The sequence below is a fragment of the Ruegeria lacuscaerulensis genome (assembly GCF_013034745.1).
In the GTDB taxonomy this organism is placed as follows: domain Bacteria; phylum Pseudomonadota; class Alphaproteobacteria; order Rhodobacterales; family Rhodobacteraceae; genus Ruegeria; species Ruegeria lacuscaerulensis_B.
Map to the genome: position 1 here is coordinate 452,903 of NZ_WQGP01000002.1, position 112,170 is coordinate 565,072.

Sequence of the window (112,170 nt, forward strand, 5' to 3'; positions counted from 1 at the left end):
GGGTTCCAGAGGTCCAATACCGGCACGCGACCGAGGCCGCGCGCCGTAATCGCATTGAAATTAGCCGTAGCGATAAGGCCGTCCGGCCTTGAGCATGTCGGCGTTATACTGCTTGAAGATCTCGACAACCTTGGCTTTGGTCTCGGACTCGGCTGCGATTTCATCCCAGAAGGCAACGGCTGCTTCTTCGACCTGCGCCCATTCGGCGTCTGGGATTGAGGTCAGTTCCATCTTATCGCCATTCACGCGCAGGCTGGCCTCGCCACCCCAATACCACCACTGGCGATAGTAGTGCGATTGGTCGCAGCAAACGCGGAACAGGGTCTGCAGGTCTTCCGGCAGTTCGTTCCAGCGGTCCATATTGGCAAAGAACGATCCTGCCCATGCGCCCGAGATGTTGTTGGTCAGGAAATAGTTGGTCACATCAGCCCAACCCACGGTGTAGTCTTCGGTGATGCCCGACCAAGCGATGCCGTCCAACTCGCCGGTTTGCACCGCGACCTCGATGTCTTCCCACGGCAGAGTGACCGGCACAACGCCGAATTGGCTCAGGAAGCGGCCCGCCGTTGGGAAGGTAAAGACGCGTTTGCCCTGCAGATCGGCCAAGCTGTTGATCGGGTCTTTGGTGGCAAAGTGGCAGGGATCCCAAGCGCCCGCGCTGATATGCTTGACGCCGACCTTGGAATATTCCTCATCCCAGATCTCGTTCAGGCCGTACTGGTTGAACAGCACCGGCACGTCCAGCGAGTAGCGGGAAGCAAACGGGAAATAGCCACCGAACACGGTGACTTCGGTGGGAGATGCCATCGAGTCATCATCTGATTGCACCGCATCGATGGTGCCGCGCTGCATGGCGCGGAACAGCTCTCCGGTCGGGACCAGCTGATCAGCATAGAACAGCTCGATCTGCATCCGGTCACCAGCGATCTTGTTGAACATCTCGATGGCCGGGTCGATCACATGGGCCGCCAAAGCTGGACCGGCATAGGTCTGCATCCGCCATGTGATCGTGCTCTGCGCCAGCGCGGGCGCGGCCAGAGGGGCAGCGGCAACGCCCACCCCGGCGGTTTGCAGAAACTTACGTCTTGTTGTCATGTCATTTCCTCTCTGTTGCAGTTCTTCTCGTGCCTTTTCATCGGCATTCTTGTTAGTTTCCGTAAACATATCCGGGCAGCCACAAGGCCAGTTCCGGGAAGATCATGATAATCGTCAGCGCCAGCACCATCACCGCCACAAACGGGAAGATCGAGCGGTAGATGTCGCGCAGCGTGATCTCGGGCGGGGCCATCGCGCGCATCAAAAACAGGTTATAGCCGAAGGGCGGCGTCATATATGCGATCTGTGTGGTGATCGTATACAGCACCCCGTACCAGATCAGGTCAAAGCCCAGCGCCCCCACCAGTGGCACATAGAGTGGGGCTACGATCACCAGCATCGCCGTGTCGTCCAAAAACGTGCCCATCACGATAAAGCTGAGCTGCATCAGGATCAAAATCATCCATGGCGACAGGCCAAGTTGATCGGTGAACAGGTTGTCGATGGCCTTCACCGCGCCCAAGCCATCAAACACCGCACCAAAGCCAAGAGCGGCGAGAATGATCCACATGAACATGCACGAAATCGCCAGCGTCTGCTTGGTGCAGTCCTCGAAAATCTTCCACGTCATGCGCCGTTTCACCACCGACACGACCAGCGCCGTCAGCGCCCCAATGGCCGAGCTTTCGACCAGCGAGGTCCAGCCATTCACAAAGGGCACCATCATGGCGGCAAAGATGATCAATGGCAGCGCACCCGCGCCCAGCAGGCGGATCTTCTCGGCCCGCGGGACCTCATGCGCATCTTCCATGGCGGGGCCCAGATGCGGCTGAATGCGGCAGCGGATCCAGATATACAGAATGAACATGCCCGCCATCAGCAGGCCGGGCACGATCCCGGCCAGCCACAACTGCCCTACCGGCTGCCGCGCGATCATCGCATAGAGCACCAGAACCACCGAGGGCGGCACAAGAATTCCCAGACTGGAACCCGCCTGAATGACACCCGTGACCATCATCTTGTCATAGCCCCGCCTCAGCAATTCCGGCAGCGCAATGGTCGCGCCAATCGCCATCCCCGCCACGCTGAGCCCGTTCATGGCCGAAACCAGCACCATCAGCCCGATTGTGCCAATTGCCAGCCCGCCATTCACAGGCCCCATCCAGACATGGAACATCCGATAGAGGTCATCGGCCAGACGGCTTTCTGACAACACGTAGCCCATGAAGATGAACATCGGCAGCGTTAGCAGTGGATACCACTTCATCAGCTTCATCGCGGCTGAAAATGTGATGTCCTGCCCGCCTGTTCCCCACAGGGCCAGCGCGGCAACAGTTGCGACCGCTCCGATCGCGCCAAAGACGCGCTGACCTGTGAACAGCATCAGCATCATCGAGGCGAACATGAAAATGGCGATATATTCCTGGCTCATGCTCGAGCGACCCCGATTTCCTGCCCTTTGATCCGGGCTATGTCTTTGAAGAATTCCGATATCGCCTGCAGCAGCATCAGGAAGAAGCCCAGCGTCATGATCGATTTGATCGGCCAGATATAAGGTCGCCACGCGGTCGAGGAACGCTCGAGCCGCCCAACCTCTTCACTGCCGGTCAGAAGACCTGTGAAATAAGCCACGGGTTCAGTGCCCCAATACCCAAGGCTGTAGGCGGTCGAGCCCAAGCCACCATAGAACAGCACGCCCAGATACAGAATCAACAGCAGCACGGTGAAGGCGTCGAACCACGCTTTCTTCTTGTGACTCCAGTTGTGATAAAACAGGTCCATCCGTACGTTCGAACCCAGCTGGATCGAATACGGCCCGCCCATGATGTAATAGGTCACCATGGCAAATTGCGCCATTTCCAAGGTCCACAGCGACGGCAAAAAGAAGGTTTTCGAGATCGACGACCACAGCAGGATGCCCATCATCGCGAACAGGCCCCACATCATCACCCGCCCGATCCGGTAGTTGATCGCGTCAACGACTCGGACATATATGCTCATCGCCCGGATCACTCGGCCGCCCTTTCTTCGAAGGTCGCCAAGGTCCGCTTGATCCACGGTACAAGGCAGTTGGTGACGGTTGCGTGCTGCTGAGGCGTGCGGATCAAGTCGTTGCGGATTTCGATCATCACGTTCAGCAAACCATTGGGCAATGCCTGCACATCCAATGTGTGGGCCACGCCGTCCTTGGCCGAATACGGCTCGTTCAGTCTCGTGATATACGGGTTCTCAACGGCTTTCGTTGCCATCATCGCGGTGGCAAACCGATCATCGACTCCGTGCAGTATGCCAAGCTCGACCTGACGTTTTTGTCCGTGATAAATTGGCGTGAAGCTATGGATCGTCACCAGCAACTCCAATGAAGCGCGGTTGCGGTCAATCACAGCCGACAAGGCTTGTCGAAACGGGTCATAGACCCCGTGGATACGGGCCTGCCTTTCTTCATCCGACATCTGGGCATTTGCGGGGATGTCGTAGTCCTCGCTCCGGACGGGCATGGCGCCCGGCGCTTCGGGGGGGCGGTTGCAGTCATAGACCAGCCGCGACACACCACCATGAACCAGCGGTGCCGAGAGTTCGGCAGACATCATCCGGGCCACGGCCAATGCGCCGGGGTCCCATGCGATGTGACTGTCGCGCGCCTCGGCGCCTAGGCCCATGTCGCCCAGAAACGCAGGGATGCGGTTCGACGCGTGTTCGCAGACCAACACCACCTTCGGGGCGTTGCCTGCCAAGTCAGTGTGAACAGCTGTGCCGAAATCCAACCTATCGCCCCGCGATTCCCAGAATCTTCTTTGTGGAAAAATTTCCACACACGTCGATCACCTGTCAATAATTTTCCTGTACAAATTTCTCCAGACTTGATCTTGATGAAAAATTATTCACATTATGCCTTTGTCGCATACAGGAGGATCGTTTAGTGCGGGTGACGGACAGGCTGCTGGCCCATCGGGACAAGATGACGCCTTCGGAACGGCAACTTGTCAGTGTGCTCCTGGATGACTATCCCATGGCAGGCTTGGGCAGCATTACTGAACTGGCCAGCACCGCCTCGGTCTCGACCACCACGGTGGCACGGATGCTGCAAAAGACCGGATTTGACGGCTATCCGCAATTTCAGGCCGCCCTGCGGGGCGAAGTAAAAGAGATGATCTCGGGCCCCATCGCCAAGCGTGATGTCTGGCAAAACGATCTGCCCGAAGAACACATCCTCAACCGCTACTCCCAGCAATCCCTCGCCAACCAAAAGCGCACGATTGATGAGGTCGATCCAGCCGAGTTTGACAGTTTTTGCAACCTGTTATCCGATCCCAACCGACGTATTTTCATCACCGGAGGACGCATCACAGGTACAATGGCGCAGTACCTGTACCTGCATTTGCAAATGATCCGTCCCGACGTCCGAATGTTACCGGTGGCTGCGTCGTGGACACATGATCTGCTGGATGTACGCAAGGATGATGTACTAATCGCGCTGGACGTGCGGCGCTACGAGAACTCAACCATGCTGATCGGGCAGCTCTGTCAGGAACGCGGGGCCGAGATTGTGCTGTTCACAGACCAGTGGCGCTCGCCCATTCACCGACTGGCCAAACATACCTTTGCCGCACGGATTGCGGTACCGTCAGCGTGGGATTCGATGGCGTCGATCCTGACGCTGATGGAGTGCGCCATCGCCGAGGTTCAGGAACGCCTTTGGGATTCGGTCAAAGACCGCACCGACGAACTTGAGGCCGCCTTTGACCGTACCAAGCTGTTCCGCAAGTTCGGTCAAAACTCGGGTTCTTAACATCTGAAATTGCTATAATTTACAACTGCCCGTGATCAGTGTTGCCACTGCGGGGCCGCGCGTTCACTTTATGGGCATGAGTTTTGTCGCCGATAATCAACTGCCGCTTCTGATCCTGTTTTTTCTGATCGGACTCGTAGGCACCGGGTTTCTGTTCCGCAAACCTGCGGGGCATCGAGCGTGGAAACTGGCCGATCTGGTCTGGGTCGTGTTGGGTGGCATCGGCGCATTGGTTGCCGTTTTGGCAGGTCTTTACACTGCAGACAGTTCTCGTCTCGACCGACAAATCGACGTGGCCTATGCCGCTACACTGGCCTTTGACCGAGACGCTGCCCGCTTTCGCCTGCGGTTTTGCGACCCGGCCTATGATGATGACATTGGCGTTCTGTGCGAAAAGGTGGAATTCCTGTCAGCGTCTACGGCCAGCAACGCTGACCTGCCCCTGTTTATCGCCGTGACCAACGAGGTCGCGCCGCTGCAAGGACTGCACTTCCTGTTCGGACGTCAGGCCAAGGACGAAATGGACGACGCACGCGCGATGGCCGAAAAAGCCAGCGCTTTCGATATCGACCAATTTCTGGTTTTTACGACCGTGGACGACAAAACCCAGATTGCCATCGACAATATGCGCCGCAAGGTGCCTGCGATTGCCGGTGACTATCTGATCCTTGCCCGAAGCTATGAGGATCTGATTGCGCAAGTCGGGAAGTTGAAGGACGAATGGGAATATCTACAAGCCAACGCGCATATATTGGTGTTGCAGATCATTGCCCTATGTCTGGTCAGCTTTGCTGCACCGTTCCGTCTGGGCAAATCACTTGTAGAACTACGCACCGCGTTCAGCGCCGATACGCCTGAGCCAGCCGCTCCGGGTCCGCGCCAAGAAAATACCGTGTCAGAGTCCAAAGGTTCCGCGTCCCTCGACGCAGCCAACCCGCCTTCTGGTATCGGTCCGCACTCGTAAAGGCCCGGACCGGCAACAGAGTGATGCGGCCAAGGCGACGCACCAACGCCACGTCCTCCATCAATGGCTGATCCGGGAACCCTCCCGCCTTTTCATACAGGCGGCGCGGAACCAGCAACCCCTGATCGCCATAGGGCAAGCCAAATATCCGGCTGCGCAGGTTGGCCCAACCCGCCACCCATGTCGGTGCAAAACCCGAGGCAGAAAACGCCAGCCGGAAAACCCCAGGGGTGCCATATCGCAGATGATCCCCAACCACTTTGGTCCAGCCCTGCTGCAATACGGTATCGGCGTGCAGAACCAGCAGCCACTCGCCCTTGGCCTCGGCACACCCCCGGCGCAACTGACCACCGCGCGACGCGGCACCGGACACGATTTCAGCCCCGGCCTCATCCGAGATCTCTAGGGTTTGGTCCGTCGATCCACCGTCCGAAACGATCAACTCCCTGATCAGGCCGGTATGCAGCCCTTCCATCAACGCCTCAAGCGTTGCGGGTAAGGTCTGAGCCGCGTTCAGGGTTGGGATGACGATCGAGATCGGTGCTGGCACGTGGATTACCCTCTGGTCTTGTCGGCGCGAACTCCTATATCACGAAGCCGAGGGAAAGCACGAGGACACCCCCATGCCCAATCGCCGCATCCTGCGCCTGAGTGGCGCGGACACTGACAGTTTCCTGCAAGGGCTGGTGACAAACGATATCGCCGGGATGCAGGGCGGGTTGGTCTATGCAGCGCTGCTGACGCCGCAGGGCAAATACCTTGCCGATTTCTTTCTGACGCGTCGGGGCGACGCTGTCTTGCTGGACGTGGCAGAAACTCTGGCGGACGGGCTGGTCCAGCGTCTGAGCATGTACAAGCTGCGCGCGGACGTCACGATCGCGGACAGCGGGTTGAATCTGCAACGCGGCACCGGCCCTGCGCCCGACGGCGCCCTGCCCGACCCACGCCACAATGACATGGGCTGGCGGGCGTATAGCGCTGCTTCTGAAAGCGACGACGGCACCGATTGGGACGCCATCCGTGTGCGAAATTGCATCCCTGAGACCGGCGTTGAGCTGACCCCAGACAGCTACATCCTCGAATCCGGGTTCGAAGCGCTGAACGGCGTCGATTTCAAGAAGGGCTGTTATGTCGGGCAAGAGGTCACCGCCCGCATGAAGCACAAGACCGAGCTGCGCAAAGGTCTGCGCCGGGTGCTGATCGACGGCAGCGCCCCGGTCGGAACGGAAATCAACGCGGGTGGCAAATCTGTTGGGACGTTGTTCACTCAGTCGGGCGGCGCTGCCATCGCGTATCTGCGGCTGGATCGCGCAACCGGCGATATGCAGGCCGACGCAGCGACGGTTCGGCTAAGCGGTTGAATTGTTGCGCAATCGGCACGGCTGATCCCCGTCACCGCGAGTAAAGATTGCCACCCCTACCCTGGCGCTGTCACAATACCGACGGGACCAACACGGGTGCGGGTATGTTCAAGCTATACAGAGCGATCTGGCGCGCCAGCGCCGGGCGACAGATCATCCTGATCGCCCTGTCCATTGCGGTGGCCGCCCTTGCCGCCGTCCCACTGGAATTTCAACGCGATATCGTCAACCACCTGACCTCGGCCAATATTGATGCCGATCACCTGATGTTGCTGGGCGCGGGGATGATGGGGGTTATCCTGCTGAGCCTCGGGTTGAAATGGGTGCTGGGATACCGCTCGGGCACGCTGGGCGAAGACATGATCCGCCTTATCCGTCAGCGGCTGCTGGTCAGGTCTGCTGATCTGAACGAAACGGGCGAGGACGTGCGCAAGGGGACCATGACCACCGCCATCTCGGCCGAAGCGGAAGAGCTCGGCAAATTCGCAGGTGGTGCGTTTTCCGACCCGGTCGTGCAGATCGGAACGTTGATCAGCGTGATAGGATATATTTCCTCCACACAGCCGGGGCTGGGACTGATCGCTTTTTCGATGATCGTGCCGCAGATCGTCATCGTGCTGGTGTCGCAACGCAAAGTGAATGTCTTTGTGGCTGAACGCGTGCGCATTCTGCGCAGCGCCACGGACCGGCTGACTTCGGCCCAGATCGACGCCGCTGCGCGTGAGGTCGAGGCGCAGTTCGACGACATCTATGAAACCCGCCGCCGGATGTTTCTCTGGAAGCTTTCTGCCAAATTCCTGCTCAGCGTCATCAACGGCGCAGGCACCGTTGGCATACTGATGCTGGGCGGTTGGCTGGTTCTGCAAGGGCGCACCGATGTCGGCACCGTGGTTGCCGCAACAAGCGGGCTGGCCCGGATCCAGGGACCGACCGCGTTTCTGATCGCCTTCTACCGCCAGGTCAGCGCCAACCGCATCAAGTATGAGCTGATGCTGGAACTGTTCGGCCCCCACCCCGAGCAATACCGCCGTATCAAGCGCCGCACATAAAAAAGGCCGCGTAGCCTTGGCTAACGCGGCCTCTTGGTGATTTCAGTGCAGCTTACGCGCGCTCGGAATATTCCATGGTCTCGGTGTTCACTACGATCATCTCATCCTGACCGATGAAGGGCGGCACCATGACCTTGACGCCATTGTCCAGAATGGCCGGTTTGAACGAGTTCGCAGCGGTCTGACCTTTGACGACAGGCTCGGTTTCGACGATCTTGCAGGTCACTTTCTGGGGCAGCGTGGCGTTCAGGGCCTCCGCTTCGTAGAACTCAACCACAATGGTCATGCCGTCCTGCAGAAACGGGCGACGTTCGCCCAGCAGATCCGATGGCAGTTCGATCTGCTCATAGGTCTCGGAATCCATGAACACCAGCATGCCGTCGGATTCGTAGAGGAACTGCTGATCCTTCTGTTCCAGCCGCACACGCTCGACCTTGTCCGCCGAGCGGAACCGTTCGTTCAATTTCGACCCGTTGCGCAGGTTACGCAGTTCGACCTGTGCAAAAGCACCGCCTTTTCCGGGCTTTACGTGATCGACTTTTACGGCTGCCCACAGGCCGTCATTATGCTCAAGCACATTGCCGGGGCGAATTTCGTTCCCATTTATCTTGGGCATGACATAAATCCTTCACAAACGGTTGATGCGTCAGTTGCGCTTCCTATATCTGGCGTGACCACACCTGGCAAGACAACGAGACCTAGTGCTGCACATGCAGCAAGCTATGCGAGTGACGCAACGCAACTATGCATATTAGCTGTATCCGAATCACACTTTATAGGTCATAAGGACCGTCACGCCGAAAATGCAAGAGCAAGAACAACAAGGAAGACGAGATGAGAGATTTCGTTGACGGCACCGCCTTTAACAATGAGCAAGGCAACCGTGCGCGCAAACTTTTTGCAGCCGTCGTTCTGGCTGCGCTGGATGATGCAATTGCCGATGACAAGAAATACGGCAATGGCCCCGAACAAATCGCCCGCTGGGCCCGCTCTCGCGATGGCCGCGAGGTGCTGTCCTGCGCGGGTATCGACCCCAATGAGCGGGTTGTCAGTGGCCTGATGGAATTCGTGGGGCGCGGTGTGCGCACCTCGGTCGCGCTATCGCGCGAGGAAAGCGAACGCCGTAACGCTGCTCAGCAGGCCGAAGCCGCCTGATCTGAACTGCTGCCTTTGAGAAAAAGCGCGCTCTGACTGCCAGAGCGCGCTTTTCTTTTGGCTAAACCAACGTCAGAAAAACAACAGCCACTGCCGAGCGACCCAGACTTCAGCTGCAAGCAAAGCTGCGAAGAAGATCTTTGTCGGAAGGGTCAACCCGCGCCGCCACAGCGCGATATATGACACCGCGCAGGCTGTGATCGACACAAGCACGACCCATTGTGCGTGATGGGCGCTGTCCCAATAGCTGATCGGGCTGTGAAAGACCCAATTGCTCAGCGGCCAAAACTGCGCCCGTCCATCCCCTGCATGCAGCAGAAAATCGGTACCCAGATGCAGCAACCCGGCCGAGGCGCCCAGCACCAGCAAACGCGCGCGCAGCAATACCCCGATGGCCAGTGCCAGCCCCCAGACTAGAAACGAGTTGTCGATGGCAAAAACGGTCTGCCACGCGTCGGAATAATAAAGCTGCCCGAACACCACCTGCTCGGGGATGTTCAGAATGAACAGCGACACCCCCGCCATCAGATAGAGCGACAGGTCCGGCAGCACCGACCCAATCAGAACGGCACGCAGAGTTCGGCCATAGGACGGGCGCGCAAAGGCGGCGGCTCCGATCAAAAGATGGGCTGGCGTGTTCATCGGGGGCTTTTCCTCTGCCATCAAATCGGGTCATGTGCCCGTCAGGTTATAGGAGAACAAGCATGGTTCGCGCCATCATGATTCAGGGTACTGGCAGCAATGTGGGTAAATCGGTTTTGGTGGCCGGGCTGGCTCGCGCCTATACACGACGCGGGCTGCGCGTGGCTCCGTTCAAGCCGCAGAACATGTCAAACAACGCCGCCGTAACCGAAAACGGCGGCGAGATCGGGCGCGCGCAGGCGCTTCAGGCGTGGGCAGCGAACAGGCCGACACATACGGATATGAACCCGATTCTGCTCAAACCCGAAACCGACACGGGGGCGCAGATCATCGTGCAGGGGCAGCGGGCTGGAACGATGAAGGCGGGTGACTACCGCAAGGACAAATCCAAGCTGCTGGGGGCTGCGCTGGAAAGCTTTGACCGGCTCTGTGCGGATGCCGATCTGGTTCTGGTCGAGGGCGCAGGCAGTCCGGCTGAAACCAACCTGCGTAAGGGAGATATTGCCAATATGGGCTTTGCCTGCGCCGCAGGTGTGCCGGTCGTGCTGGTCGGCGACATTCACCGCGGCGGTGTAATCGCACAGATTGTAGGCACGCAGGCGGTGCTGGAAGCCAGCGATCTAGCGATGATCAAGGGCTTTGCGGTGAACCGCTTCAAAGGCGATGTATCCCTTTTCGATGAAGGGCGTGACGATATCGCAGCGCGGACCGGTTGGGCCTGCGTGGGTGTCGTGCCGTGGTTCAACGACGCATGGAAACTGCCTGCCGAGGATATGATGGACATCCGCTCTCACGCAGGCGGGACCTGCAAAGTGGTGGTGCCGCAACTTGAGCGGATGGCCAATTTTGACGATCTGGACCCGCTCTCGGCTGAACCAGGCATCACGGTCGAGATCGTCCCTGCGGGGCGCCCCCTGCCCGGCGATGCTGACCTTGTGCTGCTGCCAGGCAGTAAATCCACTATCGGCGACCTGATCTATTTCCGGGCGCAGGGGTGGGATGTGGACCTCTATGGCCATGTGCGGCGCGGTGGTCATGTTTTGGGCCTGTGTGGCGGATATCAGATGCTGGGCAATACCATCTCCGATCCCGGGGGCGTCGATGGTCGACCGGGAACAGTCGATGGGCTGGGCTTGCTGGACGTCGATACCATCATGGCTGGCCAGAAGCAGGTCACGTTGCGGCAGGCGCATGCGGTTCCCGGCAAAGAACCGGTGTCAGGCTATGAAATCCATATGGGCCGGACCGAGGGCCCCGACTGCGCCCGCGCTTGGCTAGAGGTTGAAGGTCGCCCCGAGGGTGCGGCGGACAAAACTGGACGTATTCGCGGTAGCTATCTGCACGGGATATTTTCGTCCGATGCCTTCCGCGCGCGCTACCTGTCGGAATTGGGGGTTGTCTCAGAGATCAATTACGAGGACGGCGTGGACGAGACGCTGGACGCATTGGCCGACCATCTTGAGCAGCATATGGATTTGGATCAGCTTTTGGAACTGGCGCAACAGCCCTGCCGGGCCTAGCGTCTAGCTGGATTCCAGCTCAGCCAGAGCCCGATAAATCTCGCGCCGGACCATTTTTCGCACGTTGCGGGTGAAGCGTTCGCCCAGCACGCCCTGAAGCTCTTCCCGCACGACCTGCGCGATAAGCTGGCGCAACGCGTCTTCATCCATCGCAGGAGGTTCAGGCTGTTCTTCAGCCTCGGTCGCCGCGATGACCTCGGGGTCACGGATGAAGGTTGCTTTGGTGTCCGAGAGCCCCTCTTCCACCACTTCATCCTCTTTGGCTTCGTTCCCGACGCTCCAACCCAAAGCACGGGTCGGAGTTCCAGAATAGGCGTCATCGCTATCACCGTCGGGTTCCCACTGATCCTCGGTGCGGGCAATCGCCGCCTCCAGCGCTTCTATCTTGGAACTCAGGCTGAAACTCGGAACTTTCTCTGGGGTTGGGACGGGTTGCGACGCCTCACTCTCTACTGCATCCCGGGCGCGCAGAACCATAGGTTTGACTGACGCATCCACCACCGGGTCTGCAATGGGTTTACCGTCCTCATTATCCCCGACTCGCAGTGCGTCCGTCAAAACCAATCTACCGGGCTTTCGTGCCAAAGCAGACGGAACGAGATCGGGGATTTTGCGGCCTTCTTCACCGACCAGGCGTTTGATAGAGGACAAAACGTCCTCTACTCTCCCGTCTACGACTTTATCCGTCATTCTTCTCTACCACTCTTTCCTCAGAATCGAGTGCAGCCAAACACTTCGGCCCTCACAACAGATTGTGACCTGGGTTAGTCGCGGCGCAGGGCTTTGAGTACCCGATCCAGATCCTTGCTCTGCTTGCTAACCTGTGCCGGTGCTTTCTTGACCAGATTGTAATACAGCGTCGGGTCATAGATTTGCACGGCCAGCCCCAAACGCTCGGCCGTCAAAAGACCTTGCGCCTGCAACAACTGATAGGCAGCCCGCGACCGTTCGGTGCGCGATGCAACCTCATTGAGCTGCGCATCCAGCAGGTCTTGCTGTGCGTTCAGAACATCCAGCGTTGTCCGAGCGCCCAAGGTCGCCTCTTCCCGGATGCCGTCAAAGGCCACTTGAGAAGCTCGCACCTGCTCGGTCGAAGCGCGCAGGCTGGCCGATGCAGCCTGGAAGTTGGCATAAGCCACGGAAACGCCTTGCGTGATATCTTTCTGTACGTTCAGCAGGTTCGCGCGGGACGCGTCACGGGTCGCCATTGCACGACGGACCTGCGCGGCCAAGGCGCCACCAGCATAGATCGGCTGAGTGAAGGTCAAAGCGACCGTCGCGTCTTCGATTGAATCGTCGTTGTCGTAACTTTCGGTAATCCCGGCATCCGCGTTCAAAGTAACATTCGGGCCAAGGTTTGCACGCTGCTGAAGAACGGCCAGATCAAAGGCACGAACCTCATGCTGAGATGACAGGATCGCCGGGTGGTTGCGCTGAGCCAGGGCAATCGCCTCCGCCTCTGACCGCGGCAGGTTGGGCAGACTGGGCTGACCAGCCGTCGCGCCCGGCGCTTTACCTACGGCGTTAACGTATTCGGCCTGCGCCGTGCTCAGGTTCCCGCGCGCAACGGACAGTTCCGCCTGAGCGCTGGCAAGCTGCGCCTGCGACAGCGCCACGTCCGTGCGCGTCACCTCGCCCACATCGAAACGGTCCTGCGAAGCGCGGAGTTCCTCGGCAGAAACTTCCACATCGTTCAATTGAATCTGAACGGTTTCTTCCTGAAGAACAACGGCCAAATAAGCATTTACGGCTCGGAACAGCACGGCCTGTTCCACATCAATCAGGCTTTGACGTGTGGACAGAACGATTTCTTGCGCCGATTGCTTGCCCAGAACCGAAAAGCCACCATCGTAGATCAGCTGACTAAGCGTCAGACCAGCAAAGAACGTAGAAGGTTCATTTCGGACCGTCACATCGTCAATGGTCGAGCGGGTATAATCCTGGCTGACCTGAGCGGCAAAGTTGATGATCGGACGCAGCGCGGCCAATGCGATCGCCACATCTTCGTCGGCAGCACGCAGCAAGGCCCGGTTTTGTTCCAACAGCCCGCTGGTGTTATAAGCACCAATGAACGCGTCTGTCAGATTGTCTGCCCATGCGCCCCGACCTGGCACAACACTAAGCGCGATACCAGCCGTCAGCGCCAACGCCTTGACCAGTTTTCCTCCCGCCGTAGAACTCATCACGAAATCCTCTCAAACCAAAATTACGCAGCCCTGCGGACAGTTTGCGCGTTTATGTTCAACTAATCAAGGTGGCAGGACAATCTGTCCCGGAATTATAGCGAAAATACACGATCCGTGGAAAAAGCGCGCAAAACCGGGGCATTGGCATTAAACGCGTGGCGCCAAGTCACGCGTTCGCCGGATTTGTGGCCGATCCGAACAGTTCCCAATTCACCATCCATGAAAAGGCATGCGATCCGGCCATGATCCTTGAGCTGCGCGAGCAACGCGTCAGGCACATGCTCGACCCCGCCCTGAATCAGGATGACATCGTAGGGGCCATGTTCGGTTGCACCCTGCTCCAAAGGCCCGACATGCACGATTGCGTTATCTGCGTCTGCTTCCATCAAAACGGTTTGGGCCTCGGTGGCGAGTTCTTCATCCTCTTCCACCGCAACCACAAGCTGCGCCATCTTTGCGGCAACAGCAGTAGAATACCCCATCGCCGGCGCGATATCGAGCACGACCTCATCATTGGAAATATTCAGCGCATCCAACATTTTGGCAAGCGTCCGAGGCTCCAGCAGGCAGCGACCGTTCCCCAGATCAAGCAGCCCTTCAACATATGCTGCCTCGCGCTGCGCATCGGGCACGAAGTTTTCACGCCTGACGCTAAGCATCGCATCGATAATCGGAAATTTCGTGACATCAGAAGGCCGGATTTGCGTATCGACCATAGTGCGGCGCCGGGCTGCAAAATCTGTCATTGGATCGCTCGTTCTATTCCCTTGGATGCTGGGCTTGTGCCATATCCGGATAAAACCGGCAACGGCTCAGGCATCGAAACTTTTTTGCAGAACAAGAAAGTGAACCTGTTTCCGATATGGCACGCCTGCGCTTGCTGAATTTTCGCCGCAACCCTCTGGACGCCCCAGAAGAAAGCTGTTAAAACGCCTGTCACACCACAGCAAGTATTTGATTTTACTTGAAAAGGCGAGTTGGCGGAGTGGTGACGCAGCGGATTGCAAATCCGTGTACACCGGTTCGATTCCGGTACTCGCCTCCACTCTCTCTACAAAACAGATTATTCCACTGACGCGCGGCTTGCGTCATTCAGCCCCACGCCCCTGAGGGATGACCTCGTATCCGGGCTCTTCCGGTTCGTCGTCCTCCATCTCGGGCGGAAAACCGGAGGCTGTGATGTCTAGACCGGTTGCATCCTCCAGACGTCGGATGATGTTGGGAGACAATTCACGCTCGCCATAGCGGGCAATTCCGTCCTCGAAAATCTGGATCATGACCGGGTTGATCTCCAGCGGTACACCGGCGCGGTCAGCGACGTCCTGAAACAGCCCGATATCCTTTTTCACAAGGTCCATCGTAAAGGAAATGTCGCGTGATCCGTTCAGGATCACCTGGCTTTCGGTCTCATGCACAAACGAAGTACCTGATGAAATCTTGATCGCCTCATAAGTCGTGTTCAAGTCCATCCCGGCGGCCTTGGCGGTCACGAGCGCTTCGGCGCAGGTAATCAGGTTTGCCGTCGCCAGGTAGTTGGTCAGCACCTTAAGCACCGAGGCCGAGCCCAACTCGCCCGTGTGCAGCACGCGGCGGCCCATCGTGGTCAGAAAGGGTAGGATACGTTCGAACGTCGCGCGGTCGCAGCCCGCGAAGATCGAGATATTGCCCGTCGCCGCCCTATGGCACCCGCCCGAGACAGGGCAGTCTACTGCCGCCCCTCCGCGTTCGATGACCTGCGCACCCAGCCGCTTGACCTCGGCCTCGTCGGTGGTGGACATCTCCATCCAGATCTTGCCGGGGCCGACCTCGGGCAGCATCTCCTGCATCACGGCGTCCGAGGCAGCAGGCGATGGCAGACAGGTGATCACCGCGTCGCAATCGCGCATCAGCTGGGCCGGGCTTTCGGCGGCCTTGGCCCCCTGCGCCACGAAGCCCGCGACCAGATCAGGGTTCAGATCGTGTACCGTCAGGTCGATCCCGTTGCGCAGCAAAGACCCGGACAGTTTGCCGCCCACATTGCCCAGTCCGATAAAGCCCACTCTCATGCGACACGTCTCCCTGTTTGCGCCGTTTCGGTCATGGCAGCACGGGGTTGCGGGCTTCGTCATGCCGCCCAGCGACGCTTACAGGTCGCTTTTCCACCGTTGCTTCACAGATGCTTGCGACTCGCTTGACAAGCCCCTGCCCGGTGCCGCATGTCCGATCCGTTGGTGTCCTCTTCACGAGGATGAAAAGGGAATGCGTCAACGGATCATCCGCCAAACGCAGCCGCCCCCGCGACCGTGACCGGAGAGGGTGCCCAAGCCACTGGCCAAACAGGCCGGGAAGGCGGGACATCCGACAGGGCAATTGCCCTGACATCCGCAAGCCGGGAGACCTGCCAGCACCCGCGATTGAAACCGGACGGGGTGTTCCGGTGTCGGGTCAAATGCGACCCGCTTGAAACCCCGTCCCCCACGATGAGGATTTGGGGGGATGAGAGACATGACCGAGACCGCTCCGGTCGAGCTGCTGGTTTGCACCACCTGCCGCCGCGGCCTACCTGTTGAAGATGACGCAGACCGCCCCGGCACGTTGTTGCACAAGGCGCTGGAACAGGCCGATCTGCCCGAAGGCGTAACGCTGAGAGCCGTCGAGTGCCTGTCGAATTGCGATCAGGGCTGTTCCATCGTTCTGCGCGGCGGACCCGAGCGCTGGACCTTTGTTTATGAGAACCTGAACGAGGTCGATCATGTCGACGTGATCGTCGACGGCGCGACCAAGTATCTGGCCACCGAAGACGGCTTGGTCAAATGGCGCGAGCGCCCCGAACATTTCCGCAAAAACTGCGCCTCGCGCATTCCCCCGATTGGAGCCTGACATGTCCACCCTCGAAAAACTCCCCGTTACTGTGATCACCGGCTTTCTGGGCTCGGGTAAAACCACGCTGGTGCGGCACCTGATGCAGAACCCGCAGGGCAAGCGTCTGGCCGTTGTGGTTAATGAATTCGGCGATGTCGGCGTGGATGGCGATATCCTGAAGTCCTGCGCCATTCCCGATTGCCCGGCGGAAAACATCATGGAACTGGCCAATGGCTGCATTTGCTGCACCGTGGCCGATGATTTCATCCCCACGATCGAGGCGCTGATGGCGCTGGAGCCGCGCCCCGAGCATATCCTGATCGAAACCTCGGGCCTTGCGCTGCCGAAACCGCTTCTGAAAGCGTTCGACTGGCCCGATATCCGCTCGAAAATTACCGTGGATGGCGTGATCGCGCTGGCCGATGCCGAGGCGGTGGCCGCTGGTCGGTTCGCGCCGAATGTCGAGGCAGTGGATGCCCAGCGCATGGCCGACGATTCCATCGACCATGAAACCCCTCTGTCCGAAGTGTTCGAAGATCAGATCTCCTGCGCCGATATCATCCTTCTGACCAAGCCTGATCTGGCCGGCCCCGAAGGTGTCGCCAAAGCCAAAGAGATTATCGCCGCCGAGGCCCCGCGTCCTCTGCCCGTGGTCGAAGTGGCCGAAGGTGTGGTGGACGTGCGCGTCGTGCTGGGTCTTGAGGCTGCCGCCGAGGATGACATGGAGGCGCGGCCTTCGCATCATGACGGTCATCACGATCATGAACATGACGATTTCGAAAGCATCATCGTCGAGCTGCCGGAACAGACCGACCCGGCCGATCTGGTCGCGAAAATCGAACGTCTTGCCAAAGAACTGAACATCCTGCGCGTCAAGGGCTATGCCGCTGTTAAGGGCAAGCCAATGCGCCTTCTAGTTCAGGCTGTGGGCGCGCGCGTGCGTCATCAGTACGACCGTCCGTGGCAGCCCGGCGAAGAGCGCCGTTCGCGTCTGGTGGTGATTGCCGAGCATGACGACATCAAAGAGGCTGAAATCCGCGACATCCTCGTGGGCGTCACCGAGGCTGCCGAGTAAACCATGCACGTCGTCTTCCGCGAAAACCACGGGTTAGAGGAATCCGAAACCCCAACCGATCTGGGCCAGAGCCCGGCGGATTTGGTGGTGCTGTCGTTCTCGGACAGCGACCTTGGTGCTTTCGCGGCAGGCTGGCATCGCGGTGGCGGGCCTGACGGTCGGATGCCGACCCTGCGACTGGCCAATCTGACGGCGCTGAAACACCCTCTGTCCGTTGACACCTATGTGGAACAGACGTTGGAGGACGCTAAAGGCATCCTGATCCGTCTGATCGGCGGAGTGCCCTATTGGTCCTACGGACTGCAGCAGGTTCTATCGCTTGCGCAGACCAAAGGGATTGCTGTGGCCGTGCTGCCCGCCGACGGGCGCGAGGATACGCGACTGGATGAGTATTCCACCCTGCCCGTCTCCACCCTGCGCCGCTTAGCGCATCTTTGTGACACCGGCGGCGAGGTTGCAGCACAAGCCGCTTTGGCACAGATGGCACTGGCAGCGGGGCTCTATGCGGGTCCGGTGATGGGGGCTAAATCCCTGCCCGACTGCGGCGCATGGTGCCCCGATCGCGGAGTGATTCCGGCGGAACAGGCGTTTTCCGGTGACTCAAAACGCGTCGTGGTCAGTTTCTACCGCGCTTACCTGACCTCGGCCGACACAGCCCCCGTGGCCGCCCTGATCCGTAGCCTGCGCGCGCGCGGCTTTCAGGCCGTGGGCCTGTTCGCCCCTTCCCTGAAAGCGCCATCCGCCGCCGACTGGCTGCGCGACACCATCGTATCGCTGGCCCCGTCCGCGATCATCAACGCCACGTCCTTCTCGGGCAAAGGCGCGTCGGGTACCTCGCCTTTGGACGCTGCAAATGTGCCCGTCTTCCAGGTCGCACTGGCCACTTCGCGCCGCAAGGCGTGGGCCGAGGCGGAACGCGGCCTCTCCCCCGCCGACCTCGCCATGCATGTGGTGCTGCCCGAGGTGGACGGGCGTATTTCAGCGGGCATCGCCTCGTTTAAGGAACCGGGCAAACGCGACCCGCATCTGGAATATTCCCGCTTTGCCCACCGGGTCGAGGAGGAACGGATCGAGGCCATCCTTGACCGTGTGACCGGCTGGCTGAACTTGCAAGGCAAACCCAAATCCGATCAGGTGCCCGCGCTGGTTCTGTCCACCTATCCCGGCAAAGACTGGCAGATGGCCCATGCGGTGGGCCTCGACGCGCTGGCCTCGGCTGAGGCGATGCTGTCCGACCTGCAAGCCGGGGGCTATGATACCGCCCCTGCCAAACCAATCGCTGATACGCTGCTGAACGCCCGGATCGCATGGCCGCTGGCCGAGTATCAGGCCGCGCTTGCGGACCTGCCCGAACAGCTGCGCACCGACTTGCATACGGTTTGGGGCGCTCCCGAGGATGACCCCGCTTACACCGATGGTGCCTTTCACTTCACCGCCCTGCGTCGGGGCAAGGCTCTGGTCGCCTTGCAACCTGAACGCGGCACGCCCGAGTTACGCGATGACGACTATCATGACCTGTCGCGCACCCCGCGCCACAGCTATGTCGCCTTTTACCTTTGGCTGCGTAAAAGCTTGAATGCCGATGCGCTGATCCACATCGGAGCCCATGGCACGTTGGAATGGCTGCCCGGCAAATCCGTGGCGCTATCAGCCGGTTGCTGGCCCGAGGCGCTGATCCGCGACCTGCCAGTGATCTACCCCTTCATCGTCAATGACCCCGGCGAGGCGGCGCAAGCCAAGCGCCGGATCGGCGCGGTCACGCTGGGCCACATCCCGCCCGCTTTGAAAGAAAGCGGTACACCGGATCGGATGGTACGGCTGGAGTCTCTGCTGGACGAATTCTCGAACGCCGATGGTCTGGACCCCAAGCGCCGCGACCGTTTGCAAGAGGATATCCGGAATGAGGCTCAGGCCATCGGGCTGGAAAGCGATCTGGGTCTGGATCAGGCCACCTGCACCGCCGAGGCGATCACCCGCATCGACCGCTTTGTCTGTGACATCAAGGAAAGCCAGTTCGGCGACGGGCTGCACATATTTGGCCGGGTGCCAGAAGTGACCGGCAATTTCGACCCCGCGCCTTCCGCCCAGTCTGAACGCAACGCCCTAATCGACGCACTAGCCGGAAAGCGGATCGAGGCCGGGCCATCCGGTTCGCCCTATCGTGGCCGCTCGGACGTACTGCCTACCGGACGGAACCTCTATACCACCGACCCGCGATCCGTGCCCACGCGCGCGGCTTATAGCCAAGGCGTGAAACTGGCCGAAGAACTGGTGCGGCGTCACCTGCAAGAGGAAGGCGACTATCCCAAAGGGCTGATCGTTGACCTCTGGGGCTCGGCCACTATGCGCACGGCGGGTGAGGAATTCGCCATGGCGCTGCACCTGCTGGGCGTCAAACCCGTCTGGGACAAGGGGTCAGAGCGGGTCTCAGGCATCGAGGTTCTGCCCATCACCGACCTCAGCCGCCCGCGTCTGGATGTGACGCTGCGGGTCTCGGGCCTGTTCCGCGACGTTTTTCCGACGCTATCGGCGCTATACGGTCAGGCGATCCGGGCCTTGTCGGCGCGCGATGAGGCGGCCGACTGGAACCCCTATGCCGGTCAGGAACCCGCCGCCCGCGTCTATGGCCCAGCCCCCGGCAGCTATGGCGTGAACATGACACAATTGTCCGAAATTTACACCGACGAGGCGCGCGTGCAGGCAGGTGCGGCATGGCTGGACGCCAGCTCTTATGCCTTGGAAGGCGAGCATGTCGCGCAGGACAAAGACGGCATCACCCAGCGCGTCGCCAACGCCGACAGTTTCGTCCACCTGCAGGATTTGACCGAGACCGACCTGCTACTGGCCAATGATTACGCCACGCATGAAGCCGGATTTGCCGCCGCCAAAAAAATCACAGGCGGCTCGGCGCAGCTGTATCATCTGGACAACACCAACCCCGACACCCCGCGCGCGCGGACCCTGCCCGAGGAAATCAGCCGCGTGGTCCACGCCCGCGCTGCCAACCCCGGCTGGATCGCCGGGATGCAACGCCACGGGTTCCGGGGCGCGGCCGAGATCGCCGCGACGCTGGATCACATGGCCTCATTCGCGCATCTATCTGGCACAGTCGCGCCGCACCTTTTCGACCTTTACCACGATGCCACGCTGGGCGACGCTGAGGTCGACGCCTTTCTGGCCGAGGCCAACCCTAAAGCGCATCAGGCCATGCAGGACCGGTTCCGCGCTTTGCTTGAGGCGGGGCTTTGGAACACACGCCGCAACTCGATTCGCGCCGATCTGGAGGGGCTGGGATGAGCGCTCCCATCGTCCAGGGCTGGTGCCCCGGCGCGCACCGTCCGATGATGTCGGGCGATGGGCTGGTGGTCCGGGTGCGGCCGCGGCTGGCCCGTCTGACAGCTGAGCAGACCATGGGTCTGTGCGATCTGGCGGAACGCTTCGGCAATGGCACCATCGACCTGACCAACCGCGCCAACCTGCAGCTGCGGGGCGTGGCTGAGGGCGATCATCAGCCCATGTTGGCCGAACTGGCCGCGCTGAACCTGCTGGATGCAGAGCCGGGGATCGAGGTGCGCCGCAACATTCTGGTCTCACCTCTGTACCAAGCCGGAGACCTGACCGCTCGGCTGGCGCAAGAGCTTATTGACCGGCTGGCCGAACTACCCGCCCTGCCCGCCAAGTTCGGCTTTGCCATCGACACCGGACCTCAGCGCCTGCTGGCGGGCGACTCCGCCGATATCCGGCTGGAAACCGCCCCGAATGGCCTGATCCTGCGCGCCGATGGGGCCAAGACCGGACGTCTGGTCCCAGAATCCGAGGCCATCGACCAACTGATCGCCCTGGCCGCATGGTTCGCCGAAACCTACACGCCCGAGTGCCGTCGCATGGCCCGCGTGGTCGCGGACTTGCCGCCGGAGTGGCAGGGCGTGGCTCCGGGACCAGTTGGCGCGCCGCTGCAACCCGGTGCTTGCGATCAGGGGACGCTCTATGGTGCGGCCTTCGGACAATTGCCTGCACGCGCTCTGAAAGACCTGATCGCGCAAAGCGGGGCCGAGGCGCTGCGTGTCACCCCATGGCGCTTGATCCTGTTGGAAGTCGGGGCGGCGATACCCGCCCCAGCCTTTGTCACAGATGGCACCAACCCGCTTATGACGACCGACGCCTGCCCCGGCGCGCCATATTGCCCGCAGGCGCAGGTGGAAACCCGCGACATCGCGCGCCTGCTTGCCGCGCGTATCAATGGCAGCCTGCATGTCTCGGGCTGCGCCAAAGGATGCGCGCGCATGAGCCTGGCCGATGTGACGCTGATAGGCAATGCCGGACGATTTGATCTTGTCAAACAGGGCCGCGCGGGGGATGAGCCCTGCCAGACCGGCCTGACCGAAGAAACACTGATGAATATGGACTTCACCTGATGCCCTATACTTATGAAACCGATGGCGCTGCGATCTATAAGGAAAGCTTTGCCACCATCCGGACCGAGGCTGATCTTGCCCGGTTCGACGCCGACGAGGAACAGGTCGCCGTCCGCATGATCCACGCCGCCGGCATGGTGGGGCTGGAAGAGTTCGTGCATTTCTCGCCCGGTTTTGTGGCCGCCGCCCGCACTGCAATGGAAGCCGGCGCACCCATCCTGTGCGATGCGCGCATGGTCAGCGAGGGCGTGACCCGGTTCCGTCTGCCCGCTGACAATGAGGTGATTTGCACCCTGCATGACGAACGTGTGCGCCCCTTGGCCGCCGAGATGAGCAACACGCGTTCGGCTGCCGCGCTGGAGCTGTGGCGCCCACATCTGGAAGGCGCCGTTGTCGCCATTGGCAACGCACCTACTGCGCTGTTCCATCTGCTGAACATGCTGGAAGACCCCGACTGCCCACGCCCCGCCGCCATCATCGGCTGCCCCGTGGGCTTTGTCGGCGCGGTCGAATCCAAAGACGCCCTGTGGGAGGCACAGCCAGTGCCCTCCTGCATCGTCAAGGGCCGCCTGGGCGGCAGCGCCATCACCGTCGCCGCCATCAACGCCATCGCGAGCCGCGCGGAATGAGCGGCACAATCTATGGCGTGGGCCTCGGCCCCGGCGATCCCGACCTGATGAGCGTCCGGGCCGACCGCCTATTGCGCAACGCGCGTCATGTGGCGTTTTTCCGCAAGCCCGGCCGCAGTGGACAGGCGCGCAAGATCGTCAATGGGATGATACCCGAAGATGCCGTCGAATTCCCGATGGAGTACCCGGTCACAACCGAGATCCCAGTGAGCGATCCGCGCTATAACGAGCTGCTCTCGGCGTTTTACGAAGACTGCGCCGCGCATCTGAAGGCTCTGTCCGAACAGGGCGAAGACGTGGTGGTCTTGTGCGAGGGCGATCCGTTTTTCTACGGCTCTTTCATGCATCTTTACAACCGGTTGCGCGACGAATCTGATGTCGAAGTCGTGCCTGCCATCACCGGCATGTCGGGCGCGTGGACAGCGACCGGAGACCCGATCACCTGGGGTGATGACGTGCTGACCGTACTGGTGGGTACTCTGCCCGAGGACGATCTGGCGCAGCGCATGGCACAGACAGACGCGCTGGTCGTGATGAAGATCGGGCGCAATATCGACAAGGTGAAACGCGCGCTGAAAACGGCGGGCCTCTATGACCGCGCGTGGATCGTGGAATTTGCGCAAATGCCGAACCAGACGGTGACGAAACTGTCTGAGGCTTGTGAAAAGGTCACACCCTATTTCTCGATCATCATCGTGCACGGTCAGGGGCGCAGGCCATGAGCGGCTGGGTCAAGATCGCCGGTCTTGGACCAGGGGCTGATGCGCTGGTGACGCCCGAGGTGACTGCCGCTTTGGCCGAGGCCACAGATGTGGTCGGCTATATTCCCTACGTGGCCCGCGTGGCCGAGCGCCCCGGCCTGACACTGCACTCCAGTGACAACCGCGTCGAGATCGACCGCTCGCAGCACGCGCTGCAAATGGCGGCTGAGGGCAAACGCGTGGTCGTTGTGTCCTCGGGCGATCCCGGCGTGTTTGCGATGGCGGCGGCTGTGTTTGAGGCGCTAGAAGATGGCCCGTCCGAGTGGCGCAATATCCAGATTGATGTGCTGCCGGGGATCACGGCGATGTTGGCGGCCTCGGCCCGTGCGGGCGCGCCAATGGGGCATGATTTCTGCGCCATCAACCTGAGTGACAACCTCAAGCCATGGTCATTAATCGAAAAGCGTCTGCGGCTGGCCGCGCAGGCGGATTTCTCAATGGCGTTTTACAATCCGCGCTCGAAGTCCCGCCCCGAGGGCTTTGTAAAGACGCTGGAAATCCTGCGCGAAGAATGCGAACCCGAACGGCTGATCCTGTTCGCCCGCGCCGTATCCCGCGCGGATGAGGCCATTCGGATTTCGACACTGGCCGAGGCCACACCCGAGATGGCAGATATGCAGACGGTGGTCATCGTCGGCTCGTCCCGCACCCGCGTGATCGAACGCGACGGCGCGCCCATCGTCTACACGCCGAGGTTCACGCCAGAATGAGCCAGCCAGTCCAGAACCTGAGCAACGCTCGACAATTCGACCCGCTGCGGCAGGGCCGGACGGTCGATCATCACCACCGGCAGGCCCAGCGCCCGCGCCGCGTCCAGCTTGGCGCGCGCGCCGAGGCCGCCTGCGTTCTTGGACACGACCAACTGGATCCCATGGCGCTGCATCAGCGCCTGATCGTCGGCCAGAGTGAATGGCCCGCGCGAGACAACCACGTCGCAGTTCGGCAACGGCAGAGCACCCGGTTCATCGACCAGCCGCAACAAGTAACGATGCTGAGGCTGGGGGGCGAACTCCTCAAGATGCATCCGGCCCACGGCCAGAAACACCCGCTGTGGCGCGCCGGACAGGGCGACCACCGCGCCGTCGATATCCGGAACATGCTGCCAGTCGTCCCCATCCTGTTCCACCCATGCCGGGCGGGTCAGCGCGGCCAGAGGCACGTCGGCCTTATGGCAGGCGGCCACCGCGTTGGCGCTCATCTGGGCGGCAAAGGGGTGCGTGGCGTCGATCACGTGGGTGATCGCGTGATCGCGCAGGTAGGTGGTCAGGCCGTCCACGCCTCCGAACCCGCCCACGCGCATCGGCAACGGCTGCGGGCGCGGGTTATCAACGCGGCCCGCATAGGAATAGGTCGCTTGGATGCCCCGTTCGGCCACGGTTTTAGCCAGGGCGTTGGCCTCGGTCGTGCCGCCAAGGATCAGGAGGTGTGTCATGCATGAAGCTCCGTGGCTGACCGTTCTGGGCCTGGGTGAGGATGGGCTTGATGGCCTGTCGCCCGCAAGCCGTCAAGTGCTGGAGCGCGCCGAAATCATCATGGGTCCGCCGCGCCATCTGTCGCTGATCCCCGATAGTACGGCCCAGAGGGTCGAATGGCCGGTGCCCTTTGCCGATGGTCTGCCCGTGCTGACGGGGTTCCGGGGGCGGCCCACTGTCGTGCTGGCCTCGGGCGATCCGTTCTGGTTTGGTGCCGGATCGGTCATCGCGCGCAATTTCGAGGCAGGGGAATGGACCGCCCTGCCCGGCCAGTCGACCTTTTCCTTGGCCGCCGCGCGGCTGGGCTGGCCGCTGGAGGCGACGCTGACTTTCGGCCTGCACGCCGCCCCCCTGACGCGGCTGCGACCGCATCTGTCGCCAGGCCTGCGCGCCATTCTGTTGCTGCGCAACGGGGCTGCGGTGACGGAACTGGCGACCTACCTGACCGAAACCGGCTTTGCCGACACCCGCCTGCACGTGATGGAAGCGCTCGGCGGCCCTCGTGAACGTTCCCGCAGGGTATCCCTGACTGAGGCGCTGCTGGGCGGGTTCGATCACCCGGTTTGTGTTGCGCTTGAGGTCGCGGGCGATGGGCGCGCGCTGCCTAAGTCTTCGGGCAAGCCCGATGAGATTTTCGAGACCGATGGACAGATCACCAAACGCCCCATCCGCGCCCTGACCCTGTCAGCGCTGGCCCCGCAGCGCGCTGAACATTTGTGGGATATTGGCGGCGGTACCGGTTCGATCAGTATCGAATGGCTAATGTGTGACCCGACGCTGACGGCCACCACGATTGAACCCCGCGCGGACCGGGCCGAGCGGATTCGTCGCAATGCCGATGCGCTGGGTCAGGATCGGCTGACCGTCATCCACGGCACTGCGCCCGATGCGCTGGACGGGTTGTCCCTGCCGGATGTGGTGTTCATCGGTGGAGGTCTAAGCGCCGCGCTGCTGGACTGGCTGTATGCCACTTTGCCCGCTGGTACCCGCTTAGTCGCCAATGCAGTGACACTGGAGAGCGAGGCGTTGCTGGCGCAGTGGCATGAGAAACGCGGCGGCGATCTTTTGCGGATTGAATTGGCGCAGGCTGCGCCATTGGGGCCGCGCCGGGGTTGGAAATCCGGCTATCCGGTGGTGCAGTGGAGCGTCACGCTATGATCGTCGCGGGCCTTGGCTTTTCCTCCACCGCGACGGTGGACAGTCTGCGCGCGGCCTTTGCGGCTGCCGCCTCTAACCACCCCGTCAGCGCCTTGGCGACCGTCGCGGACAAAGAGGGCCATGCTGCGCTGGCAGAATTCGCAGCCGTAACCGCCCTGCCCCTGCATTTCATCGCGCCCGCCGATCTGGCCGGGCAGCGCACGCTCACCTGCTCGCCCCGCAGCCGCGCCAGTTATGGCACCGGCAGCGTGGCCGAAGCATCCGCCCTTGCCGCCGCTGGATCTGGCGCGCGGCTGCTTTCACCCCGACAGATATCAGACGACCGGCTGGCCACCTGCGCCATCGCCATCGGAGGACAAAAATGACAGTTCATTTCATCGGCGCCGGACCGGGCGCTGCCGACCTGCTGACCCTGCGCGGGCGCGATATCATCGCGTCCTGTCCCGTGTGCCTCTATGCGGGCTCGCTGGTGCCCGAGGAAATCCTTGGCCACTGCCCCGAGGGAGCCAAGATCATCAACACCGCGCCGATGGATCTGGATCAGATCATGGCCGAGATCGATGCCGCCCATAAGGCTGGTCAGGATGTGGCCCGCCTGCATTCGGGCGATCTGTCGGTCTGGTCCGCCATGGGCGAACAAATCCGCCGGTTGAAAGAGATGGGTATCCCGGTCAGCGTCACGCCCGGCGTGCCGTCCTTTGCCGCGGCAGCCGCGGCCTTGGGCACGGAACTGACACTACCCGGCCTCGCGCAATCGGTGGTGCTGACCCGCACGCCGGGCCGCGCGTCTTCGATGCCCGAGGGTGAGACGCTTGAGAACTTCGCCCGCACCGGCGCAACGCTGGCCATTCACCTGTCGATCGGCAATTTAGACAAGGTCATCGCCGACCTGACCCCGGCCTATGGGGCCGATTGCCCGGTGGCCGTTGTCTATCGCGCCAGCTGGCCCGATGAACGCATCATCCGTGCAACGCTGGAGACGCTGAAAGACGCGCTGGACGACGGCATCGCCCGCACCGCGCTGATCATGGTCGGCCCAGCGCTTGCGGGGGAAGGGTTCGACGAAAGCTGTCTGTATTCCAAGGATTACGACCGCCGCTATCGCCCGCAAAGCGCCGACAGCCCGTGGTCCAGCTGGAGCCCCGAGGATGAATGACGCGATGACTAACCCTCCGGGTCTTCTGATTTCTGCGCCGTCCTCGGGCACCGGCAAGACCACGGTCATGCTGGGCCTGTTGCGTGCGCTGGCCGAGGATGGGCTGACCGTTCAGCCTTTTAAAAGCGGACCAGATTATATCGACCCGGCCTTTCACCGGGCGGCTGTGGGGCGTGCCTCGTTCAATTTGGACAGCTGGGCCATGGGAGAGCCTCTGTTGGACGCCATTTCTGCACAGGCCGAAGGCGCGGATATCGTGGTCGCCGAGGGCTCAATGGGGCTGTACGACGGCGTCGCCAAGCCCGGTGAACTGGGTCATGGGTCCAGTGCGGAAACCGCGTTACGGATGGGTTGGCCGGTGGTGCTGGTGCTGGATGTGGGCGGTCAGGCGCAATCGGCGGCGGCGACGGCTTTGGGGTTCAAGATGTATAACCCCGATCTGCCCTTTGCGGGCGTGATTCTAAACCGCTGCGCCAGCCCCCGGCACGAGCGGTTGACGCGGTTGGGAATGGAACGCGCGGGCCTGCCGGTTCTGGGCGTGCTGCCCCGTCGTGGAGACCTGACCCTGCCCGAGCGGCATCTGGGCCTGATCCAGGCGGTTGAACATCCCGATCTGGAAAGCGCAATTGTGGGCTATGCCGCGTTTCTGCGCGAACATGTCGATCTTGAGGCGATCAAGCGGGCGGCGTCCTCAGGCCCGAATGGGCCATCGTCCGCCGCGCTGCCGCGGCCACCGGCGCAACGGATCGCGCTGGCCCGCGATGCGGCGTTTTCGTTCACCTATCCGCATTTGCTGGAAGGCTGGCGGGCGGCTGGAGCCGAGGTGTTGCCGTTCTCGCCCTTGGCCAATGAAGCCCCTGCGGCGGATGCCGATCTGGTTTGGTTGCCGGGCGGATATCCTGAGCTGCACGCAGGCATTCTGGCCGCCGCATCCGTCTTTCAGGAAGGGTTGCGGAACCACGCGCAAACCAAGCCCGTGCATGGAGAATGCGGGGGTTATATGGCGCTGGGACAGGCTCTGATCGACAAAGAGAGTGTCTCGCATCAGATGGCCGGGTTGTTGGGGCTGGTGACGTCCTATGAAAAGCGCAAGTTCAATCTGGGCTATCGTCGCGCCGAACTGCTGGCCCCGATGCCCGGCTTTGCCGTAGGCACGGGCCTGCGGGGGCATGAGTTCCACTATTCCTCAATCATCGAGCAACCTGACGCGCCTTTGGCCCGTGTGTTTGACGCAGAAGGGGCCGAAGGGCCGCAGACCGGATCGGTGCGTGGCAACGTGACCGGCACGTTCTTTCACCTGATCGCGGAGGCCTCAGTATGAGTGGGTTTGTCTCGTTCATCGGCTCAGGTCCGGGCGATCCGGAATTGCTAACGCTCAAGGCCGTAGATCGGATGCAAAAGGCGGATGCGGTGCTGTTTGATGACCTCAGCAGCGGGCCGATCTTAACCCATGCGCGCGAGGATGCCGATCTGGTGGGCGTGGGCAAACGGGCGGGTCGCCCCTCGCCCAAGCAGGACCATGTCAGCCGGTTGTTGGTGGAATATGCGCAAACAGGCCAGCGGGTCGTGCGGTTGAAATCCGGCGATGGCGGCATGTTCGGACGTCTGGAAGAAGAACTGGTCGCCCTGCGCGCGGCTGGGATCGAATACGAGATCATCCCCGGCATCCCCTCAGCTGTAGCGGCGGCGGCGGCGGCTGGCATCCCGCTGACCCGTAGGCTAACCGCGCGACGGGTGCAGTTTGTCACCGGCCATGATGTCAGCGGCAAACTGCCCGAGGACCTGAACCTGCCCGCGCTGGCCGACCCGGATGCGACCACAGTCGTCTTCATGGGCAAGCGCACCTTTCCTCTGCTGGTCGAAACGCTGCACGCACATGGCCTGCCGTTGGAAACGCCAGCACTGATGGCCGAATCCGTCTCGACCCCCGAGCAGAAGCTGCATCGCAGTACTGTAGGCGCGCTGTCCAATAAACTGGCGGACGAGATAGGCACCGCCCCGGCGCTGATCCTTTACGGCCCGCTGGCAGAGTTTGACGATGTTTGACCTGACCTTGATCGGCATCGGCACCGGGAACCCTGACCACGTGACCTTTCAGGGCGCGCAGGCGATCCGCTCGGCGGACCTGATCCTGATCCCCCGCAAGGGCGAGAATAAGGCCGATCTGGCCGGGCTGCGCGAAATGATCATTGCGCAGGTGACCGACACGCCGCCGCAGATCGCCTATTTCGACATCCCCAAGCGCCGGTCCGACGACGGATATCTGCGCGGGGTGGATAAATGGCACGACGCGATTGCATTGCGCTGGAGCGAGGCAATCGCCGCCCATCCTGGAGCACGACATGTAGCTCTACTGATCTGGGGCGATCCGTCGCTTTATGACAGTTCCCTGCGGATTGCAGAGCGGCTGGACCCTCAACCGACGACGCGGGTGATCCCTGGCATTACAGCGCTGCAGGCGTTGACGGCTGCCCACGTGATTCCGATCAACGATCTGGGTGCCCCCTACATCGTGACCACGGGGCGGCGGATTCGCGACGAAGGGTGGCCGGACGGTGCGTCAAACGTGGCGATAATGCTGGATGGTGAGTGCTCGTTCCAACATCTTCAGATGGCAGATTATGACATCTGGTGGGGGGCGTACGTGGGCATGAAAGAGGAAATTCTGATCAAGGGGCCCTTGGCTGAGGTTGCGCAGCAGATTCTGGACACCCGTACAGCTGCACGCGCCGATCACGGGTGGATCATGGATATCTATCTTCTCAAAAAGTGCGTGAACTGACCAAATTGGTCGCGAATGGCGATTGCGCCACGCGGGTTTTGAAGGCTAGATGAACCCGTCTGGTCTCGTCGTTCACAGCGACGAGCTAAGAGGGAATGTGGTGCGATCAGAGTTGATCCAATCCACAGCCGCCCCCGCGACTGTAAGCGGTGAGCCTTGCTCAACCAGCCACTCCTGAATTTTCAGGGGGAAGGCGAGCACAGGCCCTGACCCGCAAGCCAGGAGACCTGCCAGGCGTGATTTGAAACACCAGCCGTCGGGTGCGGCGGCACAGGAGAATTGAAAATGACAACTCAAACACAAACCGCCTCGCGCGCTGGTATCCTGCCGGTCATGTTCGCTGTGGTTCTGGGCCTTGGCATCATTTCGGTGACTGGTCACATTCAGGCCGCCGCCCTGCATGACGCAGCCCATGACGTGCGTCACGCAACTGGCTTCCCCTGCCATTAAACCCATGTTTGGTCGCATTCTGACCAGCGCGTTGTTCGCTGGTGCTACAGCAGGGCTGATTGCCGCCCTGCTGCAGCTTGCGTTTGTGCAACCGGTTTTGCTGCACGCGGAACTGTATGAATCAGGCGAATTGGTCCATTTCGGCGGCGACGTCGTCAATGCCCACCCCGAGCTGCCGGGCATGTTCTCGGATCTGTTCCGCGATGCGTTGAGCGTTATTTTCACAATGCTCATCTATACCGGTTATGCGCTGATGATGATCGCGCTGATGTCCGTGGCTGAGGGCAACGGCCACAAGATTGACGGGCGCACCGGTGTTTTGTGGGGGCTTGCGGGGTTCGTTGCCGTGCACCTCGCACCCGGATTCTCGCTCGCGCCAGAAGTGCCCGGCGTGGCAGCAGCCGATGTCGCTGCGCGTCAAATCTGGTGGTTTGCGACCGTCGCAGCAGCAGGTGTTGCCATGTGGCTGATTGCCTTTGGCGGCACCCTGATCAGCTATGTGATCGCAGCCGCCCTGCTGTTGGCCCCACATCTGATCGGCGCGCCCGAGCCGGACGTGTTCACCGGCCCCGTTCCGACCGAGATCGGTGCGCTGTTTGCCGCACGCGCTTTTGGCATCGGACTGGTAGCCTGGGTTCTGGTCGGGGCATTCGCCGGGTACTTCTGGCGATATGAAAGCCAGCGTGCCGAAGCTGCGGCCTGACAAGCACGCTTATGAACACGCCGAGACCAGCTCGGCGTGTTTGCTACTACCATCAAGGAACATAAAATGGCACGCTCACTTGCCCTGTTTGCAATCGGCATAGTTTTTGGCAGTGGTGCAGGATTTGTGGTTGCGGCTGCAAATGGCGTCACTTTCGACGGCCATGAACATGGCGATCCTGCACATCACAGTCCATCTCACGCCGAGGCAGCCGCACACGATCATTCGACTGCCATCAACCTGCCTGCTGGCGCTGATGCTCCGGGGCTTGAGATCGCTCTTACGCCCGATCCTATGGCGGGCTGGAACCTGTATGTCATGCCGCAGAACTTTCGGTTCTCACCACAAAATGCCTCAAAGACCGATGTCGACGGCGAGGGGCATGCACATGTCTACGTAAATGGAGAGAAACTGGCCCGGTTGTACGGTAACTGGATGCATATCGACCATCTGCCGCAGGGCGAGGTCGAAGTCTCGGTCTCTCTGAACGCAAACAGCCACAGCCCGCTGATGGTCGACAACATCCCCGTCAGCGCGGCGGTCACACTACAGGTCGACTAAAGCGCCGGGATACGCGCCCGCAAACACATCCGGAGCCGCCCGCAAGGCCGGGCGTCTTCGATCCAGCCTTTGGGGCTTTCCAGATAGGTCCGGCAGGTCGCCACGATATCATCGGCGTCCGAGGCGACATCGACCCCTGAAAACACATATGACGCCCCGCCATCGGCCTGCAGCGCGATGGCCACGGGTTCTGCACATCCGCTGAAACAGGCGTGCTGATCGACCGAAACCCGCCCCTCAATCCCCGCGCGGGTCAGGGCGGATTCGACAGCTTTGACCTCGGCTCCGCAATCGCGGGCACCGGCACAGGACGAACATATCAACAGGCGCATCTGATCCAATTCGGAACTCATCGGGTGGCATTTGCCTGTTTCTGAGGGTTTCCAACCGCAGGCGCAATCGAGAAAACGCGCAAGATTGTGAGTGCGCCCTGTCCCGCTTTCTGGCATCACTGTCGCAACCCCGAAACAGGAGGCCCAGATGAAAGCCCTTTGGACTGCGATTGCCCTGATAGCGACCCCTGCTTTGTCAGACGAGCCCCTGTCGGGCTGGGCCAGCTACGCAACCGACAAAAGTTACGACGCGTTGGTTGCCGACACCAAGGATGCCATCAAAGCCAATGGTCTGATCGTGGTCACGCAGGCAGGCCCGACCAACGCCGCCGCATCGCGCGGGATCACTATCCCCGGCAATCGGGTCATTGGTGCCTTCAACAACGACTATGCGGTGCGCGTGCTGGAAACATCAGTGAACGCGATGATCGAGGCGCCGATCCGCTTTTATGTCACCGAGAACGAGGACGGCACCGCCACCCTATCCTACAAGACTCCCAGCTTTGTCTTCGCGCCCTATGTCTATGAGGGCGGAGACCCCCTGCGCGAGATCGCTGAGGAGCTGGATGGCAAGTTTCAGGCTGTGGCTGAAACAGCAGTCAAATAGTCACACTGGCGTGATCCGGCTTGCGTCTGGGGCTGTCCTCCGCAATCTGCTGTGAAACAGTTTTTCGGAGCATGACTTATGCAAGACCTCTCGCCCCGCGCAGCGGACCTTCTGGCCCAACGTTTGTACGAGGCCGGATGTCGCCACGCCTTTGGAATGCCCGGTGGTGAGGTTCTGACCCTTGTCGATGCGCTGGAACAGGCCGGGATCACCTTTCACCTGACCAAGCATGAAAACGCCGCCGGTTTCATGGCCGAGGCCGTGCATCACCGCGATGGCGCGCCTGCCATTCTGGTTGCCACCCTTGGCCCCGGTGCGATGAACGGGATCAACGTGGTCGCCAATGCCTTGCAAGACCGTGTGCCAATGATCGTGCTGACCGGATGCGTCGATGCGGATGAGGCGCTGACCTATACCCATCAGGTGATGGATCACGCGCAGGTCTATCGCTCAATCACCAAGGGGACGTTTACACTGACCGCCAAAGGCGCAGACATTGTTGCCGATAAGGCGGTTACGTTGGCCAATCAACCGCGCCCCGGTCCGGTGCATATCGACGTGCCGATCTCGGTCGCGGATACCCGCGTGTCGGGCGTGAAACCGCGCCGCCGCGCCAAGATTGCCACTGTGTCCCCCGCAGGCGACTGCGTCGAGAAAGCCCGCCGTTGGGTGTCTCAGGCCGAACGGCCCATCGCAATTGTCGGGCTGGATGTTCTCTATGACGACTCGCGCAATGTGGTGCAGGCATTTCTGGAGCACTTCGACATCCCCTTCGTGACGACCTACAAGGCCAAGGGTGTGGTGCCTGAGGATCACCCTTTGTGCCTGGGCGGCGCGGGCCTGTCGCCGCTGGCTGACAAACATCTGGTTCCGCTGGTCGAACAGGCCGATTTGGTGCTGTGTCTGGGCTATGACCCGATCGAAATGCGCCCCGGCTGGCGTGAGATCTGGGACCCTGAGGAAAAGCGTGTGATCGACGTCTCGGCCGTGCCCAATGACCACTACATGCATCAGGCGGGGCTGAATCTGGTCGCGCACACGGGCGAGACGTTGGAGGCCATTGCCAAAGGCACCCCGTCGCGCAAGACATGGCCGGGCGGCGAGCCCGCACAAGTCAAAGCCGCTTTGGCGCAGGCGTTTCCAGCGGATGACGACTGGGGGCCCGCGGCGGTGATCGCCGAAACCCGTGCTGCCCTGCCCGCCAACACGCTGGCGACCGCCGACAGCGGCGCGCATCGTATTTTGCTGAGCCAGATGTGGGACTGCTCCGAGGAACGCGGTCTGATCCAATCCTCGGCCCTGTGTACCATGGGCTGTGCCGTGCCGATGGCGATTGGCCTGAAACTGGCCGAACCCGACCGCCCTGTGATCAGCTTCTCGGGTGATGCCGGGTTCCTGATGGTTGCCGGAGAGCTTTCGACAGCAGCCGAGATGGGGGGAAACCCAATCTTTCTGGTCTTTGTCGATGCAAGCCTTGCGCTGATCGAGCTGAAACAGCGCCAGCGCCAGATGGGCAATACGGGCGTGGATTTCGACCGCCACGACTTTGCCGCCATGGGCCGCGCGTTCGGCGGAAACGGCCACACGGTGCGCAACCGCGAGGAGCTGCGCGCGGCGCTGGACGCGGCGGTCAAGGCCGACAGCTTTACCGTCATCGCCGCCGAGATCGACCGTGGAGGCTATGATGGCAGGATCTGAGGGGCCGCTGACGGGCGTCAAGGTTCTGGACCTGTCCCGCATTCTGGCAGGACCGACCTGCACGCAATTGCTGGGCGATCTGGGCGCCAACGTGATCAAGATCGAAAACCCGGCAACCGGCGGCGATGATACTCGGCAGTGGGGTCCACCTTATGTGACGGACGCGGATGGGAATGCATCGGACCTAAGCGCTTATTTCATGTCGGCCAACCGCAACAAGAAATCTGTGGCCATCGACATCACCACCCCCGAGGGTCAGGCGGAAATCCGACGCATCGCCTCGCACGCGGACATTCTGATCGAGAACTTCAAACCCGGCGGGCTGGCGAAATACGGCTTGGATTACAAAACCTTGTCGCAGGAATTTCCCAGCCTCGTTTATTGCTCGATCTCGGGTTATGGGCAGGATGGGCCGAACGCATCGAAACCCGGGTATGACCTGATGGCGCAGGGCTATGGCGGGATCATGTCGCTGACCGGCGACCCCGAAGGCGCGCCGATGAAGGTGGGCGTGGGCATCGCTGACGTGATGTGCGGCATGTACGCGACCGTCGGTATTCTGGCCGCGCTACGTCACCGGGATCAAACAGGTGAGGGCCAGCAGATCGACCTTGCGCTGGTCGACGCGCAAATTGCGTGGCTGATCAATGAGGGCGTGAATTACCTGACCTCTGGCAACGTCCCTCAACGGCGCGGAAATGGGCACCCGAATATCGTGCCCTATGACGTCTATCAAACGGCGGACGGGCACGTGATCCTGGCGGTTGGCAACGACAGCCAGTTCAGACGGTTCTGTGACTTCATCGGACAGCCTGACCTGGCGGACGATCCCCGTTTTGCGACCAACCCATCACGTCTGGAACATCGTGATGCGCTGAATGCAATTCTGCGCCCAGCCGTGCAAAACTATGACACTGAAACCGTCATTGCCGAGCTTGAGGCGCGCAAAGTGCCTGTGGGCCCGGTGCAGACGTTGGATCAGGTTTTTGCCACCGATCAGGTCGCCGCAAGGCAGATGCAGATCGCCATGCAAGCCGACCCGGCACAGGTGAATCTGATCGGAAATCCACTGAAACTGTCCAAAACGCCTGTAACATATCGCAGTGCTCCACCGACCTTTGGCGCGGACACTCAGGCCGTTCTGAACGCCGAAAACCCGTTTGAAGACTGAAACACAATGCCTAATTCGGCGGCATGTTGCTGAAACATGCCGTTGAATCGGCGGTTTTTTTCACGTTTTGCACACACAGCATTTCACCAATTCGAGAGGTCGGTCGATACTGATACGACCCGACTAGAGTCTCTGGTAAGTCGAATAATGTACTAATTCTCAACGGATCGGACCACGAGCATGAAACAAGACGTTTTCGGACAGATGAACACCCTGAGCCATTCGGCAAGCGCCGAGGCATGGGATGGCGTGCTGCTCGGGTTCATGGCGCATGCGGCGGTGACGCCTCGGCATCTGGGAAAAGTTCTTGAGCTTGAGCCCGATTTTGCCCTGGGCCATGCGATCAAAGGTCTGTTCATGGTTCTGTTGGGCCGCCGCGAGATGATGCCAGTCGCCATCGAAGCTCTGGCCGCGGCTAATGCCGCGATGGAGCGTCAACCGGTAACCTCACGCGAACGCCTTTATGTACAAGCGCTGGAGCTGTATCTGTCCGATCTGCCCTCGCAAGCCGTTCAGAAGTTCGAGGAAATCCTGCGCGCCCATCCGCAAGACTCGCTGGCGATGAAGCTTAGCCATGCCACCCGCTTTGTTCTGGGCGACGCCGAAGGCATGCGTCGCTCGATCGAACGTGTGATGCCGGCGTATGAGCCTGATCACGCGGGCCGTGGATATCTGTTGGGCTGCCATTCTTTCGCGCTGGAAGAAACCGGCGCCTATGAGAAGGCCGAGATTGCAGGCCGTCAGGCGCTGTGGATGGTGTCAGATGACGCATGGGGCCTACACGCGGTGGCCCACGTGCATGAGATGACCGGTAACGCACAGTTGGGTCTGGATTGGCTGGCCGGGCGCGAGGACGCTTGGGCGCATTGCAACAACTTCCGCTATCACGTCTGGTGGCACAAAGCGCTGATGCATCTGGATCTGGGTCAGGTCGATCAGGTGATGGAGCTTTATGACAACTACATCCGTCAGGACAAGACCGACGATTACCGCGATATCTCGAACGCGACCTCGTTGTTGTCCCGTCTGGAGCTTGAGGGGGTAAATGTCGGCAATCGTTGGGAAGAACTGGCCGACCTGAGCGCCAATCGCACCGAAGACGGCTGCCTGATCTTTGCCGACCTGCACTATCTCCTGGCCCTCACTGGCGATAACCGGGACGAGGCGACCGGAAAGATGCTGAAACGCATCCAGAAAGACGCCCAGCGTAATCAGGGCGACACCCCGATCCGCATGTCCGATCCGGGCGTTGCAGCAGCCAAAGGGTTGGAAGCATTTGGCGACGGCCTGTACGGCCAAGCCTTTGATTTCCTTTCTACAGCACGTGACGGAATGCAACTTGCAGGTGGCAGTCACGCGCAACGTGATGTATTCGAGCGCATCACAATTGATTCCGGCCTGCGCGCCGGGCATCTGGATGCAGTCGAGCGCATCCTGGATGACCGCCGCGCAAAACGAGCCGGTGGCGAGGACAATTACGCCCTTGCGCGCCGCGCATTGATCGACGCGGCACGCGATGACGGAGACGCACAAAGCGTTCCGGCTGAATAACAAAAACAAAAAGACCAAAGAAGGACAGAACACGTATGGCGACAGCATCGCCCGCTTCTGATTTTGCGCCTGTGGCAGCTCAAGTAGCCGCCCCTGCCCGCGTGCGCGACCCACGGCTGGATTTCTATCGCGGCATCGCGATGTTCATCATCCTGATCGCACACATCCCGAACGACCCCTGGGCCAGATGGATTCCAGCGCGGTTCGGCTATTCGGATGCAACCGAGATTTTCGTATTCTGCTCGGGGATGGCCTCGGCCATTGCGTTTGGTGGGGCCTTTGCCCGCAAGGGTTGGTGGATGGGAACGGCTCGCGTGGCGTTCCGCATCTGGCAGGTCTACTGGGCGCATATCTGCCTGTTCTTCTTTGTGGCCATGTCGATGGCGGCGCTGGACCAGACAGGTTTCTTCGAGAAAACGTATATTTCCTCGCTGAACCTCCAGAATTTCTTCAACGATCCTGCGCCACAGATGGTCGGTCTGTTCACGCTGACATACGTGCCGAACTACTTTGACATCCTGCCAATGTATCTGGTGGTTTTGGCGCTGATGCCCGTTTACATGGGCCTATACCGCGTCGGGTTCTGGGCCGTGGCCGCCACGTCGATTGCGATTTGGCTGGTGGCACAAACTGGCGCGCTGGCCCTACCGGCCGAGCCTTGGTCGGACCGTCAGTGGTTCTTCAACCCCTTCGGCTGGCAGTTGCTGTTCTTTACCGGCTTTGCCTTCATGCGCGGGTGGATCCCTGCCCCGCCCGTATCGAAAACCCTGATCTGGGCTGCCGTGCTGTTCCTGATCCTGTCGGCCCCGTTTGGATCTTGGAAGGTCTTTACCTGGATCAACAATGCCGCGCCTGAATTGGGTGCCGTGCTGCGCAAGGGCTGGCCCTTGACCTCGGAACTGCGGGGCAAGACCGAGTTTGGCCTGCTGCGCTATGTTCACTTCCTCTCACTGGCCTATCTGGGCTGGGTCGTCGCGGGTGAGCATGGCCATCGCCTGATCGCAACCGGTCAGGGTGCAGCCGCGAAAGTTTGGGAATTCCTGCTGACCGTCATCACCAAGGTCGGGCAGCAATCGCTGGCGGTCTTCGTCTTTTCCATGGCAGCAGCGCGCCTGATCGGCGTTGGACTGGACCTGAGTGGGCGGGATGTTGCCAGCGTCTTCATCGCCAACATGATTGGCTTTGCCATGATCATCGGCGTGGCCTATCTGGCCGGTTGGTTCAAGTCACAGCCTTGGAAGTCTAAAAAATGAATTTCACACGTCGCGCATTTCTGGCCTCAACTTCGGCGCTTGCTTTCGCTCCGGCCACCTTTGCAGCCGGGGGCGAGGTCCTCTTTGACCGCAACGATGTGATCGCGCTGGCTCGGGAACTGGCCAGCCAACCCTATGCTGAGCGTGAGATGGTTCCGCAGGAATGGCAGGACCTGACGTATCAACAGTATCGCTCGATCCGGTTCAGGCTGGACCGTGCGCTGTGGTATGAAACCCAGACGCCGTTCAACGTAGATTTCTTTACGCCAGGCCTGTACTTCCCGCGCACTGTTAAGGTTTCAACAGTCGAGGACGGGATGACCACCCCGGTTACGTTCGATCTGTCGATGTTCGACAAATCCGAAGACGTGCCGACCCTGCCCATCGACGACACGCTGGGGTTCTCTGGCTTGCGCCTGCGCACCGAAATGCACCGCCCCGGTAAGACCGATGAGTTCTGCGTCTGGCAAGGCGCCAGCTATTTCCGCGCCATTGGTCTGCACGAGGTTTACGGGCTGTCCGCGCGTGGTCTGGCCCTAAAAACAGGGGACCCGGATGGTGAGGAATTTCCCGAATTCATCCGCTTTTGGCTGGAACGACCCAAACCCGGCCAGCGCAACATGGTCGTCCACGCGCTGATGGACAGCCCCAGCGTGACCGGGGCCTATCGGTTCAACGTCACCGCCGGGGCCGACTGCATCATGGATGTCGAAGCAACGCTCTTCCCCCGCGAAGAGCTGCCCCATGTGGGCATCGCGCCCGGCACTTCGATGTTCCTGTTCGACCAGACCAACCACAGCCGGTTTGACGATTTCCGCCCCGCCGTTCATGACAGCGATGGCTTGATGGTTCGCAATGGCGCGGGTGAGGTGCTGTGGCGGCCTTTGGCCAACCCTACCCGTCTGCAGATTTCGTCGTTCGTGGATACGAACCCACGCGGCTTTGGCCTGATGCAGCGGAAACGCAAGTTCTCGGACTATGCGGATCTTGAGGCGAATTATCACAAGCGCCCCGGCCTGTGGGTGGAACCAAAGGGCGATTGGGGTAAAGGCACCGTGACGCTGGTCGAGATTCCGGCGGATCAGGAAATCTACGACAACATCGTCGCCTATTGGCGCCCGGCCGAGCCCTATGCCGCCGGCAGCCAGATCGACATGTCCTATCGTTTGATCTGGGGCGAAGAACCCCAGCGCACGCCCATGCCACGGGTGATCAACACCGCGATGGGCGACAATACCTTCGGCGACGGACGTCTGGCAGTAATCGATTTTGAGGCCTCCGACCTGTTCGATGACCCCGAAGCGATGACTATTTTTGTGGACTCACCCCATGCCGAGACCTCAGACGGCGTGCTGCAACGCAATCCCGATACCGGCGGCTTGCGGCTGGCATTCTCGTTCCAGCCGGGCGAGCGGAACCACGTGGAGCTGCGCGCGCAGCTTCTGAAGGACAAACAGCCAGCCTCTGAGGTGTGGCTCTACCGTTGGACCTCATGAGCCGCGATCTGCATATCATGCCGTCTGAGGCCCCTCTGGCGATGCCCGCGCAGGATTTCAGCGCCGGGTTTCGGGATGCACAGGTACCGAATGGCAAGCGCGCCTCGGCCGGGTTCTGGCGCGCGCTGGCCTTTTCGCCTGCGATGGCGGCCACTCTGGGGCTGCTTTGGGTGATGTCCGACTGGTTCGGGGCCGAAGGGATCAACCTGATCGAAGGCATCCTGCTGACGTTGATCTCGTTCAACTTCTTCTGGATTTCTTTCACGGTCTGCACCGTTCTCCTGGGTATGGTATCCTTGTCGCGGCAGGAACAGCCCAAACGCGAAGGCCTCCCTCAGCCCCTGCGCGTGGCGCTCTTGACGCCCGTCTACAACGAGGTGCCGTGGAACGTGCTGGGCAATGCCCGCACCATGCTGGAGGATCTGAGTAAGCGCGGGGGTCAGCATCACTATGCCATGTTCATCCTATCCGACACGCGCGACCCCGAGATCGCCGCGCAGGAACAAGACAGCGTCGAGGCGCTGCGCACAACCCTGGCGCCGGGACTTGAGCTGTATTACCGCCGTCGTCCTGAAAACACTGACCGCAAAGTGGGCAATATCGCCGATTGGGTCAGCCGCTGGGGGGCTGATTGGGATGCGATGCTGGTGTTGGACGCCGACAGTCTGATGACCGGCCGTGCCATCACCCGCCTAACCGACGCCTTGGCGCGTGACCCCGGAGCCGGTCTGATCCAGAGCTACCCGCAGCTGATCGGCGCGCAATCGGTCTTTGCCCGGATGCAGCAATTTGCCAACGGCGTCTACGGCATCGCCTTTGCCGAAGGTCTGGCCCGTTGGTGCGGGCAAGAAGGCAATTATTGGGGCCACAACGCCATCATCCGCACCCGTGCCTTTGCTTCCAGCGCGGGGCTGCCCAAGCTGCGCGCCTTCAATGGTCAGGAAAAGCTGATCATGAGCCACGATTTTGTTGAGGCCGGACTACTGCGCCGCGCCGGGTGGGCCGTGCGGTTTCTGCCACGCATTCGCGGGTCGTATGAAGAGACGCCCCCTACGCTGATCGACCACGCGCTGCGGGACCGGCGCTGGTGTCAGGGCAATCTGCAACACCTGAAACTGCTGGGCTCGACCGGGTTCCGCGCGGTGTCCCGCTTCCACATGTTCCATGGTGCGGTCGGGTATCTGATGTCGCCCTTGTGGTTTGCTCTGCTGGTTATGTGGGCGCTGATCGGTCAGGGTGAGGACGCCTCGGTCCTGTATTATTTTAGCCCCGACAATCCACTGTTCCCGCAATGGCCCGAGATGTCGGAAACCCGCCATGTGCTGATCATTCTCGTTATGTATGCCATGTTGCTGGCCCCCAAGGTGCTGGGCGTTCTGGCCCTGCCGCTCAGCGGTGTGCGCTATTCGGATTTTGGCGGCGGCTTCAAATTCCTGACTTCGTTTTTGTCCGAGGTCATTCTGTCGATCCTCTACGCGCCGATCCTGATGGTGCAACAGATGATCGCTGTGTTCCGCACCGCATTCGGTGTGCAAAAGGGCTGGTCCCCACAGGCGCGCGACGGGGGCAGCTATGGGCTGCGCACTCTGATCCTGTGCCATGCTCTGGAAACCGTCAGCGGCGTAGCGTTGAGTGTCGGCATCCTGTCCGGGCTGGTCTCGGTCTGGCTGGCCCCGATAGCGATCAGCCTGGCCTTCGCGATCCCGCTTTCTGCACTCAGCGGAGTGTCTTCGGGCCCTGCGCGCCGCATGGTCGGGATGAAAGAGGATGTTAAGGAACCCGCGATCACACGCTCGGCCCGCCGTCACAGAGACGAGTTGAAGCGCTTGATCGAAGGTAAAGGCGTGATGACCCCGGCAGAGTGATCAGCCGCCGGGCAGGCCTTCGTACCAGTCCACCATCATGTCAGCCCACCCTTTGGGCACTGTGTGCCCTCCAGGGAACAGCGCAAACTCCAGTGCACTGCCATCTGCACAGCCGCTCCAATACCGGCGCATAAAAGGGCCGGTCGTCGAAAACCCGCTGGGTTTGGTGTCGACGCAGCCATTGGCGATGCGCCAGATTTCCAGCCCGGCAAAGATATCGCCCTGATGGAACCGGCCACCGCCCAGCAAACGCCCTTCGAGCGGGACCACATTGTCGGTCCAGCCATGGGTGTGAAACATACGGATCGGCCCTTCGCAGGCCTCAGGGTGAGGTCGCCAGAACCCGCCTGATACGGGCACATAAGCCGAAAACGTCTCGGGCGCATCGCAGGCCAGATAGTTGACCATGAACCCACCGGCCGAGAAACCACCCAGAATAACGCGCTCGGCATCAATCCCGAACTTGTCAGCGGCGTCCTGAACGACCTCGGTCAGGAAGGAGGTTTCATCCCTGTCGCCGAAGCCGGGGTAGAAGTTCCAGCTTTTGACACCGGGGCGATTGGCGCGCTCAAGCCCCTCGGGCGCCATCACCGCATAGCCTCGCGACAACAAGGGTTTGACCATGCCGCGGTTCTTCATCGTACCGGTTCCGCTGCCGCCATAGCCGTGCAGGAAAACTACCAGCGGCGGATTTTCCGCCTTAGGCAGTTCGATATGGTATTCGCCCATTTCAGTGCTACAGGCACCGTCCTGATCAGCGCAGGCGGCATGGGCCGACTGCCCGGCGATTGCGGCCACGACAGCCAGCACGGCGGCGCGGATCATTGAACGGCCTCCTCATAAGTTCCAACCGGCAACCCCGACCGGACCCAACCGGGCCCTGCGGCCGAGCCTAGCATCCCTTCGGGTACATCGATGATATTGGTAAAGCCTGCTTCGCTCAGCCGGTTGCTGAGCCGCGCGGACCGAACCCCGCGCGCGCAGATCAGAGCAATAGGCGCAGACCTGTCGCCGTCGGTCAGTTGATCCAGCGCCTGAACAAAATCATCACGGCGCATGTCCAATGGATAGGCACCCTCACCCACGCCTGTCGCATCCCACTCGCGCGGGGTTCGAATATCCAGCAACAGCACGTCGCCCGACACGGCCTGTTCATGCGCCGCCTGCACACTGAGATGCCCACCCGCATAGCTGGGCGGGATCAACCGGTATTCTCGGATCGCAAAACCCGCTGCAACGGCGGCCCCGCCGCCGAAAAGAATCCACCTGCGGGTGCGGATCGTCTTGTCTGGCACGTCGTGCCCTCCTGTGTGGTCAGATACGTATTACCATATTGAACACCGCAAATCCGCGTTCAATTCAGAGAGTCGGATCAAGTTCATGTCAGGATTTTTTCAAAAACCGCAATTTGGCGACATCAGTAGGTCAAACAGCGGTACTTGCAATAGCTGGACAGTTCGAAAATTATCCTTACAAAATCAGGGTTATCTTGACCGCCCAGACCGGAGTATCGCACTTGTCCCTATTCCTCATCGCGGCCCTTCCCTTTCTTGGCGCTGTATTTCCAGCTCTACTGATCAGGGCAGGACGAAATGCAGCTGCTTCGGCTGCGGGCCTCACCACATTCCTGGCACTGATGGGCGTCTTGATCCATATCCCCACGATCATGCGCGGCGAGGTCGTGACCGCCCGGTTCGACTGGATCCCCATCCTGGGCCTGAACGCGAATTTCATGATGGACGGGCTGAGTTTTCTGTTTGCCCTGCTGATCTTGGGGATCGGGCTGCTGATCATCCTATATGCGCGGTTCTACCTGTCGCGCGAGGACCCGATGGGACAGTTTTACACCTATCTGCTGCTGTTTCAGGGCGCGATGGTGGGGATCGTTCTGTCTGACAACATTTTACTTCTTCTTATTTTCTGGGAACTTACGTCTCTAAGCTCATTCTTGTTGATCGGCTATTGGAAACACCTGCCTGAGGGCCGTCAGGGCGCGCGCATGGCACTGGCCGTGACCGGTTCTGGCGGGCTGGCCATGATCGCGGGGATGCTGATTCTGGGCAATATCGTGGGGTCTTACGACCTGAGCGTAATCCTTCACAACAAGGAGATGATTCAGGCGTCGCCCTATTATCTGCCCGCTCTGATCCTGATCCTGCTGGGCTGTTTCACCAAGTCGGCGCAGTTCCCGTTCCACTTTTGGCTGCCGCACGCAATGGCGGCTCCGACACCTGTGTCGGCCTATCTGCACTCGGCAACCATGGTGAAGGCCGGGTTGTTCCTGATGGCGCGGATGTGGCCAGTTCTGGCGGGCACGGATGCGTGGTTCTATATCGTGGCGACCACCGGTTTGGTGACCATGTTGATCGGTGCGGTGATTGCGCTGTTCAAAGACGACCTCAAGGCGCTGCTGGCCTTTTCAACCGTGTCACATCTGGGCCTGATCACCATGCTGCTGGGCTTTGGCACCAAGTTTGCCGCTGTCGCCGCCGTGTTCCACATCATCAACCACGCGACATTCAAGGCTGCGCTGTTCATGACCGCCGGGATCGTCGATCACGAGACCGGAACCCGGGATATAAAAAAACTGGGCGGGCTGCGCCACCTGATGCCGATCAGCTTTACCATCGGCACTATCGCATCGCTGTCCATGGCGGGTCTGCCGCCACTGAACGGGTTTCTGTCGAAAGAGATGATGCTGGAAGAAACCGTCCACACCACCTGGCTGCATTCGCACTATCTGGTGCCGGGTCTAGCACTGTTGGCTGCAGTGTTCTCGGCAGCCTATTCATTCCGCTTCATCAGCCACGTGTTTCTTGGCCCCGAGCGTCACGACTATCCGCATCATCCGCATGACCCCCCGGTCGGGCTGTGGCTGGCCCCGGCGTTTCTGGTCGTGCTGGTCGTGCTCATCGGCCTTTATTCCAACGCTATCGTCGGCCCGCTGGTCGCGGTTGTGTCGGATGCGGTCTATGGCGGTGGCAAGCCGCCCTATTACTCGCTGAAACTGTGGCACGGGTTTACGCCCGCGCTTTACATGTCGGTTGTCGCCACACTGGGTGGCCTGTTCCTGCTGTCCCAGCACCGCCGGGGTGAGCAATTCTGGAACGCCTTGCCCCGCCCCGAGGCGAAAACCATATTCGAGGCCGTGATCAGTGCGCTGACTTCGGCAAGCCGCTGGATCACCGACACACTGCATAATGGCGTGATCAGCCGCTATGCCATCATCCTGATCGCCTTTACCGTGGGGCTTGGGTACTACGCCTATGCGACCGGTTCTATCGGCGCGCAGACGCGCGATCCCCTGCCGCTGCAGGTGATCCCAGTGATCGGCTGGATTTGTCTGGTGGGAGCCACCCTGGCCATCATGTGGTTCCACCGCAACCGCCTATTGTCGCTTGTATTGATCGGTGTCGTTGGTCTGATCGTTTCGATGGCCTTCAACTATCTGTCGGCCCCCGACCTTGCGCTGACCCAGATCTCGGTCGAGGTGGTAACGATGATCCTGTTGCTGCTGTCGCTGAACTTTCTGCCCACCGATACGCCTTGGGACAGCAGCGCCGCGCGGCGCTGGCGGGATGCAGCGATCTCGGTCGTAGCGGGGATCGGATCCGGTGCCCTGATCTATGCGCTGATGTTGCGGGATTTTGCCTTCCCCACGATCTCGGATTTCCACCTGGCCAATTCGTACAAGGGCGGAGGCGGCACCAATGTGGTGAACGTAATCCTCGTGGATTTCCGAGGCTTTGATACGTTCGGCGAGATTATCGTGCTGGGCATCGCCGCCCTGATCATCTTTGCCCTGACCGAGTCCGTTCTGGGCACGAATGTGCGCGCCTATCTGCTGAACCGCAAACCACATTGGCCACAGTCGGGGGACTCGCATCCGCTGATGATGGTCGTCGTGACCCGGATGATGATGCCGATCGCGCTGATGGTGGGAGCATACATCTTTTTCCGTGGGCACAATCAGCCCGGCGGCGGGTTCATCGCCGGTTTGATTGTCGCCATTGCCTATCTGATGCAATACATGGCCAGCGGCTATACCTGGGCCATTGAACGGCAGAGGTTCTACTACCATGGGTCTATCGGGTGGGGCGTGCTGATAGCCGCTGCAACAGGGATCGGTGCATGGTTCAATGAGCGTCCGTTCCTGACCAGCGATTTCGGTTATATCCACTGGCCGCCGCTGGAAGAGTTCGAATGGGCCACAGCTATCCTGTTTGACACTGGCGTGTTCCTCGCCGTGCTTGGCGCGGTGATGCTGGCGCTGGACAGCCTGTCGCGCTTTGCGTGGCAGCCGGGCATGGCGCAGGAATTCCCGATGGATATCAACCCGCTGCGGGACCGCGACACAAAAGACGATAACGAGAAGGAGCAGGCCTGATGGAAGCGCTCGTAGCCTCAGCCGTAGGCGTCATGACCGCTGCCGGGATCTTCCTGATCCTGCGCCGCCGAACCTTTCCCGTCATCCTGGGCCTTTCCCTGCTGACCTATGCGGTGAACGTGTTCCTGTTTGCCACAGGCCGGTTGGCGTTGGATGCACCTGCGGTGCTGAACAAATACAAGGACGTGCCCTACACCGACCCGCTGCCGCAGGCGCTGGTGCTGACGGCCATCGTAATTTCGTTCGGGATGACGGCAGTGATCGTGATGATTGCCCTCTCGGCCTATCTGTCGGCCAAGGATGATCACATCGACATGCGTGGACAAAACAATACCGATGCGCCGGGAGAAGACGCATGAACCACTGGATCGTCGCTCCGATCGTTCTGCCCGCGATCCTGGCCCCGTTCATCATCATGGTCCTGCGCTATCATCTGGACCTGCAACGCATCTTCTCGGTCGCTGGTGTGGTGGGCCTATTGGGTATTGCCCTGACCATCACCGCGCAGGCCGCTGGCGGAGATATTCTGGTCTATGAGTTGGGCAACTGGCCTGCGCCATTCGGCATCGTTTTGGTACTGGACCGGCTTTCTGCGATGATGGTGCTACTGACCGCGCTGTTGGCCCTGCCTATCGTGCTCTACGCCATCGCCTCGGGCTGGGACGACCGAGGCAAACATTTCCACGCCCTGTTTCACTTCCAGCTCATGGGTGTGTGCGGAGCCTTCCTGACCGGCGACGCCTTTAACCTTTTCGTTTTTTTCGAAGTGCTGCTGATCGCCTCATACGGATTGATGACGCATGGAGGCGGCGCAACCCGCCTGAAAGCAGGCGTGCAATATGTGGCCTATAACCTGCTGGGCTCTACCCTGTTTCTGTTTGCTCTGGGTACGCTTTATGCCGTCACAGGCACGCTGAACATGGCCGATATGGCGGTGCGCGTGGCTGAACTGCCTGCCGAAGATACGGCCTTGCTGCGGGTCGGCGCAGTGCTGCTTCTACTGGTCTTTTGTATCAAGGCCGCCGTTCTTCCGCTGCACTTCTGGTTGCCTGCCAGCTATGCCAACGCGCCGTTACCGGTGGCCGCACTGTTTGCGATCATGACCAAGGTTGGGGCCTATTCGATCCTGCGGATGTACACGCTGGGCTTCGGTCCCGAGGTTGAGGCCACCCAAGGCCTGGTGGGCTCTTGGCTGCAACCAGCGGCTCTGGTGACACTGGCCATTGGGACCATCGGCATTTTGGGCGCACAGCATATCGCGCAGATGGTGGCGTTCTGCGCCATCGCCTCGATGGGGACATTGTTGATCGCAATCTCTTTGTTTACCGAGACCGCTACGGCTGCGGCGCTGTATTACATCTACCACTCGACCCTTGCCACGGCGCTGCTGTTCCTGATCGCGGATATGGTGGTCGAACGCCGCGGCGGGTCCATCGCTCCCACCGCGCCGATGCCGCAGGGCGGGCTGATCTCGGCCCTGTTCTTTGTAGGGGCCATCGCCCTGGCTGGGATGCCACCCCTGTCAGGCTTTATCGGCAAGTTGCTGGTGCTGGATGCCGCACGAGATGCGCCTGACGCCAACGCGATCTGGGCGGTTGTCCTGATCGGGTCCTTCGTGACAATCGTCGGTTTGGCCCGCGCGGGTACGGTAATCTTCTGGAAAAGCCACGACATCCAGCACAATCCTGCAACCGACCTTGAAAAAGAAGAAGAGGCGCTGGCCAGCCCTGCCCCCGAGCCCCACCCCGGACTGGCCTTTACATCGGTCTTTGCGGCAGTTCTGGGTCTGGTCCTGCTGACACTCTTTGCGGGTCCGGCGCTGAAATATGCCAGCAACACGGCTGAGCAGCTCTTTACCCCAGAAAACTATATCGCTGCCGTATTGGGAGAGAACGGATGATCAGATTGCTGCACCGGATATTCCCGCACCCGCACCTGACCTTCCTGCTGACGGTGGTTTGGGTGCTGCTGGCCAATACCGGCTCGCTCAACTCGGTGGTGTTCGGGTTGTTGCTGGGGATCATCATCCCCTTTGTCACGCAACCCTATTGGCCCGACCGGCCGAAACTGCGCAACTGGCCGATGATCGCCGAATACATGCTGGTCGTGCTGTGGGACATCGTGATCGCCAATATAACCGTGGCCAGGATCATCCTGTTCAAACGCGATGCCGACCGGCAACCCAACTGGGTCTCGATTCCATTGGAACTGCGCACCCCCGAGGCGATCACCGTGCTGGCCGGAACGATCACCATGACGCCCGGCACAGTCAGCTGTGATCTGTCCGCACAAGGCCATAACTTGCTGGTTCACTGCCTCGACGCCCCCGACCCTGAGGCGGTACGTGACGAGATCAAGCAACGCTATGAGCGCCGCCTGAAGGAGATTTTCGAATGATTGTCACCTATGCCATCTGGTTCGCTTTCGCCTGTTTCGGCGCAGCGATCATGCTGTGTCTCTACCGGATCATCTCGGCCGAGGGGGTCGGCACCCGCGTTCTGGCGCTGGACACGATGGTGATCAACACTATCGCGCTGATGATCCTGTACGGGCTTGCATTGGGGACCGAGATCTTTTTCGAATCCGCCATGATCATTGCCATGCTGGGTTTTGTCTCCACCGTAGCCTATGCGCGCTTCATGCTGCGCGGCAATATCATCGAGTGAGGGCGGCATGACGATTATCTTCGAATTTCTGATTGCTTTCTTTCTGGTCGTTTCGGGCATCTTCGGCTTTGTAGGGTCCTATGGGATGATCAAGCTGAAGGACCCGATGTCGCGCCTGCATGCACCCACTAAGGCCACCACGCTGGGCGTAGGCGGGGTGCTACTGGCGTCGATCGGCCATTCGGTTCTGCTCGAAGGCAAGCTCTCGCTGCACGAGCTTCTGATCACGCTCTTTTTGTTCCTGACCGCGCCGATCACGGCCCTGTTCATTGCCAAATGGCATATTCATCGCCATGAAAAGCCAAGCGATCTGCCGGATGCGGGCGAGGATGAGCTTTGGGCCACCCACGCGGTCGAGCAGGTCGAGGACGTCCCTGACCACACAGCGAACTGACCCTGATGCATACTTCTCCGCTGCCTCTGACCCGCGATCTGGTTCTTGTCGGCGGCGGCCATACGCACGCGCTGCTGCTGCGCAAATGGGGCATGAATCCTTTGCCCGGCGCACGCGTGACCGTGATCAACCCCGGCCCCACCGCGCCGTATTCCGGCATGTTGCCGGGGTTTGTGGCCGGGCATTACCAACGCGCAGAACTGGATATTGATCTGGTGAGGCTGGCCCGGTTCGCTGGCGCGCGGGTCATTTTGGGCAAGGTCGAGGGAATAGATCTGGATACCCGTTGCGTGCGCGTACCAGGCCGCCCTCCCGTGGCTTTTGACGTGGCCTCGGTTAACATTGGCATCACCTCGGACATGCCCGCCCTGCCCGGATTTTCTGATCACGCGGTGCCCGCTAAACCTCTGGGTCCGTTTGCCGCCAGATGGGGCGAATATCTTGAACGCACGGGCCCTGCTTCGGTCGTTGTGATTGGCGGCGGAGTGGCCGGGGTTGAGTTGGTGATGGCCATGGCCCACGCCCTGCGCGCCAAGGGACGTGTGGCGCAGGTCACGTTGATCGACAATGCGCAGGCGTTGACGGCGACAGCGGACAAGGCCGCTGCAACCATCCGCAAGGCCATGGAGGGGCTTGGGGTTGACGTGATCGAAGGCGCGACCATTGCAAAGATCACCAGCGAAACCGTCGTGCTGGAAGACGGCCGCCAAATCCCTGCCAGTTTCGTGACAGGCGCAGCCGGAGCGCGCCCTTATGCCTGGATGGCCGATACCGGGCTGGAGATGCAGGATGGTTTTATCCGGGTGAACGGCTTCCTCCAGTCCAGCGATCCCGCGATTTTCGCCGCCGGAGATTGCGCGCATCTGTCCGAAAACCCGCGCCCCAAAGCGGGCGTTTACGCGGTGCGCGAGGCACCGATCCTGTTCAACAACCTGCGGGCCATGCTCGGGGCGGGCCGGATGCGCAGGTATCAGCCGCAGAAAGACTATCTGAAACTAATCTCGCTGGGCGAGAAGTCAGCCTTGGGCGAGCGCCTCGGAACATCGTTCAGTGGCCCTTTGATGTGGCGTTGGAAAAACCACATTGATCAGACCTTTATGAACAAGTTTCGCCACCTGCCCCAGATGGAACCGCCTGCAATGCCGCGACTTCACGCCAGCGGTCTACATGAAGCGTTGGGCAACAAACCCATGTGTGGCGGCTGCGGTGCCAAAGTCGGGCACGGTGCGCTGCACGCTGCATTGAAACACCTGCCCGAGGTACAACGAGAGGACATCCACTCCCTGCCCGGCGACGATGCCGCCTTGGTTCATACTGGTGGCGTACGGCAGGTCATCACCTCGGACCATCTGCGAAGCGTCTCAGATGATCCAGTACTGATGACACGCATCGCCGCAGTTCATGCCTTGGGCGATATCTGGGCAATGGGCGCTACGCCACAGGCCGCTACAGCGACCATCATCCTACCCCGCATGACGCCTGAATTGCAGCGCAGAACGATGGCCGAGATCATGGCAACCGCCAGCGAGGTCATCCGCGAAGCCGGGGCTGAGATCGTGGGCGGTCATAGCTCGATGGGGGATGAGATGACCATCGGGTTCACCCTGACCGGACTGTGCTCGCGCGCGCCGATCACCCTGTCCGGGGCGCATACGGGCGATGCTTTGATCCTGACCAAACCCTTGGGCAGCGGCGTTCTAATGGCTGCTGAAATGGCCGGCCAAGCCGACGGGGACTGGATCACCAAAGCCTATGAACAGATGACCCACCCGCAAGCCGAAGCGTCTCGGATTCTGGCCGATGCCCACGCGATGACGGATGTCACCGGGTTTGGGCTGGCGGGGCATCTCATGGGCATGTGTCAGGCCTCGGGCTGTGGCGCAACGATGGATCTGGATGCAATTCCATTGATGACCGGCGCGCTCGACTTGGCCAAGCTGGGGGTCCGGTCCACGATTTTCGACGAAAATCGTTCCATCGCACTGGATCTGCCATCCGGTGGAAAGGCCGATCTGTTGTTCGATCCGCAAACCGCAGGTGGGCTTTTGGCCGCGGTCGCGGCGGATAAGGCTCACAATCTTTGCGAACGGTTGCACAAAGCGGGATATCCGGCGGTGGTGATCGGCCATATGACCGAAGCCGCAGGGCTGCGCCTTCAGGACTGATCCAGAACCGTCTGCACCTGAGAAGCGACCTGCTCCAACCCCTTGGCATCCAGCGTCGGCACATCAACCCGCGCAATCACATCCGCCTTCCGGGCACGGCTGGATTTCGCATAGGCCGGGTCATAGTGTTGCTGCATCAGAGCCTGCGTCAACGCCAGCTTGTCGCCCGCCTCGATCAGGGTAAGCCAACCGTCGACCACCTCATGCCCGCGATGAGACCGGAGCGGAAACAGCCTGTCCCGCAATCGAGCTGTGTCAGATAAAATATCATCATAGGCCCGCACCAGATAAGCCGAGCGCGCCTCAAGCGGTGCGCAGATGTGAATGCGCGGCGCGGCACATAACGCGGTCCACAGTGAGGGCGGCAGGATCAAAGACCCGATCTTGGAAGATTCCGCCTCGACCACCACGGGATGTGCGGGATCAAGGGCGCAGAGCGCCGCCGCAAGCGCGGATTCAAATGCTTTCTGACTAGGTTGACCTCCGGGCTGTTCCCCAAGCAGCGAGCCGCGGTGATTGGCCAACCCTTCCAGGTCCAGCACCTGAACACCGCGGATGTTCAGACGGGCCAGCAATTCAGTCTTGGCAGTTCCGGTGTAGCCATCCAGCGCGAACAGACGATGCGGCAGAGGGTCCTCGTAGAGATATCGGTTCACCAAACGGCGATAGGTGCGATAGCCGCCCTCGATCACTTCGGCCCGCCAACCGATCTGTTGCAGCATCCAGGTGAATGAGCCCGAGCGTTGCCCACCGCGCCAGCAATAGACCAGAGGTTTCCACCCGCCCTCATGATGCGCCAGGCTGTTTTCGATATGGTTGGCGGCATTGCGAAACACCAGCGCTGCACCCAACTTGCGGGCCAGAAATGGGCTTTGTTGCACATAGATCGTCCCGACCCGCGCGCGTTCTTCATTGTCCAGAACCGGCAAGCTGATCGCGCCCGGAAGGTGATCTTCGGCGTATTCGGCAGGGCTGCGCACGTCGATCACGGTGTCAAACCCATGCGCATAAAGGTCAGGAAGGCTGTGGAATTTCAAAACCATGTCAAAGGTCTATCGCGCGTAAGCTGGATTGCAAAGAAGAACGCTCAACCTGCGACGGGCTCGATCAGGCTCGCTCCGCTGGCCCGGTTGGAGTTCACGGCGGGATCGACCCGGTAATAGCTCAGCAAGCCCTCAGGCCCCGGTACCATCAGACGGGCGGCTCCTTTCCCTGCCTCACCCAGCCACAAGGGCCAGTCCTGTGGCTCAAGGATCAGCGGCATTCGATGGTGGATCGCACTCAGAGTGTCATTGGCCGAGGTCGTGACGATGGCGCAGGTCGGCTGCCGGGCTTCCTCAGCGCCCCAGTTCTGCCAGACACCAGCAAAGGCGATGGGCGCATGATCGAGGCGATGAATATACCATGGCAACCTGTTGCCTTGTTCGGTCTTGGTCCATTCATAAAACCCCGTCGCCACGATCAGACAGCGCCCTTCGCGGCAGGCCGCGCGAAAGGCTGGTTTCTCGGCCAGGGTCTCGGCACGCGCGTTGATCAGCAGGGGCCCAGCGGTTTCGGTCTTGTACCAATGCGGCAGGAACCCCCAGCGCATCGGATCCAGGGTCCGCCCGTTTTCGCTCGCGCGCACCACATGTACCTGATTTGTGGGGCAAACATTGAAATTGGGCACAGCCGGCAAGCTGTTGGACGGCCGCGCGGCAAAAAGCTGAGCCATCGCATCATTCGGAAGAGTTATTGCAAACCGTCCGCACATGGGTAATGAACCACCTATATTTCCTTCTTACAGGCACCGGGTCATATGCAAAACCAAACAGCCAATACCCTTAAAAGCAAGGCTTTGTCAGCGCTGGAGACCGGCAAGCCGCACCAGGCGCTAAAAAAAGCTCAACTGGGATTGAAGAAGTTTCCAAAAGACAGCGATTTTCACGCCATCGCAGGCTTTGTCCTGACCGAAATGAAGCAATATAGGAAGTCGATCCCGCATTTCGTGGAAGCCGCGCGGATGAAGCCGCAAGACCCGCAATTCGTAGAGAATTTGGCCAATGCGTTGATGCAAACCGGCCAGATTCCAAAAGCGCTGGATTATGCCGAACAGAAACTTGAGATCTTTCCCAACAACAAAGAGCTCAACCGTGTTCTGGATGAAATCTACCTGAAAGGTAACAACTGGCGTCAGATCATTGATCACACAACCAAAAAGCTGGCCGCAGACCCTGACAATGTCGACCTTCTTTCGACACGGGCGCGGGCCTATGGGCGGGTCGGGTTCGACGAGGACAGTTCAAACGATATTAACCATGCCTACCGGATCGCACCGGAAAGCCACAAAGTCGCGTTACTAAAGGCAGTCAACTTGCATCAAGGCGGTGACAAGGCGGGAACCAAGGCTATCCTGGAGCGGATTCTGAACGAAAACCCGGACCACATCAATTCGTTGCTGCAACTTTCTACGATGGTAGGTGGTGCGGAAGCCGGAAGCTTGCTCAAAAACGTTGAAAGCGCGATTGAGAGATCGGAACACAAGCTATCCGAATTGGAATTTGCCAAGGCGCATCTGACACACAAAATCGATGGCTTGGACGCGGCCATGCCGCAATTCGAAAAGGCCAACGCGGTTCAGCACGATTCCAATCCATATAATTTTGAATCCGAAGAGGAAAAACTGGGCACGGTCACACGTCAATTTTCTGAAGGCAATCAAATATTGGCAAATGACGTAAGCGAAGGACCCTTGCCAATATTCGTCGTCGGCCAACCGCGTTCAGGCACGACCTTGATGGAGATGATGCTGAGTTCAGACCCCAACATTGCTGGTTGTGGTGAACTTATGCTCGGGTCCGACCTCTCGGTTAACTTCTGGCAAGGCAAGGATACCTTCGATACGGCATCTGCCGCTCAGTTCGCGCAGGAATTTCGCAAACTGATGCCTCCGATCCCTGAAGGGTCCATAGCCTTTGTCGACAAGATGCCCCATAATTTCCAACGTGTGGGCTATTTGCTGTCCGCCTTCCCGAATGCGCGGGTGATCAACATGCAGCGCGATCCACGCGATGTAGGGCTGTCGAAATGGATCCGGCGCTTTCCCGCAGGCGGGATGCGCTATGCGTCAAACCAAAAGGCTATTGCACACACGGCCAACCTGTACCGGCGCTATATGGCGCATTGGGAAAAAGTGTTCGGGGATCGCATCCTGACCGTTCCTTACGAAAAACTCGTGGCCGATCCCGAGACCTACAGCAAGAAGGTCGCTGCGTTCTGCGGCATCGAATGGTCCGATGCGATGATGCATCCGGAAGAGAACAAAAAACAGGTTAGAACGGCCAGCATCGACCAGGTGCGCAACAAAATCTCCACCAAATCTGTCGGCGGATGGCGCAGCGTCAGGCACCATCTTCAGCCAATGCTGGACGGTATCGATCCCGCGCTTTGGCCTGAATACGAATTCGACTGATCCCAATAGAAAAAGGCCGCATCCGTACGATGCGGCCTATCAGTTTTCTGCACCTAAGGTGTCATTTCTGCTTAATGCGCCCGTCCAGATACGGGGTGTACGGCGCGTTGGCGGCCAGATATTCGGCCGTCACGTCAGCCAGGTCCGGGCCATAATCATAGGCGTTCTTGTCATCGCCTTCGAACATGTCATAGCCGTCGCCGCCATTACGGACATAGTTGTTGGTCACGACAAGATAGGTCGCCGCCGGGTCAATCGGCACAAAGCCCCCATCCTTGGCTACCATCACATCGCTGATACGCCCTTCGTTCGGCGCAACCGCAGGATCCCATGTGAAAGTCATACCGGCCACTTGCGGGAAACGGCCCTTGACCTCTTCCACCTGGCTCACACCGTTTTCCAGCGCATCAATGACGCCCTGACCGCTGATCTGGAAGGTCGAGAGCGTGTTTTGGAACGGCAGCACGGTCAGCACTTCGCCCATGGTCACGTCACCCGGATCAATCGAGGCACGCAAACCACCCGAGTTTGCAATTGCAATCTGCACACCCTGATCGGCAACACGGGCCAGCATGGCATCGGCTACAAGATTGCCCATCTGGCATTCTTGCACTCGGCAGACAGCGCGGTCGCCCTCAATCGCGTCAGCAGCACTTGCCACAACCTTGTTGCGAATCTCGTCCAGCGGCACGGCCAGTTCCGCGATGCGATCCAGCGCCGACTGATCCTCGGTCACAGTGTTGTCCATGATCAGCGGCTCGCCCGCGGCTTCGACCACATTGCCGTCGTCATCGAAGGTCACGTTCAGCTCACCCAGGAATTTGCCATAGGCATAGGCCTGAACAATCTGGACCCCGTTCACCACGGTTGGATAGGGACCCGCCGCCTTGTCCGAGACGTTGGACAGATACGTGTTGGAATGCCCCCCCACGATCACATCGACACCAGTTGTTTCGCTGGCCACGCGTTGGTCCACGCCAAAGCCCGAATGGCTGAGTACGATGATCTTGTTCACCCCCTCGCCGGTCAGTCTGTCAACTTCGGCCTGCACCGCCGGGACCGGGTCCGAAAAGGTTATGTTCGGGCCAGGTGAGGCCAGATCATGGGTGTCTTCCGGGGTCAGGCCGATCAGGCCGATCTTCTCGCCGCCCACTTCAATCACGGTCGATTTCTTGATCTTGTCGGTCAGCAGCTCTTCGTCTTTGACATCGGCGTTCGACATCAGCACTGGAAAATCGACCGAGTCGATGAAACCGCGCAGAACCTCGGGCCCGTCGTCGAATTCGTGGTTGCCCACGGTCATCGCGTCATAACCCAGCTTGTTCATGAACTCAGCCGCGACCTTGCCCTTGTAATAGGTATAGAACAGGGACCCCTGAAATTGGTCTCCGCCATCCACAAGGATCGAGTTCTCGGCACGGCCACGGGCATCGTTCACTGCCGTTACCAAACGGGCCGAGCCACCAAAGCACTCGCCTTCGGCATTGTCTTCAGCGCTACAGCCGCTGTCATATTTGTTGATCGGCTCGAACCGGGCGTGGAAATCGTTGGTATGCAGGATCGTCAGCTTATATTCGGCTGCGGCCATGCCTGCTGTCAGGCCCAGAACGGCGACCGATGTCAGTAAGCGGGTGAACATGTTCAAACTCCCAATTGTTATTTGTCGTGATCGTGCGCCGTGCTGCGCAAAGAGTCAAAGGGGGAAATCCAGCTTGATTCTACCCGCCGTGCGGGGCATCACGGCCCCATGCTGATTTACAAGATTTTCCGGGCCGACGAATGGGCCGCGTTGCAGTCCGATGGGGCGACGGATGGTGCTCCGATTGATGTGGCGGATGGCTATGTCCATTTTTCGACGGCCGAGCAAGCAGCCGAGACAGCGGCCAAGCATTTCGCCGGTATCGACGGTCTGACCCTGTTGGCCTGCGACGCCGACGCGATGGGCGACGACCTGAAATGGGAGGTCTCGCGCGGGGGCGCGCTGTTTCCGCATCTCTACCGGCAGATCAGGATGACGGATGTGCATTGGGCCAAGCCTTTGCCTTTTGACGGACAGGCCCACCAGTTCCCCGAGGAGATGGAATGACCCGCTACGTCGACCCAGATCGCGCGCAGTTCGCGGCGTTCAAGGATCTGGACCGCGATCATCCGATCGAGATGCTCAATCTGGTGAAATTCCGCGCCAAGGCCGCGTACCCGGATGACCACGATCTGGCCGCTGCCGGTCTGACCGGCGCGCAGGCCTATCGCAACTACGGGAGCGACACCGCCCCGATCATCGCTCGTATCGGCGCACATATTCTATGGAGCGGCGCGTTTCAAACAACCCTGATCGGCCCGCAGGACGAGGTTTGGGACGCAGTCTTTATCGCCAGCTATCCCACCGCTCATGCCTTCATGGAAATGGTCACGGACCCGGATTACCAAAAAGCGGTCGTGCATCGTCAGGCAGCGGTGGACACGTCGCGGCTTATCCGTTGCGCGCCGACCCAAGGCAGAGAGAGCTTCGGATGAAACTGACCGAGAAACTGGGCCTTGCCGCCCTGCACCGGATGGATCCGGAAGCCGCGCATGGGATGTCGATCAAGGCGTTGAAAGCGGGGCTAGCCCCCGCGCCCGGTCCTGTGACCTCGTCCCGGTTGCGCACACAGGTGGCTGGGCTTGATCTGCCCAACCCGGTTGGGCTGGCCGCTGGTTTCGACAAGAACGGCGAGGTTCTGACACCTCTGTCCCGCGTGGGCTTCGGGTTTATCGAGGTCGGTGCCGTGACCCCATGCCCGCAGCCCGGCAACCCCAAACCACGCCTGTTTCGCCTGTCCGAAGACAAGGCCGCCATCAACCGCTTTGGCTTCAACAACGAAGGCATGGAGGTCATGGCCACTCGTCTGGCGGATCGCCCCAAAGACGCTGTGATCGGCCTGAACCTAGGTGCGAACAAGGACAGCGACGACCGCCCCGGCGACTTTGCCAAGGTGCTGGCTCATTGCGCGGCACATCTGGATTTCGCGACGGTCAATGTCTCGTCCCCTAACACCGAGAAACTGCGCGACCTGCAGGGCAAGGCTGCGCTCAGTGCGTTGCTAGGCGGAGTGATCGAAACCCGCGATGCCCTGCCCCGTCCCCTGCCTGTCTTCCTGAAGATCGCCCCCGATCTGACCGAAGGCGAATTGCAAGACATTGCTGATGTCGCTCGGGAAACCGGCGTGGATGCGGTGATCGCCACCAATACCACCCTGTCCCGCGACGGGCTGCGAAGTGTGCATAAGGATCAGGCCGGAGGTCTGTCCGGCGCACCTCTGTTCGAGAAATCCACCCGCGTATTAGCCCGGCTGAGCCAGTTGACAGAAGGTCAAATCCCTCTGATCGGTGTTGGTGGGATCAGCACGGCGGAACAGGCCTATGCCAAGATTTGCGCCGGAGCCTCTGCCGTGCAGTTCTACACGGCGATGGTTTATGGCGGCATCTCATTGGCCGCTGAGATCGTGCAGGGGTTGGATAAACTTCTGGCGCGCGACGGGTTCGACACTGTCGCACAGGCTGTGGGCAGTAAACGTGAGGACTGGTTATGATCGAATATTGGCACAACCCCCGCTGTTCCAAATCCCGCGCGGGACTGGCGTTGCTTGAGGAAAAAGGCGCGCAGGTCGAGGTGCGGAAGTACCTTGAAGACGCCCCCTCGGCGGATGAGTTGCGCGCAACACTGGCCCTTTTGAACGTACCCGCCATCGACATGATGCGGACAGGGGAGAAACAGTTCAAGGAACTCGGGCTGACCAAAACCACGTCAGAGAACGCATTGATCACGGCCATGGCGAAACACCCGATCCTGATCGAGCGCCCTCTGGCGATCAATGGCGACAAGGCCGCCATCGGACGCCCGCCCGAGAAACTGCTGGACCTGCTTTAAGCGATCTGAGCCTCAAGCCGGGGATAACGCCATCCCAAGGTCAATCCCCGCGCAATGTTCAGAACCATCAACGCGGCCCAAAGGCCGTGATTGCCCAGCGTCGGCACCAGTAAGAACAGGGCGACCACATAGATCGCAACCGACTGGATCATCGCGTTGCGCATATCCCGCGTCCAGGTTGCCCCGATATAGATGCCGTCAAACATCCAGCTTGCCACCCCGATCACCGGGGCCAGCGCCGCCCAGATCAGGTATTCTCGCGCAGCCAGACGAACCTCGGGCGAGGTGGACATCAGGTCGATCAGCGCAGGCCCGGCAAGGTAAAACACTGCGCCCAAGGCAAAGGCTCCGCCCACACCCCACTGCGATGCCAAGACCGAAGCCCGCCGCACTTGATACCGGTCCCGCGCACCCACTGCGCCGCCCACCAGCGCCTCGGCTGAAAAGGCGAATCCGTCCAGCGCAAAAGCCGTGATCTCCAGAAACTGCAGTAGGACCTGATTGGCCGCCAGATTAACATCGCCCAGATCGGACCCCACAAACAGGAAGGTGGTGAATGAGCCCGTCAACAGGACCGACCGGATCATGATATCCGCATTCACCTGCACCATCCGACGCAAACGCGCGGCGTTGAATATGCGGGGCCAGTCGCGCCACTGATTGCCGCCGAACGCGCTGCGACACAGCCACAGACCCAACGCCAGACCAGTCCACTCGGCGATCAAAGTGGCGATGGCGACGCCTTCGACACCCCAGCCCAGTCCCAGAACAAACCAAAGGTCTAACAGGATGTTCAGCCCGTTCATCCAGATCTGAAGCAGGAACACGCCGCGCGTGCGTTCGATTGCTATCAACCAGCCGGTCACGGCATAAAGCGCTATTGTCGCCGGCGCCCCCCAGATCCGAATTTCAAGGTATGCGCGAGTCAGGGACTCGACCTCGGGACTGGCCGGGGACAGCGCGAAGGCCCCCCAGAACACCCATACTTGCGTAGCGATGAATACAAGACCAGCGGCACCGCCCAGCAGTAGGCCGCGCATCAACAGCGCACCGGTCTCGGCTGTATCGCCTGCGCCGCGCGCCTGCGCTGCAAGACCGGTCGTACCCATGCGCAAGAACCCGAAAATCCAGTAAATCGCTGACAGGATCACCGCGCCCATGCCAACGGCTCCGATGGGGGCCGCCTGCCCCATCTGGCCCACAACGCCGGTATCGACCGCGCCCAAAATCGGAACGGTGGCGTTTGACAACACGATAGGAAGGGCAATCTTCAGCACCCGTCCATGCGTTATTGGCGCCGAGGCGTCCTGCATGGATGCTAGCTACCCTTGGTCATAGGTTGTGGCATCAGGAAATGACCCGTGGCCTGCGCAAAGGGGCGCGCATGATTGTCCTGCCATGCTTCGACCCGGACCGAGGCATAGCGACGCCCCGACCGGCTGATGATAGCCCGCGCATAGGCATCGCGCGGCAGACCGGATCGCAGATAGTCGACCGTGAAATCCACGGTTTTGGGAAAGCGGATCGTCTCATCCCGCGCGATCTGCTCGGCATCCAGCTCACCGCTCTCGATGCTGGGCAGGAAATACTCCCAACTCAAGGTGATCACGGCCGTGACCTCAAGGAAGGCTGCGGTGACGCCCCCATGCAGGGCGGGAAGGATCGGATTTCCGATGAGCTTTTCGTCATAGTTCAACACCCCGGTCAGCTCATCCCCACGCCGATCAAAGCTGAAATCCATGAACCGGATATAAGGCACTCCATCGACAATCGCGTTCAGCGCCGCGTCCCGGCGCTGTTTGACTACTTGTACGGGTTCGGGACGTTTGCGCGCCATTAGAGCCCCTCCACCGTGAAAGAGCCCGAGGCCGTGGCCACCGGCAGGTCCTGATTTTCGTCCATCGCGGTCGCGCGTACGAAGGCCACGTTACGGGTGATGTGGTAGCAGGTCGCGCGCGTGGTGATGGTCTGACCCGGAGTTGCCGCGCGCATATAATCGATGCGCAAATCGATGGTCGCCGTGCCACCGGGCGCGGACGGGTGGCTCATGACAGCGGCGCCGCAACAGGTGTCCAGAACGGCAAATACAGCGCCGCCATGGATGACCCCAGTGCGCGGATCGCCCACCAATTCCACGTTATAGGGCATTGTAATCGCAGCCTCTCCGTTACCGATTTCAGTCAGCGTCATGCCCAGCGCCCTGGCATGTGGGATCGCCTCGATGAACTGACGCGCGATAGCAGCTTTGTCGACCATCTATTTGTACCTTCTTGGTTTCTCCCTTTATGAGCGCGTGCCCCCCAAAAGAGCAAGCCCACCTGTTGCGCTTGTCAGGCGTAGGTCATAGGCTGCGCCAGAGGAGATCAGGAATGCCCGACGACCGTTTGTCATTCAAAGAGATGTGCGCCCAGTTCGATGTGACACCGCGCACCCTGCGCTATTATGAGTATATCGAGCTGTTGCAACCCGACCGCGAAGGCCGTGCGCGATTCTATGGTCCACGCGAATGCGCCCGCATGACGCTGATCATGCGGGGGCGCAAATACGGCTTTCCCTTGGAAGACATCCGCCAATGGCTGCTGATATACGAAGATCAGGGCAACCAGGCGCAGATGAAGGCTTTTGTCGACTTGGCCGATGTCCAATTAGTTGAACTACACAAGCAAAAGCAGCAACTGGATGAGGCGATCGACGCTCTGAAAACCATGCGCGATCAGACCGCCAGGTCGCTGGATTGACCTCATCGCCTATTGCGGCCCTCTTGAAGCCCCGCAAAAGGGATTGCTGTTGCAATTCCCGTTTCAATTGGGTGTTGGCCAGCTGTCGAAATCTGAAAATAACGTGACGTGACGTTGGGGATTTCACCCTCAAACAGACTTGACGCAAACGGAAGTTACGTCAACTAAAGTTGTGACGTAGCGTTTGCATTACGTGAACGTCATCTCCGTGTTGTAAGTGGCGCATCGACTGCGCAACTGTACTTGATAGACGCCAGTGACAAGAGTGCTGAAACCATGACCGAAGATCTGATGACCATTCGTGAAATGTGCGAGACCTATGACGTCACGCCGCGCACATTGCGGTTTTACGAGGCCAAAGAACTTTTGTTCCCGATCCGCGAGGGGCAAAAACGCCTGTTCACCAAACGCGACCGGGCGCGCCTGAAACTGATTCTGCGCGGCAAGCGCTTTGGCTTTAGCCTAGAAGAAATCCGGCAACTTCTGGATCTGTATCATGTGGGGGATCAGCAGATGACGCAGATGACCCGCACGTTTGAGATCGCCCGCGAGCGTCTGACCGATATGGAGGCCCGCCGCGAAGAACTGACGCAGGCCATCGACGATCTGAAGGAACAGTTGCGTTGGGGCGAGAAAGTGATCGCCTCGATGAAGAACGAAAAAAAAGCCGCCGAGTAGCCCTGCGGCCCCACCTCCGGACATTTGAGATTAAAGGGAGCTTCTTATGCCCGTCTATAACGCGCCAACAAAAGACATGCAGTTCATTCTGCACGAAGTCCTCAACGTTTCGGGGTCGAAAATCCCCGGTTACGACGAATTGGAAGCCGAATTCACCGGTGCCGTTCTCGAGGAAGCCGGCAAAATCGCAACAAACGTCCTGCACCCGCTGAACGTTGTGGGTGACACCGAAGGTGTGCGCCACGAAAACGGAGTCGTCTACACGCCGACCGGCTTCAAAGACGGTTTCGAGCAGATGAAAGAAGGCGGCTGGACCGGCTTGGATATGCCCGAGGAATTCGGCGGTCAGAACATGCCTTATGTCCTGGGTAGCGCGGTGGGCGAGTTCTTTCAGTCCGCCAACCAAGCCTTCACCATGTATCAGGGTCTGACCCACGGCGCGGCTTCGGCCATTCTCGCCCACGGCACCGACGAGCAGAAGGCCACCTATCTGCCCAACATGGTCAGCTGTGAATGGACCGGCACCATGAACCTGACCGAACCGCATTGCGGCACCGATCTGGGCCTGATGCGCACCAAGGCTGAACCGCAGGACGACGGCAGCTATAAGGTGTCAGGTCAGAAGATCTTTATCTCGGCCGGTGATCACGACATGGCCGACAACATCATCCACCTGGTTCTGGCCAAAATCCCCGGCGGCCCCGAGGGCATCAAGGGTGTCTCGCTGTTCATCGTGCCCAAGTTCATGGTCAACGAAGACGGCTCGCTGGGCGAACGCAACGGTGTTTCGGTCGGCAAGGTCGAAGAGAAAATGGGCATCCACGGCAACTCGACCTGTGTGATGAACTATGACGAAGCCACCGGATTTTTGCTGGGCGATCTGCACAAAGGTATGCGCGCCATGTTCACCATGATGAACGAAGCGCGTCTGGGTGTGGGTATGCAAGGTCTGGCACAAGCCGAGGCCGCCTATCAGAACGCTGTCGAATACGCCAAGGACCGCCTGCAGGGCCGTGACGTGACCGGAGCGAAAAACCCCGATGGCCCGGCCGATCCGCTGATCGTACACCCTGATATTCGCCGTAGCCTGATGGATCAGAAAAGCTTTACCGAAGGTGCGCGCGCCTTCATCTTGTGGGGTGCCACACTTATCGACCAAGCACATCGTTCCGGCGATGCAGATGCAGACGGCCTGATCTCGCTGCTGACGCCGGTCATCAAAGGCTTCCTGACCGACGAAGGCTATGACATGACTGTCAAAGCTCAGCAGGTTTACGGCGGCCACGGCTACATCGAGGAATGGGGCATGTCGCAATACACCCGCGACGCCCGTATCGCCATGATCTACGAAGGCGCAAACGGCGTTCAGGCGCTGGATCTGGTGGGTCGTAAGCTTGCTACCGATGGCGGCAAGCACGTCATGGCCTTCTTCGACATCGTCAAGAATTTCTGCAAGGAAAACGGTGGCCAGAACGAAGCCTTTGACAAGGCGTTCATCGAACCGCTCAAGGCGGCGTCCAAGGATCTGCAGGCGGCTGGCATGTACTTCATGCAGAACGGTGCAAAGAACCCCAACCACGCACTGGCTGGTTCGAACGACTTCATGCACATGTTCGGCCATGTCTGCCTGGGCTTGATGTGGGCGCAAATGGCAAAAGCAGCCTATGCGGCCCTTGACGGCGGGGCGTCGGATACCGAGTTCTACCAGACAAAGATTGCCACCGGCCAGTTCTACATGGCGCGTCGCCTGCCGGCCACCGGCCTGCATCTGGCGCGTATCCAGACCGGTGCTGACACTGTCATGGCTCTGGATGCGGCGAACTTCTGATCCAAAACCGGCTGCAGGATTTTGTCTTGCAGCCGGACTTCGCAAAGGACCGACATGCCCAAACGCTTTCGCCTGACCCGCCGGTTTCCGGTTGCAATGACCGAAGATGGCTATCGCAAACTGCGCGGTTTCGCTGCCGAAGCCGGGTTGGATGAAGGCGAGGCTCTGTCGTTTCTATTCGAAAATTTCAACAGCGTGATTGATCACGACAACCTGACGCACAAGTTGCGCATCTTCAACTCGGAACTTGAGGCGCGAAAACGGTGAATGATGCGGGGACCAGACAACTTTGGCAAATCGCAGATACTCTGTCCGCCTCCGGCGGACGTATTTGGAGCGAGAAGAAGGCAAACGCACGCTTCCCCCCCGCCATCCGGGTTATGATCGCACCTTTGGGCACGCAGTCAGGACGGCGAGGCTTTTCATCGTGCGAACATCGGCTCGGCAGCCTGTACCGCACGCATGAAAAGGCCGCTTTGACGTTAAAGAACCGTTACGGAGAAGGGAAAACCCGGCGGACTTCTTCTCTTCAAAAATTCGGAAATATCGACATAGCCGCACACGCCACGGGAGGGGCGCGCACATGACCATCAAACTGCATTGCTTCGGAGAAAGCGGAAATTCTTACAAAGCCGCGCTTGCGCTTGAGATGTCGGGCCTGGAATGGGAACCCGTTTTTGTGGACTTTTTCAAAGGCGTATCGCGCACCCCCAAATATCGCGCCGAGGTCAATGAAATGGGCGAGGTGCCAGTCCTGACCGATGGCGATTTTCGCACAAGCCAATCCGGGGCCATTCAGGCTTATGTCACCGAAAAGTCGGGTAAGTTCGGTGGCAAGGACCGCGACGAAAACTACGACATCTTTCGCTGGGTCCTGTGGGACAATCACAAGCTCAGCTCGAATGCGGGGATGACCCGGTTTTTGTGCAATTTCCTGCCCGAAGAGCACCGCAACCCAGATGTCATTGCGTTCAACCAAGGACGCCTGAAGGCCGCTTACGAAATTCTGAATACCCACCTTGAGGGCCGCGACTGGATCGTGGGCGACGGCGTGACCAACGCCGACCTCAGCTGCTGCGGATACCTGTACTACCCTGAACCATTCGGCTTTGACCGTGCCGACTGGCCCCATATCGACGCCTGGCTGACGCGCCTCAGCGAACAGCCCGGCTGGAAACACCCCTATGACCTGATGCCCGGCAATCCGTCGGATCGAGCTTGAGGAGAAGACCCATGACCGAAGCCTATATCTATGACGCCCTGCGCACCCCGCGTGGCAAGGGCCGCAAGGATGGCAGCCTGCACGAGGTAACCTCGGTGCGACTGTCCGCCGTCGCCCTTAACGCCATGAAAGAGCGCAACAACCTGGAAGGTCACGCCGTCGAGGACGTGATCTGGGGCAACGTCACGCAGGTGATGGAGCAAGGCGGTTGTTTGGCGCGCTCGGCCGTGCTGGCCTCGGATCTGGATGAATCGATCCCGGGTCTGGCCATCAACCGCTTCTGCGCTTCCGGCATGGAAGCCGTGAACCTGGCCGCAAACCAGATCAAAGGCGGTGCCGGTGACGGCTATATCGCCGGCGGCGTCGAGATGATGGGCCGTGTACCCATGGGATCGGACGGCGCAGCTATTGCCGTTGACCCTACCCTGGCGATGGATACCTATTTTGTACCGCAGGGGATTTCCTCGGACATCATCGCCACCGAATACGGCTTCAGCCGCGATCAGGCGGACCAGTTGGCGATGGAATCGCAGCGCCGCGCGGCGCAAGCCTGGGACGAAGGCCGCTTTGAAAAATCGATCATTCCGGTCAAGGACCGCAACGGCCTGACCATTCTGGACCGCGACGAATACATGCGCCCCGGCACTGACATGCAGAGCCTCGGCAGCCTGAACCCAGCCTTCCAGATGATGGGCGAGCAGATGCCGGGCTTCGACAAGGTCGCCCTGCTGAAATACCCGCACCTGGAAAAGATCAACCACATCCACCACGCGGGCAACAGCTCGGGCATCGTGGACGGGGCAGCGGCCGTTCTGATCGGCAACAAGGAATTCGGTGAGAAGCACGGCATCAAGCCGCGCGCGCGTATCAAAGCCACCGCCAAGATCGGTCTGGACCCGACGATCATGCTGACAGGCCCGGTTCCGGTGACCCAGAAAATCCTGGCCGACAACGGCATGCAGATTTCGGATTTCGACCTGTTCGAAGTGAACGAAGCCTTCGCGTCGGTCGTACTGCGGTTCCAGCAGGCATTTGATGTGGACCCCGAGCTGGTGAACGTCAACGGCGGCTCGATCGCGATGGGTCACCCGTTGGGTGCAACCGGCGCGATGATCATCGGCACCCTGCTGGACGAACTGGAGCGTCAGGACAAAGAAACCGGCCTGGCCACGCTCTGCATCGCGTCGGGCATGGGTGCCGCGACTATCATCGAGCGGGTCTGATGCCCAAGCTGGATCTCTCTCAGATCCCGTTTATTGGGGGATCGTCTTATCCCGGTAAGCTGGCCGAGGCGACCGCAGGTCGTTTCGTTCAGCGGCTGGGGGATACGGGCGGTCTGACCCAATACGGGGTCAACATCGTACAGTTGGAGCCTGCGGGGATGTCCTCGCTGCGGCACTACCACATGGAGCAGGACGAGTTCGCCATTGTGCTTTCCGGCACCTGCACATTGATCGACGACGATGGTGAGCATGAGATGCAGCCCGGTGACTGCGCGGCCTGGCCCGCAGGTGAGCCCAACGGCCACCACCTTGTGAACAAAACCAACGCGCCCGCGACCTTTCTGGTGGTGGGCACGCGGACCCCGACCGAGACCGGCTTTTACAGCGATATCGACATGATGGTGAAGGATGACGCCGACGGCGAGGCCTTCACCCGGAAAGACGGCAGCCCGCTGACGGCTGACCAGATTGGAGATGACAATGACTGATTTCACTCTGACCAAAGACGCAGACGGCGTCGCCACGATCACCTGGGACGTTCCAGGTAAGACGATGAACGTAATGTCCTTTGACGGGCTGGCCCAGCTGAGCGACCTGATCGATCAGGCGCTGGCGGATGAGGAGGTCAAGGGGATCGTCCTGACCTCGGGCAAAGAAGGGTCGTTTGCGGGCGGCATGGACCTGAACCTGCTGGCTGTGATGAAGGAACAGGCAGGCGACAACCCGGCCAAAGGTCTGTTTGACGGCACGATGCAAATGCACGCCCTTCTGCGCAAGATCGAGCTGGCCGGCATGGACCCCAAGACCAAGAAAGGCGGCAAGCCGATCGCAACCGCCCTGCCCGGCACTGCCGCAGGCATCGGCATGGAGTTGCCTCTGTCCACGCATCGCATTTTCGCTGCCGAGAACCCCAAGGCGAAATATGGCCTGCCCGAGATCATGGTCGGCATCTTCCCCGGCGCGGGCGGCACCACGCGGATGGTCCGCAAGGTGGGCGCGATTGCAGCGGCACCGCTGCTGCTGGAAGGCAAGATGCTGGACGTCAAAAAGGCCAAAGGCGCAGGCTATATCGATGAGATCGCTGCAGATCCGGTGGCAGCCGCAAAGGAATGGGTGCTGAACGCGAAAGACACCGATCTGGTCAAGCCGTGGGATGCCAAGGGCTATAAAATGCCCAGCGGTGCGCCGTACCACCCTGCAGGTTTCATGAACTTCGTTGGCGCCTCGGCGATGGTACACGGCAAGACCCAAGGCGCCTTCCCGGCGGCCAAGGCGTTGCTGAGTGCAGTTTATGAGGGGGCTCTGGTTGACTTCGACACCGCGCTGAAGATCGAAGCGCGCTGGTTCACCTCAGTCCTGATGAACCCGTCCTCGGGTGCCATGATCCGGTCGCTGTTCCTGAACAAAGAAGCGCTTGAGAAAGGCGCAGTACGTCCAGCCGGTGTGCCGGATCAGTCGGTCAAGAAGATCGGCGTTCTGGGTGCGGGCATGATGGGTGCGGGCATCGCGCTGGTCTCGGCCCAGGCCGGGATGGAGGTTGTTCTGGTCGATCGTGATCAGGCGGCTGCTGATAAAGGCAAAGCCTATACCGAGGCTTATCTGGACAAGGGCATGAAGCGCGGCAAAGTCACCGAAGACAAGAAACAGGCGATGTTGTCGCGCATCACCGCAACGCCCGATCTGGACCACCTGAAAGGCTGCGACCTGATCATCGAAGCCGTGTTCGAAGACCCTTCCGTCAAGGCCGAGATGACCCAAAAGGTCGAGGCGATCATCCCCGAGGATTGCATTTTTGCCTCGAACACCTCGACCCTGCCGATCACCGATCTGGCCAAGGCCAGCGTTCGGCCCGAACAGTTCATAGGCATTCACTTCTTCTCGCCGGTTGAGAAGATGTTCCTGGTTGAGATCATCAAGGGCAAGGAAACCGGCGATCGTGCGGTTGCCAAGGCGCTGGACTATGTGCGCCAGATCCGCAAGACGCCGATTGTGGTCAACGATGCACGCTTCTTCTACGCCAACCGCTGCATCATCCCTTACATCAACGAAGGTCTACGGATGATCACCGAAGGCGTCAGCCCGGTGCTGATCGACAATGCCGCGCGTCAGCTGGGCTTCCCCGTAGGGCCGATCCAGTTGAATGACGAAACCTCGATTGATCTGGGTGCCAAGATCGCGCGGGCGACCAAAGCTGCGATGGGCAACGCCTATCCCGAAAGCCCCGCCGATGACCTGATCTTCTGGATGGAAGGCGAAGGCCGTCTGGGCCGCAAGGCCAATGCAGGCTTCTTCGACTATGACGAAAAGGGCAAACGCGTCGCATACTGGACCGGCCTGGCCGAGAAATACCCGCATGCCGAAGAGCAGCCCGACCTGATCGAAGTACAGGAACGCCTGATGTTCGCGCAGGTGTTGGAAGCTGTCCGCGCGTTGGAGGAAGGTGTTCTGGAAGACATCCGCGAAGGCGATGTGGGCGCCATCCTGGGTTGGGGCTTTGCGCCGTGGTCCGGTGGCCCGCTGAGCTGGCTGGACATCATCGGCACACCTTATGCGGCTGAACGTTGCGATCAGTTGACCGAGGCCTACGGTGAACGCTTCACCTGCCCGCCGCTGCTGCGGGAAATGGCGGAGAAGGGTCAAAGCTTCTACGGGCGTTTCGACCCCGAAGCCAAAGCGGCTTAAAAGTCAAAGAAGCTGGCGCAGCCCCCCTGCGCCAGCTTTCCCATTTGCACTTTTTCAAGGTTCCAAACGGAACGTACTGCTAATCAAAGCGATACCCAAACCTGTCGACATCCTCGGCGCAAGCCTCGGCCACAGCCGCACGTGTCTTGGCGCAATAGTAACTGCGATAATCCGGTGCCCGCTCGGACCTGTTGCTCAGGGGCAATGCCACCCGAAATCCCAAATGGTCGAATAGCGGGGCGGCGTCTCGGTCAAAATACTCCAGCCGGATGAAGGCACTGCAATTTTCGGTTCCGTCGGTCAGCGTCATATAGCGCCTTGCGGGATTGGCTGCGAAGGATCGTGCAATCTGCGGGTGCAAGACGAAATCCTGAAATGAAAGGGTTTGCGCCAAGGTGACATCCCGGTGGTCAAACTTTTGGGTTCTGAGCCAATGATAGTAGCTGACCATCCTGTCCCAAGGGTTGCGCACCAGCGTGAACGTGAACATGCCGCGCAACGCAACCGGTGTCATCAGCCCATCCAGCGCAGACAGCGGTGCGTGTTTCGTCAAAGCGCCAACGCCTGTCAAAGCCTTCTGCCGCTTGCGCCGCCGTAGGGCCTTGGGCGTATCGCCTATAAGGATATCATCCTTCATAGCCCGCGCCTCTAACGCCAGAGACAGCGACGTTCCCCCGGTTTTGGGGATGTGGACAAACACGTATCTACGGCCATTTGAGATGATCATGCCGCCGCCTGCTCGGCGGGCGCGCGACCGGCACGCCAGCCCAGCAGCGCTCCGGCGGTCGCGATCAGACCAATCCCTCCGATCTGCATCAGCCCGATGGACTGACCAAAGGCGACCCACGCAAACAGGGGGCCGAAAATCATGACCGAGTATTCGAACACTGCAACATAGGATGGCTCGCCTACCTGATAGGCTTTGATCAGCATGAAAACCGCGATTGTTGACCCTACAGCCTGCACGATGATCCATGGCACAGCGTCTTGCATCTGCCACACCCAGCCACGCGTGACAAACCCGTCGGGCCCTGGGGGCGATATCATGGGGAAGAGAGTTAGAACCCCCACTCCGATCAATCCCGTCAACCCCAGTGTGATCACCATCGCCGCCAACAGCGCGACTGTGCTTTCACCCGCGCAATGGCTGCGCGTGATGATGGCGCTAAGGGCATAGAACAGCCCTCCGGCCACCGGCAGCAGGGTGCGGGCATCAAAATCCTGCGGATTGGGTTGCAGCACGCATAGAATCCCAGCGAACCCCAGTAGGACGGCCAGAATGCGCCATGACCCGATCCTCTGCCCCATTGCAAGCGTCGAAATCAGCAGCACGAAAATCGGAGAGGTGAACAGACCTGCCAGCGCCTGCGCAATCGGCATCAGCGCCAGCGAGGTGAAATAGAACAGCATGGCCAGCGTGATCAGCACACTGCGTAGCATCACCGGACCCGGCCGGACGGGACGTAAGCGCCCGAACCCCAACAAGGACAAGCCGATGATCAGCGGCAGCATCAGGGTGGACCGGCTCAGGTGGAACTGCCACAGCCCGACCGTGTCGGCCAGCAGGATCACTACGTTGTCGATCACCCCGATGATCGCCATTGCGCTGACCATCAGAACCGAGGCCAAGATCGGAGAAGTTTGCGCACCAGACGACATGTTTGACCCTATTGCAGAAACCGACCGGGGCACGCCTACGCCCGGATGCGTCGTCACATCCAGCACAATTCCCCGACATCGCGCAACAGGTTTGCGCCGCTGGATTTTTGCGTGCTAAACTGCCGCCAATCAAGAATGAGCAGACCTCACCCGTGATGACGGCCCTTAAACAGTACCAACGGATCGAAGCAACCGGTCTGTGGCGCCCATCGCCCGATGTGCAGCGGCGCGAGGTCGTGGTGTCGATTGGCGAAGCCACGATGACAATCTCGGATTTCAACGACAACGCGCTGACCCATTGGTCGCTGGCTGCGTTGGAGCGGCAGAACCCCGGCGCGTATCCAGCTATATACAACCCCGATGGCGACCCGGACGAAACGCTGGAGCTGGCCGAAACCGAGACCACCATGATCGAGGCAATCGACCGCCTGCAACGGGCCATTGACCGCAGCCGTCCGCATCCGGGGCGATTGCGCTGGCTCAGCGTCGCCGGTGTTGCCGCCGCCGTCGTGGCCCTTTTGGTGTTCTGGGTGCCCGCCGCCGTGCAAAACCACGTGGTCTCGGTGGTGCCCGAGATCAAACGCCACGATATCGGCGACGCAATTCTTGAACGGATCGAGCGCGTGTCAGGCCGCGCCTGCGCCTCGGTCGACGCACAGGACGCGCTAAAACAGTTGGCCACACGTACCGGTGTGCGTGAAGTGGTTATCCTGCCTGCGGGCGTGCAAACGAGCCTCAGCCTGCCGGGCGGCATTATCCTGCTAAACCGCGCGTTGGTCGAAGATCACGAGGACCCTTCGGTCGCCGCCGGCTATATCGTCGCCGAACGCGCCCGGTCACAGGCACAGGACCCGCTGGACGATCTGCTGAACCGCACAGGTGCTGCAACCGCCTTTCGCCTGCTGACAACCGGGGAGCTGACACCGGGCATCGTCGATGCCTATACCGAAGAAGTTCTGTCTGAACCCCGCCCGTCCCTACCTGATGACGCGTTGCTGGAGATGTTCGCGCAGACCGCCCTGCCCTCGACCCCGTTTGCCTATGCCATGGATGTGACCGGCGAAACCGTGCTGGGGTTGATCGAGGCTGACCCTATGGCCGGACGTCCTCAGCAGCAGGTTTTGCCGGACCGCGATTGGGTCCGGCTGCAAAATATCTGCGGCGGTTAGACCACCTTACTTCGTGCCAAACATCCGGTCGCCCGCATCGCCCAGCCCCGGCATGATGTAGCCCTTGGAATTCAGCTCGCGATCCAGCGAGGCCGTGACGATATGCACATCCGGGTGCGCCTCTTTCATGCGTGCGACCCCTTCGGGCGCGGCCAACAAGCAAAGGAAGCGAATATCAGTGGCGCCAGCCTCCTTCAGCAGATCTATCGCCGCGGCTGAACTGTTACCGGTGGCCAGCATCGGATCAACGGCAATGACCAGACGGTCCTTCAACCCTTCGGGCGCTTTGAAGTAATACTGCACGGGCTTGAGCGTTTCCTCATCGCGGTAGAGGCCGACAAAACCCACACGGGCCGAGGGGATCAGCTCCAGCACCCCGTCCAGCATCCCGTTTCCGGCCCGCAGGATCGACACCAGCGCCAGTTTCTTGCCCGCTAGGATAGGGGCGTCCATTTCCTCCATCGGGGTTTCAATGTGACGGGTGGTCAACGGCATTTCGCGCGTGATCTCATAAGCCAGCAGTAGCGTGATCTCACGCAGCAACTGCCGAAATTCGGCGGTCGAAGTGCCCTTGTCCCGCATGAGCGTCAGTTTGTGCTGCACCAACGGGTGGTCAACGACGGTCAGGTGTTCGCTCATGTTCTCTCCAGTCTTGTCTTGACCCGTTCACGGGTCTTGTCATCGCAAAAGGCGGCCGCAAGGGCGGTTTCATTCAGGGCCGCGAAATCCCCGGCCTGCCAGCCGAAGGCTTGCGCCAGCATCTCATATTCCCGCCGCATTGTAGTGTGGAAAAACGGAGGGTCATCGGTGGAAACCGTGACTTTGACACCGGCCTCCCGCAGTTTCGCAATCGGATGGGCCGCGAATTCGGGGAAAAGCCCCAGTACCACATTTGAGCCGGGGCAGACTTCAAACGTGATGTCGCGGTCGATGATCTCGCGGATCAGGTCAGGGTCTTCGATGGCGCGTACGCCATGGCCCACACGCTCCACGCCCAGATCGCGAATGGCATCGCGTACGCTTTCGGGGCCGCCAAACTCTCCGGCATGTGTCGTCAATCGCAAACCCGCCTCGCGCGCGCAATCGAAGGCCCATGCGTAGTCGCCCTGAGCGCCCACGGATTCATTGCCACCCATACCAAACCCAGTGATCCACTCGCCCGCCGTTTCCGCCGCGCAATGGGCGCTGAGTTTAGCCTTTTCAGGACCGAAATGGCGCACGCAGGTCACGACGCCGCGCAAGGTGATGCCGTATTTTCGTTCCGCCTCATCCGCCGCGTCCTGAATGGCGGTCAGGTAGTCACGCCAGGCGTGCAGGTCTCCGCCGCCGCAGAAATCGGGGCTGAGGAAGGTTTCCGAATAGACCACTCCGTTCGCCGCGCTTTCTTCGAGGATGGCCAGTGTCAGGCGGCGGAAATCCTCGGGCGATTTCAGTACTTCGCAGGCGGCCTCATACACGCTGAGGAAATGCGCGAAGTCGCGGAAATCATAACTACCGTCGGGCTTGAAAATCCCGCTCAGGTCGATGCGCTTTTCATGGGCCAACTGCCGGATAAAGGCGGGCGGGGCCGCGCCTTCGTGGTGCAGGTGCAATTCGATTTTGGGAAGGTCTGCAACGCTCATAGGAAACTCCGCCCCGGCCCATGTGCCGGGATGTTCAGGTGATGTGCGATGCTGGCCGCAATGTCGGCGAAATTGACCGCGCCGATCTGACCCGCGCCTCGCCCGGCGATCAGCACCGGAACCTGTTCCCGAGTATGGTCGGTGCCGATCCAGCTGGGGTCATTGCCGTGGTCGGCGGTCAGCAGCATCAGGTCGCCGGGGCGCAGGTGGGCGATGATTGCGCCGATCTCACGGTCGAACCATTCCAGCGCGCGCGCATAGCCGCTGATGTCGCGGCGGTGGCCGTAGAGGCTGTCGAACTCCACGAAATTGGCGAAGGTCAGGCTGCCCTCTTCCGCCTCGTCGACCAGATCGGAGAGGTGGCGCATTAGGTCCGCATCCGAGCCTTTGCGCAGCGTGTCGATCCCCTGCATCGAGAAGATATCGCCGATCTTGCCCACCGCATGCACGCGCCGCCCGGCATCCTGCGCCCAGTTGGTCAGAACCGGCGCAGGTGGCAGGATTGCGAAATCCTTGCGGTTGGTGGTGCGCGTAAAGCCTTGTTCTGGCGTGCCCACGAATGGCCGCGCGATGACCCGGCCCACTTTCATCTCGTGCAAGCGCGGGGCCAGAGTTCGGCACATTTCCAACAAGCGGTCGAGGCCGAAATGTTCCTCATGCGCCGCGATCTGGAACACGCTGTCGGCGGATGTGTAGCAAATCGGCCAGCCGGTGCGCAGATGTTCGGCGCCCAGATCGGCGATGATCGCCGTGCCAGAGGCGTGGCAATTGCCCAGTATGCCATCGGTTCCCGCAGCCTGCGCCGCAGCGCGGCTTAGATCGGCGGGGAAAGACGGGCGCGTGTCCGGAAAATAGTGCCAATCCCATGGCACCGGCAGCCCCGCCAGTTCCCAATGGCCCGAGGGCGTGTCCTTGCCCGGCGAATGTTCCCGCGCGCAGCCCCATAGGCCGGTCGGTTCCGCCCGCAGCCCCGGCGTATCCGCGCCCGAGGCCAAACGGGTCGCCGCCCCTAACCCCAACGCATCCAGATTGGGCAGGTGCAGCGGACCCGAGCGGTCATCCTCGGCCTGCCCCTCGGCACAGGCCTGTGCGATATGGGCCAGCGTGTTGGCCCCGGTATCGGGCACCGTGCCGTTGAAAAACTGATCCGCATCCGGCGCGCCGCCGATGCCGACCGAGTCCATCACGACCAGAAACGCGCGGGTCATGCGGTGATCCTTTCATGCACGATCCCCGGCAGCGCGGGGCTGGCCGGCCCGAGACTGATCGCTTGCAGGACGGCCTGCGCCGCCTGTTGCGCCGCGTCTTCGCGGGCGGCGTGGATCACGGCCAACGGCGCACCCTTGTCCAGCTTGTCACCCAGCCGCACGATGTCCGAGATGCCAACGGCAGGGTCAATCAGGTCGCTTTCAACTTGCCGCCCGCCGCCCAGCGCGACGACTGCCAAGCCCAGCGCCTCGCCATTCATCGCGGTGACATAGCCCGTGCTTGGCGCAGGAACTTCAAGAATCACGCTGGCCTCGGGCAAGTACCGCGACCAGTTGTCGACGAAATGCAGTGGCGCGCCGACGGCGGCCATCATGCGCCCGAACCTTTCGGCCGCGCGGCCAGAGCGGATAATTTCGGCCAGTTTCTCGCGACCTTCATCCACGGTTGCGCACATCTCGGCATCCACCAGCAGAACGCCGCCCAACTCGGCCGAAATCTCGGCCAATGGCGTGTTGCGCCCGTTGGTCATGGCCTTCATAACCTCGCAGATCTCCAAGGCATTACCCAGCGCCGGGGCCAGAGGTTGGTTCATATCCGTGATCACCGCCGAGGTCCGGCATCCCGCAGCATTCGCGGTCTGGGTCAGGGCCTGTGCCAGATTGCGCGCATCTTCGTGGGTTTTCATGAACGCACCGCTGCCCACCTTGACGTCCAGCACCAAAGCATCCGGGCTGGCAGCCAGTTTCTTGGACAGGATCGACGCGGTGATCAGGTCGAGGCTTTCGACCGTCGCCGTCACATCGCGGATTGCATATAGCCGCTTGTCCGCAGGGGCGATCTGCCCCGTTGCGCCAACGATGGCGGCACCCGTTTCGCGCAAGATCTGCGCCAGACGATCTTCGCTGATCTGAGTGGTCACGCCCGGAATCGACTCGAGCTTGTCCAGCGTCCCGCCGGTATGGCCCAACCCACGACCCGAGATCATCGGGACATAAGCCCCCATCTCGGCCAGTGCAGGCGCAAGCACGAGGCTGACGCTGTCGCCCACCCCGCCGGTCGAGTGCTTGTCGATCACCGGGCCATCCACGTCCCATGTCAGAACGTCGCCACTGTCGCGCATTGCAACCGTCAGGTCAGCGCGGCCCTGCACGCCCAGACCGCCCATACAAACGGCCATGGCAAAGGCACCGGCCTGCGCGTCACTAACGCCGCCATCGGCCAGACCTTGCGCGAACCAGCGCAACTCCTCGGCCGTGGGCACCTGACCCCGGCGCAGCTTGGCGTTGATCGAACGGGCGTCCATGGCTCACTCCATATGCGAGGCACCAAAGGCCCCCGGCAGCAGATCGCCGATGGTGGTCTCCATCTCAGCCCCTTCGACCGAGGCCAGCGTCACCTTGACCTCGCGCTTGCCGAACTCGGCCAGTTTCTGACGGCACCCCCCGCAGGGCGGCACGGGCTGAGGCGATGAGGCAACCACATAAACCTCGGTCAGTTCCTGCTCGCCTGCGGCGACCATGGCGGCAATCGCCCCTGCTTCAGCGCAGGTACCTTCGGGATAGGCCACGTTTTCCACGTTGCAGCCGGAATAGACGGTGCCGCTTGCCGACCGGACCGCCGCCCCGACCTTGAAGTTCGAATAGGGTGCATATGCGTTTTCGCGAACTAAGAGGGCTGTGTCTTTCAGGTTCATGGCGATTCCCCGATTTTTGATCATCTGGTCAGAAAAATACTGTTCTAGTGAAACGGCGCGCCAAGGTGAAGCCCCGCACGCCGCAATTCTTATCCCAGCCGCGTATTGAACGTACCGGGCAGTGTGACCTCAAGCAGCTCCACATCATCCGACGGGTCCGACAGGCGCGTCCGCATCCCCGGAGGGATCACAAAAGCGTCGCCCTGTTCCAGCGGGTACGGCTCACGCCCTTCACCCTCTAGTGTGACCGCGCCGTTCATGACAAAGGTGAAATGGATATCGGTGTCATGGGCGGCCCATCGCGGATCACCCTGCCCTTTGCGCACCACCTGCACCCCGGCCACGCCCTTGGTGTTTTCGGCAATGGTTGTGTCGCGGCAGATATAGCCCGGCAGGCGGAACGGCACCCAATCCGCGCCCTCGGCCTGATTGAAGACGAACTTCTGCCCCTGCCATTCACGATCGGGGCGGTGGTGCGGGGTGGGCAGGTCCATATCGTGATCAATCTCGGTGACGTGCTCGGCAGGCACGCCGATCTCGATCACCTGCACATTGTCCGATGCCTCAAGCACGCGGTGACGGATTTCGGGTGGCTGGATAAAGCAATCACCCGCCGTCAGGCGCATCTTTTCGCCTTGATCCTCATAGACCACATCCACCCAGCCATGGATGCAGAAGATCAGTTGGAACCCGACCTTGTGGAAATGCACCATGTCCGGCACCGGTCCACCGTCGGGAATGCGGATATGGCTAGCAATGATGGACCCGCCCAGCCGGTCGGGCACCAGATCGCGGTAATGCATCCCGGCACGGCCAATGATCCACGGGGCCTGATCCTTGAGCCTGCGCACCACGAAGGAATGGACGGTGTCGGGCATGACCATGGGCGGATTCAACTCATCAATCTCGACCTTTGTGCCGTTCGGGGCCACTAGGCTGCGCTGCCCGTCGGCAAAGCTATCGGGGTCATCGGTCAGGATGCGCAACGTGCCGGGGCTTTCCGACGCGTCCTTTTCAATCCGCAGCCGCAGCCCGTGGCCGGAAAACACCGCCACCCGAGGATCATCGGCGGGATAAATCATATCCATCCGCATCCCCAGCACCTTGGTATAAAACGGGATATCGTCGCGCAGCTCCTGCGTGGGCAGGCGAATCTCAGCTTTGGTCTGGTTGTTGGTCATTCACTGTCTCTTCGGTCTTGGCTTTCGGCCATCCGATCAGAACAGCGGCCAGAATGCCAATCGAAAAGAACATCTCAAGCGTTTCTTCGAGCACAAACAGGCGCAGCATCATGGTTTGCGAAATATCCGAACCCATCATCCCGGACACCTCTTCGAGCAGTTGCGCGACCACCGCCGACATGCCCGCCAGGAAAAACACCAGCAAAAAAGGCGCGCGGGCTTTGAACGCGCGCCAGCCAGACGGAATGCCATGCCAGACCAGCCCGCCAAGCACGATTGCAACCAGCACCAAACGCACAAGGGTCATGTCCAGCGCTGTATCCAACCCGCTGAGGATCGTATGCTGCCAAGTGCCAATGGCGTAGATATCTGCCTCAAGCTCGCGCTCGGCCAGCAGAAGACAGACAACGCCAATATACAAACGCGACACGCCACGATAGCGATAAAGCGCAATCACCCCAGCCATCATCAGCGCGAATGCCGATCCGGTTTCGATCAGCCCGCCTTCTTGGTTGAAGGCCGAAGCCTGAACAGGCCAGATCGAAATCACGACCAGAATCCAGGCCATCACAGCCAGCACCGCCCGCAGCCCCACGGATTGCACACCGAACGATCCGTGCAGGACCAAGCCGGGGTTGCGTTCGTCTTTCAAGCTCATATCAGACCTTCATCGCTGCGCGTATTCATTGGTGTTCACGAACGCGGCAGACCGTAAATGTTTCGTGGCAGAATTCAACCAGCACCCCCATGAGGTCGGAAACCCGCAATGAAATGACGCAACGTAGCCAAGCCTCGGAAAATGGTTTAACGATCAACCAAATCTTGGAACGGAGTTGATTTGTCGATGTCGGACACACCCAGCCTGCGGCAGGCCGCGCTTGATTACCACGCCCATCCCAAACCCGGAAAGCTTGAGATCAAGGCCACAAAGCCCATGGCCAATGGCCGCGATCTGGCCCGCGCCTATTCGCCCGGCGTGGCCGAAGCCAGCCTGGAAATCAAGGCCGACCCGCACAATGCTGAGCTTTACACCGCGCGCGGCAATCTTGTTGCAGTGGTCTCGAATGGCACTGCTGTTCTGGGGCTGGGCAATATCGGTGCGCTGGCCTCGAAGCCAGTGATGGAGGGCAAGGCCGTTCTGTTCAAGAAATTCGCCGGTATCGACTGTTTCGATATCGAGGTCGACCAGCCCGACCCCGAGAAGCTGGCTGATATCGTCTGCGCGCTGGAACCGACCTTTGGCGCGATCAACCTTGAAGATATCAAGGCCCCCGACTGTTTCATCGTCGAGAAAATCTGCCGCGAGCGGATGAACATCCCCGTTTTTCACGACGACCAGCACGGCACCGCCATTGTCGTGGGCGCTGCGGCCAAGAACGCGCTGCACGTTGCCGGCAAATCGTTCGAAGATATCAAAGTCGTCTCGACCGGCGGCGGGGCGGCCGGGATTGCCTGTCTGTCCATGTTGGTCAAACTGGGTGTCAAGCGCGAGAATATCTGGCTGTGCGATATTCACGGGCTGGTCTACGAGGGCCGCGCCGAGGATATGAATCCGCACAAGGATCAGTTTGCGCAGAAATCCGACCTGCGTACATTGGATGATGTGATCGGCGACGCGGACCTGTTTCTGGGCCTCAGCGGGCCGAATGTGCTCAAGCCCGAAATGGTCGCGAAAATGTCTAGCCGCCCGATCATCTTCGCGTTGGCCAACCCGACGCCGGAAATCCTGCCCGACGCCGCGCGCGAAGTGGCCTCGGATGCAATCATCGCCACAGGCCGCAGTGACTTTCCAAATCAGGTCAACAACGTCCTGTGCTTTCCTTTCATCTTCCGGGGCGCGCTGGATGTAGGCGCAACCGAGATCAACGACGAGATGCAAATCGCTTGCGTGGACGGCATCGCCGAGATGGCGCGCGCTACTACCAGTGCCGAGGCCGCAGCCGCCTATAAAGGGGAACAGTTGACCTTTGGGCCGGACTATCTGATCCCCAAACCCTTTGATCCGCGCCTCGTGGGGGTTGTGTCCTCGTCCGTGGCCAAGGCCGCAATGGACAGCGGCGTTGCCAACCGTCCCATCGAAGATATCGAGGCGTACAAGGAACAACTGAACCAGACCGTTTTCAAATCCGCCCTTATCATGCGCCCGGTTTTCGAGGCCGCCGCAGCCGCTTCCCGCAAGATCGTCTTTGCCGAGGGTGAAGATGAACGGGTGTTGCGGGCTGCTCAGGCTATTCTGGAAGAAACCACCGAGACCCCCATTCTGATCGGTCGACCAGACGTGATCGGGGCCCGCTGTGAAAGGTTGGGTTTGACGGTGCGGCCAGGTGCGGATTTTCAGATCGTGAACCCGGAAAACGATCCGCGATACTACGACTATTGGACGTCCTACCACCAGCTCATGCAGCGCCGCGGCGTCACGCCTGATCTGGCCAAGGCCATCATGCGGACAAACAACACCGCAATTGCCGCCATCGCGGTTCAACGGGGCGACGCCGACAGTATGATCTGCGGCACCTTCGGCGAATATCGCTGGCACCTGAACTATGTGGAACAAGTGTTGGCGGACGGCGACCTGCGCCCGCATGGTGCTCTTTCGTTGATGATCTTGGAAGACGGGCCGTTGTTCATCGCCGACACTCATGTGCGGCAACTGCCCTCGCCCGAGGAACTCGCCGAAAGCACCATTGGGGCCGCCCGTCACGTGCGCCGCTTTGGGCTAGAGCCCAAGATCGCTTTCTGCTCGCAATCGCAGTTTGGCAACCAGTCCGAAGGGTCCGGCAAACGCCTGCGGGCCGCGCTGGATATTCTGGATTCCGAGCCGCGTGACTTTACCTATGAGGGCGAGATGAACTTGGATCTGGCACTGGACCCCGAACTGCGCGGGCGGATCTTCCCCAATTCGCGCCTGAAAGGTTCGGCCAATGTGCTGATTTTTGCTCATGCGGACGCAGCCAGCGGTGTGCGGAATATTCTGAAGATGAAGGCCGACGGGCTGGAGGTCGGGCCGATCCTGATGGGGATGGGCAACAAAGCGCATATCGTGACGCCCTCGATCACCGCACGAGGGCTTTTGAACATGGCCGCCATCGCCGGTACGCCGGTCACGCACTACGGATAAACTGCGGCCGGACGTCTGAAACGGCGTCCGGCCGATTCCCTATCTGTTTGCACGCCTGAATTTGCAGATTTGCAAATTCACCCATCAATCGCCAGATAACCCTCACGCAGTCGTGCATTTGCAAAAATTTGCAAGTCAATTCGGCAAATTCTGCAAACTTTTTGCGATAAAGTGACGCTCCGTCACGCCGCTTGCTTGTCCTGTGGCCGCCCTGCCCCTTACACACATGCCCAGGAATTGACGGAGGAGAACACCGTGGCATATCAGGACGTTTACGAAGGCTGGAAATCCGACCCCGAGGGCTTCTGGATGGAGGCCGCAAAGGGCATCGACTGGGTAAGCCCCCCGACCAAAGCATTGTTCGATGACAACGCACCGCTATACGAGTGGTTCTCGGACGCCCGCGTAAACACCTGCTGGAACGCTGTCGACCGCCATGTCGAAAACGGACGGGGCGAGCAGACTGCAATCATCTATGACAGCCCGATCACGCATACCAAGCGCGAGATTTCCTATGTCGAGCTGCGCAACCGCGTAGCCAATTTGGCAGGTGCACTTCGGGCCAAGGGTGTCGAAAAGGGCGACCGGGTTATCATCTATATGCCAATGATCCCCGAGGCGCTTGAGGCGATGCTGGCCTGTGCGCGTCTGGGCGCAGTGCATTCGGTGGTATTCGGTGGCTTTGCCAGCAACGAACTGGCCGTGCGGATCGACGACGCCAAACCCAAAGCGATCATCGCCGCCTCCTGCGGGATGGAGCCGGGCCGCGTGGTTCACTACAAACCCCTGCTGGACGGCGCGATTGATCTGGCAGAGCACAAACCCGATTTCTGCGTTATTTTCCAGCGCGAACAGGAAGTCGCCCAGCTGGTCGAAGGGCGCGACTTTAACTGGCACGGCTTCCAGTACGGCGTCGAACCGGCTGAATGTGTCCCGGTCGATGGTAATGATCCTGCCTATATCCTTTACACCTCGGGCACGACCGGTTCACCCAAAGGTGTCGTGCGCCCCACGGCAGGCCATCTGGTCGCGTTGAACTGGACGATGAAGAATATCTACAATGTCGACCCTGGTGACGTGTTTTGGGCGGCATCCGACGTGGGATGGGTCGTTGGGCACTCCTACATCTGTTACGCGCCCCTGATCCATGGCAACACCACCATCGTGTTCGAAGGCAAACCCGTGGGTACCCCGGATGCGGGGACCTTCTGGCGCGTGATTTCCGAACACAAAGTCAAAAGCTTTTTCACTGCCCCGACGGCTATCCGCGCGGTTAAACGCGAGGATCCGCAAGGTGAGTTGATCGCCAATTACGACCTCTCCCATTTGGGCGCGCTTTACCTGGCTGGAGAACGGGCAGACCCGGACACGATCGTCTGGGCGCAGGACGCGTTGAAAGTGCCGGTGATCGACCATTGGTGGCAGACTGAAACCGGCTGGACCATCGCTGGCAACCCGCTGGGGATCGAGGAACTGCCGACCAAGTTGGGCTCGCCAGCGAAGCCAATGCCGGGCTATGACGTGCAGATCCTGGACGAAGGCGGCCATCCGATGAAACCCGGCGAGTTGGGCGCGATTGCGGTGAAGTTGCCCCTGCCCCCCGGTACGTTGCCGACGTTGTGGAATGCGGAAGAGCGATTCAAAAGCTCGTACCTCAATCATTTCCCCGGTTACTATGAGACCGGCGATGCAGGCATGATTGATGAGGACGGATATCTGTACATCATGGCGCGCACGGATGATGTGATCAACGTTGCGGGCCACCGCCTGTCCACGGGGGGCATGGAGGAGGTTCTGGCCGCCCATCCCGACGTTGCCGAATGCGCTGTGATCGGAGTAACCGACCAGTTGAAGGGCCAGATGCCGGTTGGTTTCCTGTGCCTGAACGCAGGCTGCGACCGCGATCATGCTGAGGTCGTGCAGGATGTGGTCAAGCTGGTGCGCGAAAAGATCGGTCCGGTTGCGGCGTTCAAACAGGCTGTTGTGGTGGACCGCCTGCCCAAGACGCGTTCAGGCAAGATCCTGCGGGGGACCATGGTGTCGATTGCCGATGGTGCAGACTACAAAATGCCTGCTACCATCGACGATCCCGCCATTCTGGACGAGATCACGGACGCGCTGAAGACCATCGGCTACGCACAATAACAACGGGAAACTCAAGGGTGCGCCTGTCGGCGCGCCCGATTTGCGCAGACGCGCGAATGCGAGGCTCTGCCTCGCGCTCCGGGATATTTCTGGCCAGATGAAAGAGGATCCCCGAAATGGGACTGAACCTCTTGCCATCGGCCGTCTTCCGCCTCAGGTTGAACCCCGGAGGACGAGCATGAGCGACAATGACATCTGGCGACTAAGCGCCACGGACTTGGCGAAGCAGACCCGCAGCAAGCAGATCAGCGCGGTGGAGGCCGTTCAGTCTTCGATTGACCGGCTGCATCAAGTCAATCCAGCCCTGAATGCCGTGGTCGAAGACCTGAGCACTGAGGCATTGACGCACGCGCATACGCTGGATCAGGCCGTGGCTGCGGGCACGGAGCCCGGTCCGCTGCACGGTGTGCCCGTGACGATCAAAATCAATGTCGACCAAAAAGGACACGCGACCACGAATGGGGTCGTGGCTTTGAAAGACGTGATCGCGCCGGACGATGCGCCCATAGTGCGAAACCTGCAAAATGCTGGCGCCGTCGTCCTAGGGCGCACGAATACGCCCGAGTTTTCCTTTCGCGCCGATACCGACAACGAGCTGCACGGCCGCACACATAACCCCTGGGGGCGGCATATCTCGCCTGGTGGGTCCTCGGGCGGGGCCGGCTCGGCGGTGATGGCGGGGATCGGGGCCTTGGCGCATGGCAATGATATTGGCGGTAGTCTGCGATTTCCGGCGGCGGCAAACGGGGCCGTGACCGTAAAGCCGGGATTGGGCCGCGTGCCTGCGTGGAACCCGAGCCAAAAGGTGGAACGCGGCCTGTTGGCGCAATCCATGTCGGTGCAGGGGTTGATCACCCGTTCAGCCACCGATCTGCACCTGTCGATGCCCAGCCTGATCGCCGCCGACCCGCGCGATCCGTTCCATGTGCCGATGCCATGGCGTGGGGCCGCCTATGACGGACCTATCAAGGTTGCTTTTACAAAGAACACGTTCGGCTATGATCTGCATCCAGAAGTCGCAAAGGCCTTAGATACTGCCCGTGACGCGCTGATTGACGCAGGATATGCGGTAACAGAGGTCGATCCGCCTGATGTCTTTGATTGTGGGCGCAACGGATACCGCGCTTTGATGGGCGAAGTACTGACCCTGTTGAAAACTGATATCGAGGCAGCGGGGTCGCAGACCATCCGCGATATATTCGACGTGTATTTTCAGGAGTTCCCGCCGATCACCGGTACAGAGCTGATTGAGATGCTGGCCAAGCGCACACACTATGCCCGCGAATGGTCTCTGTTCATGCAGGACTACCCATTGGTTCTGTCGCCTTTCCTGCCGCAACCATTCTTTAGACCCGACCGCGATACAGAAGGCCCTGAAGGCGTGCATGAGGTGCTGGGCTGCGCGGTTTATTCCTATGCGATGAATTTCCTCGGGTTGCCCGCAGCCTGCGTTCCGGCGCGTTTGGCAGAACTGCCAAAAGGAGCGCAGCCAATCAATGTTCAGATCGCAGCCCCGCGCTGGCGTGAGGACATGGCGGTTGATGCGGCCGCGGCCATTGAGGCGCGCGTTGGGCAGATGTGTCTGCCACTGTGGGATAAGATGGGTTCCGCAGAATAACCCCCGACAAAAGAAATTGACCCCGGGGTTTTGTGCCCGGGGTCCACTTTCTAAAATATGCCCGGAGATCCGATAACAAGCGTAGCACCACCTACCCTTGTCAGCGCCTAAACTGCGCGGTCATTTCGAAAACACCGTCGGCGGCCACTCACTCCCGCCTTGGATGTGTCTCCGGGCAAGTTCACATTAACCCGAGGTTAATCAAACTCCTGTGAACTGGTTCACATAAGCGCGAAAAAACCGTGGTCGACTGTGGAAACTACGTGAATTGCTCAGAAATCAGCCGCTCTTCCAGCCCGTGGCCGGGATCGAACAGGATGCGATGCTGAATTGAAGGCTCAGACCGAATCTCAACCCAGTCGATATCCGGGAATGAGATCGAATCGGCATCTGCCATCACCGGGCGTTTGTCAGCGTCCAGAACATCGAACCGCACTTTTGCGATCTTGGGCAGCAAGGCCCCGCGCCAACGTCGGGGGCGAAAGGCGGCAATGGCGGTCAATGCCAGCACATCCGATCCTATCGGCAGGATTGGCCCATGTGCCGAGTAGTTATAAGCCGTCGACCCCGCTGGCGTAGACAAAAGCGCCCCGTCGCACACCAGTTCATCCATGCGAACACGCCCATCCACGCTAATCCTCAGCCGGGCGGCCTGCGGACCGGCCCGCAGCAGCGACACCTCGTTGATCGCCAAAGCCTCATGCATCTTGCCGGATTGATCCATGGCGCGCATGGCCAGCGGATTGATGACTTCTTCTTCTGCATCGGCGAGGCGTTCCATCAGATCTGCCTCGTGAAACTCGTTCATCAGAAAGCCGATCGTGCCCCGATTCATCCCGTAAACAGGCGTATCCAGATGCTGCATGTTATGCAGCGTGTGCAGCATGAAACCGTCACCGCCCAAAGCGACAACCACATCCGCGTCGCGCGGGGCCGCATTGCCATAGCGCCGCACCAGCGCATCACGGGCGGTCTGGGCCACCTTGGCGTCGCTGGCGAGAAAAGCGATTCTCTGAATCATCGGTTGCAGTTTCCGGTGCTGAACATTTGGTTCCGAAACAACCATACCTTTCCCCGATAGGCCAGTCTTGACGCCGCAGCGGGCCAAATCGTCGCTTTACAGCTTTTGCATATCTGCCGTTTCCGATAGGAAATCCGCAAGATAATTCCAGCCATGCGGAGCCCCCAATGAACGCCAACCTTCGTGACACAGGTTTTTTCACCCAGTCTCTCGCGGATCGTGACCCCGAGCTTTTCGGCTCGATCACATCCGAGCTGGGCCGTCAGCGCGACGAGATCGAGCTGATCGCATCCGAGAACATCGTCTCTGCCGCCGTGATGGAAGCTCAGGGTTCGGTGATGACCAACAAATACGCCGAAGGCTACCCCGGTCGCCGCTACTATGGCGGGTGCCAGTTCGTCGACATAGCCGAGAACCTGGCCATCGACCGCGCCAAGCAGCTCTTCAATTGTGAATTCGCCAACGTGCAGCCCAACTCGGGCTCGCAGGCCAACCAAGGCGTGTTCCAAGCACTGATCCAACCCGGCGACACCATTCTGGGCATGAGCCTGGATGCAGGTGGCCACCTGACCCACGGCGCGGCCCCCAACCAGTCGGGCAAGTGGTTCAAGGCTGTTCAATACGGCGTACGCCAGCAGGACAACATGCTGGACTACGATCAGGTCGAAGCGCTGGCGAAAGAGCATCAGCCCAAGCTGATCATCGCCGGTGGTTCCGCCATTCCGCGCCAGATCGACTTTGCCCGCATGCGCGAGATTGCCGATATGGTCGGCGCCTATCTGCACGTCGACATGGCACACTTTGCCGGTCTGGTTGCCGCAGGCGAGCACCCAAGCCCCTTCCCGCACGCACATGTCGCGACCACCACTACCCACAAGACCCTGCGCGGCCCGCGCGGCGGCATGATCCTGACCAACGACGAGGCGATCGCCAAGAAAGTGAACTCGGCCATCTTCCCCGGCATTCAGGGCGGTCCGCTGATGCATGTCATCGCTGGTAAAGCCGTTGCCTTTGGTGAGGCCCTGCGCCCCGAGTTCAAGACCTACATCCAGCAGGTCATCAACAACGCACAGGCGCTGTCTGATCAGTTGATCAAAGGCGGTCTGGACACAGTTACGCACGGCACCGACACCCATGTGGTTCTGGTTGACCTGCGCCCTAAAGGCGTCAAGGGCAACGCGACCGAAAAGGCCCTGGGTCGTGCGCACATCACCTGCAACAAAAACGGTGTGCCGTTTGATCCGGAAAAACCGACCATCACTAGCGGTATCCGTCTGGGCAGCCCCGCCGGGACCACCCGCGGCTTTGGCGAGGTCGAGTTCCGCCAGATCGCGGACTGGATCATCGAAGTGGTCGACGGTCTGGCCGCCAATGGCGAAGACGGAAATGCCGAGGTCGAATCCAAGGTCAAAGCCGAAGTGGCCGAGCTGTGCGCCCGCTTCCCGATCTACCCGAACCTGTAATTTTTCAGGATATCAACAGGCTGAACGGCGCCCCAAGCGGCGCCGTTTTTCATATGAAGCCCTGCCAGCGCAAAAACACCAGCAGCAGAACCAACAACGCCAGCAGGTTGAAAGCCAACCCACCCAACATCCCCAAAAACCAGCCCAACCTGCGGTCGGCCAAATTGATGCCGGTCAGATGATCCTGCACCTCTTCTGACGCGCGAGCCAGTTTGGGCGTATCCAGCACCAGCCTCAGCTTGGGATGGGCCGCCATCTGTTCGGCATTCGCCAAAAGCAGCGCCTGCTTATAGATGCGTCGGGGCAATTGACGTTTGGCCTTTCTGACCGAGGCCGTCAGCGTCTTATCCCGCACACCCAGCTTGTCGCGCAACAGCTGCACGGTCTGCGCGATTTGAGTTTGAATATCGGGGTTTTGCGCCATATTGGGGCCTCCTGACGCGGCACCATATCCGGGTGGCGCCAGCACGACAATGGGGCTGGTTGTTTGGACCAGTGACGGGTATCACTCGGTCATGCTGAATACGATTGTCCATGGTGAGCCAACTTCAAACCCCCCGTTGCTGATTGCCCATGGGCTCTATGGCTCTGGCCGCAACTGGGGCGTAATTGCGCGCAGATTATCGGATGAGCGGCAAGTCGTTGCCGTCGATATGCGCAACCATTCCAACAGCGCGTGGACCCAGCAGCATGATTACCCAAGCATGGCGGATGATCTGGCCGAGGTGATTGACCATTTCGGCGGACAGGCCGATGTGGTGGGGCATTCGATGGGCGGCAAGTCGGCCATGACGCTGGCCCTGCTGCATGGTGAGAAACTGCGCAAGCTGGTAGTCGCCGACATCGCACCCGTGACCTATACCCACAGCCAGATCCAGTTCATCGAGGCGATGCGGGCCGTGGATCTTTCCTCTGTCACACGCCGCTCGGACGCCGAACAGCAGCTGGCTGATCAGGGGGTTGAGAAAGCCCTGCAAAGCTTTTTCACCCAGTCGCTGGACATCAAGGGCCAACGCTGGCTGCTGAACCTGGACGTTTTGGCCGCCGAGATGCCCAAGATCATGAGCTTTCCTGACATCACCGGCACATGCACCAAACCGACCCTGTTTCTGTCGGGGGGCGCGTCGGATTATGTCCTGCCCGAACACCGCCCCGCGATCCGGGCCCTGTTCCCGACCGCGCGCTTTGCCAAGATCCCCGGCGCAGGCCATTGGCTACACGCTGAAAAACCGCGCGAGTTCGAGGCCTCGGTCCGGGCGTTCCTGAACGCCTGATCAGGCTGCGTCGTTATACAGGTCTCGGGCTACCCGCCGCGAGACCGGTGCCGCCAACGCAAATCCCAATGCCGCTGCCAATACGATGGTGGCCACGGAATTCGTGCCCGCAACCAGAACCGCGATCACAGCCGTTCCGGCCAGTGCAGTGGAAATCATGGCATAAAGAGTTGTCGCAAGACGTAACATGGTCAGTTGCCCTTTGTTATGTAACTGACCACAACTGTAACGCGGTACACTCCCGCAGACCTTGACATGCGTCAGGTGAAAAATTTTTCTATTCTTCTGACACTTCACCGCCTGCGTTCACCCAATCGGAAAAGCCACCCAAATTGTAGACCTGAGCATAGCCCATATCCTTGAGCAATTTGCCCGCTAGGGCAGCACGTCCCCCGGCAGCGCAATACAAAACAATGGGGCGATCCTTACGCAACTCGGGGTCATGGGACTTCAGCGCCTCATCTGCGCTGAATTCAAGCGACCCGCGAGAGATATGATGCGCACCACTGGCACGGCCCGTCTTCTGCAACTCGGCCCCGTCGCGGACATCCAGCAGTAAACCGCCCTGCCCCAGAATCTCGGCGGCGCGGGCCATGTCGATCCGCTCCACGCTGGTATTGGCGGCTTCCATCATCTCTTTCACGGTCAAGGGCATCTGTATCTCTCCTGTTGGTGCTGCCGACAGGGTAACATGCGAAAATTGGAAGGTGTAGTGGGATCGCCCTACACGGGCGATCAATGTTCGCGGAAGGCACGCGACATGCTGTCTGTCACCGGCTTGGCGATATAGGCCGCGAAAGTGCGTTCCTCGGTCTGAATCATGATCTCGGCTGGCATCCCTGGCGTGGGGATAAAGCCGCGCACGCGGTCAATCTCCTCCGGCGGCAGCGAGATTCGGGCCAAATAGACCTCTTGCGGGGCACCCGCCGAGTCCTCGAGCAGGGCATCGGCTGAGACGTAAAAGACCTCGCCGCTCAGCACCGGAGTCGTGCGCTGGTTCAAGGCGACCAATCGCACGGTCGCGTCCTGTCCCGTCACGACGCTGTCGATCTCGGTTCGCGGGATTTGAGCCTCGATGATCAGGGGGGCGTCGGCGGGCAGGATTTCGGCGATGGGTTCGCCTGTTTCGATCACCCCGCCCGGCGTGTGATAATGCAGCCGCACGACTGTGCCCGTAACCGGCGCGCGCACAACGGCGCGGTCCAGAACACTGCGGGCCTGACGGGCTTTTTCGCGGACACTTTCCAGATCGGCCTCGATCACGCCCAGCTCGTCCAATGCCGCCTCGCGGTAGGCCGATCGCGTTCGGGTGATCTGTTCTTCGTATTTCAGCATCATCTGGTTGACCTCGGCGGTCTCAGCCGCCAACCGCGCCTGCTGACCATCGGCCTCGGCCTGCACGCGGCGGATCGTGTTTAGCTCGCCTTTGCGGACCAAACCCTTTTCAAACAGCGCCTCTTTGGTCTCATACTCTTCCTGCAAAATGGCCGAGCGCACCCGCATACTGTCCAACTGCGCCTCAAACCCGCTGGAGCGGATGCGCAGCGCTTCCATATTGCGCTGAAGCAGAGCTATATCGTTCAGCAGGGTCTTGCGCGAGACGTCAAAGCTGATCTTCTGGCCGTCTAGGATCGTCATCACCTCGACGTCATCGGTGGCCTTGATCAGATCGGGCGAAAATTCCAGCCGCTCGCGTTCTTCATACTCGGCCAACAGGCGCTGGCTCATCGCCTGAAGGCGGATTTTACGGATGAACAGCTCACGCTCATTGGCTTCGGCAGAGGTCTGGTCCAATGTCATCAGGACCTCCCCGGCCTGCACCGATTGACCTTCGATGACCTTGATATCTTCGATGATGCCGCCTTCCAGATGCTGCACGATCTTGTTGCGTCCAGTGGCGACAAAGCTGCCCTGCGCAATCACGGCGGCAGCCAAGGGCGCGCGAAAGGACCACACGCCGAACCCGCCGAAACAGACAACCAGCAGCACCATTCCGACGACAACGAATTTGCTGATCGAGCGTGGAACCTCGGCATACCACACCTCGGGGTCTTTGGGATCATTGTTGACGGGCACCAGATCATTCATGTCGCATTCCCCTTCTGGCCTTCGATACCGGGCTGTTTACGCGGCCCGTTCAGCTGTTGCAGCACCTGTTCGCGCTGACCGAACAGGGCGACCCGCCCGTCGGTCAGCAGCATGATCTTGTCGACCGCATTCAGCAAAGTCGGCTTTTGCGTGATCACCACCACCGTGATCTTGTTCGCCTTGGCCTGCGCAATCGCCCGTGCCAAAGCCTGATCCCCGGCCACGTCCAGGTTCGAGTTCGGCTCGTCCAGAACCACCATACGTGGGTTACCAAAGAACGCGCGCGCCAGCGCGATGCGCTGCTTTTGACCGCCGGACAGCGGAGAGCCATCGGCGGCGACAACAGTCTCATACCCTTGAGGCAGCGTGGCGATCATGTTGTGCACATCGGCCAGCACGGCGGCGTCGTGGATTTGCTCATCCGTCGCGTCCTCACGCATGCGGCCGATATTGTCCTTGATGCTGCCGGGAAACAGCTGCACGTCCTGCGGCAAATAACCTATACTCTCACCGAATTGGCGCGGGTCCCAGTTGCGGATATCCATCAGGTCCAGTCGCACGCTGCCCGACGTTGGCAGGATCGAGCCCACCAGTGTCTTGCCCAGCGTCGTCTTGCCCGCCCCGGAATTGCCGATAATGGCCAGTGTCTCACCGGGATTGAGCGAAAACCCGATCCCGTTCAGCACCACGCGTTTGGTCCCGCCGGGCACGTAAAGAAGCCGTTCGACATCCAACCGGCCTTCGGGGCGCGGCAGGCGCAGCTTTTCGTATTGCAACTCGGACTTGGTCAAAAGGGTCTTGATCCGACCAAAGGCAGCGCGGGTCAGCAGGAAGGTGTTCCACCCTTCGATGGATCCTTCAATCGGGGCAAAGGCGCGCCCGGCGATGATCGAGGCTGCAATGACCATGCCGCCGGTGATCTCACCTTGCAGGGCAAGATACGCGCCCCAGCCCAGAATTGCGATTTGTGTAAGTAAGCGCACCGCGCGCGAAATCGCAGCAAAGATGACGTTCCGATCCTGCGCCCGCACCTGCCATGTCAGCGACTGCGCGGTGTCGCGGCCCCAAATGCGCACCGCCTCGGGGATCATCGCCAAAGCGTTGATGATCTGACTGTTGCGCGCCATCGAATCCAGATGCTGGTTGGCCATGGACTGAGCCCGGTTCGCCTCGGCAAAGGGCTTGGCGGTCATGCGCTGGTTGATCAGAGCGATGATCATCAGTAGCAGCGCAGTCACGATCACGATTGTGCCAAGTTGCGGGTGCACAAGGAATATCATCAGGATGAACAAGGGCGCGAACGGCACGTCCAGAAATGAGATCAACGTGCCCGACACCAGAAATCCACGGACCTGCTGCAAATCGCCCAGCGTCTGATATTCCCGTCCGGTCCCATGCAGCGAGGCATGGGCCGCCGCGCTGAGGATGGGCGCACCCAACCGGGCGTTTACCTCGACCGCTGTGCGCATCAGCATGAATCGGCGCACCGCATCAAAGGCTGATTGAAAGATCACCGCCCCGGCCACAATCGCGGTCAGCATGATCAACGTGTCCAGAGACCGGCTGGTCAATACGCGGTCGCTGATCTGAAACAGGTAGATCGGGATGGCCAGGATCAGGATGTTGGTTGCGCAAGTCAGCACCAGCACAAAGGCCAGATTGCGCAAGATTGCCCGCATCGAAATTCGCAGCGTCTGCTGAAAGTCCTCGGGCGGAGTGCGTTTGTGAAAGGTCTGGGGTGGCCCTTTGCCATCCCCACCGCCCTCTTTCCGGAGCGGCAGAGGTTGGTTCGCCTTGGCCTCGATCGTGGTTCCCAATTGTCCACCGCCTTTTGAGCGATCCGGGGGGGGCGTCCGGTCGGTCTTCTCCCTGGCGGTTTCCGGATCGGGGCCTTTGGCATTGGCCACCCCAGCTTCGCGGCCCTTCTGGAGTTTGTCGTTGACGGGCTGCGGAACGTCACGCCGAAGGGATTTCTCGGCGTGACGGAGGAATGTCGTTTCTTGAGCACTTTGCGTGCCCTTTGGTGAAGGTTGCGGTTCAGAGACTTTTGGGGCCTTGGGTGGAAACGTCACCGGATTATGCACACGCAGATCCTGGCTTAACCGCAAGCTCGCCATTTTGGCGGGTTTGGTCACGGGGCCATCTGCAGGGGCCTTGGTCGGGCCACCACCACCGCGTCCGTCCAGCGGGCTGGCGAACAGGGATCGGCGCGACGAGAACAAAATCGACATACTCAAACTTTCGAAACACTCGTATCAAACAGGGAAATCAGGCCAGCATGGTTTGCAGACCATCATCGAAGCTTTCGGCCATCTCGGACGGGGTCATCTTGTTGTGGCCCGGCGCGTTTTCCGAGTTTCCGGGTCCATCCACCGTGTCAATAAGGACAGCGATGGCATCATTTCCGATCTCAACATCCAGATCATCGTCCGGCGTGTCGATCAGACTGGCCTGATGCAGCACGAGGTCGGAATATTCGCCCTCACCGGTCATGACCACGGAGTCGACGCCGGCTTTTACCACACCCGCGGTATTCAGAACCGCATTTCCAGCCCCCAACGCAGAAGCCACTGCACCGGCTTCCCCGTTGAGGTTGATGTCGTCCTGGTCTTGCAGGATCGTGATCTGTTCAATCGCGTTAACCTGCACCAGATCGCCGTCGATTTTGAGGACCCGGATCTGTTCCATCCCCGCGAAGTCCGGGTTGTTCAGCAAGGCGTCTTCCAGCGCTTCGGTGTCCATTTCCTCAAGCGGCAGAACACCCGCCAAGCTGGCGTCCAACTCCTCATGCGTGTCCTCACCCATCGTGGTCAGCGCCACCTGATTGACAACAAGATTGTCATCATCCTCATCCGGAATGCCACCGTTGATCTCGTCATCATCGAGGAACACGATTGTCTGGTGAACGATATCCACCGAAATCATGTCCCCGCCGATCAGGATCACGTCGTAATAGCTGCCAAGTTGCAGAATCTCGGTTACGTTGATCAGAACATTGTCACCCATCACGTAAAGGCTGGACGATGCGGTGATCTCGGTTTCGATATGGTCGATATCGGTGGCGTCGATTTCTTGCTGGATGAAATTCGTGACCACCAGATCCCCCGCAATCCAGGTCACAGCGACCAGAGGATCCTGCCCCTCGGCCGCGACGTTGTCATCCAGCCAATGGGCCTCGTTGCCTTCAACGGTGATGGTCGAGGTTTGAACGACCATCGTGTCGCTTTGCCCACCGGCATCGCCGGTGTCAATGTCCGACACTACCGCAACCTGACTGACGACGGTCACGTTGACCGATTGCCCGCCCACCGCGATCACTGGCGCGTCGACCCAGGCCACTGTGACGGCAACTTCGTTGACGGCCAGATTGCCACCAGTGGAAACGGTATGCCCTTCGCCAAATTCCGAGTCTTCGAACTGGTCCCACTCGGCGGGAAGAAGTTCTTCGGGCAGATCCTCTGTCTGGTCCTCGTCGGGTTGATGATGCTGCGGCAGAAGCTCGCTCCAGTCAGGGGCCTCATCGACATGTTCGCCGTTCACGATGGTACCCATCGCGTCTTCTCCCTGGAACTGATGCACCATCGCGCCTTCGACCTCGATGGTCTGCTGCACCTCTTCGACGAGGGCTTGAATGTGTTCAACCGACTGATAATCGGCGATATTCAGAGACGGGGCCGATACCGCGTGCAGCGACTCCGCAACCGCCGCCAAGGCGTCGCCCTGCGCCATCAAGGTTTCGACATCGCGGAACTCGGCCTGTCCAAAGGTGTCATTGTCGCTTAGACGCAGAGTTTGAACGGTATAGGTCACGGCCGACCCGATCAGCTCGGGGATCAATTGCGGTTGCAGAACTACGGTCTGAAATGAGATCGCCGGAAGCTGCACGTCGGAAATGAAATCATCGGCATTCGGCACCAGACCGAAACCCGGAACCGGGGCCGCCACGGACATCGCCTGCACGGGTGCAGGGGCTATATCAGCCTGTGGCGCATCCGTTCTGAATGGCAGGGCATCATATTTCCCCGGATCCAGCTTCAACCCCGCCTTGACCTTGATGACGGTCGCATCTTCAAGCTCTTCCAGTTCCGCCTTGCGCCTGAATGCGACAAATTCGTCATACTGATCCCGCCATCGGGCCTGTTCGCTGGTAAGTTCAAATGTTCCAATAAAATGAGCAATCGTTTCACTGATACTGTCGAGCGACATAACACTGTTCCTTTCCCCATCCCGGCCAGAAATTTCCGTTTTGGGTTAAGTTGGGCTGAGGCCGCACCATGCGGCCTCAGCATGTTTTTGCCGAAGATCGTGGGGGTTTAGCCGATCTCCGGCTGGGACACCGGCTTATACGTCGGTATCGTCGCTGGAGTAGGACGAAGTCATCGATCCACCAACCATGGTCGTATCGACCGAGTTGCCAAGCACGTTGGCACCCATGACGATCGACTGGTTGAAGGCCGTGGTGTCCACAACTGCGGCAGACGAAGCATAGGATTCACCCGATACGATGCCGTCACCAGCATTGTTCGAGCCCCAGACACCCGCGTTGCCACCGGTGCCACCTGCGCCTGAGTTCGCACCCGAAGCATCGCCACCAGTGACTATCCCACCAGCTGTGTGGCCGGTAGTCGCCCAACCGATTGCTTCACCGCTGGTGCCGCCCATACCGGCCCCGGCGCCGCCGCCGCCGCCAAAGCCTGAGGTCGCCGACCCGTCCGTCGAACCGGATGCATCAGAGGTGGCATCATTGTCTGAAGACGCGTCACCTCCGTATCCGGCAATGGATTCGGCAAGACTGTCCGCCGAGCCATCTGTGTCTGCCTGCGCAAACACATCCACCAGACCACCGTCTCCGGCCGTGTTCATCGCATCGGCCGAACCGGTGCCCGAACCATCCGACGTCGCGCCTTGCTGGATCGCGCCGCCACCGCCGCCGAAACCATCGGCGGTCGAGGTGCCGGTTCCGGTGCCGCTGGCCGAGCCGTCGGTGTCGTTTGTGCCACCTGCTCCGCCATCGCCACTGGTGTTCTGCGAGTTGCTGGCCGACCCGTTCACGTCACCCGGAGACTGGGTGATGTTCGGACCGGTTGTCGCCTGATCGCCGACACCCTGCGCGCCGGCGTTTGCTCCGGCTGTACCGCCTGTCGCGCTACCGCCGGTGCCATCGCCACCCGAGCCGAAGCCGCCGGTGCCGTCGCCACCCGAGCCAAAGCCTCCGGTTCCGTCGCCGCCAGATCCAAACGCGCCGGTTCCGTCACCGCCAGTTCCCGGATTGCCGCCATTGGTGTCGCCACCGCCGTTGCCGGCACCGGCCTGACCTGCGTTCAGCCCTGACAGACCGTTTTGCTGGTTCAGAGCTGCAAGCGCTGCATCGACCTGACCGGAAGTGCCACCAGTGCCTTCAGCACCCGTGCCTGCACCACCCGTGCCGTTGCCAGCATCACCGGTACCGCCCATGCCTTCTGCGCCGTTGCCCTGGGCCCCAGAGCCTTCGGCACCTGCGCCTTCGCCACCATCGGCATCAGCGTCGCTGCCTGCCAAGCTGCCAGCCAGACCCAGACCGACATTTCCGGCCGCCGCATCGTTGGCGTCGGTGTCGCTGCTGCTGCCATTGCCGGCCTGACCATCCGCATCCGCATCACCGTCGCCACCGGCTGCGCCTTGCGCGGACGAGTCGTTCGCGCCAAGACCCGCGCCAAGCGCCTCTGCGACCGAAGCATTGTTGCCACCGGAAGACTGGCCATCATTGTCGGCATTCGACAGGCCCAGACCCAGACCCAGCCCAAACGAGCTTGCGTCTCCGCCTTCACCGCTGGTGCCGTCTGCGTCGGTGTCGGATGAACCTGTGTTGCTTGCTCCAGAGATACTACCGGCGTCTCCGCCTTCGCCGCCACTGCTGCTGCCGTTGGACTCGGCACCCGACACACCGACACCCAGGCCGATGTTGGATGCTGAACCGGTCGAGCCGCCGTCACCACCAACGCCTGTACCATCCGCGTTGCCGGTCAGACCACCAAAGGCCAGCGCGTCAGCGCCATGGGTTTGGGCACTTGCCGCGCCGCCATCGGTGCTGCCACCGCTGCCAGAGTTGCCACCATCGGTTGAAGAGCCGATGCCTTCATGAGCCGTCGCGGTGCCACCATGAGCATTGCCGCTCTGGTCAAATTCGCCTTCGTTGCGAACGGCGGCCGAGCCCAGATGGTCATTGTCGGACAAGTTTGCGACCTGGCTGCTGATCGAAGACATGTCATTGCCTTCACCGCTCAGGTCGATGTCCAGATTCAGGTCGTCGCCCGGGTCATAGTCCATATCGCCTGCAACGGTGATGACATCGCCCAGCTCAGCCGAACCTGACGCGTCAATATCGACAGTGTCATTGTCTTTCGGCAAGCCTTCTCCGTCGCCGAAGTCGATCGTGACCGAGTTGCTGTTCGAGTTGTCATTGTCGCCATTGCTTTGCGACTGACCCTGACCTTGATCTTGGCCCTGGCCCTGATCCTGGCCTTGGGCTTGGTCTTGACCCTGACCATTTTCAACAGACGTCGCCTGAGCTTGCGCCTGGTCCTGACCCTGGCCCTGTTCGTTGTCGACATCATTGTCGACATCCGTCTCTTGCGACGTCAGGTCAGCATCAACATAGGCGTCATCCACATGGATATCTGCGTCGATTGGCGCGATGATCGTATCCACGTTCACCTCGTCAATATCGGTAATGCTGTTATGGGGTTGTTGACGTTTTGACATATCAATTTCCACTTATTAAGCGCACTGACCGTCACTCTTTCAAAAACGGTTACGGGCGCGGTTGAAACAAACAGCGCACTCGCGCAAAACCCGCGCGGATGCGTATTTCACAGTGAGATTGTCCTCCACCCTCCTTTCCCCGGCTTAGCCGGTCCTGCATCTGCCAAGACGTTCGCGGAAATGCGCGATTCGCAGACACGTTCGGATCTTTCGCCCCGTTAATTGGAGCCGTTCCATGGTTGCAGGAGGAAACTGGCCTGAATAGCTAGCCGGAAGCACTAGAACGGGTAATCACCTGATTCGGATTGATTATTTCCAAATCACGAACAATGCGCGACTTTTTCGGCTGCTGATTTTTTAGCTAATCGCATATCGAGAAAACTCGTTAAATTGCCTCTACTTAAGCGGGTGAAACGCCCCTGATCCTAAACTTAAGTTCTAGAACTGTTTGCGCGTTAACGACCGTGCAACCAGGAAATTTGCACTTTTCCCTATAGCCTGCACCGAAAGTGCGTTAATGTTCGGTTAATATTATTCGAAGTGCCAGTTTGCTATTTCGCCGCTTAGCGGTGCAGGTTTTGACAAGGGGGGAATGATGAGCATTCCGTTTCGGGAAAATGCTGCGCAAAACCAATTTGGTTTTGACGAATTCTCGGTAAATTTTATTGGTAAAGAGCTTTTCTACTCGGACCAGACCCTAACGGGTGTTGAAACAGAGTTTGGTGTCACCACACACCGCTACGATTCAATCTCAGCCCTGCCGACATATGGCGACCCTACCACCGGCCCCGGTAGGATCGTGATCGTCGATCAGATGATTCTGGAAGATCTTCTGGCCCGTCCCAGACATTATCGCGATTGCGTGGGCAGCGGCAGCTTGGCCTACGCTTATCGAAAAGAGGAATCCGCCCGCTTTCTGTTTGAGCAATGGGACCGGACTCGCCATGGAGATATCGGTTTTCTGCCAATGAATGTCGGTCCCGATGTCTGGCGCGCGATCCTTCGATTGTTGCTGCATGAGGAACTATACCTGCCCGGCTTTCTTGCAGACAGCGTCTCCAACTTGCAAAGCCCACCCAAGCAGCACGCAGGCTCTACGCCTGCCGCGCCTGAGCCGCACCCGCTTTATTCCAAACTGACCCGGAGGGAAAAGCAGGTCCTGCAACAGGTATCAAAAGGGCACAGTAACAAGATCATCGCGGCCAATCTTGGTATAACCGAACACACGGTGAAGTTGCACATGCACAATGTCGCCGGAAAGATCGGCGTCAGCAACAGAACCGCCGCCGCTCAGTTCTTTTTCGAAGTCGCCCCGGACGAAGCCCATGAACTTGCCAGCGACTGAGGATTTCGAAACCCGCTTTGACCGTCTTATCCTTTTGGTCGGCAAGCTGAACTATATGTGGACCAATACAGAAAGCCTGCTGATCCACCTGATCGCCGGGCTGAGCGGAACCAACAAGGATGTCGCGGTCATCATTTTTCTGACCCTCAACACCACCCGTGCACGCATTGATCTGGTGGAACGGCTGGCAAAGATGGACGGTCGCCCCCCCGATCTGAGGGATGCGATTCTGGAGCACACCCAGCGCTTGTCGAAACTTTCGGGCATTCGCAACAAGTACAATCACTGCATCTATTCCTTCGACCCTGACAGTGGAAATCCCAAGACGATTCTTATGCGGATTTCAGACCGGAAAACCGACATCAAGCTGGGACGCGAAGACACCGTTGACGCCGCAGCGCTGACCGAGATTGAAGGCGTAGTGAAAAAACTCTCGGACGCCAACCGCGATATCTGGCAGTTGATCACAAGGTTAGGCTTTCCGGTCTAAAGGAGACGTGGTGCGGGTGGTCAGGTTTAACAGAACATAAACAGACCATTTCCTTCACGTTCACCTGACTTGACCTATAGTGGCGAGTGTCGCTTTAACTGCGACATTATCTTGCTACCCGATCAGGGTCTACCGATGTTCAACTATGTTTTGACAACTTCTACCACTTTGATATGGGTCGCAACCGGGCTGCTTGTCGGCTTCCTTTTTATCTAGCCCCCCAGTGCGCGCCTAACTTGAGCCTGAGAACAGAAGCCTTGAATGGCTTTGTTGCGTAGAGGTTGTGTAAGCAGTGAACAGGCACGCCGTCACGGGCAACTGACACCGCGTAGCGATTCTACCAAAATCAACGACTCTGGAACGGGTTGCACGCCAAACAACATCGGCTGTGAAATACCTGGTGCGGGCGGTGGGACTCGAACCCACACGGGCATAAGCCCTTCAGATTTTAAGTCTGATATGTCTACCATTCCATCACGCCCGCACGGCGTATTCCGCTCCCAATTGGGCTGAGGAAATCACTAAGCGGATAACGCTGCAAACACAATCCGTTTCAACGACAACCACTTGAATTCTGATTCACGGAGGGCCGACAACCGGAGCGATCGTTGCCAATCGTCAAAGGCTGGTTAAAATTCGCACTCAAGGATTGCACATAAATTGCCAATCTCTAGGACGGGGACCACCCCTAAGGGATATCATTTTCGATTTTCGGGCAAGTTACGAGTGCAGAACAAAAGTCCTTTCCAGACTGGATCGCTGGCATCGAACATCGCGCCAAGAGGCCGCCAGCCTGGCACCCCAACTTCGCACAAATACAATCTGGCAACGCCTCGCCTATCCCGGAGCCTTCGTCGGGGCGTTCTTTCTGGGAGTATTCGCCGTCTTCCTGACACGCTACATTCAATACCACATGGTAGGCGTGCCCGACGCTGGTGACACGAACTTTCCAGGCATCATCGGTATCGGCGTGGCCAGCATGGCGGGTTTCTTTATCTCACTGTTCCTCACAGACAAACAAAAGGAATTCGCTAGTGCCAGCACGGCAGGCGTTATGACGACCACACTCACCTTCCCAAATCTGGTCTGGAAAAACGACATCGGATCAGTATTCGATATGGGCTCGAATCCGTTTTTCTCCACGCTGCATACTAATGACTGACCCAAGCCCAGTTTTGACTCCCAGTTTTCTTAGTTCAATTGGTCGAAAACATCTTGTGGATACCTACTGGAGTGCCAAATCACAGACAAACCCGTTGACTATCTGCTGCTTCCAATAGCGCCGCCGAAACTGCGTCGATCATTTTGGTGTGAGGCGATGCCGTCATACTTGCCAAGCCAACGATGCGTTCTGGTCCCTTCTGTTCAAGGGGGATCCTTTTGAGCCGCAGATGGTCATATGTCGTTAAACGGTTGTCTGGTATGATTGACACGCCAAGTTCAGCGGCCACCATACTGGAGATTGCTTCAAGACTCTCAAGCTCCATCGCGTCTTTGACTTCAATGCCCTTTCTTTGCAGCCAAGTCTCGATTTGCCTTCCTACAACCGCATCACGCGTAAAGCGAATAAACGGTGACGCACCAAGCAATTCTCTCGAAGGTAAATCTGGGGTTTTTTCCGAGACAAGCAGGACCAATTTTTCAGATACAATTTCTGAGAATTCCAATGTGTTTGGCAGAACATCTGGTCGGGAAATGATCGCCGCTTGAATCTGCCCGCGGTCCAACTGTAGCAAAAGCTGATTGGTCAAACCTGGAACAATCCGTACAAGGATGTCCGGATGCACGGACTTTAGCCTCGCCAACGCAGTTGGCACTAATCCAGTCAGGGTCGTTGGAACGGCCCCCAAAGTTATTTCACCAGAGAGTTCGTTGTTCGACTTCACCCTTTCCGCCAAACCGTCATATGCGGCCACCACCGCAGCAGCCTCTCCGACGAACGTTAGCCCGGTATGAGTAAGTTTGGGCGACTTGGATGATCGGTCAAATAGTTCGAGCCCCAACGCGACCTCCAGATTCCGCATCTGGTGACTGACCGCCGACGGAGTTAGATGCTCCGCCTCAGACGCGGCACGGAAGCTACCATGTCGATGAACTGCGATTAGAGTTCGCAGTGCCCGAATACTCATCCCGATAACCTCGCTAGCGCTAAAACCGTGTTCATTATGTGAAAATTTTTTCACTTATTAGTCAAAGATTTTTCGTTTTTGTTCATTTTTGTTGATGTGTACCATGCACACAGCACGCCTTATGAAACCAAACCCAGAGGTGCTTATGGTTGCTCCCAAATCCAACGCCTATACTTCCATCGTCGCCAAACCCTTCGCTCCAAACCTCGGGGCTGAGATCTACGGAGTCGACCTAAGCCGGCCTGTGCCTGACGACCAGTTTGCAGAGATCTGCGACGCTTTTCACACCTACCAGGTGCTGTTCTTCAAAGAGCAGAAGGAAATACCACCTGCGCAGCACATTGAATTTGGGAAACGCTTTGGGCCGCTTCACGCACACCCCGCAGCCCCAACGATGGACGGGTATCCGGAGATTTTCGAAATACATGCAACTAAGAATTCCAAGGTAGCAAACGGTGAGTTCTGGCACTCTGACGTCTCTTGCGATGAGACACCGCCCCTTGGAACTATGCTGCAAATCCATATTGCACCACCCTGTGGCGGGGATACCATGTTCAGTGATATGTATGCGGCCTACGATGATCTTTCGGAACCGATAAAAGATATGATCAACGGGTTATCTGCACTTCATAGTTCCGAGCATATCTACAAAGGCCGCTATAGCGACCGGGGGCAAAAAGACAGCGAAATTGACTGTCCCGAAGCAGTTCATCCGATCGTTAGGACCCATCCGGAAACGGGCCGAAAGTCGCTGTTTGTGAATCGAACATTTACAACAAAGATTTTGGGCTTGTCGGAAAAGGAAAGCGACGCGATCCTCAACATGCTTTTCGAGCATGCGGAACAGATCAACTATCAAATCCGGTTCAGGTGGTCACTTAACGACATGGCCTTTTGGGACAACCGGTGCTGTATGCATCGTGCGATCTGGGACTATTGGCCCGCTGAGAGAAAAGGGCGACGTGTGACCGTGAAAGGCGATAGGCCTGTCTAGACTCGACCGAACCGAATTGCTGGATCAAAGAAACCGAATCTTTAGGAGCGATAAGTGCGAGCTGCAGTCGTAAGAAAGTTTTGTGAAGATCTTTCGATTGAGACGGTCCCGGATCCAACCTGCCCAGACAATGGAGTGGTCCTGGAGGTCGCAGCCTGTGGAGTATGCCGCTCGGATTACCATGGATGGTCTGGCGCGCACCCCAAAGTTCAAAATGGCTCCATCTTAGGGCACGAATATTGTGGAACTGTGGTAGAGGCAGGGCCTCAAGCGAAGCACAGTGTTGGTGACCGCCTCATAGCGCCATTCATCTTGGGTTGCGGCAGCTGCAACGCTTGTCAAACAGGCGTATCAAACACTTGTGCTTACCAAATCGTTCCAGGATTTGGAACGCCAGGTGCCTACGCAGAATATGTCGCTGTGCCGTTTGACCATAACTTGGTTCACTTGCCAGAAACGCTCTCTCCTTCCTTGGCGGCAGGGCTCGGGTGTCGTGTAACCACTGCTTGGCATGCTTTGACAGACCGCGCAGATGTCGCAGCTGGTGAATGGGTGGCTGTCCACGGTACAGGAGGTATTGGCTTGTCCGTTCTTCTATTGGCAAAAATGCTTGGATGCCGAGTTGTCGTAGTGGATGTGGTCGATGAGAAACTTGAGCATGCAAAGCTTAACGGTGCAGACGCTACAGTAAATGCCAGCAAAGAAGACGCCGCAGCAGCGATCCTAGATATCACGGATGGAGGAGCACAGGTTTCCATAGAAGCGCTGGGGATCGAAACAACGACGAACGCATCCTTAGAGTGTCTCGCCATCCTTGGTCGACACGTGCAAGTTGGTATGCCTTCGGGCGACGGCCAGATGCAGGTAAACATGCGTGCAATCTATTCCAAACAACTCTCGTTTTTCGGCACTCGTGGTATGCCTTCGTGGAAATACCCACGCCTTCTAGGAATGATCGAGCGTGGCGAAGTAGATATCCAGCCAATGGTCGCCAGAGAGGTCCGATTGGAAGAGGCCAGCAATGAACTTCGCGCAATGAATGGACCAACTTCCCCAGGAACCGCTGTTATCACAAGGTTTCAGCCGTGATAAGCGCAAACGCCCGATAGGTATTTTTTCAGTCATTCTCTCTGTCATCGTGCGCCCCTTCGCAAATTCAGATACTCACGCAAACTGGCTGTTCAGGGTAATGCAATGAGCGCCTGCTTTGGGCTCGGTGCAGACGTTCAGCAGAATTCAGTGAGCGTCCGCTGTGCGGACGAAGTCGCCATTGTCCGTCTTGGGACAAAGGTCCTCTTTGGGGAGACGCGCCCAGAGAAACCCAGTCAGAAGCGAAAGCAGTACAGCCGAAGTTGTCAGGGCCGATTTAACAATTGTGGCTGTACTGGCGGCATACACCAGTGCACTTGATACCTCTGGCCAACTCCAAATCATGGTCGCGATTCCAGTGTTTTCGAAATAGTCGAACAAGGCGCAGCCAACCGAGAGAATTATGCCAGAGCGAACAAGCTTGCTGTCGGGCATTCGTCGCCCAAACCAGCTAAACGTGGTTATCAAAGTCAGCGCGAGCATAGCCGGGTAAAATGTATCCAGAGAGAGCTGGTAACTGAGATAATACTCGCGCCCTTCCGCTCCTAAGGCTTCAAGAAGCGTCGCGGCGTCTTTGGGATTGTAGCCGAGCGGACGCATGTCGAATGGGACCTGCCCCGAGACAGCTTCGATGTGGGCAAGCGTGACACTGATCATCAGCACGTAGATGACTAAAGCAATCAACCCGCAGCCAACGGCGGCAAAACCGATGTACCTTGAAAGAATTGTGTGAATCATTTTGGGAACTCCTTGATCTGTGCCAAGTTGCCCTTGGGTGAAGCCACACGCATTATCATTTGATAAGGCAAACCAAGATGGATCTACGGAAATTTCTCGCACAGTCTCCTGACCTGCCTGATATGAGTTTTGCAGACGGTTTTGCGTCTCAGTGGAGAAGTAAGCGTTTGAACAAGGGCGCGCGCCTTGCCCACCAAGAACAACCTGAATCAGATGAGTTCATTCTTTTGGATGGGTGCCTAGCCAGCAGCATTTGTGACCAAGAAGGCAAGGAAGTATGCGTTGGGCTCCATGTAGGTCCTTGCGTTGTCACGCCGAATATCGCGCGAACGCGGGATGGAGTGTCCCTTGTGTCCATCGAGGCAACCAAAGACGCCTCGCTTTATTGGATCAATACTGATCGGCTTACGTACCTGATGATTGAGTCTGAACCAATCCGAAACTGGGCAAATGGTATTCTACGAGACGCATTGAGTGAAAAGGCGGAACGCGAATGGTGTCTCGCCGCTCTTGACGGGGCAGAGCGGCTGAACTGGTTCCGCCAAGCCTTCCCCAGCTATGAAGACATTTTCACTCATTCGTTGATAGCATCCTTTTTGGGGATCACGCCCGTTACGATGAGCCGACTACGCGCTAGGTAGAGAGCAAAAAGAAGGGCGGAACTCACGATTTGGAAATTCCAACCGACGCCCACGGAAACTTAACTCGGCAATTCGGCTGAACTTTCGGGACTCTCAGAGGCGATATACATTCAAATAACCGACTTTCCTTGAGCCCGCGTAAGCGGGTGAAGGTTGTTGATATCTGGAAAATAGATAGGGGCGCGAACAATACCGGTTTAGGCAAAAAACTTGCTACAGCACTGCAAAGAGCCAATCAGGAACAAAGAAGGTTCGACAACTTTTCGGCTCCACCATTCAGGACAGGAAGGAATTCGAGCAACCCTTGCAGTTCATGACGTTGCGTTGGGGCATGAACCGACAAAGTGGCGACCAACCTGCCCGTCTCGTCCTGAATTGGCACGGCAACAGCGGTCATGCCGGACATGAATTCTTCGTCATCAGTCGAATAATTTCTGGCAGAAATCCGGTGCATTTCGGCCCGCAATGCCTCCGGTTCGGTCAGTGTATGCGGCGTCTGGGCGTCCAGCCTTCCAGCGGCCAGATAACCGTCCAGAACTTGTTGCCTAAGCGTCGACAAGTACATCTTGCCGCTAGCGGTGCAGTGAAACGGCACTTGCGTCCCGATCGGCAATTGAATGCGCAAAGGCCACTTTGTCTCGACCCGGTCAAGATAGATCATCCCTTCGCGGTCGGGGATCGCCAGATTGCACGTTTCGCCGATCTCATCCGCCACGCTGCGCAAAATTGCTAGTCGCGCGGTACGAAGATGTTCCGATGACACTGTATTCACGGAAAGCTGGCGCAGGCGAGGCCCCGGTCCGAAAGACCGCCCATCCAGATCGCGCTGCAGAAACCCTTCGGCTTCGGCGGTTTGCAGCAGGCGATGGATCGTCGGTTTTGCCAAGCCCAGAGTTTCGATTAAATCCGATGGCTTTACCGCGACCCCACGCCGGGCGATTTCCTCAAGGATCACCAATAGGCGCAGATTTGTCGGTATCTGAGTTTCTTTTTCGGGTGCATCAGTATAGGCCATCCCGGTACATTCTAGTTGTTTGGCAGCAGGATCAAGGCCAGATCAGGTACCAGTGACACCAGTATCCAAACTGATAGCAAAGCCACTAGATACGGCACCGTGTAGCGCAACAATCTGAAATAGGGCACGCCGGTCACGCCGGACGCCACGTACAAGTTCAATCCATAGGGCGGGGTGATGAAACCGATGGATGCCCCAACCAGAAAGATCACCGAGAAATGGATTGGATCGACGCCAACAGACGCTGCTATGGGGGCCAGTATCGGGGCAAGAATGATCGTGACAGGTAGGCTTTCCAACACCATGCCGGAAAAGAATACGATCACCATCGAGGTAAACAACACGGCGTGGTACCCGCCCATTGAGGTGACAAAGTCACCGATCGTCTGCTGCGCCCCCAGCAACGACAGGATTTGCTGCATCACGACAGACACGGCAATCAGCGGTGCAAGGATACCAGTGATCTGCGCAGATCGGATCACGATCGAGGGGATCTCGGGGATGGTAAACCCTTCAACTACGAACATCTCGGCATAGGTTTTCTCAGTCGGCGGAATATTGTTGCGCGCGCCCATGATGCGGTTAATCGGATAGCTGACCAGCCCGGCAATCACACAGAATCCGACAGTCACGCCGGCGGCTTCGGTGGGTGAAAACTTGCCGGTGTAGATGCCCCACAGTACTAGGCCGATGGCAAAGAACCCAAGCCAAGCGCCAAAGGCGGTTTTCAGGATGCGGTTAAGTTGCAACGGGATCAGATAGCCCCAACCGTTGATGCGGCAGATGATCCAACAGGCCAGTTGCATGCCCATCACCATCAGCGCGCCGGGCAGAATGCCGGCCACGAACAGCTCGGAGATTGGCAGGTTCATCAGGAACCCGTAGACGATGAAAATAATCGACGGCGGTATGATGATGCCGACCGTACCACCCGCCGCAGCGGTTGCGGCACTAAAGCGCTCGTCATAACCGCCCTTGACCATTTCCGGGTGCAGCATCGACCCGATCGTCGCGGTGGTGGCCGAGTTTGAGCCGGAAATCGCCGCGAACAACCCGCACGCCCCCAGCGAGGCCATCGCAAGCCCGCCGCGTATCCAGCCCAGACAGGCATAGGCAAAGTCGCTTAGCCGGCGCGCAATACCGGATTTGTTGATCAGGTCACCGGTCAGAATGAACAATGGCATCGCCAACAGGGCGAAGCCCTTGTTGAACACGTTCAAGAGTTCCGCTCCCATATTGTCCAGCGTCAGGCCAAGGACAAAAGAACAGCCGATCACCCAATAGCTGATGACCAGCAGAACCGGCACGCCCAGCATGAACAGAAAAGTGACCCCTATCGAGATCAGAGTTACCCAGGTTCCGTCCGCCATCAGTCCGATCCTATCACCGCCTGCTGAAGCAGTGGCTTACCTGTTTTCCAGTTGTCAAAATCATCTGCCAGGTTCTGAAACACCCGCCCAACCATTAGGAAGAACGACAGCGGCGCGGCCAGAAGGAACCACCATTGCATGATGTTGTCGGTTCCGAGCACGATCTGAAAATTCGAAGCCGAAAGCGCCACCAGACGTGTCGTTGTCACGATGACAATGACTGCGAAAATGAACCAAAGAACAGCGTCCAATATCAGACAGGCCAGCTGCGCGCCGCGCGGCATCCCCGTGCGAAATTCAGTAAAGCTCAGATGTGTACGCAGGCGCACGTTGTAAGACGCGCCAAACCAAGCCATCACCATGAACAACAACGGCGGGATGGTCGTCGACCACGGTTCCTGATCGTTGAACACAAACCTGTCAATAACACCCCAAAAGATGATCAGCGCGATGGCCAGATAGGAGTACACCATGACCGAGCGTTCAAGCTGGCGCTCGATGAACGGTACTTTTCGGTAGATCATCATGATTAGCAAACCGCCGAGCGCGGCGACCACCGTTCCGACTACCCAAGCCGCGTCAGACCGCAGTGCGGTTTGAATCTCGAATGAATCCCGGCTGAGTAAGGCGCTGAAAATTGCCCCAATATCTGCCCACAGCGACATGAACCCCGTCCTCCCAGTCGGTGTTTAGTGGAACCGGCCCGCGAAAGGACCGGTTCGTTCAGTTTAATTAGGCAGTGCCCATCCACCAACGGCGGGGTTCGACATTCTCAGGCAGCATATCCGCCGGAATCTCGCGCGCGATGTCGTAGATTTCCTGATAGGTATCGATGCCACCTGCCCAGTTGTTCAGACGCTCACGCCATTGCGCCCAGGGTTCAGGGTTGTAGTTTGGCGCACACATTTCTTCGGCCAATTTGATCTGATCATCAGCCAGGAACGCGGCCCGTACACCGTTTTCGGCAAAGATCGTGTTCGGCAGTTGCGGGTCCGAGAAGCCCACGGTGTTCAGCAACGCAGCCTCGTTCGCACCTTGAATGAGCGCTTGTGTGAAGTACGAGGATTCCATGACGGCATCCTGAAGCTCTCCGCTCAGGCTGTCGAACACTTTTGCTGACATCGAGGTGTGTTCGGTACCACAGAAGAACTTGAGGTTCACCGACTGCGACACAACTGGGGCCATGTTGGCATAAGCCACGGCAGAGGCCCAAGTCTCGGCCCCATCGATCAGACCAGTTTTCAACGCATCCAACGTCTCTTCCCACGCGACAGGCACTGGGTTCAGGTTCAGCAGCTGCATTGCGATCCGACCAAGTTGTGTGCCGGTCACGCGGTTCTTAGTACCGAACAACTCTTCCAGCTTTGTAACAGTTGGTTTGTCTGCAAAGTTAGAACCCATCTGAAGGCCACGCAGTTCACAATGGGTGAACAAGAACTTCAGCCCATGGCGCTTCTCAAGGGGGTCTCGTAAGATGCGCTGACTGGCGGGGCTGTAAAAGAAATGATACTGCGCTGCGCGGCTGGGGAACATATAGGCATAGTCCAACACGTTCAAATACGGCGCGCCGCCTGCCGAGTTCTGGGTTGAAGCGGCATAGATGTCGACGATTCCCTGCTGAGTCTTCTCGACGCAGCTCAGCTGACCGCAGATCTGGTTGTCGCCGATGAACTCGATGCGAATCTCACCGTCTGTACGCTCTTCGAGGTCGCGCGCGAACTCGATGGCACCGGCCCGTTCGATCAAAAGGTTGCGGGTATTGAAGCCGGCCGCACCGAATTTCAGCGTGTGTTTGGGCTCCTTCGAAAACCTCTTTTCATAATTTGACTCAGCGGCTTGCGCCAGATTGGCGAGGCTCATCGCGCCGCCAAACCCACCAGCTGCCAGCAGAGTCGAGCTCATGCCATAGCGCCCTGCCACACGGAAGAAATCCCGCCGTGAAATGCCACTCAGTTTCCGTCCGATCTCCATTGCTATCCTCCCGTTTCGAAATTATTGAGACGTTTTGTATCAAAAAATGCTAGTATAGTTCTGGCAATTTGCATAGAGTTTTTTGACGACTTTGGGAGGAGACGGTCATGGAAGTGGATTATGCGGTTGTCGGGGCGGGGTCTTCTGGCTGTGTCATTGCCAACCGCCTAAGCGCTGATCCCAACACCAAAGTCGCCCTGCTTGAAGCGGGTGGGCCAGATACGAACCCGTGGATTCACATCCCTGTTGGGTATTTCAAAACCATGCACAACCCGTCGGTCGACTGGTGCTACCGCACCGAACCCGACCCAGGGTTGAACGGTCGTTCCATCGACTGGCCGCGCGGCAAAGTACTGGGTGGATCATCCTCGCTAAATGGTCTCCTTTATGTACGCGGACAAAAAGAGGACTACGACCGCTGGCGCCAGATGGGCAATGTCGGCTGGGGATGGGAAGATGTGCTGCCCCTATTCAAACGCAGCGAAGATCAGGAACGCGGCGAGGATGCCTTTCACGGCACAGGCGGCCCGCTGTCAGTATCGAATATGCGTATACAACGTCCGATCTGCGACGCCTGGGTCGCCGCTGCGCAATCCGCGGGCTATCCGTTCAACCCGGACTACAACGGTGCGGAACAAGAAGGCGTCGGGTATTTTCAACTGACGACGCGCAACGGTCGCAGGTGCAGCGCTGCGGTAGCTTATCTCAAGCCGGTCCGCGACCGCACCAATCTGAATATCATCACCCACGCTATGGTGTCGCACGTCACATTTAACGACAAAAAAGCGACCGGACTGGAATATCGCGACCGATCTGGAGCTGTGCAGAAAATCACCGTTCGTCGCGAGATCATTCTGTCCGGCGGAGCAATCAACTCGCCGCAGATATTGATGCTATCGGGCATTGGTGATCCCGATCACTTGAGGGATAACGGGATTGAGCCGATCCACGCGTTGCCTCGCGTTGGCAAAGGTTTGCAGGATCACCTGCAGGCGCGACTTGTATTCAAATGCAACGAGCCCACGCTGAATGACGAAGTGCGTAGCCTGTTCAATCAGGCCCGGATTGCGCTAAAATATGCGTTGTTCCGCGCAGGTCCCATGACCATGGCCGCTAGCCTTGCCACCGGGTTTCTGAAAACGCGCCCCGAAGTGCAAACGCCCGATATCCAGTTCCACGTCCAGCCGTGGTCGGCGGACAGTCCTGGCGAGGGGGTACACCCGTTTTCTGCCTTTACCATGTCGGTTTGCCAATTGCGCCCGGAAAGCCGAGGCGAGCTGCATTTAAATGGGCCCGATCCATCTGAATATGTCAAAATCTTCCCGAATTACCTGTCTACGGAAACCGACTGCCGGACGATCGTGGACGGTGTGAACATCGCTCGAAGGATTGCACGACATAACCCATTAGCGTCAAAAATTTCGGAAGAGTTCCGGCCTGACGCGCAGCTATCCTGCGATGATTACGAAGGCACACTGGACTGGGCACGGTCGAATTCTGTCTCGATTTACCATCCGACGGGCACTTGCGCGATGGGCGCGTCGGGCGATGCAGTCGTAGACCCCAAACTGAAAGTCAACGGAATAGAAAATCTGCGGGTCGCTGATTGCTCGATCATGCCAGAAATCGTCAGCGGAAACACCAACGCACCTGCGATCATGATCGGTGAAAAGGCGAGCGATTTAATACTTGCGGATGCCTGACCACTCGGCACGTGCGATCACTTCGGACAGGAGCACGGCGACAGCGGGTGGCCCCAACCGAAGCAACTTGGCTGCGCGTCTCAAAGATGTCCGACTGAAAAAGGGATACACTCTAAAGGCTTTGGCCAAGGCATTGGGCGTCGAACACCACACTATGATCAAGCAAATGGAACTTGGCAATGTGGCAGTACCTTCGAACCTATGGGTAACACTTGACGAACCTCTCAATTTGGATCGCTATATCTGGGTGCGTCTTTGAACCCAAGAATAACATCCCGACATGCATTGGTCGCTCTTGGCAACCTGAGCAGCCGGGAAGTAGCGAACTTCTTGGATGCCTTGCACAAGGGACAACTGAAAAACTTGCTGAACCAGCAGAACCAACAACCCAAACCAAAATCCACACCTGAAGACCTGACTTCTGCATGCCCAGCGCAAAGCGGATCGATTTAGCGTGCCCAAGTTCGGATGCGCTGGGTCTTCTTTGTGTCTAAAGAAAGAGCCCAATGAATATCTTCAAACCAATGACAGCCCGTACTTCGACAAATTCATGATCGGCGGCAAAGAGTACAAGGCCAGTACCAAGCGCAAAGACTAGGCTGTTGCCAAACGCGTCATGCCGGCGGAATACAACAAGGTCATGGACATTCGCCAACATGGCGAGAAGCCGGAGATAACGCTCCGAGACGCCTCCGCGCTCACGGTGGCCAGTGTCCAAAGCCGGACCAAGGACAGCTACCAATACAACATGCATCAAATGCTAGGGCTGACCAAGGTCTTCCACGGCCACTGGTCGCTTGATCCGGACCGTCCTCTTTCTCCTTGGACCGGTGGCGACGTGGATCACCTAAGGATGGCACGTCGGGCAGAAGGTATGACGGCAAACACGACTAGAGTCGAACTTCGCTTTCTCAAGCGAGTGAACAACTTTTGCAAAAAAAGAACAAGGTGAACCCTGACCTGGATACTGAATTCGACCGTGGCTTAGTGAAATGCCAAGTTTTTTCTGAAACCAAAGAAAATGCCATTCCCCAGTTTCCCAACGCCAAGGCATCTGAGGGAAACGCCGCATATCAGAAGGCGGCCGATCTGTTCGACTACCTAAAAAATAAAGGTTTAAGGCTGATTGAAGCCATTCTGGTCGAGTAAGCAGATATGATCTGGAAAACAGAGCGATCGGCAACCGGGGCCACAAAACCAAGAAGTCCGTGTTAGTCCCAATCGGCGACCGGCTCTACGACGTTTTTTACAAGGCTCCCTGAGCAGCCAAAGCCTTTCGTCTCAATGGACCGGGCCGTCAAACCCAAGCGGCAAGCCTAACAGACAACTGCGCCTCCAGTGCCCGTGTGTTGGCGGAGAAAGGAGCGGCAACAATTCACTCCTGCAGAGATACCTATGCAACTCGGATGCTGAACAAAGGTATGCGACCTGAGGAAGTGTCTCATCTCTTAGTTCACTCGACGGTCACTCCGACACAAAAAACCGCCAAGTTCGCGAATCTGACCACGTCAGACAAAGCGCGCGAGTTGCTAAACGCAGCCTAAGGCAAAACCGAAAGCGTCCCAAATTCCGGCCCATTCTGGACTTACTGCACTGGGTCAAATCACACCTGGATGGCCTGATTTGACTGGTCCGACTTGATTGTTAGTGCATGACTGGCCTCGG

The 112,170-nt window shown here is 59.3% G+C and carries 106 protein-coding genes, 2 tRNA genes, 1 pseudogene and 2 riboswitches; of the genes and pseudogenes, 64 read left to right on the forward strand and 45 right to left on the reverse strand.

The window, feature by feature from the left end; genetic code table 11:
• Positions 1–60: 60 nt before the first annotated feature.
• From GOV79_RS05770 to GOV79_RS05785, 4 genes are read right to left on the reverse strand one after another with little or no spacing between them, the layout of a single operon-like run.
• Positions 61–1,095 (reverse strand): TRAP transporter substrate-binding protein, encoded by a 1,035-nt coding sequence (locus tag GOV79_RS05770; protein ID WP_170770277.1) that lies wholly within the window; start codon positions 1,093–1,095, stop codon positions 61–63.
• A gap of 52 nt (positions 1,096–1,147) precedes the next feature.
• On the reverse strand, positions 1,148–2,467 hold the full coding sequence (locus GOV79_RS05775) for a TRAP transporter large permease (RefSeq protein ID WP_170788911.1): 1,320 nt from the start codon (positions 2,465–2,467) through the stop codon (positions 1,148–1,150).
• Positions 2,464–3,036, reverse strand: a complete 573-nt coding sequence (locus GOV79_RS05780) for a TRAP transporter small permease subunit (RefSeq protein ID WP_170788912.1) — start codon at positions 3,034–3,036, stop codon at positions 2,464–2,466. The genes GOV79_RS05775 and GOV79_RS05780 overlap by 4 nt, the downstream gene beginning before the upstream one ends.
• An 8-nt stretch (positions 3,037–3,044) precedes the next feature.
• Entirely contained in the window at positions 3,045–3,800 is a 756-nt protein-coding gene (locus GOV79_RS05785; RefSeq protein ID WP_170770270.1) for an N-formylglutamate amidohydrolase, read from the reverse strand.
• A 155-nt stretch (positions 3,801–3,955) separates the two neighbouring features.
• On the opposite strand from GOV79_RS05785, the gene GOV79_RS05790 reads away from it, so the two are divergent.
• Complete coding sequence (locus tag GOV79_RS05790) at positions 3,956–4,825, forward strand: MurR/RpiR family transcriptional regulator (protein ID WP_170770268.1); 870 nt, start codon at positions 3,956–3,958, stop codon at positions 4,823–4,825.
• Between the two features lie 839 nt (positions 4,826–5,664).
• Here GOV79_RS05790 and GOV79_RS05800 read toward each other — a convergent pair.
• A complete protein-coding gene (locus GOV79_RS05800; RefSeq protein ID WP_170788913.1) occupies positions 5,665–6,339 on the reverse strand; it encodes a TIGR04283 family arsenosugar biosynthesis glycosyltransferase in 675 nt (224 codons plus the stop codon).
• Positions 6,340–6,412: 73 nt separating this feature from the next.
• On the opposite strand from GOV79_RS05800, the gene ygfZ reads away from it, so the two are divergent.
• Positions 6,413–7,150, forward strand: a complete 738-nt coding sequence (gene ygfZ / locus GOV79_RS05805; protein WP_170788914.1) for a CAF17-like 4Fe-4S cluster assembly/insertion protein YgfZ — start codon at positions 6,413–6,415, stop codon at positions 7,148–7,150.
• Positions 7,151–7,254: 104 nt separating this feature from the next.
• Positions 7,255–8,199 carry an ABC transporter transmembrane domain-containing protein gene (locus tag GOV79_RS05810; protein ID WP_170782710.1) on the forward strand — a complete coding sequence of 315 codons (945 nt, stop codon included), beginning with the start codon at positions 7,255–7,257 and terminating at the stop codon, positions 8,197–8,199.
• Between the two features lie 52 nt (positions 8,200–8,251).
• Here GOV79_RS05810 and efp read toward each other — a convergent pair whose 3' ends face one another.
• A complete protein-coding gene (gene efp, locus GOV79_RS05815) occupies positions 8,252–8,815 on the reverse strand; it encodes an elongation factor P (RefSeq protein ID WP_170788915.1) in 564 nt (187 codons plus the stop codon).
• A gap of 218 nt (positions 8,816–9,033) precedes the next feature.
• Between efp and GOV79_RS05820 the strand changes: the two genes are divergently transcribed.
• On the forward strand, positions 9,034–9,354 hold the full coding sequence (locus GOV79_RS05820) for a DUF6280 family protein (protein ID WP_037310273.1): 321 nt from the start codon (positions 9,034–9,036) through the stop codon (positions 9,352–9,354).
• Positions 9,355–9,426: 72 nt separating this feature from the next.
• Here GOV79_RS05820 and GOV79_RS05825 read toward each other — a convergent pair whose 3' ends face one another.
• Positions 9,427–9,996, reverse strand: coding sequence for a cobalamin biosynthesis protein CobQ (locus GOV79_RS05825; RefSeq protein ID WP_170788916.1), 570 nt, complete (start codon positions 9,994–9,996; stop codon positions 9,427–9,429).
• A 62-nt stretch (positions 9,997–10,058) separates the two neighbouring features.
• Between GOV79_RS05825 and GOV79_RS05830 the strand changes: the two genes are divergently transcribed.
• Positions 10,059–11,516 carry a cobyric acid synthase gene (locus tag GOV79_RS05830; RefSeq protein WP_170788917.1) on the forward strand — a complete coding sequence of 486 codons (1,458 nt, stop codon included), beginning with the start codon at positions 10,059–10,061 and terminating at the stop codon, positions 11,514–11,516.
• Positions 11,517–11,519: 3 nt separating this feature from the next.
• On the opposite strand, the gene GOV79_RS05835 is transcribed toward GOV79_RS05830, so the two are convergent.
• From GOV79_RS05835 to GOV79_RS05845, 3 genes are all read right to left on the reverse strand, one after another.
• Entirely contained in the window at positions 11,520–12,206 is a 687-nt protein-coding gene (locus tag GOV79_RS05835) for a hypothetical protein (protein WP_170788918.1), read from the reverse strand.
• 74 nt (positions 12,207–12,280) lie between these two features.
• Entirely contained in the window at positions 12,281–13,699 is a 1,419-nt protein-coding gene (locus GOV79_RS05840) for a TolC family outer membrane protein (RefSeq protein WP_170788919.1), read from the reverse strand.
• A 95-nt stretch (positions 13,700–13,794) separates the two neighbouring features.
• Positions 13,795–14,448 (reverse strand): protein-L-isoaspartate O-methyltransferase family protein, encoded by a 654-nt coding sequence (locus tag GOV79_RS05845; RefSeq protein ID WP_170770250.1) that lies wholly within the window; start codon positions 14,446–14,448, stop codon positions 13,795–13,797.
• 225 nt (positions 14,449–14,673) lie between these two features.
• Between GOV79_RS05845 and GOV79_RS05850 the strand changes: the two genes are divergently transcribed.
• Positions 14,674–14,747, forward strand: a tRNA-Cys gene (locus GOV79_RS05850).
• A gap of 43 nt (positions 14,748–14,790) precedes the next feature.
• Here the strand turns inward: GOV79_RS05850 and GOV79_RS05855 are convergent.
• The gene (locus tag GOV79_RS05855; RefSeq protein WP_170788920.1) at positions 14,791–15,747 is read right to left on the reverse strand and encodes an NAD(P)-dependent oxidoreductase; all 957 of its coding nucleotides are present in this window, start codon (positions 15,745–15,747) and stop codon (positions 14,791–14,793) included.
• A gap of 146 nt (positions 15,748–15,893) precedes the next feature.
• A riboswitch (cobalamin riboswitch) is annotated at positions 15,894–16,101 on the forward strand.
• An 85-nt stretch (positions 16,102–16,186) separates the two neighbouring features.
• On the opposite strand from GOV79_RS05855, the gene GOV79_RS05860 reads away from it, so the two are divergent.
• The 7 genes from GOV79_RS05860 to cobJ are packed head-to-tail and all read left to right on the forward strand — an operon-like array spanning position 16,187 to position 24,133.
• Positions 16,187–16,561 (forward strand): DUF1636 family protein, encoded by a 375-nt coding sequence (locus tag GOV79_RS05860; protein ID WP_170788921.1) that lies wholly within the window; start codon positions 16,187–16,189, stop codon positions 16,559–16,561.
• A gap of 1 nt (position 16,562) precedes the next feature.
• Positions 16,563–17,618, forward strand: a complete 1,056-nt coding sequence (gene cobW / locus GOV79_RS05865; protein ID WP_170788922.1) for a cobalamin biosynthesis protein CobW — start codon at positions 16,563–16,565, stop codon at positions 17,616–17,618.
• Positions 17,619–17,621: 3 nt separating this feature from the next.
• A complete protein-coding gene (gene cobN / locus GOV79_RS05870) occupies positions 17,622–20,915 on the forward strand; it encodes a cobaltochelatase subunit CobN (RefSeq protein WP_170788923.1) in 3,294 nt (1,097 codons plus the stop codon).
• On the forward strand, positions 20,912–22,033 hold the full coding sequence (locus tag GOV79_RS05875; RefSeq protein WP_170788924.1) for a ferredoxin-like domain-containing protein: 1,122 nt from the start codon (positions 20,912–20,914) through the stop codon (positions 22,031–22,033). Before cobN ends, GOV79_RS05875 begins: the two co-directional genes overlap by 4 nt.
• Entirely contained in the window at positions 22,033–22,662 is a 630-nt protein-coding gene (locus GOV79_RS05880) for a precorrin-8X methylmutase (RefSeq protein WP_170788925.1), read from the forward strand. The genes GOV79_RS05875 and GOV79_RS05880 overlap by 1 nt, the downstream gene beginning before the upstream one ends.
• Positions 22,659–23,384: a precorrin-2 C(20)-methyltransferase gene (locus tag GOV79_RS05885; protein WP_170770236.1), complete on the forward strand. Its 726-nt coding sequence runs from the start codon at positions 22,659–22,661 to the stop codon at positions 23,382–23,384. Before GOV79_RS05880 ends, GOV79_RS05885 begins: the two co-directional genes overlap by 4 nt.
• The gene (gene cobJ / locus GOV79_RS05890; RefSeq protein WP_170770234.1) at positions 23,381–24,133 is read left to right on the forward strand and encodes a precorrin-3B C(17)-methyltransferase; all 753 of its coding nucleotides are present in this window, start codon (positions 23,381–23,383) and stop codon (positions 24,131–24,133) included. Before GOV79_RS05885 ends, cobJ begins: the two co-directional genes overlap by 4 nt.
• Here the strand turns inward: cobJ and GOV79_RS05895 are convergent.
• Positions 24,106–24,855 (reverse strand): cobalt-precorrin-6A reductase, encoded by a 750-nt coding sequence (locus GOV79_RS05895; RefSeq protein WP_170788926.1) that lies wholly within the window; start codon positions 24,853–24,855, stop codon positions 24,106–24,108. The genes cobJ and GOV79_RS05895 overlap by 28 nt on opposite strands.
• Here GOV79_RS05895 and cbiE point away from each other — a divergent pair.
• The 9 genes from cbiE to GOV79_RS05940 all read left to right on the forward strand — a co-directional run bounded on the left by cbiE (position 24,854) and on the right by GOV79_RS05940 (position 31,705).
• Positions 24,854–26,053 (forward strand): precorrin-6y C5,15-methyltransferase (decarboxylating) subunit CbiE, encoded by a 1,200-nt coding sequence (gene cbiE / locus GOV79_RS05900; RefSeq protein WP_170788927.1) that lies wholly within the window; start codon positions 24,854–24,856, stop codon positions 26,051–26,053. The genes GOV79_RS05895 and cbiE overlap by 2 nt on opposite strands.
• Positions 26,050–26,418, forward strand: coding sequence for a cobalamin biosynthesis protein (locus GOV79_RS05905; RefSeq protein WP_170788928.1), 369 nt, complete (start codon positions 26,050–26,052; stop codon positions 26,416–26,418). Before cbiE ends, GOV79_RS05905 begins: the two co-directional genes overlap by 4 nt.
• Entirely contained in the window at positions 26,415–27,209 is a 795-nt protein-coding gene (gene cobM / locus GOV79_RS05910) for a precorrin-4 C(11)-methyltransferase (protein WP_170782725.1), read from the forward strand. The genes GOV79_RS05905 and cobM overlap by 4 nt, the downstream gene beginning before the upstream one ends.
• A complete protein-coding gene (locus tag GOV79_RS05915; RefSeq protein WP_170788929.1) occupies positions 27,202–28,530 on the forward strand; it encodes a cobyrinic acid a,c-diamide synthase CobB in 1,329 nt (442 codons plus the stop codon). The genes cobM and GOV79_RS05915 overlap by 8 nt, the downstream gene beginning before the upstream one ends.
• Positions 28,527–29,255, forward strand: a complete 729-nt coding sequence (gene cobA / locus GOV79_RS05920) for a uroporphyrinogen-III C-methyltransferase (protein ID WP_170788930.1) — start codon at positions 28,527–28,529, stop codon at positions 29,253–29,255. The genes GOV79_RS05915 and cobA overlap by 4 nt, the downstream gene beginning before the upstream one ends.
• A complete protein-coding gene (cobF, locus tag GOV79_RS05925) occupies positions 29,248–29,991 on the forward strand; it encodes a precorrin-6A synthase (deacetylating) (RefSeq protein ID WP_170788931.1) in 744 nt (247 codons plus the stop codon). The genes cobA and cobF overlap by 8 nt, the downstream gene beginning before the upstream one ends.
• A gap of 43 nt (positions 29,992–30,034) precedes the next feature.
• A riboswitch (cobalamin riboswitch) is annotated at positions 30,035–30,240 on the forward strand.
• Positions 30,241–30,276: 36 nt separating this feature from the next.
• Positions 30,277–30,441 carry a CbtB domain-containing protein gene (locus GOV79_RS05930; protein WP_170788932.1) on the forward strand — a complete coding sequence of 55 codons (165 nt, stop codon included), beginning with the start codon at positions 30,277–30,279 and terminating at the stop codon, positions 30,439–30,441.
• A gap of 4 nt (positions 30,442–30,445) precedes the next feature.
• A complete protein-coding gene (locus tag GOV79_RS05935) occupies positions 30,446–31,144 on the forward strand; it encodes a CbtA family protein (RefSeq protein ID WP_170788933.1) in 699 nt (232 codons plus the stop codon).
• A gap of 66 nt (positions 31,145–31,210) precedes the next feature.
• The gene (locus GOV79_RS05940; protein ID WP_170788934.1) at positions 31,211–31,705 is read left to right on the forward strand and encodes a hypothetical protein; all 495 of its coding nucleotides are present in this window, start codon (positions 31,211–31,213) and stop codon (positions 31,703–31,705) included.
• Here the strand turns inward: GOV79_RS05940 and GOV79_RS05945 are convergent.
• A complete protein-coding gene (locus GOV79_RS05945; protein WP_237217945.1) occupies positions 31,702–32,058 on the reverse strand; it encodes a DUF1636 family protein in 357 nt (118 codons plus the stop codon). The two genes, GOV79_RS05940 and GOV79_RS05945, sit on opposite strands and share 4 nt — an antisense overlap.
• Positions 32,059–32,185: 127 nt before the next feature.
• Here GOV79_RS05945 and GOV79_RS05950 point away from each other — a divergent pair, with 127 nt between their 5' ends.
• From GOV79_RS05950 to mdoH, 7 genes are all read left to right on the forward strand, one after another.
• Positions 32,186–32,644 (forward strand): DUF302 domain-containing protein, encoded by a 459-nt coding sequence (locus GOV79_RS05950; protein WP_170770214.1) that lies wholly within the window; start codon positions 32,186–32,188, stop codon positions 32,642–32,644.
• Positions 32,645–32,722: 78 nt separating this feature from the next.
• Complete coding sequence (locus GOV79_RS05955) at positions 32,723–34,342, forward strand: thiamine pyrophosphate-binding protein (protein ID WP_170788935.1); 1,620 nt, start codon at positions 32,723–32,725, stop codon at positions 34,340–34,342.
• Positions 34,329–35,513 (forward strand): CaiB/BaiF CoA transferase family protein, encoded by a 1,185-nt coding sequence (locus GOV79_RS05960; protein WP_170788936.1) that lies wholly within the window; start codon positions 34,329–34,331, stop codon positions 35,511–35,513. Before GOV79_RS05955 ends, GOV79_RS05960 begins: the two co-directional genes overlap by 14 nt.
• A gap of 180 nt (positions 35,514–35,693) precedes the next feature.
• The gene (locus GOV79_RS05965) at positions 35,694–37,064 is read left to right on the forward strand and encodes a tetratricopeptide repeat protein (protein ID WP_170788937.1); all 1,371 of its coding nucleotides are present in this window, start codon (positions 35,694–35,696) and stop codon (positions 37,062–37,064) included.
• A gap of 35 nt (positions 37,065–37,099) precedes the next feature.
• Positions 37,100–38,317, forward strand: coding sequence for an OpgC family protein (locus GOV79_RS05970; RefSeq protein ID WP_170788938.1), 1,218 nt, complete (start codon positions 37,100–37,102; stop codon positions 38,315–38,317).
• A complete protein-coding gene (locus tag GOV79_RS05975; protein WP_170788939.1) occupies positions 38,314–39,813 on the forward strand; it encodes an OpgD/OpgG family glucan biosynthesis protein in 1,500 nt (499 codons plus the stop codon). Before GOV79_RS05970 ends, GOV79_RS05975 begins: the two co-directional genes overlap by 4 nt.
• Positions 39,810–41,678 (forward strand): glucans biosynthesis glucosyltransferase MdoH, encoded by a 1,869-nt coding sequence (mdoH, locus tag GOV79_RS05980; protein ID WP_170788940.1) that lies wholly within the window; start codon positions 39,810–39,812, stop codon positions 41,676–41,678. Before GOV79_RS05975 ends, mdoH begins: the two co-directional genes overlap by 4 nt.
• On the opposite strand, the gene GOV79_RS05985 is transcribed toward mdoH, so the two are convergent.
• Both GOV79_RS05985 and GOV79_RS05990 read right to left on the reverse strand, forming a co-directional pair.
• On the reverse strand, positions 41,679–42,503 hold the full coding sequence (locus tag GOV79_RS05985) for a CE1 family esterase (protein WP_170788941.1): 825 nt from the start codon (positions 42,501–42,503) through the stop codon (positions 41,679–41,681).
• On the reverse strand, positions 42,500–42,973 hold the full coding sequence (locus GOV79_RS05990) for a rhodanese-like domain-containing protein (RefSeq protein WP_170770199.1): 474 nt from the start codon (positions 42,971–42,973) through the stop codon (positions 42,500–42,502). Before GOV79_RS05990 ends, GOV79_RS05985 begins: the two co-directional genes overlap by 4 nt.
• Positions 42,974–43,194: 221 nt before the next feature.
• Here GOV79_RS05990 and GOV79_RS05995 point away from each other — a divergent pair, with 221 nt between their 5' ends.
• From GOV79_RS05995 to selD, 7 genes are read left to right on the forward strand one after another with little or no spacing between them, the layout of a single operon-like run.
• Positions 43,195–46,065 (forward strand): monovalent cation/H+ antiporter subunit A, encoded by a 2,871-nt coding sequence (locus GOV79_RS05995; protein ID WP_170788942.1) that lies wholly within the window; start codon positions 43,195–43,197, stop codon positions 46,063–46,065.
• A complete protein-coding gene (locus GOV79_RS06000; RefSeq protein WP_170770195.1) occupies positions 46,065–46,424 on the forward strand; it encodes a Na+/H+ antiporter subunit C in 360 nt (119 codons plus the stop codon). Before GOV79_RS05995 ends, GOV79_RS06000 begins: the two co-directional genes overlap by 1 nt.
• Positions 46,421–47,965: a monovalent cation/H+ antiporter subunit D gene (locus GOV79_RS06005; RefSeq protein ID WP_170788943.1), complete on the forward strand. Its 1,545-nt coding sequence runs from the start codon at positions 46,421–46,423 to the stop codon at positions 47,963–47,965. The genes GOV79_RS06000 and GOV79_RS06005 overlap by 4 nt, the downstream gene beginning before the upstream one ends.
• Positions 47,962–48,462 (forward strand): Na+/H+ antiporter subunit E, encoded by a 501-nt coding sequence (locus GOV79_RS06010; RefSeq protein ID WP_174839409.1) that lies wholly within the window; start codon positions 47,962–47,964, stop codon positions 48,460–48,462. The genes GOV79_RS06005 and GOV79_RS06010 overlap by 4 nt, the downstream gene beginning before the upstream one ends.
• The gene (locus GOV79_RS06015) at positions 48,462–48,731 is read left to right on the forward strand and encodes a K+/H+ antiporter subunit F (protein WP_170770632.1); all 270 of its coding nucleotides are present in this window, start codon (positions 48,462–48,464) and stop codon (positions 48,729–48,731) included. Before GOV79_RS06010 ends, GOV79_RS06015 begins: the two co-directional genes overlap by 1 nt.
• Positions 48,732–48,738: 7 nt before the next feature.
• Positions 48,739–49,125 carry a Na+/H+ antiporter subunit G gene (locus GOV79_RS06020; RefSeq protein ID WP_170788944.1) on the forward strand — a complete coding sequence of 129 codons (387 nt, stop codon included), beginning with the start codon at positions 48,739–48,741 and terminating at the stop codon, positions 49,123–49,125.
• A gap of 5 nt (positions 49,126–49,130) precedes the next feature.
• The gene (gene selD, locus GOV79_RS06025; protein WP_170788945.1) at positions 49,131–51,290 is read left to right on the forward strand and encodes a selenide, water dikinase SelD; all 2,160 of its coding nucleotides are present in this window, start codon (positions 49,131–49,133) and stop codon (positions 51,288–51,290) included.
• Here the strand turns inward: selD and mnmH are convergent.
• Positions 51,281–52,333, reverse strand: coding sequence for a tRNA 2-selenouridine(34) synthase MnmH (gene mnmH / locus GOV79_RS06030; RefSeq protein WP_170788946.1), 1,053 nt, complete (start codon positions 52,331–52,333; stop codon positions 51,281–51,283). The genes selD and mnmH overlap by 10 nt on opposite strands.
• Before the next feature lie 44 nt (positions 52,334–52,377).
• Positions 52,378–53,043: an SOS response-associated peptidase gene (locus GOV79_RS06035; protein ID WP_170788947.1), complete on the reverse strand. Its 666-nt coding sequence runs from the start codon at positions 53,041–53,043 to the stop codon at positions 52,378–52,380.
• A 45-nt stretch (positions 53,044–53,088) separates the two neighbouring features.
• On the opposite strand from GOV79_RS06035, the gene GOV79_RS06040 reads away from it, so the two are divergent.
• Positions 53,089–54,741, forward strand: coding sequence for a tetratricopeptide repeat-containing sulfotransferase family protein (locus tag GOV79_RS06040; RefSeq protein ID WP_170788948.1), 1,653 nt, complete (start codon positions 53,089–53,091; stop codon positions 54,739–54,741).
• Positions 54,742–54,802: 61 nt separating this feature from the next.
• On the opposite strand, the gene GOV79_RS06045 is transcribed toward GOV79_RS06040, so the two are convergent.
• Entirely contained in the window at positions 54,803–56,380 is a 1,578-nt protein-coding gene (locus GOV79_RS06045) for a bifunctional metallophosphatase/5'-nucleotidase (protein ID WP_170788949.1), read from the reverse strand.
• Positions 56,381–56,488: 108 nt separating this feature from the next.
• Here GOV79_RS06045 and GOV79_RS06050 point away from each other — a divergent pair, with 108 nt between their 5' ends.
• The 4 genes from GOV79_RS06050 to arsC are packed head-to-tail and all read left to right on the forward strand — an operon-like array spanning position 56,489 to position 58,648.
• Positions 56,489–56,827 (forward strand): DUF952 domain-containing protein, encoded by a 339-nt coding sequence (locus GOV79_RS06050; RefSeq protein ID WP_170770179.1) that lies wholly within the window; start codon positions 56,489–56,491, stop codon positions 56,825–56,827.
• Entirely contained in the window at positions 56,824–57,255 is a 432-nt protein-coding gene (locus GOV79_RS06055; RefSeq protein WP_170770177.1) for a DUF1330 domain-containing protein, read from the forward strand. The genes GOV79_RS06050 and GOV79_RS06055 overlap by 4 nt, the downstream gene beginning before the upstream one ends.
• Positions 57,252–58,310: a quinone-dependent dihydroorotate dehydrogenase gene (locus GOV79_RS06060; RefSeq protein ID WP_170788950.1), complete on the forward strand. Its 1,059-nt coding sequence runs from the start codon at positions 57,252–57,254 to the stop codon at positions 58,308–58,310. Before GOV79_RS06055 ends, GOV79_RS06060 begins: the two co-directional genes overlap by 4 nt.
• Positions 58,307–58,648 carry an arsenate reductase (glutaredoxin) gene (gene arsC / locus GOV79_RS06065; RefSeq protein ID WP_170788951.1) on the forward strand — a complete coding sequence of 114 codons (342 nt, stop codon included), beginning with the start codon at positions 58,307–58,309 and terminating at the stop codon, positions 58,646–58,648. The genes GOV79_RS06060 and arsC overlap by 4 nt, the downstream gene beginning before the upstream one ends.
• Here the strand turns inward: arsC and GOV79_RS06070 are convergent.
• Genes GOV79_RS06070 through GOV79_RS06080 form a run of 3 tightly spaced genes read right to left on the reverse strand, consistent with a single transcriptional unit; the run spans position 58,645 to position 60,904 of the window.
• Positions 58,645–59,961, reverse strand: coding sequence for an MATE family efflux transporter (locus tag GOV79_RS06070; RefSeq protein ID WP_170788952.1), 1,317 nt, complete (start codon positions 59,959–59,961; stop codon positions 58,645–58,647). The two genes, arsC and GOV79_RS06070, sit on opposite strands and share 4 nt — an antisense overlap.
• Positions 59,962–59,966: 5 nt before the next feature.
• Positions 59,967–60,485: a PaaI family thioesterase gene (locus GOV79_RS06075; protein ID WP_170782752.1), complete on the reverse strand. Its 519-nt coding sequence runs from the start codon at positions 60,483–60,485 to the stop codon at positions 59,967–59,969.
• A complete protein-coding gene (locus GOV79_RS06080) occupies positions 60,485–60,904 on the reverse strand; it encodes a PaaI family thioesterase (RefSeq protein WP_170770167.1) in 420 nt (139 codons plus the stop codon). The genes GOV79_RS06075 and GOV79_RS06080 overlap by 1 nt, the downstream gene beginning before the upstream one ends.
• 113 nt (positions 60,905–61,017) lie before the next feature.
• Between GOV79_RS06080 and GOV79_RS06085 the strand changes: the two genes are divergently transcribed.
• The 8 genes from GOV79_RS06085 (at position 61,018) to GOV79_RS06120 (ending at position 69,019) form a co-directional block, all read left to right on the forward strand.
• A complete protein-coding gene (locus tag GOV79_RS06085; protein WP_170770165.1) occupies positions 61,018–61,386 on the forward strand; it encodes a MerR family transcriptional regulator in 369 nt (122 codons plus the stop codon).
• Positions 61,387–61,662: 276 nt separating this feature from the next.
• On the forward strand, positions 61,663–62,064 hold the full coding sequence (locus tag GOV79_RS06090) for a MerR family transcriptional regulator (protein ID WP_170770163.1): 402 nt from the start codon (positions 61,663–61,665) through the stop codon (positions 62,062–62,064).
• A 46-nt stretch (positions 62,065–62,110) separates the two neighbouring features.
• Positions 62,111–63,892: an acyl-CoA dehydrogenase C-terminal domain-containing protein gene (locus GOV79_RS06095; protein ID WP_170788953.1), complete on the forward strand. Its 1,782-nt coding sequence runs from the start codon at positions 62,111–62,113 to the stop codon at positions 63,890–63,892.
• A gap of 54 nt (positions 63,893–63,946) precedes the next feature.
• Positions 63,947–64,159, forward strand: a complete 213-nt coding sequence (locus GOV79_RS06100; protein ID WP_170770159.1) for a hypothetical protein — start codon at positions 63,947–63,949, stop codon at positions 64,157–64,159.
• A 316-nt stretch (positions 64,160–64,475) separates the two neighbouring features.
• Positions 64,476–65,114 (forward strand): glutathione S-transferase family protein, encoded by a 639-nt coding sequence (locus GOV79_RS06105; RefSeq protein WP_170788954.1) that lies wholly within the window; start codon positions 64,476–64,478, stop codon positions 65,112–65,114.
• Positions 65,115–65,125: 11 nt separating this feature from the next.
• The gene (locus GOV79_RS06110) at positions 65,126–66,337 is read left to right on the forward strand and encodes an acetyl-CoA C-acetyltransferase (protein ID WP_170770155.1); all 1,212 of its coding nucleotides are present in this window, start codon (positions 65,126–65,128) and stop codon (positions 66,335–66,337) included.
• Positions 66,337–66,825 carry a cupin domain-containing protein gene (locus GOV79_RS06115; RefSeq protein WP_170788955.1) on the forward strand — a complete coding sequence of 163 codons (489 nt, stop codon included), beginning with the start codon at positions 66,337–66,339 and terminating at the stop codon, positions 66,823–66,825. The genes GOV79_RS06110 and GOV79_RS06115 overlap by 1 nt, the downstream gene beginning before the upstream one ends.
• A complete protein-coding gene (locus GOV79_RS06120) occupies positions 66,818–69,019 on the forward strand; it encodes a 3-hydroxyacyl-CoA dehydrogenase NAD-binding domain-containing protein (protein WP_170788956.1) in 2,202 nt (733 codons plus the stop codon). Before GOV79_RS06115 ends, GOV79_RS06120 begins: the two co-directional genes overlap by 8 nt.
• 79 nt (positions 69,020–69,098) lie before the next feature.
• On the opposite strand, the gene GOV79_RS06125 is transcribed toward GOV79_RS06120, so the two are convergent.
• On the reverse strand, positions 69,099–69,746 hold the full coding sequence (locus tag GOV79_RS06125) for a sulfotransferase family 2 domain-containing protein (protein WP_170788957.1): 648 nt from the start codon (positions 69,744–69,746) through the stop codon (positions 69,099–69,101).
• Positions 69,743–70,678: a DMT family transporter gene (locus GOV79_RS06130; RefSeq protein WP_170788958.1), complete on the reverse strand. Its 936-nt coding sequence runs from the start codon at positions 70,676–70,678 to the stop codon at positions 69,743–69,745. The genes GOV79_RS06125 and GOV79_RS06130 overlap by 4 nt, the downstream gene beginning before the upstream one ends.
• Before the next feature lie 155 nt (positions 70,679–70,833).
• On the opposite strand from GOV79_RS06130, the gene GOV79_RS06135 reads away from it, so the two are divergent.
• Positions 70,834–71,847, forward strand: a complete 1,014-nt coding sequence (locus GOV79_RS06135; protein ID WP_170789014.1) for a hypothetical protein — start codon at positions 70,834–70,836, stop codon at positions 71,845–71,847.
• A gap of 6 nt (positions 71,848–71,853) precedes the next feature.
• Here GOV79_RS06135 and upp read toward each other — a convergent pair whose 3' ends face one another.
• The 7 genes from upp to GOV79_RS06170 form a co-directional block, all read right to left on the reverse strand.
• On the reverse strand, positions 71,854–72,486 hold the full coding sequence (gene upp / locus GOV79_RS06140) for a uracil phosphoribosyltransferase (RefSeq protein WP_170770144.1): 633 nt from the start codon (positions 72,484–72,486) through the stop codon (positions 71,854–71,856).
• Positions 72,483–73,469 (reverse strand): adenosine deaminase, encoded by a 987-nt coding sequence (locus GOV79_RS06145; RefSeq protein ID WP_170788959.1) that lies wholly within the window; start codon positions 73,467–73,469, stop codon positions 72,483–72,485. Before GOV79_RS06145 ends, upp begins: the two co-directional genes overlap by 4 nt.
• Positions 73,466–74,677: a phosphopentomutase gene (locus GOV79_RS06150; protein ID WP_170788960.1), complete on the reverse strand. Its 1,212-nt coding sequence runs from the start codon at positions 74,675–74,677 to the stop codon at positions 73,466–73,468. Before GOV79_RS06150 ends, GOV79_RS06145 begins: the two co-directional genes overlap by 4 nt.
• The gene (locus GOV79_RS06155) at positions 74,674–75,981 is read right to left on the reverse strand and encodes a thymidine phosphorylase (protein ID WP_170788961.1); all 1,308 of its coding nucleotides are present in this window, start codon (positions 75,979–75,981) and stop codon (positions 74,674–74,676) included. The genes GOV79_RS06150 and GOV79_RS06155 overlap by 4 nt, the downstream gene beginning before the upstream one ends.
• Before the next feature lie 3 nt (positions 75,982–75,984).
• Positions 75,985–76,371, reverse strand: a complete 387-nt coding sequence (locus GOV79_RS06160; RefSeq protein WP_170788962.1) for a cytidine deaminase — start codon at positions 76,369–76,371, stop codon at positions 75,985–75,987.
• Between the two features lie 89 nt (positions 76,372–76,460).
• Positions 76,461–77,552 (reverse strand): cupin domain-containing protein, encoded by a 1,092-nt coding sequence (locus tag GOV79_RS06165; protein WP_170788963.1) that lies wholly within the window; start codon positions 77,550–77,552, stop codon positions 76,461–76,463.
• Complete coding sequence (locus tag GOV79_RS06170; RefSeq protein ID WP_170770132.1) at positions 77,527–78,210, reverse strand: hypothetical protein; 684 nt, start codon at positions 78,208–78,210, stop codon at positions 77,527–77,529. Before GOV79_RS06170 ends, GOV79_RS06165 begins: the two co-directional genes overlap by 26 nt.
• A 186-nt stretch (positions 78,211–78,396) precedes the next feature.
• Between GOV79_RS06170 and GOV79_RS06175 the strand changes: the two genes are divergently transcribed.
• The 3 genes from GOV79_RS06175 to GOV79_RS06185 all read left to right on the forward strand — a co-directional run bounded on the left by GOV79_RS06175 (position 78,397) and on the right by GOV79_RS06185 (position 84,433).
• Positions 78,397–80,670 carry an NADP-dependent malic enzyme gene (locus tag GOV79_RS06175; protein ID WP_170770130.1) on the forward strand — a complete coding sequence of 758 codons (2,274 nt, stop codon included), beginning with the start codon at positions 78,397–78,399 and terminating at the stop codon, positions 80,668–80,670.
• A gap of 255 nt (positions 80,671–80,925) precedes the next feature.
• A complete protein-coding gene (gene prpE / locus GOV79_RS06180; protein WP_170770129.1) occupies positions 80,926–82,815 on the forward strand; it encodes a propionate-CoA ligase PrpE in 1,890 nt (629 codons plus the stop codon).
• Between the two features lie 178 nt (positions 82,816–82,993).
• Positions 82,994–84,433, forward strand: coding sequence for an amidase family protein (locus GOV79_RS06185; protein ID WP_170770127.1), 1,440 nt, complete (start codon positions 82,994–82,996; stop codon positions 84,431–84,433).
• A 259-nt stretch (positions 84,434–84,692) separates the two neighbouring features.
• Here the strand turns inward: GOV79_RS06185 and GOV79_RS06190 are convergent, their stop codons facing one another.
• The gene (locus GOV79_RS06190) at positions 84,693–85,454 is read right to left on the reverse strand and encodes an NAD kinase (protein WP_237215598.1); all 762 of its coding nucleotides are present in this window, start codon (positions 85,452–85,454) and stop codon (positions 84,693–84,695) included.
• A 167-nt stretch (positions 85,455–85,621) separates the two neighbouring features.
• Between GOV79_RS06190 and glyA the strand changes: the two genes are divergently transcribed.
• Entirely contained in the window at positions 85,622–86,917 is a 1,296-nt protein-coding gene (glyA, locus tag GOV79_RS06195; protein WP_170788964.1) for a serine hydroxymethyltransferase, read from the forward strand.
• A 49-nt stretch (positions 86,918–86,966) separates the two neighbouring features.
• Here the strand turns inward: glyA and GOV79_RS06200 are convergent, their stop codons facing one another.
• Entirely contained in the window at positions 86,967–87,341 is a 375-nt protein-coding gene (locus GOV79_RS06200) for a hypothetical protein (RefSeq protein WP_170770121.1), read from the reverse strand.
• Between the two features lie 49 nt (positions 87,342–87,390).
• On the opposite strand from GOV79_RS06200, the gene GOV79_RS06205 reads away from it, so the two are divergent.
• Complete coding sequence (locus GOV79_RS06205) at positions 87,391–88,191, forward strand: alpha/beta fold hydrolase (protein ID WP_237217946.1); 801 nt, start codon at positions 87,391–87,393, stop codon at positions 88,189–88,191.
• Here the strand turns inward: GOV79_RS06205 and GOV79_RS06210 are convergent, their stop codons facing one another.
• The 6 genes from GOV79_RS06210 to GOV79_RS06235 all read right to left on the reverse strand — a co-directional run bounded on the left by GOV79_RS06210 (position 88,192) and on the right by GOV79_RS06235 (position 97,020).
• Complete coding sequence (locus GOV79_RS06210) at positions 88,192–88,380, reverse strand: hypothetical protein (RefSeq protein WP_170788965.1); 189 nt, start codon at positions 88,378–88,380, stop codon at positions 88,192–88,194.
• Positions 88,381–88,468: 88 nt separating this feature from the next.
• The gene (locus tag GOV79_RS06215) at positions 88,469–88,846 is read right to left on the reverse strand and encodes a rhodanese-like domain-containing protein (protein WP_170788966.1); all 378 of its coding nucleotides are present in this window, start codon (positions 88,844–88,846) and stop codon (positions 88,469–88,471) included.
• An 80-nt stretch (positions 88,847–88,926) separates the two neighbouring features.
• The gene (locus tag GOV79_RS06220) at positions 88,927–90,279 is read right to left on the reverse strand and encodes an HlyD family type I secretion periplasmic adaptor subunit (RefSeq protein WP_170782772.1); all 1,353 of its coding nucleotides are present in this window, start codon (positions 90,277–90,279) and stop codon (positions 88,927–88,929) included.
• The gene (locus GOV79_RS06225; RefSeq protein ID WP_170788967.1) at positions 90,276–92,510 is read right to left on the reverse strand and encodes a type I secretion system permease/ATPase; all 2,235 of its coding nucleotides are present in this window, start codon (positions 92,508–92,510) and stop codon (positions 90,276–90,278) included. Before GOV79_RS06225 ends, GOV79_RS06220 begins: the two co-directional genes overlap by 4 nt.
• 37 nt (positions 92,511–92,547) lie before the next feature.
• Positions 92,548–94,485 carry a type I secretion protein gene (locus GOV79_RS06230; protein WP_170788968.1) on the reverse strand — a complete coding sequence of 646 codons (1,938 nt, stop codon included), beginning with the start codon at positions 94,483–94,485 and terminating at the stop codon, positions 92,548–92,550.
• Between the two features lie 135 nt (positions 94,486–94,620).
• A complete protein-coding gene (locus tag GOV79_RS06235; RefSeq protein ID WP_170770099.1) occupies positions 94,621–97,020 on the reverse strand; it encodes a CDK5RAP3 family protein in 2,400 nt (799 codons plus the stop codon).
• A 595-nt stretch (positions 97,021–97,615) separates the two neighbouring features.
• Between GOV79_RS06235 and GOV79_RS06240 the strand changes: the two genes are divergently transcribed.
• Entirely contained in the window at positions 97,616–98,365 is a 750-nt protein-coding gene (locus GOV79_RS06240; RefSeq protein WP_237217234.1) for a helix-turn-helix transcriptional regulator, read from the forward strand.
• Positions 98,346–98,855 carry a hypothetical protein gene (locus GOV79_RS06245; protein ID WP_170770097.1) on the forward strand — a complete coding sequence of 170 codons (510 nt, stop codon included), beginning with the start codon at positions 98,346–98,348 and terminating at the stop codon, positions 98,853–98,855. Before GOV79_RS06240 ends, GOV79_RS06245 begins: the two co-directional genes overlap by 20 nt.
• Before the next feature lie 398 nt (positions 98,856–99,253).
• Here the strand turns inward: GOV79_RS06245 and GOV79_RS06250 are convergent.
• Positions 99,254–99,339: transfer RNA gene (locus GOV79_RS06250), tRNA-Leu, on the reverse strand.
• 438 nt (positions 99,340–99,777) lie between these two features.
• Between GOV79_RS06250 and GOV79_RS06255 the strand changes: the two genes are divergently transcribed.
• A complete protein-coding gene (locus GOV79_RS06255) occupies positions 99,778–100,017 on the forward strand; it encodes a hypothetical protein (RefSeq protein ID WP_170788969.1) in 240 nt (79 codons plus the stop codon).
• 79 nt (positions 100,018–100,096) lie between these two features.
• On the opposite strand, the gene GOV79_RS06260 is transcribed toward GOV79_RS06255, so the two are convergent.
• A complete protein-coding gene (locus tag GOV79_RS06260; protein ID WP_170789016.1) occupies positions 100,097–100,984 on the reverse strand; it encodes a LysR family transcriptional regulator in 888 nt (295 codons plus the stop codon).
• 145 nt (positions 100,985–101,129) lie between these two features.
• Here GOV79_RS06260 and GOV79_RS06265 point away from each other — a divergent pair, with 145 nt between their 5' ends.
• From GOV79_RS06265 to GOV79_RS22575, 3 genes and pseudogenes are all read left to right on the forward strand, one after another.
• Positions 101,130–101,978 carry a TauD/TfdA dioxygenase family protein gene (locus GOV79_RS06265; protein WP_170770091.1) on the forward strand — a complete coding sequence of 283 codons (849 nt, stop codon included), beginning with the start codon at positions 101,130–101,132 and terminating at the stop codon, positions 101,976–101,978.
• A 135-nt stretch (positions 101,979–102,113) separates the two neighbouring features.
• Positions 102,114–102,422: pseudogene (locus GOV79_RS22570) on the forward strand (alcohol dehydrogenase catalytic domain-containing protein); the annotation flags it as partial.
• A gap of 138 nt (positions 102,423–102,560) precedes the next feature.
• Positions 102,561–103,067, forward strand: a complete 507-nt coding sequence (locus GOV79_RS22575; RefSeq protein WP_331252387.1) for a zinc-binding dehydrogenase — start codon at positions 102,561–102,563, stop codon at positions 103,065–103,067.
• Between the two features lie 147 nt (positions 103,068–103,214).
• Here GOV79_RS22575 and GOV79_RS06275 read toward each other — a convergent pair whose 3' ends face one another.
• Positions 103,215–103,805: a hypothetical protein gene (locus GOV79_RS06275; protein WP_170788971.1), complete on the reverse strand. Its 591-nt coding sequence runs from the start codon at positions 103,803–103,805 to the stop codon at positions 103,215–103,217.
• A gap of 77 nt (positions 103,806–103,882) precedes the next feature.
• Between GOV79_RS06275 and GOV79_RS06280 the strand changes: the two genes are divergently transcribed.
• On the forward strand, positions 103,883–104,446 hold the full coding sequence (locus GOV79_RS06280; RefSeq protein WP_170788972.1) for a Crp/Fnr family transcriptional regulator: 564 nt from the start codon (positions 103,883–103,885) through the stop codon (positions 104,444–104,446).
• Between the two features lie 235 nt (positions 104,447–104,681).
• Here GOV79_RS06280 and GOV79_RS06285 read toward each other — a convergent pair whose 3' ends face one another.
• From GOV79_RS06285 to GOV79_RS06300, 4 genes are all read right to left on the reverse strand, one after another.
• The gene (locus GOV79_RS06285; protein WP_170788973.1) at positions 104,682–105,461 is read right to left on the reverse strand and encodes an IclR family transcriptional regulator; all 780 of its coding nucleotides are present in this window, start codon (positions 105,459–105,461) and stop codon (positions 104,682–104,684) included.
• A gap of 11 nt (positions 105,462–105,472) precedes the next feature.
• Positions 105,473–106,831, reverse strand: a complete 1,359-nt coding sequence (locus GOV79_RS06290; protein ID WP_170770085.1) for a TRAP transporter large permease — start codon at positions 106,829–106,831, stop codon at positions 105,473–105,475.
• Entirely contained in the window at positions 106,831–107,496 is a 666-nt protein-coding gene (locus GOV79_RS06295; RefSeq protein WP_170770084.1) for a TRAP transporter small permease, read from the reverse strand. Before GOV79_RS06295 ends, GOV79_RS06290 begins: the two co-directional genes overlap by 1 nt.
• 67 nt (positions 107,497–107,563) lie before the next feature.
• Positions 107,564–108,802 carry a TRAP transporter substrate-binding protein gene (locus GOV79_RS06300; RefSeq protein ID WP_170770083.1) on the reverse strand — a complete coding sequence of 413 codons (1,239 nt, stop codon included), beginning with the start codon at positions 108,800–108,802 and terminating at the stop codon, positions 107,564–107,566.
• A 107-nt stretch (positions 108,803–108,909) separates the two neighbouring features.
• On the opposite strand from GOV79_RS06300, the gene GOV79_RS06305 reads away from it, so the two are divergent.
• A complete protein-coding gene (locus GOV79_RS06305) occupies positions 108,910–110,505 on the forward strand; it encodes a GMC family oxidoreductase (protein WP_170788974.1) in 1,596 nt (531 codons plus the stop codon).
• Positions 110,506–111,453: 948 nt separating this feature from the next.
• The gene (locus tag GOV79_RS06310; RefSeq protein ID WP_170788975.1) at positions 111,454–111,654 is read left to right on the forward strand and encodes a hypothetical protein; all 201 of its coding nucleotides are present in this window, start codon (positions 111,454–111,456) and stop codon (positions 111,652–111,654) included.
• Positions 111,655–112,170: the final 516 nt, after the last annotated feature.

Excerpts from the sequence above, each read along its gene's own strand:
- GOV79_RS05770 (WP_170770277.1), bottom strand. The coding sequence starts at position 1,095 with ATGACAACAAGACGTAAGTTTCTGCAAACCGCCGGGGTGGGCGTTGCC.
- GOV79_RS05775 (WP_170788911.1), bottom strand. The coding sequence starts at position 2,467 with ATGAGCCAGGAATATATCGCCATTTTCATGTTCGCCTCGATGATGCTG.
- GOV79_RS05780 (WP_170788912.1), bottom strand. The coding sequence starts at position 3,036 with ATGAGCATATATGTCCGAGTCGTTGACGCGATCAACTACCGGATCGGG.
- ygfZ (WP_170788914.1), top strand. The coding sequence starts at position 6,413 with ATGCCCAATCGCCGCATCCTGCGCCTGAGTGGCGCGGACACTGACAGT.
- GOV79_RS05810 (WP_170782710.1), top strand. The coding sequence starts at position 7,255 with ATGTTCAAGCTATACAGAGCGATCTGGCGCGCCAGCGCCGGGCGACAG.
- efp (WP_170788915.1), bottom strand. The coding sequence starts at position 8,815 with ATGCCCAAGATAAATGGGAACGAAATTCGCCCCGGCAATGTGCTTGAG.
- GOV79_RS05820 (WP_037310273.1), top strand. The coding sequence starts at position 9,034 with ATGAGAGATTTCGTTGACGGCACCGCCTTTAACAATGAGCAAGGCAAC.
- GOV79_RS05825 (WP_170788916.1), bottom strand. The coding sequence starts at position 9,996 with ATGAACACGCCAGCCCATCTTTTGATCGGAGCCGCCGCCTTTGCGCGC.
- GOV79_RS05830 (WP_170788917.1), top strand. The coding sequence starts at position 10,059 with ATGGTTCGCGCCATCATGATTCAGGGTACTGGCAGCAATGTGGGTAAA.
- GOV79_RS05835 (WP_170788918.1), bottom strand. The coding sequence starts at position 12,206 with ATGACGGATAAAGTCGTAGACGGGAGAGTAGAGGACGTTTTGTCCTCT.
- GOV79_RS05840 (WP_170788919.1), bottom strand. The coding sequence starts at position 13,699 with ATGAGTTCTACGGCGGGAGGAAAACTGGTCAAGGCGTTGGCGCTGACG.
- GOV79_RS05845 (WP_170770250.1), bottom strand. The coding sequence starts at position 14,448 with ATGACAGATTTTGCAGCCCGGCGCCGCACTATGGTCGATACGCAAATC.
- GOV79_RS05855 (WP_170788920.1), bottom strand. The coding sequence starts at position 15,747 with ATGAGAGTGGGCTTTATCGGACTGGGCAATGTGGGCGGCAAACTGTCC.
- GOV79_RS05860 (WP_170788921.1), top strand. The coding sequence starts at position 16,187 with ATGACCGAGACCGCTCCGGTCGAGCTGCTGGTTTGCACCACCTGCCGC.
- cobW (WP_170788922.1), top strand. The coding sequence starts at position 16,563 with ATGTCCACCCTCGAAAAACTCCCCGTTACTGTGATCACCGGCTTTCTG.
- cobN (WP_170788923.1), top strand. The coding sequence starts at position 17,622 with ATGCACGTCGTCTTCCGCGAAAACCACGGGTTAGAGGAATCCGAAACC.
- GOV79_RS05875 (WP_170788924.1), top strand. The coding sequence starts at position 20,912 with ATGAGCGCTCCCATCGTCCAGGGCTGGTGCCCCGGCGCGCACCGTCCG.
- GOV79_RS05880 (WP_170788925.1), top strand. The coding sequence starts at position 22,033 with ATGCCCTATACTTATGAAACCGATGGCGCTGCGATCTATAAGGAAAGC.
- GOV79_RS05885 (WP_170770236.1), top strand. The coding sequence starts at position 22,659 with ATGAGCGGCACAATCTATGGCGTGGGCCTCGGCCCCGGCGATCCCGAC.
- cobJ (WP_170770234.1), top strand. The coding sequence starts at position 23,381 with ATGAGCGGCTGGGTCAAGATCGCCGGTCTTGGACCAGGGGCTGATGCG.
- cbiE (WP_170788927.1), top strand. The coding sequence starts at position 24,854 with ATGCATGAAGCTCCGTGGCTGACCGTTCTGGGCCTGGGTGAGGATGGG.
- GOV79_RS05895 (WP_170788926.1), bottom strand. The coding sequence starts at position 24,855 with ATGACACACCTCCTGATCCTTGGCGGCACGACCGAGGCCAACGCCCTG.
- GOV79_RS05905 (WP_170788928.1), top strand. The coding sequence starts at position 26,050 with ATGATCGTCGCGGGCCTTGGCTTTTCCTCCACCGCGACGGTGGACAGT.
- cobM (WP_170782725.1), top strand. The coding sequence starts at position 26,415 with ATGACAGTTCATTTCATCGGCGCCGGACCGGGCGCTGCCGACCTGCTG.
- GOV79_RS05915 (WP_170788929.1), top strand. The coding sequence starts at position 27,202 with ATGAATGACGCGATGACTAACCCTCCGGGTCTTCTGATTTCTGCGCCG.
- cobA (WP_170788930.1), top strand. The coding sequence starts at position 28,527 with ATGAGTGGGTTTGTCTCGTTCATCGGCTCAGGTCCGGGCGATCCGGAA.
- cobF (WP_170788931.1), top strand. The coding sequence starts at position 29,248 with ATGTTTGACCTGACCTTGATCGGCATCGGCACCGGGAACCCTGACCAC.
- GOV79_RS05930 (WP_170788932.1), top strand. The coding sequence starts at position 30,277 with ATGACAACTCAAACACAAACCGCCTCGCGCGCTGGTATCCTGCCGGTC.
- GOV79_RS05935 (WP_170788933.1), top strand. The coding sequence starts at position 30,446 with ATGTTTGGTCGCATTCTGACCAGCGCGTTGTTCGCTGGTGCTACAGCA.
- GOV79_RS05940 (WP_170788934.1), top strand. The coding sequence starts at position 31,211 with ATGGCACGCTCACTTGCCCTGTTTGCAATCGGCATAGTTTTTGGCAGT.
- GOV79_RS05945 (WP_237217945.1), bottom strand. The coding sequence starts at position 32,058 with ATGAGTTCCGAATTGGATCAGATGCGCCTGTTGATATGTTCGTCCTGT.
- GOV79_RS05950 (WP_170770214.1), top strand. The coding sequence starts at position 32,186 with ATGAAAGCCCTTTGGACTGCGATTGCCCTGATAGCGACCCCTGCTTTG.
- GOV79_RS05955 (WP_170788935.1), top strand. The coding sequence starts at position 32,723 with ATGCAAGACCTCTCGCCCCGCGCAGCGGACCTTCTGGCCCAACGTTTG.
- GOV79_RS05960 (WP_170788936.1), top strand. The coding sequence starts at position 34,329 with ATGGCAGGATCTGAGGGGCCGCTGACGGGCGTCAAGGTTCTGGACCTG.
- GOV79_RS05965 (WP_170788937.1), top strand. The coding sequence starts at position 35,694 with ATGAAACAAGACGTTTTCGGACAGATGAACACCCTGAGCCATTCGGCA.
- GOV79_RS05970 (WP_170788938.1), top strand. The coding sequence starts at position 37,100 with ATGGCGACAGCATCGCCCGCTTCTGATTTTGCGCCTGTGGCAGCTCAA.
- GOV79_RS05975 (WP_170788939.1), top strand. The coding sequence starts at position 38,314 with ATGAATTTCACACGTCGCGCATTTCTGGCCTCAACTTCGGCGCTTGCT.
- mdoH (WP_170788940.1), top strand. The coding sequence starts at position 39,810 with ATGAGCCGCGATCTGCATATCATGCCGTCTGAGGCCCCTCTGGCGATG.
- GOV79_RS05985 (WP_170788941.1), bottom strand. The coding sequence starts at position 42,503 with ATGATCCGCGCCGCCGTGCTGGCTGTCGTGGCCGCAATCGCCGGGCAG.
- GOV79_RS06000 (WP_170770195.1), top strand. The coding sequence starts at position 46,065 with ATGGAAGCGCTCGTAGCCTCAGCCGTAGGCGTCATGACCGCTGCCGGG.
- GOV79_RS06005 (WP_170788943.1), top strand. The coding sequence starts at position 46,421 with ATGAACCACTGGATCGTCGCTCCGATCGTTCTGCCCGCGATCCTGGCC.
- GOV79_RS06010 (WP_174839409.1), top strand. The coding sequence starts at position 47,962 with ATGATCAGATTGCTGCACCGGATATTCCCGCACCCGCACCTGACCTTC.
- GOV79_RS06020 (WP_170788944.1), top strand. The coding sequence starts at position 48,739 with ATGACGATTATCTTCGAATTTCTGATTGCTTTCTTTCTGGTCGTTTCG.
- selD (WP_170788945.1), top strand. The coding sequence starts at position 49,131 with ATGCATACTTCTCCGCTGCCTCTGACCCGCGATCTGGTTCTTGTCGGC.
- mnmH (WP_170788946.1), bottom strand. The coding sequence starts at position 52,333 with ATGGTTTTGAAATTCCACAGCCTTCCTGACCTTTATGCGCATGGGTTT.
- GOV79_RS06035 (WP_170788947.1), bottom strand. The coding sequence starts at position 53,043 with ATGTGCGGACGGTTTGCAATAACTCTTCCGAATGATGCGATGGCTCAG.
- GOV79_RS06040 (WP_170788948.1), top strand. The coding sequence starts at position 53,089 with ATGCAAAACCAAACAGCCAATACCCTTAAAAGCAAGGCTTTGTCAGCG.
- GOV79_RS06045 (WP_170788949.1), bottom strand. The coding sequence starts at position 56,380 with ATGTTCACCCGCTTACTGACATCGGTCGCCGTTCTGGGCCTGACAGCA.
- GOV79_RS06050 (WP_170770179.1), top strand. The coding sequence starts at position 56,489 with ATGCTGATTTACAAGATTTTCCGGGCCGACGAATGGGCCGCGTTGCAG.
- GOV79_RS06055 (WP_170770177.1), top strand. The coding sequence starts at position 56,824 with ATGACCCGCTACGTCGACCCAGATCGCGCGCAGTTCGCGGCGTTCAAG.
- GOV79_RS06060 (WP_170788950.1), top strand. The coding sequence starts at position 57,252 with ATGAAACTGACCGAGAAACTGGGCCTTGCCGCCCTGCACCGGATGGAT.
- arsC (WP_170788951.1), top strand. The coding sequence starts at position 58,307 with ATGATCGAATATTGGCACAACCCCCGCTGTTCCAAATCCCGCGCGGGA.
- GOV79_RS06070 (WP_170788952.1), bottom strand. The coding sequence starts at position 59,961 with ATGCAGGACGCCTCGGCGCCAATAACGCATGGACGGGTGCTGAAGATT.
- GOV79_RS06075 (WP_170782752.1), bottom strand. The coding sequence starts at position 60,485 with ATGGCGCGCAAACGTCCCGAACCCGTACAAGTAGTCAAACAGCGCCGG.
- GOV79_RS06080 (WP_170770167.1), bottom strand. The coding sequence starts at position 60,904 with ATGGTCGACAAAGCTGCTATCGCGCGTCAGTTCATCGAGGCGATCCCA.
- GOV79_RS06085 (WP_170770165.1), top strand. The coding sequence starts at position 61,018 with ATGCCCGACGACCGTTTGTCATTCAAAGAGATGTGCGCCCAGTTCGAT.
- GOV79_RS06090 (WP_170770163.1), top strand. The coding sequence starts at position 61,663 with ATGACCGAAGATCTGATGACCATTCGTGAAATGTGCGAGACCTATGAC.
- GOV79_RS06095 (WP_170788953.1), top strand. The coding sequence starts at position 62,111 with ATGCCCGTCTATAACGCGCCAACAAAAGACATGCAGTTCATTCTGCAC.
- GOV79_RS06100 (WP_170770159.1), top strand. The coding sequence starts at position 63,947 with ATGCCCAAACGCTTTCGCCTGACCCGCCGGTTTCCGGTTGCAATGACC.
- GOV79_RS06105 (WP_170788954.1), top strand. The coding sequence starts at position 64,476 with ATGACCATCAAACTGCATTGCTTCGGAGAAAGCGGAAATTCTTACAAA.
- GOV79_RS06110 (WP_170770155.1), top strand. The coding sequence starts at position 65,126 with ATGACCGAAGCCTATATCTATGACGCCCTGCGCACCCCGCGTGGCAAG.
- GOV79_RS06115 (WP_170788955.1), top strand. The coding sequence starts at position 66,337 with ATGCCCAAGCTGGATCTCTCTCAGATCCCGTTTATTGGGGGATCGTCT.
- GOV79_RS06120 (WP_170788956.1), top strand. The coding sequence starts at position 66,818 with ATGACTGATTTCACTCTGACCAAAGACGCAGACGGCGTCGCCACGATC.
- GOV79_RS06125 (WP_170788957.1), bottom strand. The coding sequence starts at position 69,746 with ATGATCATCTCAAATGGCCGTAGATACGTGTTTGTCCACATCCCCAAA.
- GOV79_RS06130 (WP_170788958.1), bottom strand. The coding sequence starts at position 70,678 with ATGTCGTCTGGTGCGCAAACTTCTCCGATCTTGGCCTCGGTTCTGATG.
- GOV79_RS06135 (WP_170789014.1), top strand. The coding sequence starts at position 70,834 with ATGACGGCCCTTAAACAGTACCAACGGATCGAAGCAACCGGTCTGTGG.
- upp (WP_170770144.1), bottom strand. The coding sequence starts at position 72,486 with ATGAGCGAACACCTGACCGTCGTTGACCACCCGTTGGTGCAGCACAAA.
- GOV79_RS06145 (WP_170788959.1), bottom strand. The coding sequence starts at position 73,469 with ATGAGCGTTGCAGACCTTCCCAAAATCGAATTGCACCTGCACCACGAA.
- GOV79_RS06150 (WP_170788960.1), bottom strand. The coding sequence starts at position 74,677 with ATGACCCGCGCGTTTCTGGTCGTGATGGACTCGGTCGGCATCGGCGGC.
- GOV79_RS06155 (WP_170788961.1), bottom strand. The coding sequence starts at position 75,981 with ATGGACGCCCGTTCGATCAACGCCAAGCTGCGCCGGGGTCAGGTGCCC.
- GOV79_RS06160 (WP_170788962.1), bottom strand. The coding sequence starts at position 76,371 with ATGAACCTGAAAGACACAGCCCTCTTAGTTCGCGAAAACGCATATGCA.
- GOV79_RS06165 (WP_170788963.1), bottom strand. The coding sequence starts at position 77,552 with ATGACCAACAACCAGACCAAAGCTGAGATTCGCCTGCCCACGCAGGAG.
- GOV79_RS06170 (WP_170770132.1), bottom strand. The coding sequence starts at position 78,210 with ATGAGCTTGAAAGACGAACGCAACCCCGGCTTGGTCCTGCACGGATCG.
- GOV79_RS06175 (WP_170770130.1), top strand. The coding sequence starts at position 78,397 with ATGTCGGACACACCCAGCCTGCGGCAGGCCGCGCTTGATTACCACGCC.
- GOV79_RS06185 (WP_170770127.1), top strand. The coding sequence starts at position 82,994 with ATGAGCGACAATGACATCTGGCGACTAAGCGCCACGGACTTGGCGAAG.
- GOV79_RS06190 (WP_237215598.1), bottom strand. The coding sequence starts at position 85,454 with ATGATTCAGAGAATCGCTTTTCTCGCCAGCGACGCCAAGGTGGCCCAG.
- glyA (WP_170788964.1), top strand. The coding sequence starts at position 85,622 with ATGAACGCCAACCTTCGTGACACAGGTTTTTTCACCCAGTCTCTCGCG.
- GOV79_RS06200 (WP_170770121.1), bottom strand. The coding sequence starts at position 87,341 with ATGGCGCAAAACCCCGATATTCAAACTCAAATCGCGCAGACCGTGCAG.
- GOV79_RS06205 (WP_237217946.1), top strand. The coding sequence starts at position 87,391 with ATGGGGCTGGTTGTTTGGACCAGTGACGGGTATCACTCGGTCATGCTG.
- GOV79_RS06210 (WP_170788965.1), bottom strand. The coding sequence starts at position 88,380 with ATGTTACGTCTTGCGACAACTCTTTATGCCATGATTTCCACTGCACTG.
- GOV79_RS06215 (WP_170788966.1), bottom strand. The coding sequence starts at position 88,846 with ATGCCCTTGACCGTGAAAGAGATGATGGAAGCCGCCAATACCAGCGTG.
- GOV79_RS06220 (WP_170782772.1), bottom strand. The coding sequence starts at position 90,279 with ATGAATGATCTGGTGCCCGTCAACAATGATCCCAAAGACCCCGAGGTG.
- GOV79_RS06225 (WP_170788967.1), bottom strand. The coding sequence starts at position 92,510 with ATGTCGATTTTGTTCTCGTCGCGCCGATCCCTGTTCGCCAGCCCGCTG.
- GOV79_RS06230 (WP_170788968.1), bottom strand. The coding sequence starts at position 94,485 with ATGTCGCTCGACAGTATCAGTGAAACGATTGCTCATTTTATTGGAACA.
- GOV79_RS06235 (WP_170770099.1), bottom strand. The coding sequence starts at position 97,020 with ATGTCAAAACGTCAACAACCCCATAACAGCATTACCGATATTGACGAG.
- GOV79_RS06240 (WP_237217234.1), top strand. The coding sequence starts at position 97,616 with ATGAGCATTCCGTTTCGGGAAAATGCTGCGCAAAACCAATTTGGTTTT.
- GOV79_RS06245 (WP_170770097.1), top strand. The coding sequence starts at position 98,346 with ATGAACTTGCCAGCGACTGAGGATTTCGAAACCCGCTTTGACCGTCTT.
- GOV79_RS06260 (WP_170789016.1), bottom strand. The coding sequence starts at position 100,984 with ATGAGTATTCGGGCACTGCGAACTCTAATCGCAGTTCATCGACATGGT.
- GOV79_RS06265 (WP_170770091.1), top strand. The coding sequence starts at position 101,130 with ATGGTTGCTCCCAAATCCAACGCCTATACTTCCATCGTCGCCAAACCC.
- GOV79_RS06275 (WP_170788971.1), bottom strand. The coding sequence starts at position 103,805 with ATGATTCACACAATTCTTTCAAGGTACATCGGTTTTGCCGCCGTTGGC.
- GOV79_RS06280 (WP_170788972.1), top strand. The coding sequence starts at position 103,883 with ATGGATCTACGGAAATTTCTCGCACAGTCTCCTGACCTGCCTGATATG.
- GOV79_RS06285 (WP_170788973.1), bottom strand. The coding sequence starts at position 105,461 with ATGGCCTATACTGATGCACCCGAAAAAGAAACTCAGATACCGACAAAT.
- GOV79_RS06290 (WP_170770085.1), bottom strand. The coding sequence starts at position 106,831 with ATGGCGGACGGAACCTGGGTAACTCTGATCTCGATAGGGGTCACTTTT.
- GOV79_RS06295 (WP_170770084.1), bottom strand. The coding sequence starts at position 107,496 with ATGTCGCTGTGGGCAGATATTGGGGCAATTTTCAGCGCCTTACTCAGC.
- GOV79_RS06300 (WP_170770083.1), bottom strand. The coding sequence starts at position 108,802 with ATGGAGATCGGACGGAAACTGAGTGGCATTTCACGGCGGGATTTCTTC.
- GOV79_RS06305 (WP_170788974.1), top strand. The coding sequence starts at position 108,910 with ATGGAAGTGGATTATGCGGTTGTCGGGGCGGGGTCTTCTGGCTGTGTC.